The organism is Nonomuraea sp. SYSU D8015 (genome assembly GCF_008065375.1).
In the GTDB taxonomy this organism is placed as follows: Bacteria; Actinomycetota; Actinomycetes; order Streptosporangiales; family Streptosporangiaceae; genus Nonomuraea.
The window spans coordinates 1-108642 of record NZ_VJYI01000032.1 but is presented as its reverse complement, the minus strand read 5'-3'; the positions used below and the strand labels follow the sequence as shown (position 1 = coordinate 108642).

The 108642-nt window shown below is 66.3% G+C and carries 104 protein-coding genes, 2 tRNA genes and 4 pseudogenes; 61 read left to right on the top strand and 49 right to left on the bottom strand.

Annotated elements, in window-relative coordinates:
- From ID574_RS53595 to ID574_RS53570, 6 genes are all read right to left on the bottom strand, one after another.
- The coding region (locus ID574_RS53595) for an IS3 family transposase (RefSeq protein ID WP_223168032.1) at positions 1–668 on the bottom strand (668 nt) is incomplete at its 3' end.
- Positions 665–964, bottom strand: coding sequence for a transposase (locus ID574_RS53590; protein WP_188196811.1), 300 nt, complete (start codon positions 962–964; stop codon positions 665–667). The genes ID574_RS53595 and ID574_RS53590, both read right to left, overlap by 4 nt.
- A 225-nt stretch (positions 965–1189) precedes the next feature.
- The gene (locus ID574_RS53585; RefSeq protein WP_188196810.1) at positions 1190–1792 is read right to left on the bottom strand and encodes a hypothetical protein; all 603 of its coding nucleotides are present in this window, start codon (positions 1790–1792) and stop codon (positions 1190–1192) included.
- A 29-nt stretch (positions 1793–1821) separates the two neighbouring features.
- Complete coding sequence (locus ID574_RS53580) at positions 1822–3570, bottom strand: DEAD/DEAH box helicase family protein (protein WP_188196809.1); 1749 nt, start codon at positions 3568–3570, stop codon at positions 1822–1824.
- Entirely contained in the window at positions 3567–6089 is a 2523-nt protein-coding gene (locus tag ID574_RS53575; RefSeq protein WP_188196808.1) for an ATP-binding protein, read from the bottom strand. The genes ID574_RS53580 and ID574_RS53575 overlap by 4 nt, the downstream gene beginning before the upstream one ends.
- Before the next feature lie 104 nt (positions 6090–6193).
- The gene (locus ID574_RS53570) at positions 6194–7645 is read right to left on the bottom strand and encodes a PIN-like domain-containing protein (RefSeq protein ID WP_188196807.1); all 1452 of its coding nucleotides are present in this window, start codon (positions 7643–7645) and stop codon (positions 6194–6196) included.
- Between the two features lie 322 nt (positions 7646–7967).
- On the opposite strand from ID574_RS53570, the pseudogene ID574_RS62580 reads away from it, so the two are divergent.
- A pseudogene (locus tag ID574_RS62580) lies at positions 7968–9002 on the top strand (IS630 family transposase).
- On the opposite strand, the gene ID574_RS53555 reads toward ID574_RS62580, so the two are convergent.
- Positions 8999–10258: a DNA cytosine methyltransferase gene (locus ID574_RS53555; RefSeq protein WP_223168031.1), complete on the bottom strand. Its 1260-nt coding sequence runs from the start codon at positions 10256–10258 to the stop codon at positions 8999–9001. The pseudogene ID574_RS62580 and the gene ID574_RS53555 overlap by 4 nt on opposite strands.
- A 62-nt stretch (positions 10259–10320) precedes the next feature.
- Here ID574_RS53555 and ID574_RS53550 point away from each other — a divergent pair, with 62 nt between their 5' ends.
- The 4 genes from ID574_RS53550 to ID574_RS53540 all read left to right on the top strand — a co-directional run bounded on the left by ID574_RS53550 (position 10321) and on the right by ID574_RS53540 (position 19586).
- Positions 10321–10869, top strand: coding sequence for a very short patch repair endonuclease (locus tag ID574_RS53550; RefSeq protein WP_336245650.1), 549 nt, complete (start codon positions 10321–10323; stop codon positions 10867–10869).
- Positions 10870–11264: 395 nt separating this feature from the next.
- A complete protein-coding gene (locus tag ID574_RS53545) occupies positions 11265–13340 on the top strand; it encodes a hypothetical protein (RefSeq protein ID WP_188196803.1) in 2076 nt (691 codons plus the stop codon).
- A 16-nt stretch (positions 13341–13356) separates the two neighbouring features.
- Entirely contained in the window at positions 13357–14232 is an 876-nt protein-coding gene (locus ID574_RS61160) for a hypothetical protein (RefSeq protein WP_223168030.1), read from the top strand.
- Entirely contained in the window at positions 14229–19586 is a 5358-nt protein-coding gene (locus tag ID574_RS53540; RefSeq protein ID WP_188196802.1) for a DEAD/DEAH box helicase, read from the top strand. Before ID574_RS61160 ends, ID574_RS53540 begins: the two co-directional genes overlap by 4 nt.
- Before the next feature lie 98 nt (positions 19587–19684).
- Here ID574_RS53540 and ID574_RS53535 read toward each other — a convergent pair whose 3' ends face one another.
- Together ID574_RS53535 and ID574_RS53530 are read right to left on the bottom strand one after the other, a co-directional pair.
- Positions 19685–20590 (bottom strand): IS3 family transposase, encoded by a 906-nt coding sequence (locus ID574_RS53535; protein ID WP_223168029.1) that lies wholly within the window; start codon positions 20588–20590, stop codon positions 19685–19687.
- A gap of 2 nt (positions 20591–20592) precedes the next feature.
- Positions 20593–20964, bottom strand: coding sequence for a transposase (locus ID574_RS53530; protein WP_188196801.1), 372 nt, complete (start codon positions 20962–20964; stop codon positions 20593–20595).
- Between ID574_RS53530 and ID574_RS63255 the strand changes: the two genes are divergently transcribed.
- Positions 20873–21661, top strand: a complete 789-nt coding sequence (locus tag ID574_RS63255; protein ID WP_442939450.1) for a WD40 repeat domain-containing protein — start codon at positions 20873–20875, stop codon at positions 21659–21661. The genes ID574_RS53530 and ID574_RS63255 overlap by 92 nt on opposite strands.
- Positions 21662–21968: 307 nt before the next feature.
- Here ID574_RS63255 and ID574_RS53520 read toward each other — a convergent pair whose 3' ends face one another.
- Positions 21969–23732, bottom strand: a complete 1764-nt coding sequence (locus ID574_RS53520) for an AIPR family protein (RefSeq protein ID WP_188196799.1) — start codon at positions 23730–23732, stop codon at positions 21969–21971.
- A 450-nt stretch (positions 23733–24182) separates the two neighbouring features.
- On the opposite strand from ID574_RS53520, the gene ID574_RS53515 reads away from it, so the two are divergent.
- The 3 genes from ID574_RS53515 (at position 24183) to ID574_RS53505 (ending at position 26893) form a co-directional block, all read left to right on the top strand.
- Entirely contained in the window at positions 24183–24428 is a 246-nt protein-coding gene (locus ID574_RS53515; protein ID WP_188196798.1) for a hypothetical protein, read from the top strand.
- On the top strand, positions 24425–25648 hold the full coding sequence (locus tag ID574_RS53510) for a PDDEXK family nuclease (RefSeq protein ID WP_188196797.1): 1224 nt from the start codon (positions 24425–24427) through the stop codon (positions 25646–25648). The genes ID574_RS53515 and ID574_RS53510 overlap by 4 nt, the downstream gene beginning before the upstream one ends.
- A gap of 318 nt (positions 25649–25966) precedes the next feature.
- The gene (locus ID574_RS53505; protein WP_188196796.1) at positions 25967–26893 is read left to right on the top strand and encodes a NotI family restriction endonuclease; all 927 of its coding nucleotides are present in this window, start codon (positions 25967–25969) and stop codon (positions 26891–26893) included.
- On the opposite strand, the gene ID574_RS53500 is transcribed toward ID574_RS53505, so the two are convergent.
- Together ID574_RS53500 and ID574_RS53495 are read right to left on the bottom strand one after the other, a co-directional pair.
- Entirely contained in the window at positions 26890–27954 is a 1065-nt protein-coding gene (locus ID574_RS53500) for a DNA-methyltransferase (protein WP_188196795.1), read from the bottom strand. The two genes, ID574_RS53505 and ID574_RS53500, sit on opposite strands and share 4 nt — an antisense overlap.
- A gap of 865 nt (positions 27955–28819) precedes the next feature.
- Positions 28820–29554 (bottom strand): XRE family transcriptional regulator, encoded by a 735-nt coding sequence (locus tag ID574_RS53495; RefSeq protein WP_188196818.1) that lies wholly within the window; start codon positions 29552–29554, stop codon positions 28820–28822.
- Positions 29555–29705: 151 nt separating this feature from the next.
- Between ID574_RS53495 and ID574_RS53490 the strand changes: the two genes are divergently transcribed.
- From ID574_RS53490 to ID574_RS53480, 3 genes are all read left to right on the top strand, one after another.
- Positions 29706–30041, top strand: a complete 336-nt coding sequence (locus tag ID574_RS53490) for a hypothetical protein (RefSeq protein WP_188196794.1) — start codon at positions 29706–29708, stop codon at positions 30039–30041.
- A gap of 12 nt (positions 30042–30053) precedes the next feature.
- Positions 30054–30506, top strand: a complete 453-nt coding sequence (locus ID574_RS53485; RefSeq protein ID WP_188196793.1) for a GntR family transcriptional regulator — start codon at positions 30054–30056, stop codon at positions 30504–30506.
- Between the two features lie 67 nt (positions 30507–30573).
- Positions 30574–31140 (top strand): HD domain-containing protein, encoded by a 567-nt coding sequence (locus ID574_RS53480; RefSeq protein WP_336245649.1) that lies wholly within the window; start codon positions 30574–30576, stop codon positions 31138–31140.
- Here the strand turns inward: ID574_RS53480 and ID574_RS53475 are convergent.
- Together ID574_RS53475 and ID574_RS53470 are read right to left on the bottom strand one after the other, a co-directional pair.
- A complete protein-coding gene (locus ID574_RS53475; RefSeq protein WP_188196791.1) occupies positions 31108–31584 on the bottom strand; it encodes an NUDIX hydrolase in 477 nt (158 codons plus the stop codon). The genes ID574_RS53480 and ID574_RS53475 overlap by 33 nt on opposite strands.
- A 3-nt stretch (positions 31585–31587) precedes the next feature.
- Positions 31588–32328 carry a helix-turn-helix domain-containing protein gene (locus tag ID574_RS53470; RefSeq protein ID WP_188196790.1) on the bottom strand — a complete coding sequence of 247 codons (741 nt, stop codon included), beginning with the start codon at positions 32326–32328 and terminating at the stop codon, positions 31588–31590.
- A gap of 151 nt (positions 32329–32479) precedes the next feature.
- Between ID574_RS53470 and ID574_RS53465 the strand changes: the two genes are divergently transcribed.
- Both ID574_RS53465 and ID574_RS53460 read left to right on the top strand, forming a co-directional pair.
- Positions 32480–32686, top strand: coding sequence for a hypothetical protein (locus ID574_RS53465; protein ID WP_188196789.1), 207 nt, complete (start codon positions 32480–32482; stop codon positions 32684–32686).
- On the top strand, positions 32683–32874 hold the full coding sequence (locus tag ID574_RS53460) for a hypothetical protein (RefSeq protein ID WP_188196788.1): 192 nt from the start codon (positions 32683–32685) through the stop codon (positions 32872–32874). Before ID574_RS53465 ends, ID574_RS53460 begins: the two co-directional genes overlap by 4 nt.
- On the opposite strand, the gene ID574_RS53455 is transcribed toward ID574_RS53460, so the two are convergent.
- Positions 32834–33199, bottom strand: a complete 366-nt coding sequence (locus tag ID574_RS53455) for a winged helix-turn-helix domain-containing protein (protein ID WP_188196787.1) — start codon at positions 33197–33199, stop codon at positions 32834–32836. The genes ID574_RS53460 and ID574_RS53455 overlap by 41 nt on opposite strands.
- Positions 33200–33306: 107 nt before the next feature.
- Here ID574_RS53455 and ID574_RS53450 point away from each other — a divergent pair, with 107 nt between their 5' ends.
- The 10 genes from ID574_RS53450 to ID574_RS53405 all read left to right on the top strand — a co-directional run bounded on the left by ID574_RS53450 (position 33307) and on the right by ID574_RS53405 (position 41291).
- A complete protein-coding gene (locus ID574_RS53450) occupies positions 33307–33636 on the top strand; it encodes an SCO3933 family regulatory protein (RefSeq protein ID WP_164903969.1) in 330 nt (109 codons plus the stop codon).
- Positions 33629–34948 carry an FtsK/SpoIIIE domain-containing protein gene (locus ID574_RS53445; RefSeq protein ID WP_188196786.1) on the top strand — a complete coding sequence of 440 codons (1320 nt, stop codon included), beginning with the start codon at positions 33629–33631 and terminating at the stop codon, positions 34946–34948. Before ID574_RS53450 ends, ID574_RS53445 begins: the two co-directional genes overlap by 8 nt.
- Before the next feature lie 20 nt (positions 34949–34968).
- Positions 34969–35631: a DUF2637 domain-containing protein gene (locus tag ID574_RS53440; protein ID WP_188196785.1), complete on the top strand. Its 663-nt coding sequence runs from the start codon at positions 34969–34971 to the stop codon at positions 35629–35631.
- 20 nt (positions 35632–35651) lie between these two features.
- Positions 35652–35993, top strand: coding sequence for a hypothetical protein (locus ID574_RS53435; protein ID WP_188196784.1), 342 nt, complete (start codon positions 35652–35654; stop codon positions 35991–35993).
- 18 nt (positions 35994–36011) lie between these two features.
- Positions 36012–36173, top strand: coding sequence for a hypothetical protein (locus ID574_RS53430; RefSeq protein WP_164903968.1), 162 nt, complete (start codon positions 36012–36014; stop codon positions 36171–36173).
- Positions 36174–36391: 218 nt separating this feature from the next.
- Positions 36392–37774: a replication initiator gene (locus ID574_RS53425; RefSeq protein ID WP_223168028.1), complete on the top strand. Its 1383-nt coding sequence runs from the start codon at positions 36392–36394 to the stop codon at positions 37772–37774.
- Positions 37771–37962 (top strand): helix-turn-helix transcriptional regulator, encoded by a 192-nt coding sequence (locus ID574_RS53420; protein ID WP_188196783.1) that lies wholly within the window; start codon positions 37771–37773, stop codon positions 37960–37962. The genes ID574_RS53425 and ID574_RS53420 overlap by 4 nt, the downstream gene beginning before the upstream one ends.
- A complete protein-coding gene (locus tag ID574_RS53415) occupies positions 37959–39323 on the top strand; it encodes a tyrosine-type recombinase/integrase (RefSeq protein WP_188196782.1) in 1365 nt (454 codons plus the stop codon). The genes ID574_RS53420 and ID574_RS53415 overlap by 4 nt, the downstream gene beginning before the upstream one ends.
- Positions 39324–39993: 670 nt before the next feature.
- The gene (locus ID574_RS53410; protein ID WP_188196781.1) at positions 39994–40140 is read left to right on the top strand and encodes a hypothetical protein; all 147 of its coding nucleotides are present in this window, start codon (positions 39994–39996) and stop codon (positions 40138–40140) included.
- Between the two features lie 332 nt (positions 40141–40472).
- The gene (locus ID574_RS53405) at positions 40473–41291 is read left to right on the top strand and encodes a DUF4231 domain-containing protein (protein WP_188196780.1); all 819 of its coding nucleotides are present in this window, start codon (positions 40473–40475) and stop codon (positions 41289–41291) included.
- Positions 41292–41324: 33 nt separating this feature from the next.
- Here ID574_RS53405 and ID574_RS53400 read toward each other — a convergent pair whose 3' ends face one another.
- From ID574_RS53400 to ID574_RS53380, 5 genes are all read right to left on the bottom strand, one after another.
- Positions 41325–41579 carry a hypothetical protein gene (locus ID574_RS53400; RefSeq protein WP_188196779.1) on the bottom strand — a complete coding sequence of 85 codons (255 nt, stop codon included), beginning with the start codon at positions 41577–41579 and terminating at the stop codon, positions 41325–41327.
- The gene (locus ID574_RS53395; RefSeq protein ID WP_223168027.1) at positions 41572–42396 is read right to left on the bottom strand and encodes a hypothetical protein; all 825 of its coding nucleotides are present in this window, start codon (positions 42394–42396) and stop codon (positions 41572–41574) included. The genes ID574_RS53400 and ID574_RS53395 overlap by 8 nt, the downstream gene beginning before the upstream one ends.
- A gap of 16 nt (positions 42397–42412) precedes the next feature.
- Positions 42413–42817 (bottom strand): RDD family protein, encoded by a 405-nt coding sequence (locus ID574_RS53390; RefSeq protein ID WP_188196778.1) that lies wholly within the window; start codon positions 42815–42817, stop codon positions 42413–42415.
- Positions 42818–42848: 31 nt separating this feature from the next.
- On the bottom strand, positions 42849–43871 hold the full coding sequence (locus ID574_RS53385) for a hypothetical protein (RefSeq protein ID WP_188196777.1): 1023 nt from the start codon (positions 43869–43871) through the stop codon (positions 42849–42851).
- A gap of 567 nt (positions 43872–44438) precedes the next feature.
- Positions 44439–44511 (bottom strand) — tRNA-Arg (locus tag ID574_RS53380).
- 957 nt (positions 44512–45468) lie between these two features.
- Between ID574_RS53380 and ID574_RS53375 the strand changes: the two genes are divergently transcribed.
- On the top strand, positions 45469–46506 hold the full coding sequence (locus tag ID574_RS53375; RefSeq protein ID WP_223168026.1) for a M15 family metallopeptidase: 1038 nt from the start codon (positions 45469–45471) through the stop codon (positions 46504–46506).
- A 24-nt stretch (positions 46507–46530) separates the two neighbouring features.
- Here ID574_RS53375 and mscL read toward each other — a convergent pair whose 3' ends face one another.
- From mscL to ID574_RS53340, 7 genes are all read right to left on the bottom strand, one after another.
- Complete coding sequence (gene mscL, locus ID574_RS53370) at positions 46531–46935, bottom strand: large conductance mechanosensitive channel protein MscL (RefSeq protein ID WP_188196776.1); 405 nt, start codon at positions 46933–46935, stop codon at positions 46531–46533.
- Positions 46936–46958: 23 nt separating this feature from the next.
- Positions 46959–47561 (bottom strand): Flp pilus assembly protein CpaB, encoded by a 603-nt coding sequence (gene cpaB, locus ID574_RS53365; protein WP_223168025.1) that lies wholly within the window; start codon positions 47559–47561, stop codon positions 46959–46961.
- Positions 47558–48364: an S-methyl-5'-thioadenosine phosphorylase gene (locus ID574_RS53360; RefSeq protein ID WP_188196775.1), complete on the bottom strand. Its 807-nt coding sequence runs from the start codon at positions 48362–48364 to the stop codon at positions 47558–47560. The genes cpaB and ID574_RS53360 overlap by 4 nt, the downstream gene beginning before the upstream one ends.
- A gap of 195 nt (positions 48365–48559) precedes the next feature.
- Entirely contained in the window at positions 48560–49117 is a 558-nt protein-coding gene (locus ID574_RS53355; RefSeq protein WP_188196774.1) for an alpha/beta hydrolase, read from the bottom strand.
- A 109-nt stretch (positions 49118–49226) separates the two neighbouring features.
- Complete coding sequence (locus ID574_RS53350; RefSeq protein ID WP_188196773.1) at positions 49227–49544, bottom strand: FmdB family zinc ribbon protein; 318 nt, start codon at positions 49542–49544, stop codon at positions 49227–49229.
- Between the two features lie 69 nt (positions 49545–49613).
- Positions 49614–51116: a potassium/proton antiporter gene (locus ID574_RS53345; protein WP_188196772.1), complete on the bottom strand. Its 1503-nt coding sequence runs from the start codon at positions 51114–51116 to the stop codon at positions 49614–49616.
- A gap of 23 nt (positions 51117–51139) precedes the next feature.
- Positions 51140–51709 carry a 5-formyltetrahydrofolate cyclo-ligase gene (locus tag ID574_RS53340; RefSeq protein ID WP_188196771.1) on the bottom strand — a complete coding sequence of 190 codons (570 nt, stop codon included), beginning with the start codon at positions 51707–51709 and terminating at the stop codon, positions 51140–51142.
- A 24-nt stretch (positions 51710–51733) separates the two neighbouring features.
- Between ID574_RS53340 and galU the strand changes: the two genes are divergently transcribed.
- The 7 genes from galU (at position 51734) to ID574_RS53305 (ending at position 56289) form a co-directional block, all read left to right on the top strand.
- The gene (gene galU / locus ID574_RS53335) at positions 51734–52636 is read left to right on the top strand and encodes a UTP--glucose-1-phosphate uridylyltransferase GalU (RefSeq protein WP_188196770.1); all 903 of its coding nucleotides are present in this window, start codon (positions 51734–51736) and stop codon (positions 52634–52636) included.
- A complete protein-coding gene (gene glp / locus ID574_RS53330) occupies positions 52623–53810 on the top strand; it encodes a molybdotransferase-like divisome protein Glp (protein WP_188196769.1) in 1188 nt (395 codons plus the stop codon). The genes galU and glp overlap by 14 nt, the downstream gene beginning before the upstream one ends.
- Positions 53807–54283 carry a cyclic pyranopterin monophosphate synthase MoaC gene (gene moaC, locus ID574_RS53325; RefSeq protein WP_188196768.1) on the top strand — a complete coding sequence of 159 codons (477 nt, stop codon included), beginning with the start codon at positions 53807–53809 and terminating at the stop codon, positions 54281–54283. The genes glp and moaC overlap by 4 nt, the downstream gene beginning before the upstream one ends.
- Complete coding sequence (locus ID574_RS53320; RefSeq protein ID WP_188196813.1) at positions 54283–54762, top strand: MogA/MoaB family molybdenum cofactor biosynthesis protein; 480 nt, start codon at positions 54283–54285, stop codon at positions 54760–54762. The genes moaC and ID574_RS53320 overlap by 1 nt, the downstream gene beginning before the upstream one ends.
- Positions 54763–54818: 56 nt before the next feature.
- Positions 54819–55463: a GNAT family N-acetyltransferase gene (locus ID574_RS53315; RefSeq protein ID WP_188196767.1), complete on the top strand. Its 645-nt coding sequence runs from the start codon at positions 54819–54821 to the stop codon at positions 55461–55463.
- A 124-nt stretch (positions 55464–55587) separates the two neighbouring features.
- Positions 55588–56166 (top strand): divisome protein SepX/GlpR, encoded by a 579-nt coding sequence (gene sepX, locus ID574_RS53310; RefSeq protein WP_188196766.1) that lies wholly within the window; start codon positions 55588–55590, stop codon positions 56164–56166.
- A gap of 49 nt (positions 56167–56215) precedes the next feature.
- Positions 56216–56289: transfer RNA gene (locus tag ID574_RS53305), tRNA-Ala, on the top strand.
- Positions 56290–57016: 727 nt separating this feature from the next.
- On the opposite strand, the gene ID574_RS53300 is transcribed toward ID574_RS53305, so the two are convergent.
- Positions 57017–57262 (bottom strand): hypothetical protein, encoded by a 246-nt coding sequence (locus ID574_RS53300; protein ID WP_188196765.1) that lies wholly within the window; start codon positions 57260–57262, stop codon positions 57017–57019.
- A gap of 39 nt (positions 57263–57301) precedes the next feature.
- Here ID574_RS53300 and ID574_RS53295 point away from each other — a divergent pair, with 39 nt between their 5' ends.
- On the top strand, positions 57302–57589 hold the full coding sequence (locus tag ID574_RS53295) for a hypothetical protein (protein WP_188196764.1): 288 nt from the start codon (positions 57302–57304) through the stop codon (positions 57587–57589).
- Between the two features lie 356 nt (positions 57590–57945).
- Here the strand turns inward: ID574_RS53295 and ID574_RS53290 are convergent, their stop codons facing one another.
- Positions 57946–58362 (bottom strand): hypothetical protein, encoded by a 417-nt coding sequence (locus tag ID574_RS53290; RefSeq protein WP_188196763.1) that lies wholly within the window; start codon positions 58360–58362, stop codon positions 57946–57948.
- 446 nt (positions 58363–58808) lie between these two features.
- Between ID574_RS53290 and ID574_RS53285 the strand changes: the two genes are divergently transcribed.
- Positions 58809–58955, top strand: coding sequence for a hypothetical protein (locus tag ID574_RS53285; protein ID WP_188196762.1), 147 nt, complete (start codon positions 58809–58811; stop codon positions 58953–58955).
- A 253-nt stretch (positions 58956–59208) separates the two neighbouring features.
- Entirely contained in the window at positions 59209–59643 is a 435-nt protein-coding gene (locus ID574_RS53280) for a hypothetical protein (protein WP_188196761.1), read from the top strand.
- Between the two features lie 122 nt (positions 59644–59765).
- Here the strand turns inward: ID574_RS53280 and ID574_RS62575 are convergent, their stop codons facing one another.
- The 4 genes and pseudogenes from ID574_RS62575 to ID574_RS53260 all read right to left on the bottom strand — a co-directional run bounded on the left by ID574_RS62575 (position 59766) and on the right by ID574_RS53260 (position 63514).
- A complete protein-coding gene (locus ID574_RS62575) occupies positions 59766–59954 on the bottom strand; it encodes a thioredoxin family protein (RefSeq protein WP_336245648.1) in 189 nt (62 codons plus the stop codon).
- Positions 59955–60116: 162 nt separating this feature from the next.
- A pseudogene (locus ID574_RS53270) lies at positions 60117–61075 on the bottom strand (NAD(P)/FAD-dependent oxidoreductase); the annotation flags it as partial.
- A 147-nt stretch (positions 61076–61222) separates the two neighbouring features.
- The gene (locus ID574_RS53265) at positions 61223–62020 is read right to left on the bottom strand and encodes a DUF1684 domain-containing protein (RefSeq protein ID WP_188196760.1); all 798 of its coding nucleotides are present in this window, start codon (positions 62018–62020) and stop codon (positions 61223–61225) included.
- Positions 62021–62053: 33 nt separating this feature from the next.
- Positions 62054–63514 (bottom strand): MFS transporter, encoded by a 1461-nt coding sequence (locus ID574_RS53260; protein WP_188196759.1) that lies wholly within the window; start codon positions 63512–63514, stop codon positions 62054–62056.
- Between the two features lie 239 nt (positions 63515–63753).
- On the opposite strand from ID574_RS53260, the gene ID574_RS53255 reads away from it, so the two are divergent.
- Positions 63754–64344, top strand: a complete 591-nt coding sequence (locus ID574_RS53255) for a helix-turn-helix domain-containing protein (protein ID WP_223168024.1) — start codon at positions 63754–63756, stop codon at positions 64342–64344.
- 76 nt (positions 64345–64420) lie between these two features.
- Here ID574_RS53255 and ID574_RS53250 read toward each other — a convergent pair whose 3' ends face one another.
- Entirely contained in the window at positions 64421–64732 is a 312-nt protein-coding gene (locus ID574_RS53250; protein WP_188196757.1) for a hypothetical protein, read from the bottom strand.
- 313 nt (positions 64733–65045) lie between these two features.
- On the opposite strand from ID574_RS53250, the gene ID574_RS53245 reads away from it, so the two are divergent.
- A complete protein-coding gene (locus ID574_RS53245) occupies positions 65046–65408 on the top strand; it encodes a DUF2255 family protein (RefSeq protein WP_188196756.1) in 363 nt (120 codons plus the stop codon).
- Here ID574_RS53245 and ID574_RS53240 read toward each other — a convergent pair.
- On the bottom strand, positions 65382–68048 hold the full coding sequence (locus ID574_RS53240; RefSeq protein WP_188196755.1) for an AAA family ATPase: 2667 nt from the start codon (positions 68046–68048) through the stop codon (positions 65382–65384). The genes ID574_RS53245 and ID574_RS53240 overlap by 27 nt on opposite strands.
- A 108-nt stretch (positions 68049–68156) precedes the next feature.
- On the opposite strand from ID574_RS53240, the gene ID574_RS53235 reads away from it, so the two are divergent.
- The 7 genes and pseudogenes from ID574_RS53235 to ID574_RS53205 all read left to right on the top strand — a co-directional run bounded on the left by ID574_RS53235 (position 68157) and on the right by ID574_RS53205 (position 75919).
- Entirely contained in the window at positions 68157–69491 is a 1335-nt protein-coding gene (locus tag ID574_RS53235) for an MFS transporter (protein ID WP_188196754.1), read from the top strand.
- Complete coding sequence (locus ID574_RS53230) at positions 69488–70825, top strand: carotenoid oxygenase family protein (RefSeq protein ID WP_188196753.1); 1338 nt, start codon at positions 69488–69490, stop codon at positions 70823–70825. Before ID574_RS53235 ends, ID574_RS53230 begins: the two co-directional genes overlap by 4 nt.
- The gene (locus tag ID574_RS53225; RefSeq protein WP_188196752.1) at positions 70822–71262 is read left to right on the top strand and encodes an SRPBCC family protein; all 441 of its coding nucleotides are present in this window, start codon (positions 70822–70824) and stop codon (positions 71260–71262) included. The genes ID574_RS53230 and ID574_RS53225 overlap by 4 nt, the downstream gene beginning before the upstream one ends.
- A gap of 220 nt (positions 71263–71482) precedes the next feature.
- Positions 71483–71686, top strand: a pseudogene (gene ureC, locus ID574_RS63250) (urease subunit alpha); the annotation flags it as partial.
- 1344 nt (positions 71687–73030) lie between these two features.
- A complete protein-coding gene (locus tag ID574_RS53215; RefSeq protein ID WP_188196751.1) occupies positions 73031–74158 on the top strand; it encodes a sensor histidine kinase in 1128 nt (375 codons plus the stop codon).
- Positions 74151–75260: a hypothetical protein gene (locus ID574_RS53210; protein ID WP_188196750.1), complete on the top strand. Its 1110-nt coding sequence runs from the start codon at positions 74151–74153 to the stop codon at positions 75258–75260. Before ID574_RS53215 ends, ID574_RS53210 begins: the two co-directional genes overlap by 8 nt.
- Positions 75242–75919 carry a response regulator gene (locus tag ID574_RS53205; RefSeq protein WP_188196749.1) on the top strand — a complete coding sequence of 226 codons (678 nt, stop codon included), beginning with the start codon at positions 75242–75244 and terminating at the stop codon, positions 75917–75919. The genes ID574_RS53210 and ID574_RS53205 overlap by 19 nt, the downstream gene beginning before the upstream one ends.
- Positions 75920–76122: 203 nt before the next feature.
- Here the strand turns inward: ID574_RS53205 and ID574_RS53200 are convergent, their stop codons facing one another.
- Positions 76123–76341 (bottom strand): hypothetical protein, encoded by a 219-nt coding sequence (locus ID574_RS53200; RefSeq protein WP_188196748.1) that lies wholly within the window; start codon positions 76339–76341, stop codon positions 76123–76125.
- Positions 76342–76423: 82 nt separating this feature from the next.
- Here ID574_RS53200 and ID574_RS53195 point away from each other — a divergent pair, with 82 nt between their 5' ends.
- Positions 76424–78391 carry an AfsR/SARP family transcriptional regulator gene (locus tag ID574_RS53195; RefSeq protein ID WP_188196747.1) on the top strand — a complete coding sequence of 656 codons (1968 nt, stop codon included), beginning with the start codon at positions 76424–76426 and terminating at the stop codon, positions 78389–78391.
- Positions 78392–78747: 356 nt separating this feature from the next.
- Here the strand turns inward: ID574_RS53195 and ID574_RS61155 are convergent, their stop codons facing one another.
- From ID574_RS61155 to ID574_RS53170, 5 genes are all read right to left on the bottom strand, one after another.
- On the bottom strand, positions 78748–80670 hold the full coding sequence (locus ID574_RS61155) for an FG-GAP-like repeat-containing protein (protein WP_223168023.1): 1923 nt from the start codon (positions 80668–80670) through the stop codon (positions 78748–78750).
- Between the two features lie 336 nt (positions 80671–81006).
- Positions 81007–81537, bottom strand: coding sequence for a tetratricopeptide repeat protein (locus tag ID574_RS53185; protein WP_188196746.1), 531 nt, complete (start codon positions 81535–81537; stop codon positions 81007–81009).
- Positions 81513–81746, bottom strand: coding sequence for an RICIN domain-containing protein (locus ID574_RS53180; protein ID WP_188196745.1), 234 nt, complete (start codon positions 81744–81746; stop codon positions 81513–81515). The genes ID574_RS53185 and ID574_RS53180 overlap by 25 nt, the downstream gene beginning before the upstream one ends.
- An 83-nt stretch (positions 81747–81829) precedes the next feature.
- A complete protein-coding gene (locus ID574_RS53175) occupies positions 81830–82525 on the bottom strand; it encodes a tetratricopeptide repeat protein (protein ID WP_188196744.1) in 696 nt (231 codons plus the stop codon).
- A gap of 467 nt (positions 82526–82992) precedes the next feature.
- Positions 82993–83487 carry a hypothetical protein gene (locus ID574_RS53170; RefSeq protein WP_188196743.1) on the bottom strand — a complete coding sequence of 165 codons (495 nt, stop codon included), beginning with the start codon at positions 83485–83487 and terminating at the stop codon, positions 82993–82995.
- 349 nt (positions 83488–83836) lie between these two features.
- Here ID574_RS53170 and ID574_RS53165 point away from each other — a divergent pair, with 349 nt between their 5' ends.
- A complete protein-coding gene (locus ID574_RS53165) occupies positions 83837–87568 on the top strand; it encodes an nSTAND1 domain-containing NTPase (protein WP_336245647.1) in 3732 nt (1243 codons plus the stop codon).
- 157 nt (positions 87569–87725) lie between these two features.
- Here ID574_RS53165 and ID574_RS53160 read toward each other — a convergent pair whose 3' ends face one another.
- Positions 87726–87905, bottom strand: coding sequence for a VOC family protein (locus ID574_RS53160; protein WP_262496168.1), 180 nt, complete (start codon positions 87903–87905; stop codon positions 87726–87728).
- A gap of 473 nt (positions 87906–88378) precedes the next feature.
- Here ID574_RS53160 and ID574_RS53155 point away from each other — a divergent pair, with 473 nt between their 5' ends.
- The 4 genes from ID574_RS53155 to ID574_RS53140 are packed head-to-tail and all read left to right on the top strand — an operon-like array spanning position 88379 to position 91558.
- The gene (locus tag ID574_RS53155; RefSeq protein ID WP_188196741.1) at positions 88379–88552 is read left to right on the top strand and encodes a hypothetical protein; all 174 of its coding nucleotides are present in this window, start codon (positions 88379–88381) and stop codon (positions 88550–88552) included.
- Between the two features lie 28 nt (positions 88553–88580).
- Positions 88581–89105, top strand: a complete 525-nt coding sequence (locus tag ID574_RS53150; protein ID WP_188196740.1) for a MauE/DoxX family redox-associated membrane protein — start codon at positions 88581–88583, stop codon at positions 89103–89105.
- A gap of 9 nt (positions 89106–89114) precedes the next feature.
- Entirely contained in the window at positions 89115–89642 is a 528-nt protein-coding gene (locus tag ID574_RS53145) for a TlpA disulfide reductase family protein (protein WP_188196739.1), read from the top strand.
- Positions 89639–91558, top strand: coding sequence for an ABC transporter ATP-binding protein (locus ID574_RS53140; protein WP_188196738.1), 1920 nt, complete (start codon positions 89639–89641; stop codon positions 91556–91558). The genes ID574_RS53145 and ID574_RS53140 overlap by 4 nt, the downstream gene beginning before the upstream one ends.
- Here the strand turns inward: ID574_RS53140 and ID574_RS53135 are convergent.
- On the bottom strand, positions 91447–91962 hold the full coding sequence (locus tag ID574_RS53135; RefSeq protein WP_223168020.1) for a S26 family signal peptidase: 516 nt from the start codon (positions 91960–91962) through the stop codon (positions 91447–91449). The genes ID574_RS53140 and ID574_RS53135 overlap by 112 nt on opposite strands.
- A 286-nt stretch (positions 91963–92248) precedes the next feature.
- Here ID574_RS53135 and ID574_RS53130 point away from each other — a divergent pair, with 286 nt between their 5' ends.
- Entirely contained in the window at positions 92249–92974 is a 726-nt protein-coding gene (locus ID574_RS53130) for an ABC transporter ATP-binding protein (protein WP_188196737.1), read from the top strand.
- On the top strand, positions 92971–94284 hold the full coding sequence (locus ID574_RS53125) for an ABC transporter permease (RefSeq protein ID WP_188196736.1): 1314 nt from the start codon (positions 92971–92973) through the stop codon (positions 94282–94284). The genes ID574_RS53130 and ID574_RS53125 overlap by 4 nt, the downstream gene beginning before the upstream one ends.
- A 483-nt stretch (positions 94285–94767) precedes the next feature.
- Here ID574_RS53125 and ID574_RS53120 read toward each other — a convergent pair whose 3' ends face one another.
- The gene (locus tag ID574_RS53120; RefSeq protein ID WP_188196735.1) at positions 94768–95331 is read right to left on the bottom strand and encodes a hypothetical protein; all 564 of its coding nucleotides are present in this window, start codon (positions 95329–95331) and stop codon (positions 94768–94770) included.
- Positions 95332–95464: 133 nt separating this feature from the next.
- On the bottom strand, positions 95465–95806 hold the full coding sequence (locus ID574_RS53115) for a hypothetical protein (protein WP_188196734.1): 342 nt from the start codon (positions 95804–95806) through the stop codon (positions 95465–95467).
- 409 nt (positions 95807–96215) lie between these two features.
- Here ID574_RS53115 and ID574_RS53110 point away from each other — a divergent pair, with 409 nt between their 5' ends.
- Both ID574_RS53110 and ID574_RS62135 read left to right on the top strand, forming a co-directional pair.
- Complete coding sequence (locus ID574_RS53110; protein ID WP_188196733.1) at positions 96216–97355, top strand: FAD-dependent oxidoreductase; 1140 nt, start codon at positions 96216–96218, stop codon at positions 97353–97355.
- A gap of 229 nt (positions 97356–97584) precedes the next feature.
- A pseudogene (locus tag ID574_RS62135) lies at positions 97585–97644 on the top strand (hypothetical protein); the annotation flags it as partial.
- A 156-nt stretch (positions 97645–97800) separates the two neighbouring features.
- Here ID574_RS62135 and ID574_RS53100 read toward each other — a convergent pair.
- Complete coding sequence (locus tag ID574_RS53100; protein WP_188196732.1) at positions 97801–99144, bottom strand: alpha/beta hydrolase family protein; 1344 nt, start codon at positions 99142–99144, stop codon at positions 97801–97803.
- 232 nt (positions 99145–99376) lie between these two features.
- On the opposite strand from ID574_RS53100, the gene ID574_RS53095 reads away from it, so the two are divergent.
- Positions 99377–100720, top strand: coding sequence for a sensor histidine kinase (locus ID574_RS53095; protein WP_223168019.1), 1344 nt, complete (start codon positions 99377–99379; stop codon positions 100718–100720).
- Positions 100717–101412, top strand: coding sequence for a response regulator (locus ID574_RS53090; RefSeq protein ID WP_223168018.1), 696 nt, complete (start codon positions 100717–100719; stop codon positions 101410–101412). The genes ID574_RS53095 and ID574_RS53090 overlap by 4 nt, the downstream gene beginning before the upstream one ends.
- Positions 101413–101591: 179 nt before the next feature.
- Here the strand turns inward: ID574_RS53090 and ID574_RS53085 are convergent, their stop codons facing one another.
- Positions 101592–102107: a nuclear transport factor 2 family protein gene (locus ID574_RS53085; RefSeq protein ID WP_188196729.1), complete on the bottom strand. Its 516-nt coding sequence runs from the start codon at positions 102105–102107 to the stop codon at positions 101592–101594.
- A 263-nt stretch (positions 102108–102370) separates the two neighbouring features.
- Here ID574_RS53085 and ID574_RS53080 point away from each other — a divergent pair, with 263 nt between their 5' ends.
- From ID574_RS53080 to ID574_RS53065, 4 genes are all read left to right on the top strand, one after another.
- A complete protein-coding gene (locus ID574_RS53080; RefSeq protein WP_188196728.1) occupies positions 102371–103087 on the top strand; it encodes a dihydrofolate reductase family protein in 717 nt (238 codons plus the stop codon).
- 182 nt (positions 103088–103269) lie between these two features.
- A complete protein-coding gene (locus tag ID574_RS53075) occupies positions 103270–104562 on the top strand; it encodes a retropepsin-like aspartic protease (protein WP_188196727.1) in 1293 nt (430 codons plus the stop codon).
- Positions 104563–104695: 133 nt separating this feature from the next.
- Complete coding sequence (locus tag ID574_RS53070) at positions 104696–105265, top strand: RNA polymerase sigma factor (RefSeq protein ID WP_336245646.1); 570 nt, start codon at positions 104696–104698, stop codon at positions 105263–105265.
- Entirely contained in the window at positions 105265–105825 is a 561-nt protein-coding gene (locus tag ID574_RS53065; protein WP_188196725.1) for a hypothetical protein, read from the top strand. The genes ID574_RS53070 and ID574_RS53065 overlap by 1 nt, the downstream gene beginning before the upstream one ends.
- 48 nt (positions 105826–105873) lie before the next feature.
- Here ID574_RS53065 and ID574_RS53060 read toward each other — a convergent pair whose 3' ends face one another.
- A complete protein-coding gene (locus ID574_RS53060) occupies positions 105874–106254 on the bottom strand; it encodes a nuclear transport factor 2 family protein (protein WP_188196724.1) in 381 nt (126 codons plus the stop codon).
- 88 nt (positions 106255–106342) lie between these two features.
- Here ID574_RS53060 and ID574_RS53055 point away from each other — a divergent pair, with 88 nt between their 5' ends.
- Positions 106343–107116 (top strand): helix-turn-helix domain-containing protein, encoded by a 774-nt coding sequence (locus tag ID574_RS53055; RefSeq protein ID WP_188196723.1) that lies wholly within the window; start codon positions 106343–106345, stop codon positions 107114–107116.
- Between the two features lie 301 nt (positions 107117–107417).
- Here the strand turns inward: ID574_RS53055 and ID574_RS53050 are convergent.
- Positions 107418–108642 (bottom strand): carbohydrate-binding protein (locus ID574_RS53050; RefSeq protein WP_188196722.1); only part of this gene is annotated, 1225 nt, incomplete at its 5' end.

Genomic DNA, 108642 nt, shown 5'->3' with positions numbered 1-108642 from the left:
CCAGTGCGCCCAACGGATCGACGCACACCGTACCCGGCCAGATGCCGCCCAAATTCGTCGCTCGTGTAGTTCGATCCACGATCGGAATGGAAGATACACCCCGGCTGCAGCTCGATAGTACCAGCGGCCGCATCGATAGCGTCGCAGACCAGCGAGGTCTTGTAGTGGTCGGCCATCGCCCAGCCCACCACCATTTTAGAATGGCAATCAATCACCGTGGCGAGATAAAGGAACCCCTCCCAGGTGGGGATGTACGTGATGTCACCGACCAGCTTGATGCCCGGCCGATCAGCGGTGAAGTCCCGCCGCACCAGGTCCGGGATCCCCTGGTAGGAGCCGTCCGGCAGGGTGGTGACCGGCCGCCACGGCCGGCTCCGGCACGGACGCAGGCCCAGCTCGCGCATCAGGTTCCGGACCAGCTCGTCGCTGACCTGTTCACCTGATCGGAGCAAGGCAGCGTGGATCCGCCGATAGCCGTAGGTCTGATGGCTGTCTGCGAATAACGTTCCGATTTTTTCTTTCAAGCGTGCACGGCGTTCGGCGGTCGCCGGCAACGGCCGCCCGCGCCACTCGTAATAACCGGATCGGGACACGCCCAGCCACGAGCACATGTCCACAATGGCGTAATGAGCCTTCTCCGCATCGATGAGCTCGTACTTGGCGGTCACCGCTGTTCCCGGGCGAAGAAGGCCGCGGCTTTTTTCAAAAATTCGTTCTCTTCGCGGAGCTTACGATTCTCCCGCTCCAGCGCAAGCTCCCGATCGCTCTTCTTCTCGCCCGTATCCTGCGCCGGCGCCGCGTCGTCGCCCCGGGTTCGCCGATAGGTGTTCACCCAGTTTCCAAGCGTGGTGTCGTGGATGCCGAGTTCCTTGGCCACATGCGCCACCGGCCGCGGGCCGTCCAGCACCATGCGGACGGCTTCGTCCTTGAACTCCTGGCTGAATCGTCGGTTACGCCCCGCCACAGCCTTCCCTTCCAGTTCTCCCTCAACCTTAGTTGAGGACCTGTCCGGAAGATCCGGGGCACCTCACCTCGACGCTGAGTGAGCGCCGGATGTGGTAGCCCTGGCCTAGCGTGTAACTGGTCGGACGCCGTTCTTTCATGATGCGTTGCTCTGGCGCTAGAACCAGATCTCATGGGAAGAACGGGACTGTGCGGCTAATGATCAGTGCTGCCCGCAGCTTTCCAGTCAGCGTGCCTTGGCGGCATTGGGGTCGTAGCCGATCTCATTGAAGAAGGCCTGCCGCCGGGCTTCAGGCAGCCTTTTGTCCTTCTTGATGAGGTTGCCGACGATCGTGGGGATGAAGCTGGTATCAATGTCCAAGCTTCGAAGTGTGTACACGTCATGCCCGTTTTCATTCGAGCTGTGGATATCCAGCCCAAGCTCACGGAGCTCGCGGATGCGGCGTTCGGTGTGCACGCTATCAGCGGTTACCACGCGGAGCAGATCTGCCTGTACGTGAGTGCCTCGGCGCTGGAGGAGGAGCGTGAACAGCTCTTCGTGGACGCGGCTGCCGTAGGGAACCTTGAGGTACTTTTCGGGAACTCGGCCGTCGTAGCGACGGCGAATCTCTTCATGAAGCTGTTTGCGCAGGTCATGGAACGCTTCGTTGCGCTCCTCGATGCCGATGCGGATGAATGCCTGCATCGATTCGGCGAGGAGTTTCTTAGCGTACAGGTAGGAGTCGAGCAGGTCCTGGGTTGAAGTGCCAGACCGTAGCTGACCGAGGAGTTTGTCAACGGCGAGTTGAGTGTCTGGCTTGAGCCGGTTCCAGTCATTGAGGGGGCTCACGGTTACCTTGTCCTCTCCCGTGCTGTGAGTCAGCCTAGAAACACTTCGGGAGGATAGCGGAGAATGTGGGCATCTTCCCCTGCGTCTTGCACGGCTGCCACATCGCCCAGCCATTCCCGCAGGAAATCCGCGGTGGGTTGGTCAGGCGACTGAGCCCGCATAAAGGTGACCTTGCTGCCCAGACGGACGCGCGGTTTGAGAACGTCGCTCCGGTCGAGCTGGTTCTGGAGGTCGATGCCGACTGCGAAGCGGCGGATGTCGGAGACGAAGTCGAGTACAATAACGCGATTCTTGCCTGGCGCGAGCCGCAGACCTCGGCCAAGTTGCTGGATAAAGATGCGACGACTGTGGGTGACACGCTGAAAGGCGACGATGTTGACGTCAGGGACATCGACGCCCTCATTGAGGATGTCTACGGCGCAGAGGATCCCGACGCGTCCGTCCGCAAAGTCCCACAGGATGCGGCTGCGTGTAGGGATGTCGAGAGCCTTGCCGTCGCTGGTCTTAGAGGCGATCACTTCGGCTCGAGTGAAGCCGATGGCGTTGATCCGGGCGGCCATCTGCTCGGCGTGGTGGATGGTGCCGCAGAACACGATCCCTCGAGGTGTCGTCTGTTCGCGCCACGCTTCAGAAAGTCGGAGGACCACGGCGTCGTCCCACTCTTCGATGAAGAGCGTGCGGTTGATACCCCGGGGAGAGAGGGCGTGTGCCTGCTTGGGCAGGCCGTGGGCGAGGGCTTCCCAATTGATGTTGTCGGTATACATCCGGTAGTCGACGTTAGAGAGGTAGCCCTCACGCAGGCCCCGTACCAGATCTATGTCAACGACAGGGAAGTCGAACCACTGGTTCAGCGCTTTGCCATCTGGTCGCCACGGGGTCGCCGTCATCCCCATGAGGAAAGCCCCTCCATCGCCGGCAGACAGTTCGGTAAGTACGGTGTCGTACGCCGTGGTACCGAGGTGATGACATTCATCGACGATGACCAGGTTGAAGTCGGGCAGGGAGCGGCCGGAATTGATGGCGCTTGCGACGCTATCGACGCATGCGAAGACGATGTCGAGGTCGGTCAAGGTGTCGGCGGTCGGGCGCTCGTAGCCATTCCAGACTCCAGTTGCGCTGGTGGCGGGCAGCATGGGCCAGAATGCTCGTTCTAGCTGGTAGACGAGTTCATTGCGGTGGGCAAGGACCAGAGTCTTCGAACTTGGCCGGAGCTTGGCGTACCGCCGGTAGAACTCGGCGGCGACGAAGGTTTTGCCGAGACCCGTGGCCAGCACAACCAGCGCGCTGCGGGCGCCAGCGATGTGTTCCCCCATGATCCGATCGACGGCCTGTTCTTGATATGCCCTCACCTCATACTTATCAGGAAGACGTTCGGAAAGAGGGGCAAGCGGCAGCATGTCCGCCTGCTTCAGGAGAGTGCGCCGGTCCCAGAGCTGCAAGGGGATTCCCCTGGCTGCGAGCTGACTGCGCTGGACGTGCACGGAAGCTTCGAAGCCATTGAGGCCCACCAGGACAGGGATGTCCGCATCATACTTGCCACATGCGGCCAGGGTCTCGGCGACGGTGCTCGGGCCAACCGGCGTACGCCACCGCTTTACCTGAAAGAGCCAGCGTCGGCCGTTCATCGTCGCGATGACGTCAGCACCACCGTCACCCGAGGCACCAACGCGCTGAACGGCTTCGTAGCCTCGGGCCAGCAGAAGCCTCTCAATAAGCCGCTCGAAGCCTTGCCATCCGATGTCGGCGAGAAGCAGGTCAGTGATGATGCGCTGTGTCATGACAGCTTGCTGGACAGGAACTGCACCGCGGCGCGTGCGCGGATGACCAGGAGCTGTTCCGGCTGCTCGTACCGAAGATAAGACGCGCAGTCTTGAAGGCAGCGCAAGTACTTGAGCCGCAGATCATCCTGGAGCTTGCCGGCGACCACCGTTCCTAGCTCCGCTTCGCTTGGCCACGGATCGCTCCAGACCCGGCCCCCGTACCAAGATATGGGGTACTTGCCGAAGAAGTCAGTGATCGCGTCGCGGGAGCAGTACTTCAGGTAGCCGCCGTTCTTCAGCGTGCCAAGCTCCGCAAGGTCGACACCTGCGCTGATCATCTCCTTGGCCATTGCTAGCTGATCGGCCTCAGGCAACTCGTCATAGAAGTCGCTGGCGTTGGGAGCATCGAGGATACGCCCGATGATGTCGCTGAATAGCTGCCTTATGTCCTCCCGGACGGTGTCTGGGTTGTCGGTGACTGCCTCGCCCCAGCCTTGCATGAGCAGTTCGGTGGTGAGCACGGCAACAGTGTGACCGGGTTTGCCATGCATCTCGGGGTGCAGCTGGTAGATGTACTGCGCAGCTTCCGCTGCGATGAGATATTCGGCTCGCAGGCCACTGCTAGCAAAGATTGGATGCGTCAGATCCACGAATACGGTGAGCACACCTGGCCTGATCTCCGTGACCAGGGGTACCGGAGGCCGCCTGTACGCAGCGATGATCGGCTGATAGACGGTATGTACGATCACATCCAATGGACTAGTCTGCTTGCCGTTGCCCAGAGTGACGACGAGGGATGACGCTCCGAGGCTGGGGAGTATTTCGGACCGTTGCCGGAGAACGTCGGTGTCGGCCGGATGGGGAGTACCTTCTGGACTGCCGCAGGTTCCGCAGCGGTCTTGGGCCGGCTTGTTGTCGGCCTGGCAGACCGCGCAGCGCCAGGGAAAGCGGACCTCGGGATTTTGATCGGCTCCGCAGTGGGGGCAGGACGTCTCTGATCTGAGGATAATCCGGCGGCAGTCTGCGTTCAGGCACGATCTACCGATGAGAACCACGCCACAGCCGACGCAGGTTTCGGCATCTTTGAGATTCTGGAACGCGCATGCCGGGCACTCGGGAAGCTCTTCAATGGGGGGTTCGTTCGCTTGCTCCACGAGATCCCACCACCGGGCATCGTCGTAGTAGCCTGGCTGCCGCTGCAGGAACTTCTGGTAGAAGTCCTTCTCGACGTCTCGCGGGATCCGTTCAGCCTTCTGCTTGGCCGAGTTATACACGCCCATGTACATGTCGGCCCGCCCGAAGTTGCGAACTCTGCGATAGCCCTGGTATAGCAGAGAAATGGGGGAGTCGTTGATGTGACCCTCGGGCCACTTGCTGGGCAGTAGCGAGCCCTGTCGCAATAGCGCGATAGCGCTTGCCCATTCCTCGGTGGCGGTCTGAAAGTTCTGCTTCTGGAAGTCGACAGGCACGTGGTCGAGATGAATCTCACCGATAATGCGGCCGTACTGACCATCGATTGGATACTCTCGCTCGGTTTTGCCGGTGACCGGGTCTACATGAACGAAGAAGGCTTCCTTCTCGTTAGTTCGTATGGCGCGCCCGTTGCGGACCAGGTCGATGCCGTAGTCGTCCTTGTCATCGAACCGCTGGATGCCGATCCATCCATGCACGCGCTGGGGGATCTCCCGGCTTTCCGCACGCCCGCAGCGGGGACATATCTCCGCGCCACGGAAGTCGACACCGTCGTAGAGGCATCTCCGGGATCGGCCGAGCTCCTCGTCGATACGGATCAGCGCTGGGATCTTGCCATACTTGGATCTTTCGACGAAGCGCTTCTCGGACCACACGCAGTGCTCGAAGGCCCGGCATAGCTCACCGTTCAGAGTGACCCGGATGTCCCGTTCGGAATCGCCACGCAGCATCGTGGCATACCGGCGCCCGATCCGGTCTCGCAGAGTGGCCTTTGGCATACGAGCAACCTCACGTATGAACCCATGGTTAGCGTCCCCGTTTGGCCACCAGCCTCGGATTTCCACGATCGTGCCATGTTCCAGGCCTGCCGGTTTTTCGATCTCCTCGGCCGTGACCTCGAACGTTCCACGCCGGACCAGCTCTGGCAAGTCCAGGGTCACACGGATGGCATGAGCATCTCCAGCTCTTGCAGAGATGACCTGGGTGACTTTGCCTAGCTTGCCAGTGGCAATGTTGAACCCCATGCCAAACAGGCCGAGGTTGTCGAAGTGGTTCTTGGAGGTGTATCCGGCACGCATCGCATTTGCGATGTGCTGCTCACTTAGACCCGGGCCGGTGTCACGAACCCGGATCACTCCTTCGCCTCGTTCCACCTTGCTCAGTCCGGGGACCTCGATCACGACATGACGGACAGGCGACGCCTCCCCAGCGATCTCAGCCGCGTGGAACGAGTCAATCGCATTGTCGATCAGCTCGCTCAACGCATCGAGCGGGCTGATCGGCGTCCGCGTCAGCGCGACCAGAACGTCCGGCGTGGGTGTGATGTCAAGTAGCTTGTGGGCCATCAGAGGCGATCCTCAGTGTGGACGGGGGCGTAGAGCCAGGGCAGCAAGCGGCTATATTCTGCAGCCGTTGCTGCTTTGGGGTGAATATTCGCTGGAACTCGGGCTCAGAAGTCGGCGGCAGAGTCCGCCGTATCTCGTTGGGCGAGCTGCCGCTGTGCGAGCCGCAGGAGAGAAGAACGGTCCGCTCTCGGTGAGTTTCTGATGATTTGCACCAGCCATGGAGCGATCCATGTAGAGCTGGGGGCGGGGAACTCTCCCCTTGGCAGGATTGTGCCCGGCAACCAGTCCGGAGCAGGCGGCAAGTCGCCTGTGATGACGGCGACGAGGTCCACGGCAGGCTCGTCGACTTCAGGGTCACGCAGGCTCAGCTCCAGGGTTACGCCGACCAGCCACCACTGAAACAGGCGATGGCGGCTGTCGGCGATAGCCGTCCTGATTGCTGAGCTTGAGAGACGAGCCGCCCGGTAGGCCAGCAAGGGCAGGGCTTCCGGTGGAGGCAGGGTCGCTGCTTCGGTTGCTGTTATCACCTGATCGAAATCAGTGCCGGTGTCCTCGCGAGAATCTGCGGTCCGGCTGATCTCTTCAACCGTCTCAGCGGTGATCTCGGCGTTTAGGAACTCACTGACTCCTTCGAAGAACGCCTTGGTCTCCACGATGAGCAAGTCGGCATTCGTGCGCCTGCGGAACTCGTTGATGAGAGATGGCCATGGCCGCCGTGAGTCTGAACCGGCTCCAGCAGGCTCGTACCAGTCATCCTTTACGTCGGCAGAGACGAACAGGACACGCTCCCGTGCGGCTGTTTCCTGGACATGCTTGATCATCTCTTCCCAGAGGATGTAGTCGCCTGCCGCTTGAAGCGAGGTCGGCTTGCCGTGGTCTAGATATCCGGGCGGAATCTTGTTCGGGAAGCGATAGGCAATGGCGTGCTCAACTTGGGCCTGGAGCTTATCGGGATCTGGTGCAGGGCCGATATTGTCGCCGTACAGTGCCGTGACCTTGGGAAGAATGGGGTCAGAGCCGCCATTGACATCGTCAAGTCCGATGTCCTGAGAGGTCCTCAGCTTGTCGATGTGCTCGCAGAGCGCTTGCCGCCAGGGCTCAAGGAGTTTTCTAAAGTTCGCCTCGTTGATCAGTTCGTCCAGCTCGGCCTGACCGTCTTCGTCCGCAGCAAAGGTGCCGAGTAGAGCCTTCACCCCCTTCAGCGCCTCCTGAACGTCCTTCCACGCTTCGCGCAGGGGCTGGTCGAGACGACTCTTGGCCTTCCGGAGCTTGTCCGTTCGATCCTCGATGACGCCTCGCCTGCCTCTGACGAATTCCAGTCCCACCTGGTACGGCAGCCATAGCCGCGACGAGACCAGGTCGAGCGCGTCAAGGACCTGCCGACGGGCGTCGGGCGTATACCGATAGAGATCTAGCAGTACGTTCGTATCAAGAACGATCAGCGCGTGCGTGAAGAAGGCCCGTCGGCCATCTCCGGCCACACCACTGTCTGGGTCGACCCATGCCTGGTACTGCTGCATGATCGACTGTCTTGGGTTGCTCGCCTCAACCGCCACGCGAAGTCACCTCGTTCACGTCGGAACAGAAGGGTCTCGCTACGCCTGAGGACTGGTCAAGGCATTTCGCAAATCAGCTGATCTTCGTGACAAGCTGATTGAGCTTCCATGGCAGCCTGCCGGTCCGAGGTGTGTACACCAAGCATGGAGTGTCCCTTTTGGCCGTGGCCTGGTGTCGTTTGCTCGCTAAGCGGCATTCCAGAAATCTTGCGCGTAACGGGGCGTGAGATCGCAGGCGCGGACAGGCATTGACAGGGCCCTCGCCGGGGGTTGGATCGAAGTTGCCTGCAACGCCCACCCACCCGGCGAGGTCGTGATCAGTATGCGCCCGGTCAGCGTGTTCGCCAACGGTCCTGAGGCCTCGATCGAGCAGTTACGCGGGGAGCTGCGCGGCCGGTGGCGGCAGGCCAGGCGGGCGATGATGGTCTTGCTGTCGGTGCGCGGACTGTCCCCCGCCCAGATCGCCGACCTGCTGGAGTGCGACGCGAGCACGGTGCGGCGGTGGATCGGCCGGTTCAACGACCATGGGCCGGCGGGCTTGGCCGACCGGCCCCGCCCAGGGCGACCGCGCATCGGCGGGCCACGCCTGCTCGCCCGGATCGCGGCGCTGCTGGAACGAGCGGGACCGTGGACGGTGCCCAGGCTGTGGCAGTACCTGGGCCGGCCGAAGCTGAGCCCGCGCACCCTGTATCGGCGCCTGCGCCTGGTGGCGATCTGGCGGCGGCCCAAGCTGGTGGCCCGCGGCGATCCGGACCGCTGGTGAGCGGTGGCCGCCATCACCGCCCGGCTGCGGGAGTTACCGCGCGGCGCGGTGGTGTGGGCCACTGATGAGACCCACGTCCACCTGCTGCCACACGTGCGCGCCATCTGGACACTGCGCCCGCGCCGACCCGAGATCGGCACACCCGGCAAGAACCGGCAGGTGACGGTGCTCGGCGCGCTGGAGATGACCACCGGCCGATGGGTGTATCGGCTGGGCCGCCGCTGCGCCGCCGATTTCATCGCCCTATTGGAACAGATCCGCCTGGCCGTCCAGGACGCCCCGGCGATCATGGTGATCTGCGACAACGACAGCATCCACCACGCCAAAGCCGTCACCGCCTACCTGGCCGAGCACCCCACCGTGGAGCTGCTGTTCGGCGCGCGCTACAGCCCGCACGACGACCCGGTGGAACGCATCTGGGCCGCACTCAAGGCGTTCATCGCCAACACCGCCGTCAGCTGGCCCGGCAGTCTCAGACAGATCCACGCCTTCTTCCGCGCCCGTTCACCCGATCAGATGCTCACCGCCGCCGCGCCCTGGACCAGCCCCTGGCTGCCTGCGGGTTACAAGCAGAACTTCTGGAATGCCGCTTAGCTGATCGTCGGGAGCTGCAACTGGAACGCCTCGTGGCGCGGGTGGGCTTCCTGGCCAGTGAAGGCCTTGAACTCACCCAAGCGATAGACGGTGATGCTGCCACGCTTCTTCTCTTCGATTTCGAAGTCACGCTTCAAATGGTTGATGTGCCGCTCAAGAGTGTGCTGGTCAAGTGGATGGGGCAGAGCCTGGGAGATGTCTTCTACACCCATATAGCGGGTTGACTTCCGAAGAACGTGGTAGACGGGATCGTGGACGGGCTTGACATCTTCGATCAGAGTCTTGGGCTCGGTCTCATGGTTCAGGGCCCTGCGGATGGCTGTGCCGATTGCCTCGGCTACCGGAGGCGGGAAGGCGTTCCCGATTTGCCGGTAGATCGAGGTCTTACGGCCGGAGAACTCCCACTTGTAGCGATCATCATCCCAGCCCTGGATGCGAGCCACCATCGGCCAGGTCAGCTTGGGCTTGAAGTCGATAGGCGTATCAGGTCCTGGGGCGCTGTCAGCGATCCCCCAGCCGTCAACACCCATTTCAGCCCAGGCTGCCTTGGCGCGTGTAGGGCCCAGATCGGCGCCGCCGTGCTTCTTTGAGCCGCCCACAATTGTTGGGGCGATCTTGTCCGCCCTCTTTCGCCAGGTGTCGGCACCTGGCCATCCATTGGCGGCCATCAGATCGTAGAGAAGCTCCCCCACGGTAGGAGGCTTGGTGTGGGAAGGTTCTGGCCAGTCGAAGTACGCGAAGTCTTCAGAGCGCATCGCCACAAGCACGAACCGCGGGCGGAGCTGCGACACCCCATAGTCTGAGGCCTGAAGGAGCTTCCAGTCCGCGACGTAGCCCATGTCGTGGAGTTCGTCCAGGACGGCCTGCCGGTAGGCCGTGAAGCGGTTCATACTGAGTCCACGGACGTTCTCGAGCAGCAGTGCACGTGGTTTCACTATGCGGCACTGCTTGACCGTCCAGGCAAACAGATCGCGTGCGTCGGTAGCTCCAAGCTGTTTGCCGGCGATAGTGAAGGGCGGGCATGGAACTCCCCCAGCAAGCAGGTCGATCCCCTCGTAGTCGACTGGCTTCCAGACCTTCGGGTTGGCGACGTCTCCAGGGGCCACCTTCCATCCAGGACGGTTCAGCTTCAATGTGTTACAGGCGTTGTCATCGAGCTCTACAGCAAGTTCGTGCTCGAAGCCTGCGCGCTCCAGGCCTAGAGACTGCCCTCCTGCTCCAGCGCAGATCTCCACAACCCTAAGTTGCTCCGCCACGGAGTCCTCCTGTGGTACCTGAGTGCCGAGCGGGGAAGCAGTCATGGGCAGTATCTTCTCTCATGACTTCCCCAGGTAGTGAATCGAGTGCAGAGGCCGGCGACATGGTGTCTAACACCCCGAAGCCTGACCTTCGCGAGCAGGCTTGGGCGAAGGGCCTGTACCCTCGCCCGCTGAACGAGGGACGGTCGCGCAATATGCGCGCCAACCGACGCTCTAACACTAAGCCGGAGGTAGCGCTTCGTACTGCACTGCATGCTCTGGGTTATCGCTATCGCAAGGATCTGAGGCTTGATCTTCCAGACGGAGTCCGCGTGCGGCCGGACATCGTCTTCACAGCACGGAAGGTAGCTGTCTTCGTGGATGGTTGCTTCTGGCACGTTTGCCCTGTGCATGGTAGGGAGCCCACAACGAATGAGTGGTACTGGGCCCCCAAGCTCCGACGCAACAAGGAACGGGATCGGGTGGCCAACGCCGCTCTTGAAGCTGCAGGGTGGCGAGTGGTACGCCTCTGGGAACATGAGACCCTTCCTGCCGCTGTTGACGCCGTCACAGAGGCAGTAGGGCCAGCTTCTGCCAAACACGGATCCGAAGCTACTACCACGGACTGACAATCCCTTGCCGTCCTCGCTGCTGGCCAATCAAGCGATCTTTCGAGACAGCGCATGCAGCCAGGTCGTCCCGGGGTTTGGTAGGCGCGCCGGTGGCTGCAGCCACTACGGGATAGTTCGGACCGCTTCCGTGGTACCCACGTGGAAGACTGGATCTCGAATAGCGCCGACCGTCATCGTGTGGTTAGGAAAGATCGCCTGGACTGCCGGGTGGAAGACAGCGGAGATCATCTTCGATCGATCGAGGCCTGCCAGGGCGGCTCAGGTCCAGTGAAGCGAGGATGTTCTTGCCGCCTGGCTGCGCACCGCCTTTACGCCAAAATGGCTCGATTCCACCCGAAAGGCTTGTAACTGTCCGACTGTAGATTGTCACATCTAGTCCCTAGACTAATGACGTGGTGGACTGGCATGGGGCGGGCAGGATGAAGAGTGTGGATGGGGAAGCAGCTTCTGCGGATGATCTTCCGTGTACCCCGAGCCCCCTGCGGTCCTACGAGTGGTGGCAACTGCGACTGGCTGAGGAGTTCTTCAGCGCCAACCGTAGTGGCACGCCTGTGCTGTTCTTCATTGATGCCACTGAGCTCCAGAAGCTGCAGGGCCAGGAAGATGTGACGGATCTAGGCGCAGCAGTAAGCGCGGTCCTTGATTGGCATAAGAACCCCTATGAGCCGATCATGGACCGCGTACAGCGCTGGCAGCATAGTGGGCGGCAAGATCCGCCTCCTTGCTTGCCGCTGCTCGCTGCATCTGTGCTGGCGGCAGCGAATATGAAGCGCACGGTCCAGGGGCCAGGGGCGCCGGCATACTACGCGCGTCTCGCTGAGGTGCTTAAACCGTCTTGGAACATGGCTTATGATCATAAGAAGCTGCTGCAGCGCTACTACGACGATGTCGTGGAACTATGGACTCTCCTGGATGCTTGGCTGAGGGGATGTGGCGGGCATCGTGGCCTCAGCACCATCAAGAAGAGCGAGACTCTGACCAAGATTGGCTACGCGCAGTCTCAAGCACTGATCCGGGTTTCAGATCATGCTGCGCTGACTCGTTTCTTCCGAGAGAGGCTCAGCGCCGGTCAACCTGTCGATGGGGCGCGGCTGTTGCGTGATCTAAAGGTTTGGAGCCATAACCAGCAGGGGCTATCCCGGCGACTGCGCGACGCGCTCGCCTCTGAGGCTGATAACGCTCTGCTTGAACCGCTGCTGACGGCTCTTGCCGAAGGCTGGGATGGTGCGGTGACATTGCCGCTTATCGATGGGCTGCGACAGATGCCGCTGCTTGTGGCTCTGGAGGACGACTTCGTATCAGGGTGGCATTTGCGATGGCATACGCCTGTTGTCCCGGGGGTTGAGCAGGACGCGCTGAAGCACCCAGCTGGTACGTTCGCGGTGGCCGCTACAGCGGGGGAGCAGGCCTATTCCCTTTCAGGCGCAGTTCCCGATCCAGCTACCGCGTTGACGGTGGGTATCGTCGCGCGGGGGCATCGGCTTATCGCTCGCGTTACCGGCGGGCGCCACGTCATCGCGCTTAGCGAGGATCCGGTGGCAGGCGCATGGGTTGAGAGGGACAACGTGGTCCCCTTTGAGCCATATGTGTTTCTCTTTGACCCTTCCGGCGAGCCGCAAGTGCGGAGATTTCTACAGGACGTCGGCTTACGCTGGTACCGGCCCGAAGCAACCTCGTCACCGGGGTGGTGCGTAGCGCGGGACCTGGAGTTCACCGATGACGCCCGGCTTGCCGCAGCGGTAGCGGGCGCAGGAATCCGTGGTATTGATCACATCCCGGCACGACGCCTGAGCCTGCGGGGCGGTCTGCGGGTGCGGTCGGATATGCGCCATCGTTACCACTACCTGCGCGGAGGGGAACCGGATGTCGTGATCCCCGAGTCGCTGCGGAAAGCAGGCCGGGCTTTGCTCAATGGCGAGCCCATTGCCGTGCCCGCGGACGGGGTGATCCCGCTTCGGGGAAGAGGACTGGCGGACAAGCAACACACTATCGAAGTCGGCGGAGCAAGCATTTCCTTTCAGCTCCACCCAATGGCCTCCCCTCGGGCGCGCAATATCTCGCCGGCCCGTACCGCCTCGGGCTCTCCGGGGAGTGTCGTGGTGCCCCTCGAGGGTGATGCTCGTTTCCTCACGGCACAGGGCCGGTTCATCAGGATTTCCAAGCCAAGCGAGCCGTCGTGGTGGGAGGACCGCGCCCAAGTTTTACGGTCGGGTGCAACGATCACTGTCCCAGTTCCGCTGGAGGCAGTGTGGCTGGTGGCTATCCCCGAGGGACGTGATCCTGCCATCACGCTGATCCGCAACGAAGAGCCCGATATTGGCGTCCTAAGCCAGCAGGCCAAGGATTTCTGGAGCAGGCTAGTGCTCATGGAGCTACCCGAGGCTTCGCATGGCCGTTTGTGGCGACGCTATCGGCAAGCTGTGCTGAGCCACTTCCCCCGCGAGGTCTTCGGACGTGTTTGCCCCTGACCTCATCGTTGCCTGGATGGCAGATCAGCAAGGCGGAAGCCTGAACCGCCTAATTGCGGATGTCGCATGGGCCAGCGGTCTTGATCGTGAAGCTGCTAGATGGTGGGTTCGCCAGCTACAACCCCTCGGTATCGCTGACATCGACGGGCTTTCCGGCACCTGGCAGGCTCAGCCCTGTGCTGTTACCCCGCTGCCTGGGCGAATCAACACCGCTCTACTCATCGGGGCTCGTCCAGCTGAGGTCACATTCTATCAGCGTCACGGGGCAGTAGCCCTGGCCCACCCCGGACATGCTGGCCGCATCGCGCTACCTTCAGTGGTCTGGTTGCAGCATGCCGGGCCGGCGCAGCTGGACTCGTTCACCGCAGTGGTCGGTGCGTCGGCTGTGCCGTGTCTAGCAGATAGCATCATGCAGTTACTGGAGCCGTTCCGGCCCGGCCCGGAGATTCCCCCGCCGACACGAGACAGCGCAATTGAGATGTTTGTCCCGGAGAGCGGCCGCTTCTCCGCCGTTGCCTTCACTCGAGCACGGCCCCCTAACGGGTTGTATAAGTATACGCTGTACGGCCGGGTGACGCGCTATGCCCTCTTCGAGAAGGGCTCTTGGCACATGGTTGACCGCCGCGCAGGCATCCACCATGTTCTTGCAGCCACTGCGTTTCCGCTGCGGTGGAAGGCTGACCCGGGTCTCGTACCTCCCAAGCCACACTCCACAGGTCAGCTGCACGTAGATACTCGTGCTGCGCTGCCGCTCCTTCAAGAGCGGGCCGCGGTGATGTGCACTGGCCTGCCTCCGATGGCTGTGGACCAAGGGCAGCGCTATGACGGCGTTCCCTTGCGTATCGCCGACCGAGTTGCCCGTACCTTGCACCGCGCCCTGGAGATCACATGACGACTCCCCTGTCCGGTCTAGATGCCTTCGCCACCCATGACGCGTTGCGCGAGGCCTACCTGCGTTACTACGACACCGCGTTTCGGCTCCGGGATGACTCGCTCCAGATTGAGCGCCGCGCGCTTCTGGATCAGCCGGGAGGCATCTACGCCGATCCGTTTGTCGAGCTGCGGCCGGCGTATGCGACCACTGGCTGGACGCTCAAGGAGTCAGTGACCCGCGCGGGAGCGCCTGAGGAGCTGGCAGCCTTCGCACAACTCGGGCTCCTGAGCCCTGGGACGGAGCTCTACCTTCACCAAGAGCGCGCTCTGGCCAGCGCGATGCGTCCAAAGCGCAACACCGTCGTTACCGCTGGAACAGGTTCCGGAAAGACCGAGGCCTTCCTGATGCCCATCCTGGCGGATTTGCTGCGCGAGTCGCAGCAATGGACCGGAGGCCCTGCTCCCTTCCGGCCGTGGTGGGACCGTTCTTCTCACCCATTCCTCGCTCAGCGCGATGGTGAACGAGGGCGGGCGCAGGCAGTGCGAGCGATGATCCTCTATCCGATGAATGCCCTCGTCGACGACCAGCTCATGCGGTTGCGCAAGGCACTAGATAGCGATTCAGTGCGCGACTGGCTCGACGCTCATCGGCTCGGTCACCGCTTCTATTTTGGGCGTTTCACTGGAGCGACACCGGTGACGGGAGGACCTGCGCAGGACTACGCTGTCGATGAACTGCGTAAATACCTGAAGGCCACAGCCGCCCGAAGCCGCCGCGCGCACGAAGCCGAAGATGATAATGCGCGCTTCTTCGTTCCCCGCCTAGATGGTTCGGAGATGAGAAGCCGATGGGACATGTACGATGCGCCGCCGGACATTCTGATTACAAATTATTCCATGCTGAACGTGATGCTTCAGCGAAGCCGTGATCAAGACTTCTTCGACAGCACCGCGCAATGGCTCGATTCATCTCCCAGCGCACGCTTCACTCTCGTGGTCGACGAGCTGCATATGTACCGTGGTACGGCAGGCACGGAGATCGCTTATCTGATTCGCAATCTAAAGCACAGACTCGGTCTGACCGACCGGCCGGACAAGATAAGGGTTCTGGCCGCCTCGGCGTCCCTTGATGAAGGCCGGGCGAGAGACCGCAGATTCCTTCAGGAATTCTTCGCGGCCGACGAGAATTCCTTCGACTTCATCCCGGGTGAGCTATCGCCGCGCCCACGAGGTGCGGCAGACATCTCCGCGGCAGCGCCTGCGTTATCGGCTGTACATGGCCAGCCGATAACCTCTGCGGAGGCCGCTGCGCTGCTCTCTGCGACTGGCGCTGCAGAGGCAGTGGTCAAGGCCTTCGGGGCCAGTGCGGAAGAGGCCTCGGCGTCGGCAATGTCTGCGTCCGCGCTTGCCGCAGCCTTGTTTCCCGCTAGCACAAAGGAGGAAGCAGACAAGGCTTTGCGCGGTGCTACGGCTGCCATGCGGATTGCCTCATATGCGGAGCCTGCAGGACTGCCGAAGATCCGCATCCACCTGTTCTTCCGCAACGTGGCAGGTATGTGGGCCTGCACTGACCCGGCCTGTCCGGAGGTACCAGAGGCCGCCGCCGGCTCCCAGCGACAAATCGGGAAAATTTTTCCTGTGCCGCGCACATTCTGTGACTGCGGTGCCCGCGTACTGGAGCTGCTGTACTGCCAATCGTGTGGGGAAGCCATGCTGGGTGGATACGCTCCGCGGAGCGCGTTCAAAGGGACCTCCTTCAGGGCAATTCTCCTTCCGGATAGTCCCGATCTCGCCCGCATGCCCGATCGGTCGGGCCCAGACCGCACAGCGGCCAACTACATTGTCTACTGGCCGTCCAACCAAGCACAGCGAGCTGACGACGACGGGCGCTGGACTGTCGGCGGTGTGGAATTCGTTTTCCGGCGCAGTAGATTCGACCCGGCCACGGGGCAGCTGCAGAACAAAGAAGCTGGGGCAACGGGCTGGAGCTTCCACATTCGCAGTCCGAAGGATCGCACCACCGGACAGCCCCGGCTCGATATCTCAGGTCTCTCGCCTTTCCCGACACGCTGCCCGTGCTGCGGCGCCGACTGGGAACGTCGTTACTCGAGCAGCAAAGAGCTCCGGCCGATCACGGACCCCCTGCGCCTAACCTCACCGGTGAGGACAATGCGCACCGGATTTGAGAAGATCAACCAGGTCTTGGCAGACGAGCTTGCCGAGCAGCTGGACGCGGAAGAACGCAAACTGATCATCTTTACGGACAGCCGTCAGGATGCGGCCAAGCTCTCCGCCGGTATGGCCCTGCGACACTATCAGGACCTCGTCCGCTTGCTCGCCTTGGAAGAGCTCCGTACATCCGCGGCTTCGGAGGAAGACCTCGCAGCGGTGCGGGCACAGGTCGAGGGGGAACGCTCTCCGGCCATCGACGCTGCGATCGCCCGGCTGCGCAAGAAGGATGAGGTAGCCCTAAACGAAATGCGCGGGGCCCTCCTGGACGGAAACGAAGCCGCAGTAGCGGCTGCAGCCGAACGGCTGTCCGCACCGCCGACACTAGAATCACTCGCCAAGGTGAATGTCAACTCCCGCCTGCTCGCCTTGGGGGTTAACCCAGCCGGGACAAAGCCCAGTGCACAACAGCTTGGCACGATTGGCTGGCATGACTTCTTCGACTGGAACACGACACCTCCGACGCTCAAGGCCAACACCTCGCAAGCCCAGGAGGCTGCCTTGTCGTCGGAGGACAGCCTCTTGGACAATACGCTGGAAGCGTTGTTCTCCGGTGCGGGACGCGACATCGAGTCGCTCGGGCTTGCCTGTGTGGCACCTGTAGCACCAAACGCAGATCCCGATGGCCTCGGTCAGGCAAGCTTGCGCATTCTTGCGGAGCTGCGGCGCTTCTTCACAGCCCGTGAACCACGGGACAAGCCTCCGCGTCGTCTGCGCGACTACTGGCAGAGCGTTGCCGAACACCAAGGGCGGCCCTACGACGACATTCAGGCGGACGCCGAATCAGCTTGGGGCGGCACCGTCCGCGAATACCTCATCAACCCCCGGGAAGCCGTGGTGCGCCCATCACCTGGGCGCGCCTGGGTATGCCAAGAATGTGGGCGGCGGCATCTCACCCCGAGCGCGGGCACATGCACCAGGTGCCGCAGCAGACTGCCCTCTCAGCCGGAGCCTGGTGGTGGGCCGTACAACGGTGATTACTATGCATGGAAGGCCGACTCTGGCCGAGCTGCGTTCCGCCTGAACTGCGCTGAGCTAACCGGGCAGACCGGCCGGATCGAGGCTCAAACCCGCCAGGCCCGCTTCCAGAAAGTCTTCCTCGACGAGCCGAGCGAAATATCTCTCGTACACGAGCTCGACATGCTTTCCGTCACTACGACCATGGAGGCCGGCGTTGATATCGGTCCTCTATCGGCAGTGGTCATGGCCAATATGCCGCCCAGCCGGTTCAACTACCAGCAGAGGGTAGGACGTGCCGGACGCCGCTCCTCCCCCGTTGCAGTTGCGTTGACTGTCTGCCGCGGCCGTAGCCATGACGAGCACTACTTCGCCAATCCCGCAGCCATCACCAACGACCCGACACCTCCGCCGTACCTAACCCTCGGGCGACCCGAAATCCTGCGGCGCGCGATGGCAGCGGAACTGCTCCGGCTTGCCTTTCAGCACCTGGAACATCACGGCGGAGCAGGTAGTGTGCACGGTGAGTTCGGCAGGACCGAGGACTGGCCCGACGCCCTACCTGAGGTCCGGAAGTATCTCGGGGGCTATGCCGACCAGATCAACGAATCAGCGCGGGCCCTCACCGCCTGGACACCGCTTGAGCCTAGTCAGTACCTCGACAGTGCTTGGATGGAATCCCTCCTGGGCCAGATCACGGCTGCCGCGCGATCGGCCACAGGGGCTCCGGAGTTGAGCGAGCGGCTTGCGCACGCCGGAGTCCTGCCAATGTTCGGGTTTCCCACCCGTGTCCGGCAGTTGTACCTGGAAGTGCCGAAGAAACGGTATCCGTGGCCGCCCGACGCGGCCGTTGACCGCGATATCGCCATGGCTGTGTCGCAGTTCGCTCCCGGCGGCGAGGTGGTCAAGGACGGCTATGTATACACCGTTACCGGAGTCACCGAGTTTGAGCCTCTTCCGGGCGGACCTCGGCCCATTGCAGAACCACTGGAGCATTCACGCCCCGTAGGTCTGTGTCGAGTCTGCAACCACGTGGAAGAGTCACCTACGGCTGAAGGCTCCTGCCTGGTGTGCGGCTCAAGCAATTACGATGTAGTCGATCTGCGAGAGCCTGCTGGCTTCAGGGCCAGCGAACCTCGTGATTTCGACGGCACTTTCGCCTGGTCCCCCCGCACGATTTCCTCCCGGGCAGCGACGAATATGGCTGCTTTAGAGTTCACGCCGTGGCGGGGCGCTCACTTGCACTCCGGTCCAGGCCAGCGGTATGTGGTCAACGACAACAACGGCGCCCTGTTTACCCTGCGGCGCGCTCCGGGGCCGTGGGGCGGCTACGTCCAGAGCGGCACAGCCGACGGCGAGCGCACCTATGGGGATCCCATCAAAGTAGCGCTAGGGGCCGTAATACCCACCGACTTTCTCTTCATTGGCCCTAGCTCGACGACTGATCGCGAGCGTGGTTACCGCCTCAACCTTGCCACCGCAGTGCCTACTTTCGGAGCCGACATCAGTGAGGGTCGGCGCGCCGCATGGTACTCGCTGGCGTTTCTGCTCCGCAGCGCTGCTGCTTACCATCTTGATATTGGCCGTCAAGAGCTCCTCGCCGGAATCCACCCGGGTCCGCACCACGATGGCTATGCCGTGTACGCCTTCCTCGCCGATGCCCTTGAAAATGGAGCAGGCTTCAGCACTCACCTGGCAAGCCATGGCATCCTCGAAGCATTTATGGCGGAAACCACCAGCTACCTGGACCGCTTGCGACAGGGGGATCACGGGGTGCTCTGTACATCGTCCTGCTATCGATGTCTGCGTGACTACTCCAACATGGCGTACCACCCTCTGCTCGACTGGCGACTGGCTGACGACCTATTCGCAGTCCTCACTCAGCGTATCCCTCAATCTTCCGATGGACGGGCGTTTGACGCCCTTAAGAGTCTGAGAGCCATATTCGGCGGTAATTTGCTGGATGGTCATCTGCCTGGTCTGGCGCTGACCGTGCGGAATCGGCCCTGGGCTGTAGTTACTAAGCACCCACTCCAGGCATGTGAGCAGGATCTGGTATGTCCAGACCTCCAACCAACGCTCGATGCAGCTATGGCACACACAGGGAATGCCGGACGGATCATCGTCGCGGACTGGTTTACACTCGAGAAAAGCCCTATGCAGCTCATCGATCGCTTGACTTCATGACTTGCCCAGCGGAACGTGATCCGAGACGATCAGTGGTATCTGCTGGGCTACTGATCGCAGGCCATTACTGTCAATCCCCTCAAACCGTGGAGACGGTTCTATGCCACAGCGGCCCTCAGCAGGGCCGTTGATGTTTGCCGCTTCTCGATCATCTGACGCTCGAATGTGACAGGCGGCAGCCCGTCGTTGGCGCTGTGCCTGCGCTTGACGTTGTAGAAGTCCGCGATCCAGGTTGCGATCTTCAGCCGGGCCTCCGCCCGGGTGTGGAAGTGGTGCCGGTGTACGAACTCGACCTTCAGGGTGCTGTTGAGCGACTCGGCGGCTCCGTTGTCGAGCGCGCATCCGACCCGGCCCATGGACTGCACCACTCCGTGCTTGCGGCATTCGGCCTGGTAGCGGGCGGCGGTGCATTCCGATCCGCGATCCGAGTGGAAGATTACCCCGTCCACGTCACCACCCCGCGTGACTACGGCCATCTGCAGCGATGCGACCGTCAGCGCCGCGTCATGGTGCTCGGACATGGCGTAGCCGAGCAGCCGGCGGGAGAACAGGTCCTCGACCGAGGCCAGATACAGCGGCCCCTCATCGGTGCGGATCATCGTGACATCGCCGACCCACAGCACGTCCGGAGCGACCGCGGTGAACTTCCGCCGCACCAGATCCGGCGCGGCCGGCCGCTTTCCCTGCCGGGTCAGCGAACGCGGCTTCTGCAGCCTCCGCCCGGCCAGGCCGAGCTCGGACATCCGCTTGGCCACGGTGTTCTCCGACACCTTCCAGCCCAGTTCACGTAAGTCCTGGGTGATCCGCGGTGAGCCGTACGTGCCACCTGAGGCCGCAAACAGGCGCTTGATCTCCGCATCCAACTGGGCACGCCGCTCTTCACGAGCCGTTGGCCTGCGGCTCTTCCACTTGTAGAACCACGAGGCCGACACTCCCAGCGCACGAAAGCAGATCTTGTGGGGGATACCGAACTCGGCCCTTTGGGACTCGATGAACTCCACCACGGTTATCGGTTCAGCGAGTCCTTGACCCATAGGACCACGGATCGTTTGAGGACATCACGCTCGTCCTCCAGCTCGGCACGCTCCTTCTCCCAGGCGGCCTTCTCCTTGGCGTGCTGCTTGACCAGCTCGGCCTTCTCCCGCCGCAGTCGCGCCAGTTCCTCCTGCTCGGACTCCTTCAGCTTGCCGCCTCCGATGCCGTCACGCCCGGCCTGCCCTGTTGCGTGCCGGTCCATCTGCACCCAGTTGTACAGCGTGTACTCGTTGATACCCAGATCCCGCGCGATGTGCGCGACGGGCTTGCCGGTCTCCTTGACGATACGCACCGCCCCAGCCCGGAACTCCGGATCAAAACGACGCCTCGTGGTACCTGCCACGACCAAACCTCTCTCGGTTCGATCTCCACGCTACGAGGGGAGGCCCATGTCCGAGGCTCTTCGGAAACCGATACGTCGTACTGGTGGGCAGATGCGGGCGGTGGCACTCACCCCCTGCGGCCGGGTGGTCTCCGGTACAGGGGACGGTGCAGTTCGGCTGTGGGACCCGACTAACCCCGATGACCTTGGTCGAGAAATTGGCCGTCATGATGGGCGTGTGCGTGCGGTGGCGGTCACTCCCAGCGGTCATGTGGTTTCTGGCGGAGGTGATGGTGCTGTTCGGCTGTGGGACCCGACTAGCCTCGATGGGCTTGGTCGAGAAATTGGCCACCATGCAGGGCCGCACAGCCGCGTGACGGTATGGGCGGTGGCGGTTACTTCCAGTGGTCATGTGGTTTCCGGCGGAGGTGATGGTGCTGTTCGGCTGTGGGACCCGACTAGCCTCGATGACCTTGGTCGAGAAATTGGCCGTCATGATGGGCGTGTGCGTGCGGTGGCGGTCACTCCCAGCGGCCATGTGGTCTCCGGCGGAGACGACGGTACAGTACGGCTATGGGATCTAACTAGGCCCGATGACCCCGGCCTAGAACTAGCTAGCCATGCCAGCACGGTGTGGGCAGTAGCCGCCACGGCAAACGAGCGAGTCGCCGTCTCAGCTGGGGGTGATCTGACAGTGTTTCAGATCACGTTTGCCTGACCGACGAAGGACTACGGTCCCACAGTAGGAGAGTGCGGGCTTCTACGTCTCTTCGGGCGGCTTGAGCTGGGTAAATAGCCTCCGTAGGGCGTAGGCAATGCAAGATCGTCCCCCGTATGTCCCCGGCCGGATCGCGAGAGGAATCACGTCATCCGGCGGCAAGCCGACCCCGGAGCGCAGGGCCGCCAGACCCGACCATCGCAAGCGGCGCGGCCGACTCGCCTTGTAGCTTCCGTTGCAGCACACTCTGCGCTGAGCACTGCACAGCCGCCAGTGGGAGCGGGCCAAGAAATAGACCGGCGCCGCCTTACATAGAGCTATCCGTGATAGCACTCCTGAACTCGGCAAATGCTCCCTCGCCTACCACGTCACGAGTTGCATGTACGAGCTGTTGGAACCTGGCGAGACTGGATGCTGTCTTCTCATGGTTCTTTAGATAGCCAGTAAGTGCATCTTCGAGCTGGTCCACGAAGGAGAGCAGAGGAAGCAGTACTGGCTGCCATTTAGCGACGGCATCCCTAGGGGACAGATTAGCGGAGAACATGAGACGCCAGGAATCAACGATAGGTCTATCGAGGATGGTCTCGAGACAGGAGGAAACGGCAGTAGCGACGAGAAAAGTGGATCCCCTCTTTCGGAGAAAATCGACTTGTGTGGTCTGAAGCTTCGTGCGCTGATTGGAGGGCGTTTTGGTCAGGTCAAACTTAGCCTCTTCTATGGCTTTGAGGAGAGAATAACAGAAGAGAACATGTCGAGCCGTAATGAACTCAGGGAAGGTCTGAGAATATACCTCATCGGACGACCATATGCGACGCGTTTCGTTGTATGCGATATTCGGCTGCCCATGGAACGCCGCAATAGCTTGGGCCGCTGTTTGCGTAGGTATTAGATTAGGGCGTCGCTCAATTACATCCTTCTCGCTTCCGCGTCGGCCGCCCCGGTACTCTGCGTCCGGTATCAAGCTAAATTCTTGGCGAAGTCGTTCCTGAATCTTGTCATTGCTCCGGAAATCGGCAGCCTCGATCTTATTTTGACTGTTGTTGTATTGAATAATTTCACGGATCACTCGTTGGTCGGCGCACTTGACGAAGCGTGTTAGTACTCGAGCTTCGCCAAGCGCCTTGCTGGATGCCTTGCTACTGGCAAGCGCTCCTGTGGTTTGCGCGCCGTTCACAATCGACATGCCGCGAATGATAAACGAAATGTCGGTTGACGCAGGCGGCGCGAGATCGTTTACGAGAATTGTGAGGCCGTTATTATATGCAAAGAAGCGGCCAGGAGTGATTTCTGCGGTCTGCTTTATATTGTTGTTGATATTGGCATCACTATTAATGCTGCCCAGATAGTCGCGGACGTTAGCGCTAAACAGGTTGGTTCCGTACTTTTCGAACATCTCTGTGAGCCAGCTCGCTGGAACGGAGGTGCAGAATGCGTTCCAAGCGTCGCCAGTCTCGGAGAAGCCTGCGCTGGCTGGCACAGTGATTTCGTCAGTAACCAGTATGGGAATCTGGGAAGTTGCGTACCATCGATCTAGGGTGGCCACCCCTACCTCTACGGCAACGACATCATCCAGAACATTGTCTGGGTAGCGCTCTCTTAGAAGCGCTCGTGCTGTTGCCGCAGCTCTATCCAGCTCCTGCTGGACGTTCGCGCTCTCTGGAAGGTTATGTACGTACCAGACTTCCAGTCTACGAACCTGTCCGGTTCGGAGAGACTCGTGGAGTTCGTTGCGAGCAGGGCGCAGTCGTTCTGGAAGTTGCCTTTCATCGGCGCCTAAGAGCCAGGCCGCGGCTGTATTGAGATCGCTGGCTTTGTTGGCGGGAGCGGATGCTTTGGCCTTGGTCGAGATATATCCTTGAGCGATGATGGCTCGACCGTTGGTCAGATCGACATAGACGAGGTCGCACTTCTTGTCGTCGCTTCCATCCGTTAGAGCGAGTGCGGCCACGCTGTCGATATCTTCTACGGCTAGGCCCATCTGCAGAGCGAATAAAAGAAGGCCATTATCGCCGTACTTACTCAAGTCGGTGCGCGACTTATAAGTAGTCAGCGCGGGTGAAGTCGATGGCATGATCTTGCCCCTCCGGTGTCCAAGGGTCGCGATGTAGTGTACTCTCGCCGGCTGCGGGATAGCTCCTGTTTTGGGGTTGCCAGAGAAGTTCTAGTTGTGTGGGATGGATGGAGAGGCTCTCCGACAGCATGTAGATATACGGTGGGGCGCCGCTTGGGGCCGGTGCCCCTTGATGCGGTTGCGTGCGGATCTCTTGAGTGCTTCCAAAGGGCCTCTATCTCCTGCGCCTCGGAAGGTGACACTGCCAGTCGCGAAGGCAACCTCGGCCATCGATGTCATGCCCGGTCCTGTGCAGCTCCATAAACGGCTCGTGGCCGCACGTAGAGTTCCACCACAGCGCCCAGACCTGCTTGACTGAGTCGACCAAGGGGCGCTGCGTCGAGCCTCTTTGTCTTCTACCTGGTGATCCAGCCTGTGGGATTCTCCCCGATCACGTCTACTCTGGTCATCATGACTGTGGAGCCGATTCCTGGCCTTCGCTCCGATGATGCTCCCGGGGTGGTGCGCGAGGTCGAAGCGTACGGCCACCTAGCTGACCGAGCCTCCGAGTCGGTCAACCTCATCGTCACCTCACCACCGTATGAGGGCCTCCCCACCTACGAGCGTGGCCACAACAACGAGATGCAGGAGCAGAAGGCGGAAGGGAACACCCAGGAGGATGCTGTCGGTGAAGCAGAGCAGGGTGATATCTCATGAGCCAGCCAAGGTCATCAAAGCGGACGAGAGAGGTCAAACCGCCGCGCAATCACATCGCTGAGTGGTTCGGCCACAGGATCTATCCTGTCGTCGCCGACACCGAAATGAGCCTGAGCGATCAGCAGGACGGGCGCTGTCCCTTCATCAGTGCAGCAACCGGCGAGACGCATGAGTGCATCAAGAACGATCAATCAAAGGGTGTATGCACCATCAGCACCAGCGGCCCGGCCGGACGGCGTGACTGGCTTGCCTGCCCCTTCAGAGTCTTGGAGCCGGGGCTGCTCGATGACGCAGCTCGTCGTCTCTTCGGTCACCAGCCTGGTGATCAAATTACTCTGGTGCCGGCTACCGTACTTGCCGATTCGGCCAGAGCCAACCAGTTCCGCGATGCTGTCCGTGGCGGAAGTCCCTGCATGGTCTATTTCCAGAACAAGCTGGGCGGAGAAATCTCACTCAGTGCAACGGAACGGTCTCCAGAATTCTCGTTTGATTCAACTATGGTCGAAGTTCTGCCTGCTGATAATGACGGCTTCCAACTAGGCCGGTATGGGGTCTTTGAGATCCAGACCATGGATTTCCATGGCAGCTACTCTCACGCCGTACGCGACCTCAGCGACGCCCTTCGCCTTCACAAACAGAAGTTTGGAGCAGCTGTTCGGGACAACCCAGAATGGCCAGGCAACAAGATAGAAGGTCCGAATATTGCAAATGTGTTCAAGCGGACCTTCTATCAGATGATGTTCAAATTTCAGGTCGGAGCTCACCCTCATTCGGCAGGATGCGTCTTCGCGATTCCGGCCGCAGTCTGGGAGAGCTGGCAGCGTCATTTGGGGAGACCTGATCTCATCCAGAAGCCAGACGGCACGTACCGTCTCGCTGTCCAGGACCAGGAAGAGCAAGAGCATCCATCTTCGTGGATATATGTATTCGAGATCGTGGAGTCCGACACCGTCACGCCGAACGAGATCGAGCTCGTGAAAGTAATAGGGACCGATGCGGCGGCACTCTCCCATTACGCTCTCGATGTCGCGCCCGCCGCCGCGCTCGAAGAGGGAGGAAGCGCTGACCGGATCCTGGACACGCTACGCAGCCGCCTTGGTGAGTACCTCGTCGAGTTCGCGCCGACTCCCGCCGCACGAGGGCGAAGAAGAACCCAGGAAGCCGCTGAGCTGCCAGGACTGCTAGACCTCCCCGAGCTTGGCGATGCATGGCCGAATTGATGGCCATCCGCGTCTCCTAGCGGTCCAAGCTTCTGGCCGTACGCGCAGTGCGCGGGCCATGCGGGATTCCGCCGGCGTGGCCGAGCTACCAAACTGCGGGGATGCGTATACGAGACTACGCCCAGTTTGATCTAATTTGAGGTTTCCGGGTGCTGTAGCCGCATTTCGTCCATAGTGACCAGTTGGCTCTAACTCAGCGTATTCACAGTGTCGCATATTGCGAGGTGATCCCGGCAAGACCGCCAGACGGGGCGTGCAAGGCTCAATATTCTGATGCGGAATGCTCTGCTTGCTCTTGAATCGGGCTAGTATGTCCGGATGGTGAGCAGAGGTAGCAGGAACGGGCGGGGAACAGTCTTTCCAATCGTCGAAGCATACGGCTTTCCGTATGACAGTGATTCTCCGTTGGCCGCCAGAACGTGGAATGAGAAGACGTGTCCGTTCGCCGGCAGGCCGTGCGAAAAGCAGCGCCAGTATGGCTTTGGCTACTGTTCGGTCACGTATGCAGCGCAATGGGATAACGGAAATCAGCACACCTATGCTGTGTGCGATCACCGTCTTGATGGCCCACCTATTCAGTGGGCGATAGCCGATTACTTCGAAGGTCGCGAAGCTATCCTCGTGCCAGAAGTGACCGCAACGACTTCCCCTAAGCGCAATATAGATTATGTCGCATTCAGGGATGATCCTTCTGCCTTAAATGGGGCCAGCCTTATAGCAATTGAGGCTCAAACTATTGATCTCCGAGGTGGGGGCGTTGGCCCAGCCTGGAAGGCGTGGGAGGAGGGAAATACCGCCAATTGGCGAGAGTATTTTACGGCTGAAGCTGAGCGCAAGGGCCGCCGGGATACGGTGGACTATGGCGTTAACACTGGGAATGTATACAAGAGGCTCGGAACCCAGGTAGCGGAAAAAAGTGTCTACCTAAAGGAGATCGAGGTGCCGCTGTATGTTGTTATGCAGTACAGCATCCTTCGACAGTTAAGATCCAGAATCAACTTCAGTGTTACTCAAGAAGAAGATCCCTGGGATATCACCTTCGCGGGTTTCGAGTACGATGGATCGCTCGATTCGGACGGCATCCTGCAACTGAACCTAGTGGAAGTAGTCCGAACCACAGTTCCTGAATATCTCCACGCAATGACGACGAGCAGGGAGAGCAGAGGTCTCCGAAGGGACTTTATAGAAAGGGTAAAAACCAAGGCCAAGCTTAATGTGAATCCTGCTCAGTCCGGGTTATTCTAGAACAGGTCGGATTGGGGCGGATCCTGCAGCAGCGGTTCTTGTTCGTCATCAAATAGCGGTGATTGATCATATAGCGGCGATTGGAGCGAATCCTGCGGCGTAGGCTCTTCCGCATCATCAACGATTTCGGTAGTGGCACGCCAGTTCTTTACGTTTTCCCTAGCGGACGATGAGAAATTTGACGTAATCTCAAAGCCTATTGCTCGGCGTCCGTTCTTGATGGCCACAGCTAGAGCTCGACCAGTCCCACAGAAGGGATCTAGCACAAGGCCGTTAGGTGGGCACGAGCTTAGAATGCGCGGCTCAATCAACTTTACTGGGAATGTTGCTGAATGGCCATCGGACCCCGGGGCAGCATTAACCTTGACGACATCTCGCGCGCCCTCTTCGACCGCAGTCATGTCATAGTAGTACTTTGCCCGGCCTTCCTTTGGGCGCTTCACAAAGTGGTAGAAGTGTTCGTGCGCTAGGCGTAGTCGGTCCTTCTCAGGACGGGGTGGGATATTTGGCTTCTCCCAAATGACGTCGTTGCGGAGAATCCAGCGCTCGTCCTGCATAGCGATAGCAAACCGCGCTGGAATCATCAGGAGCTGCTTCTCTTGCCGGAATCCTCCCATCGGTGTCTTCCGGCGCATCCGCGGGTTGTCGCCAAGTCCCTGGCGACCGTCAAACCGAATGCTTGACCAGCGAGCGAAGTAAGTATCCCCGATGTTTACCCAAATGCTGCCACTAGGCTTCAGGGCAGGAATGCTGCGGCGAAAAATCTCGACAAGGTTACTTACATACCACTCGGGTAGGGGCTCCAAGCCTAGACAGCCACCGTGTAGCCGGTACCAATCATATGGAGGCGGCTGTTCTTTGCTTCCGCCTTCCGCCTCCCACTCTCGAAGGATCTCCTCGTTGTGCTTGAGACCATAAGTACGGAGTCCCCAGTAAGGCGGAGAAGTGATGATCAGGTCGACAGATTCGGCCGGAAGCTTGCCTAGGAGATCGTAGGCGTCGCCTTCGTATACTTCCGCCGCCCTTCCTTGCAAGGGGGGCGTAATGCCAGTATCTGTCATTTGTTGCCTTAGAACGATTGATCAAATAGGACCTTTGGGCGCCTAGGCGGGAAGTATATACTACTTGGCGCCGGCGGAGTGTCCATGCGTAGAGACTTTGCGACTTGTACTGCCGCCCATAGCTCAGCTGTCGTGCTCGATGGCAAGGCCCGACGAAGGAGGGCTGCGGCAGCCGATCGCCCCGACCACAGCGGCGAGGACCGAAGTCAGCGATCGTCACGGCCTCAGCCATGGCGGCAGCTCCTTGACGCTTTGTTCTGCGGCATCAGCCTTAGCAATCTCTGCTTTGATGCGTCGCAGGCACCACTCTGGGTTTCGATTAAATATGATTCCCAGAATCGGGGGGCTCGCTATCCCGCCTTCTCTAAATATTTATCTGGGCTTTATCTTTTCGGATTGCAAGTGAAACAGTTGGATGAGGTGCCTATTCAGTCTCGGCCGCGACAAGGACATGCCAGTAATCGCCATCTGCTTGAATGACTCGCCTTCGACTGGGAATCGCTCTTTCACTAAGGGGTCTGCCCATATTTGCATTCCTCCACAGTTCGGGGACTTGTGTACCTGCGGATTTACTTGTTGGCGAGGATGTACGGGTATAGTCGGGTAACTGTACTGTAGTAGGTGAGTCCGATGTAGCAGGCTCGTTCTAGATATCGCCTCTATACGGCAGAGTGGCTCTGGTGCGGACACTTAGGGCGTGGCGGCGCTGGCCGCGACCGGCCGGAGAGCCGCAGCGCGGCCAGCGACCGCCCGACGCTCAGCAGGCCGCCGCAGGCGGGCTGCCTTGATCACGTGTAGATAAGTTGCTTTCTGATCTTGTCCTGCCCGATGTCCCTGCATGTCTTGCCCACGTCCCGGCGACAGATCAGCCCTCCGCTGCGCATGCCGTGGCGCTCGCCCACACGCGTTCGAAGCTGTCGAGATAGGTTGCCGCCGCTGCTTGTTCTTCGACGACACGAAGATGCATGACAGGGGCTTGAGCGGCTGGTGTGCCGTAGGCGTGGCTGTTGACGAGCAGCTCGGCGTCGGCCCGGTAGATCGAGTTGTAGAGCACGGTTTGGTGGCGGCGGATCTCTGCGTTGTTGATGCCGGTGAGGGGCTGGTAGAGGTTGAGCGCGTTCTGGACCCGGGCTGCCATGACCTCGGGGCCGATGGTTTCGTCGATGCCGCGTGCGGCCACCGCCGGGGCGTTGGGGTCACCGAGCAGGACACGGACGCGGACGCCTGCCTTTGCCTTGTTGGCCAGGAGACGGATGAGGCCGGTGTCCTCGGCGAGGAAGAGCCCGCTGTAGGCCAGGATGCCGATTTCACAGGTGGCCGACTGGAACAGGTGTCGCCAGGTGGCTCGTGGGACGGCCCAGCGGTGCGGGTAGATGGCCTGGAGTTCGTCGTTGAGAGCACGTTGTCCCTGGGGGACCTCGGGCCAAAGCTCGGCTTCCTCGACCTGTAGGAGGTCGGCGATGGCCCAGCGATGGCGCGGGTAGGGGATGCGGCCCTTGAGCCAGCGGTACACAGTCTTGGGGTCAACGGCGAGGTGCGCGGCGACGTCCGTTGGCTGGAGGCGGGCGTTGATGAGGGCGTGGCGAAGGTTGTTGTTCATGCGCACCTCCCGGGCGACCAGGCGTTCTGCCTGGACGTTAACACGAGACGTCCCTAGACGTCCCCGAGTTGCGGTGTAGAGGTTCGGCGATGCGGGCGAGTCTCGACCTACACAGTCCGTGACGGTGAAGGGACGGCTCGTTATGGCGAGCATGAGGGAACGACAGTACGCCTATGCGCAGCGAGCGCTCGCCGCGCTGAGGGATGAGCTTACGAAGCGGGAGGTCTCAGCGGCGCTCGTCGTGGCCGAGGACGGTCGGCCCGGTCTGGACGTGACCGACAGCCGACTCAGGGTTCGTCGCGTGTTCGTCCACACCGGGTTCTGCTGGTTCTACTGGGGCGATCAGGGTGACGAGCGGGTGACCTGCCTGCGCCTGGGCACGGCCGTCGAGCGGATCGTTCAGGCCGTGCGGGACGGCTGGCACGAGGGTGAGCAGGGCGAGCTCCGCATCGACCTGCACGGGATCGCTGAGGCCTACCGGATCTGAAGCACATCGACGGTGAACAGGTGGCTGACCGGTTGGCGGGTCTACACGCAGATCGTTGACCGGCTTCGAGAACGGATCGAGATGAGCATGTACCCGGCGGGTTCGATGCTGCCGTCCGAGGCGGCGCTGTGCGCGGAGTTCGGAGTCTCGCGCAACACCATTCGGCGAGCGATGGCCGTGCTGGAGGAGCAGGGGCTGATCCTGACCATTCCTGCGAAGGGCCGGCTGGTCCTAGGCGACGGCAAGCCCAAGGACGATCTGTACCTGTATCAGGAGATCGCACGGGAGTTGCGCGGCCAGATCGAGCGCGGGGAACTGGCGCCTGGGACCACGCTGCCCAGCGAGTCGCAGCTACGGCTTCAGCATGGCGTGTCGCGGAGCACCGTGCGGCAGGCGCTTGCGGTGCTGGAGCGGGAGGGGCTGATCGTGTCGGAGCATGGGCGGGGGAGGTTCGTGCGCCGGTGAGACGTCCTGGGACGTCTCGGCGGGCGCTCTGGATCGTTTCCGGCATCATGTGCCTATCGTGGGCGGTGTGGGACAAGCTGAATGGGCTCATGACCTCGCCAAGGATCTGCTGGAGACGACGTTGCCGCGGCGCTGGGCGCACACCCAGGGGGTAGCCGCCCGCGCCGTGTCGCTGGCGCCCGTCCTTGGCGACGAGGCCGACACCCTGATCGCCGCCGCCTACCTGCACGACATCGGATACGCCCTCGATCTCGTCGAGACTGGCTTCCATCCTCTCGACGGCGCACGCTACCTGCGCGATGTCCACCAGGCCGACGACACGCTCTGCCGCCTGGTTGCACATCACTCCTGCGCCGTGAACGAGGCCCTTGAACGGTCCCTGTTCACCGAACTGACGCGGGAGTTCGACGAGGAACGGCCGGAGCTGGCCCAGGCTCTCACCTACTGCGACATGACCACCGGACCGGATGGAAGGCATCTCGACGTCGCCGAACGTCTGGCTGAGATTCATTCCCGCTACGGTCCTGATCACCTGGTCAGCCGGTCGATCACCGCTTCAACGCCGTGCATCTTGTCCGCGGTACGGGCGGTGGAGGCGGCGCTAACCGATGTGCGGCAGGGCGGTGCCGGCTAGGTAGTGCTCGATGCGCATTCGCATCGAGCGGTCCATCTGCAGCTCGGTGACCTGTTCGCGGGGCATCCAGCAGACCTCGCGGGATTCATCGCTCGGCGTGAGCTCGCCGCTGATGGCCCGGCCGGTCAGGACGATCGAGAACTCCTGGCGGGCTTCGCCGTTGGAGGTGTAGAGGATCACGTGCCGGGGGTCGCTGTAGGTGCCGACCAGGCCCGTGATCTCGCAGACGATGCCGCTCTCTTCGCGCGTTTCCCGGATGGCGGCCTGCGGGATGGACTCGCCGAGGTCGATTGCTCCGCCGGGGACGGCCCAGTTGCCGTTGTCGCTGCGGCGGATCATCAGGATCTCGTCGGCGGCGTTGGTGATGATGACGTTTACGGACGGGACCAGGCTGTTGGGCGCTGGGGCGTCGGGGTCGTCGTAGTAGTCGATCCGCTTGGCCATGGCTCACGACCCTACTGGCCGTGCGCCGTCCCAGACGCGCTCGAAGCTCTCGGCGTAGGTGGCGACCATGTCGCCGCCGACGACCTTGCGCAGATGGAGGACTGGCGCGTTCCCGGCAGGGACGCCGTAGACGTGGGTGTTGACGAGGAACTGATCGTCCGCGCGATAGATCGAGTTGTACAGGACGGTGGCGTGTAGCCGGAACTCGATGTTCTCGCGTCCCTGTAGGGGCCGGTAGAGGACGAGGACGTTGCGGATCTTGGCGGCCATGCCGTTGTCGATGCCCTCGTCCTTGCCGCGCTGGGCCACCTCGGTGCAGTCCGGGTCACCGAGCAGGATGCGCACCCGGACTCCGGCGTCTGCCTTCTCGCCGAACATGCGCACCAGGCCTGTGTCATCGGCGAGGAACAACCCGCTGTAGACCAGCACGCCGATCTCCTCGGAGGCGCTGGCGAACAGTCGTCCCCACGCGTCCCGGGGGACGGCCCAGCGGTGCGGGTAGACGGTGACGATCTCGGACTCCGACGCCGAGGCGACCTGTTCGCGGGTCAGGGCCTCCGGCCAGAGGTAGGTCTCCTCGGTGTCGAGGTAGGAAGCCACCGCGAATCGGTGCTTTCGGTACGGCGCACGGCCTTTGGTGATCCATCGTTCGACCGTTTTGGGGTCGACCTGGATCGCGTTGGCCAGGTCGGTGATGCTCACGCCCTTCTGCAGAAGGGCGGCGCGTAGCCGTTCGTTCGCCATTTCACCTGCTCCGGGGACGTCCGGGGACCTGGCCATCGTAGGCCGGACGTCTTGAACATGTCCCGTCGTGTAGTGATCTCGTCCTAACTCTCCGTCGCAATCTTGGTGTCACAAGGAAACACCGAAGCGACTGAAAGGAGAGGTGATCACCATGAATCACGACATCTACCCGGACCCCGCCTGCGAGTGCGGGGCACTGCTCGACGAGGGGCAGGCGCGCTGCCACAAGTGCCGGGCCCGGGACCGTTGGCTCAGGAAGCAGACGGGCAAGCGCAAGGGTGGTAGGCGGCGTGGCGAGACCCGCCGTCCCCCGCGGGCTCCTCGCGGTCTGGCCGCGGCGGGGGTGATCTGGTCGTGACCACGATCCCGCTGATCATCGCCGGAGTCCTCGGCGTCACGCTGCTGGTGGGCTACATCATGGTCCTGGTCGGCATCCGCCGCGAGGACAAGGCGCTGAGCCTGCGGCAGCGCCCGAACGGGGCGTCGGCCTCGCTGGCGCGGAAGGTTACCGGTTGCTACGCCCGGAGCGGCGTGTCGTGGACGTAGCCAACTGCTCCTCGACGCGTGCCAGGCGTTCGGACAGGTCGCGAACGGCGGAGCGCAGCTCGGTCACCTCGCTGGCCAGGTCGGCGGCGGGTGCGGCGTCGGTGTCGCGAACGAACACGCCCTTGCCCTGCTGGCCGATCACCAGGCCCTCGTTGCGCAGGATGCCGACGGCCATCTTCACCACCGACAGTGAGGCGTCGTACTGCTCGGCGAGTTGGGCGGTGGACGGCAGGGGAGTGCCGGGCGCGAGAGAGCCGCCGCGGATCTGCGCTCGGAGATCGTCGGCGATCTGGAGGTAGCCGGGCCGCCCGGTTTTCTCGACCATCACTGTCCATCACACCACGAAACAACAACCAAGCCAACCGAGAGGGCATTGACAACTGAGCCAACTAGGTTAACTATGTTGGCTAGGACGAATAAGGAGGTCACAGTATGCGTTCCGTTCCCATTCCCGTGGATGTCAGCAAGCTCGCCATTACCTGCGTCAAGGCCCCGCGTCCGCGGGTGCTCAACCGCGACACCGGCGAGATCAAGACCGACAAGAACGGCAACACCGTCTTCGAGGTCACCGTCTCGGTAGAGGACGAGTTCGGCCGGATCGAACTCGTCAAGATCGCCACAACCGGAGAGCCGCCCATCGGCGTCGGCGATCAGGTCAACCCGGTCGGCCTGCTCGGCTACGTCTGGGAGATCGCCGGCCGGTGGGGCATCAGCTACCGCGCCTCGGCCCTCCTCCCTGTGCGGGAGAGCGCCGATGCGTGACGCGCTCGTCCTGCTCACAGTCCTGGCCGCTGTCGCGGCCGGGCTGTGGGCCTGGCGCCGCTGGCACCCCGGCTCGTTCTGGCTGGCGATCGGCTACCCGATCATCGCCCTGTCCGTACGCGCGTCCTGGCGGCGGGTCGCCCTCGGCTGCGGCCTGACCAAGAAGCGGCAACGCTTCTGGTTCACCACCGTACCCGGCATGGTCGCCTCCACCGGCATAGTCCGCGTCAAGCGCCGCTTCCAGCGCATCGCCGTGGACACCAAGCCGTTCATGTGGCTACCGCTGCCCACCCGGCACGGCTGGCGCGTCACCCTGCACACCCTGGAAGGCCAGACACCCGGCGACTACGCCGACGCCGCCGAACGCCTGGCGCACTCCTGGGGCGTGCACGCCATCCGCGCATCCTCGCCCCGGCCCGGGCGGGTGGTTCTGATGGCCACCATGCGCGATCCGCTCATCAAGGTCGATCACCTGCCCGCCTCGACAGACCTGCTCAAGGTCACCCTGGGACGGCTGGAGAACGGCACGCCATGGACCATCGACTTCCGGACCGTGCCGCACTGGCTCAACGCGGGCGCGACCCAATCCGGCAAGTCCAACCTCGCCAACGCTCTGATCGTCGGGCTGGCTCCACAACCCGTCGCCTTGGTCGGCTTCGACCTGAAAGGCGGGGTCGAGTTCACGCCCTACAGTCCGCGCCTATCCGCACTGGCCACCTCGCGCGCCGAGACGGTCACGCTGCTGGATGACCTCATCGGCCTGATGGTCGATCGCATGGGACTGTGCCGCCAGGCCGGTGCCCGCAACATCTGGCAACTCCCGCCCGGCATCCGCCCGGTCCCGATCGTGGTCCTGGTCGACGAGCTGGCCGAGCTGTACCTGATGGCCGACAAGAGCGAGAAGGACGAGATCGCCAAGACCTCGACCGCACTCCTACGGGTGGCACAGCTCGGACGGGCGTTCGGCATCTACCTGTTCTGCTGCGGCCAGCGGATCGGCTCCGACCTCGGCCCCGGCGTCACCGCCCTCCGGGCCCAGTGCTCGGGCCGGATCTGCCACCGGGTCAACGATCCCGAGACCGCCACCATGACCCTCGGCGACCTCGACCCGGCCGCTCTGGTCTCCGCCCGCGCCATCCCTGCCGAGACACCCGGCGTCGCCATCGTCGCCGGTCAGGACGGCCAGTGGTACCGCGCCCGCTCCTTCTACGTCACCGAGCAGACCGCCGAACAGGCCGCCCGTACCCACGCCCACCTCGCCCCGCCCTGGGACGAGATCACCAGCCACCTTCCCGAACCCATCAACGCCTGAGAATCCGAAGGGAGGGCACGATGCGACGCTTGGCCTGCTGGCTGCTCGACACCGGCCCGGTTCTCGTCCTGGCCATCATCGCCGGTGCCGGATCGTTCACTCACATCCGCGACACCGCAGCCGAGCACGGCCAAACCGGGTGGATGTCCTGGGCCATCGCCGTCTGCATCGATCTGACCTGCGTCATGGCCGCCCGCGAACGCCAACGCGATAAGAAGACCGGCCGAGCACCGCGCGGCCTCGCCTCGTGGCCCGTCCTGGTCCTGGTCGGCGGCATCGTCCTGTCCTTGGCCGCCAACCTCGCCCAAGCCGCCCCAACCGTCTGGGGCTGGATCACCGCCGCCACCCCTGCGGGTGCCTTCCTGCTCGCCGTCTCCATGCTCGAACGCCGCGCATCTCACGCCCGTCCCGAAACAACGGAGATCCCGGACGTCTCGTCCTCGCCCGTCCTGACCCCGTCCGCCGTCCCGGAACTCGTCCCCACCGACGAGCGGGACGAGGACGACCCCCTGGACGACCAAGAGGACGGTCCTGCACCGGCACTCGTCAACTACGCCCGCCGTGTCGCCGACGAACACCAGGCCAAGCACGGCAAGCCCATCACCCGCGACGCCCTACGTGCCCACCTGGGCGTGTCCAACCAACTCGCCTCGGACCTGCTCCGGACCCTACGCACCGCCTAACACAGAAGGGAGATCGCCCCATGACTCGCAACCGCCGCACCGACCTCATCAACGGCCTGCTCGACCTGGCCGCTTTCCTGGAGGCCCACCCCGAGGTGCCCGCCTCCCCTCACGTCGTCGTCCACCACTTCCCCGAGCACGACAACGACGCCGACATGCGCGCCGAGATCGACCAGATCGCCGCCCACGTCGGCTCCCGCATCGACTTCGAGGACTCCAAGTACGGCCACTACGCCACCTCGGTCTGCTTCGGGCCGGTGGAGTACCGGGCCGTGGCCGTCCTGACCGCCGCCCGCGCCCTCCACGACGCCGAGAACAGCTACCGCGGCTGCATCCAGCCGGACCCAATGCCCACCACCTGACCAGCAGGAGAAGCGACCATGCGCATCCGCCTCGACGGCACCCGTGCCGAAGTCATCGACGCCCTGTTCCGCCTGCGCCTGAACTTCACCGTCATCGGCGCCTCACGCCTTTACCCCGACCGCGCCAGGCCCTCCCACTGGCGCATCTACCTCACCACGACACCCCGCCCAAGGAGGTGAACAGCCCTTGATCACTGTTATCCACTACCGCTGCTGCACCTGCACCGGAACCGGCCTCGACGACAACCACGACCGCTGCCGCGACTGCGACGGCACCGGCATCGACAACCACGGCGCCCAATAGGCGCAGCGCCCCCGGCCTGGCCGCACATCCGCCAAGACGACTGCCAGGTCGGGGGCCATCCCCTCACCCGAACGAGTGAAAGGAGGCTTCCATCTTGCCTGCATGCACCACCAAGCCGCACGCCCTTGCGGGCGTGATCGCCCGACTCAACGCCCCGGACTACGACCGGTGGGCCGCTCAGATCCGTGCCACCGGTGGCTGCCGTCAGCCCATCCACCTGCGCGGGAAGGTCGAGCACTACGACCGCGCCACGGGCCGGCTCCTGCACTGCTACACCACCCGCCACGAACCCGATGGAATCCTCCGCCTGCCCTGCAAGACCCGCCGCGCCTCCCGCTGCCCGGCCTGCGCGGAGATCTACCGCGCCGACACCTACCACCTGATCCGGGCGGGCCTGATCGGTGGCAAGGGGGTGCCGGAGAGCGTGACCGCTCATCCCACGCTGTTCGTCACCCTAACCGCGCCAAGTTTTGGAACGGCCCATTCACGGTGTGAGAAGAACGGCAAGGTCTTGCCTTGCCACGCCCGCCGCGACGCCGAAACCTGCCCCCACGGCCGTGTCATGTCCTGCACCGTCAAGCATCGCCTGGAGGATCCCCATCTCGGCGAGCCACTGTGCCCGGACTGTTACGACTACACCGGATCGGTTCTGTTCAACGCCCTGGCGCCGCTGCTGTGGAAGCGCTTCGCCGACTCCCTGCGCCGCCGCCTGGCCAAGCTCGGCGGCCTGACCCTCAAAGATCTCCGCGAACACCTCACCGTCTCCTTCGCCAAGGTCGCCGAGTATCAGCGCCGCGGCGTCGTCCACTTCCACGCCGTCATCCGCCTCGACGGCCCCGGCGGCCCCGCCGCGCCACCACCTCCATGGGCCACCGCCGACGCCCTGACGCACGCCGTACGGCACGCCGCCCAGGTCGTCAGCGCCCTCGTGCCCGCCATCGACGACCAACCCGCCCGCCTCCTCAAGTGGGGCCAACAGCTCGACATCCGCCCCATCACCCTGGACGGCGACCTCACCGAACAAGCCGTCGCCGGCTACATCGCGAAATACGCCACCAAAGCGGCCGAATGCGTCGGCACCCTCGATCGCCGCATCAACCCTCTCGATGACCTCGACGCCTTCAACCTTCGTGAACACCCGAAACGCCTGATCGCCGAATGCTTGCGCCTCGCCACCATCGAGGACCTGGCCGATCTCCGTCTTGCCAACTGGGCTCACATGCTTGGCTTCCGCGGCCACTTCTCCACCCGATCCCGCCGCTACTCCACCACCCTCGGCGAACTCCGCGCCGCCCGCGAACAGCACGCCCGCGACCACGAGATCACCACAGGCCGCCTGCCCCTCTTCGACGAGGACACCGTTCTCGTGATCAGCGAATGGACCTATGCAGGCAAGGGCTACAGCCTCGGAGATCAACTCATCGCCGCCGCGATCACGGGAACTCGTATCCCAGACACGGCTGGTGGTGCCCGATGAGTCGCTGTGACGAGCTGCTGACCGTCGCGCAGGTCCTCGCCGAGTTGGGCGGGGTCTCCCGTCGCACCTTCTACCGCTGGCGCGAGCTCGGCCGCGCACCGGTCTGCATTCAACTGCCCAACCTCGAACTCCGCGTCTGGCGGAGCGACCTCACGGCCTGGCTCGACTCGCGACGGGAGGCGAAGTGAAGACCACCTACGACGTGAAGCTCGGCCAGATCCAGCAGCGCACCGACCGCAGCACGTCCGCCTATATCGCTCGCTGGCGGGTTGCTGGCAAGCAGAAGTCAAAGAGCTTCCGAACCAAAGGCCTGGCCAACGCCTTCATGTCCGACCTGCGTCAGGCGACCAAGGCGGGGGAGGAGTTCGACATCGCCACCGGCCTGCCAGTGTCGATGCTCGCGCATGCGGCTTGCGGGCCGTCATTCCTGGAGTTCGCCCAGGCATACGTGCTTCGGCGCTGGAACACCTCAGCGGCCCGGACCCGCGAGACCGACGCGTACGCGCTCCTGACGCTGATCCCCGCCCTGGTGGCCGCCGCGCCACGCCGTCCGGCCGCAGAGGAACTGCGCGAGGTCCTCAAGCTCCACGTTCTCCTCCCGGAGAACAGACGCGCCGAGCTGACCACGGCTCAAGCCGCGGCGTTGAGCTGGCTGGAGCGGGCGTCCCTGCCGCTGTCGGCACTGGGGGAGGCGCACGTCCTGCGTACGGCTCTCGACGCGATCTCGGTGACCTTCTCCGGGGCTCCGGCGGGAGCGAACACGGTACGGCGTAAGCGCTCCATCCTGCATCACCTGCTGGAGCACGCCGTAGAGCAGAAGGCGTTCAGCAGCAACCCGCTGGACGAGATCAAATGGACGGCACCAAAGGCAGCTACGGTCGTCGATCCTCGCACAGTGGTCAACCCGGCGCAGGCCCGGCAGCTCCTCGACGCGGTCCCCAAGGTGGGCCGCAAGCGCGGCGTACGGCTCAAGGCGCTGTTCGCCTGCATCTACTACGCCGCCCTTCGACCGGAGGAGGCGGCCGACCTACACCAAAGAAACTGCACCTTGCCCGACTCGGGCTGGGGCCTGATCGTCCTGGAGAAGGCGCGACCGCAGGGAACGAAGCGCTGGACCAACTCCGGCGAGACCCACGAGTCGCGCTGCCTGAAGCACCGCGCGGACAAGGAAACCCGAGAGATCCCGATCCCGCCCGTCCTGGTCGCCATGCTCCGCGAACACATCGCGAAGTACGGCACCGCCAAGGACGGCAGGATCTTCCGCACGGGCACCGGCGGCTCCTACTCCAGCTCGGCCTACTCCTACGTCTGGCAGGAGGCCCGCAAACTCGCCCTCACACCGGAACAAGTGTCCTCGTCGCTGGCCGCCCGGCCGTACGACCTTCGCCACGCTGCGGTCTCGCTCTGGCTGAACGCGGGCGTCCCGGCTCCGGAGGTCGCCAAGCGCGCCGGGCACAGCGTTGACGTGCTGCTGCGGGTCTACGCCAAGTGCATCGACGGCCAGCAAGAGCACATCAACGGCAAGATCAACAATGCTTTGGACACATAGCTCACGCTCATCACTTTCGGCCCTGGCTCAACCGGGGCCGATTCACTTCGCGCGGCTCGCCACGCCGCGTCGTTCCCGCCAAACGCCGACACGCTGCGCCACGCTGACATGCACGCGCAGCGAGAGAGGAGGACCCATGCATGAAGACCACGACCACCCCGCCCAGTCATCCAGAGAGGTCCGCCCGCTACGGCGGCCTCCGTACGGCATGCCGCTTCGGGACCGGTCCCGGCGCTTCGCCGCGTCCGACTCCCTAGCCTGGCGAACGTACTCGACCCCCGCCCCGCCGCAGAGTTCGACCACGCGAAACCATGATCGCCTGACCCGACCGGCGCTTGTCGCCAGCCTCCTCGTCTGCGTAGGCCTCGGCATCTGGTCGAGTACGTGGGGGACTGACGGTATCTCACCCCGAAAGAACGCCGCCTTGATGCCGACGCCTCGGCTGAGCGTTGCAGAACGGTCGGTCGTGGTCACCTCGCCCTTGTCGTCCACACCCGCGCGTCGGACGCCTCCCCGCTCATCGACGCCAAGATCGAGTCCCAAAGCGTCGGAGGGCAAGGTGATATCGCCGAGGAACCGTCGTGTATCAGCCGCCCTGGCTGCGCCGCGTAGGCGTCCTGAGAACGTCCCGGTAGCCCCGCGCAGGAAGAGCACGATTCGTGTTGATCGTGTGGAAGAGCCCAAGCGCATCGACCGGGAAGACGGCAGCAAGAAGCGAGAGGTTCCGCTGGTCGCCGTGATGTGCGACGAACTGTTCCCGCCTTCCAGCCCTGAATTCCGCATCCGTAACCGCGCATGCCACCTGATTTACGGATAGCGCGACAACGTCGGACGGCCCTTGACTAGCAGAAACAGCGGTCAAGGGCTTCTTCATGTGTCCGGTGCTGTCCGGCTGTCCACTGATCGTCTGCGGGAGATCATGCCAAATACGTGCGCACAATCCGAGCGCACGCGCGACCACCAACGCGCTCCGGGCGGCGCTCAGAGCTCTCTCGTGGACGCATAGTTAACACTATTCCCAGAAGCACATCCCCTTACGCTTCGACACCGCGAGGTAAGAAGAGATAGATCGAAAGATACCTTTCCGCTGGCCGATTTCCAATGTATGGTCACAGCGACTGATCGACTGGCAAAGACTTTGGGGGTCGAGTGACGGAGTCTGTTGCGACCATCAAAGAAGATGTCACCGATGTCAACTTTCAGATCTACAGGACCGAAGAGGAACTTAGGAGGGCTCGCTTTAAGCGTTCCACAGCCGCCGCTGGTGTTCTAATCATAGTTCTTCTCGCGTCGGCTGGCGCCGCCACGTACGCCCTATTGCCTCATGCGCGCACCTTACTACCCTTGTGGGCGCTGACGGCAATAGGCGTGGTCCTCCTAGGCGGAGCATCTGCCCTGATCATATACACGGGGCGTCGTCAACTTGAAGTATTCAAGAAGGAGCGAGATCTAGCCGAATACCGCGAGACTCTCAGGTCACTACGTCGCAGAGCGCCTTCAAATGATCCTGTCGCAATCCTCGAATGGTATCACGAGGATGCCATCCTAGTTATTGACGACTATCGCACCAACGCCAATCGGTACCGCCGAGTGCACAACGCTTTTCAGTCAATCATCATAATCGGTTCGATAATAACAACAGCAGTTACGAGCGCGGCCGGCCAGATACCATTATTTGGCGTACTGGCACCGTTTATAAGTATCATCGTGGGCATCTCGGCCGGGATGACAGGCTACTTCAAATTCCGGGAACGTAGCCTAAACCTGCAACAGACAGCCGACGATATCGAGCATGAGCACAACGCTGCCGCTCTCGGAATAGAAGGGTACCGCCGTGCCCCTAGCAGACAAGAAGCGCTTGTAGATTTTGCCGAAAGGGTTGAGCGCCTCAAGGACGAGCAGCGCAAGCGCGAACAGCAGCTCGAGCAGCCACCTGACGCCGCACGACAGAGAACTGCGTCAGAGTAGCGGCTGGGGGACGCGCGGAACGGCTCAGGGCTCCTACTGCCGCTGCTCTTCGGCTTCGCGCTTCACTCGTGCGGTAATGGTCTGGGCCTGAGCTCTGACGTCGTCGAGGGCGGCGCGGATGGCCGAGCGGTGCATCGCCCACTCATCACGGAAGCGATCTCCGGCAGGCCCAGCCCAAATACTCCTATCGCAGGTGGCGTCCACCGCTTCCAGCGTTCGTTCGATGTCATCGGCGGCCTGGGCGATGACGCGCATGTCCGCTTGCCACTCGCTCAATCGATCAGGCATGGCTAACCTCCGGGTCTCCGGCGGACAGCATCTCAGCGATGTGACGTGACAGGGTCGCGGCACTCACCGGCCGGGCTGTTATCCCACTCGGTGCATGAGGGCTGTCCACGACCACCGCCCAGACCGCCCGGTCCGTGGCGTACGTCGTCACCATGGGTCCGGGCGGATCGCTCAGAAGAACCAGTTCACCCACGATGCGGGCATTGTCAATCACCGCTGCGAGCGGGCCCACATGCTCTCGATCCAGGGCTGAGGGATCCAAGGAAGTGCTCTCGCCGTCTCGATCGGCCACCCCGTAGGGGTCCACAAGCGGCTGAACGAGATTCACCGCATCCTCCACCGTGCCAGCCAGCGTGAACAGATGCATGCCGCCTGCGGTTATGCGCTCCACGAGCAGCAGGTTGGCGGCGTGTATGTGCACATAGCCAAACGCGGTGCCGGTGGCGCTGTCCTGCTTGGCGGCAAGCACACGATCAGGGGTACGGCGGAGAGTAAGGGCGAGATCAACCTCCATTCGGATGTGCATGTCAATCTGAACCTCTGGTGCCCCACGTAAAGCAGCGTCCAATTCCTCGATATTGCGGATCTCCACGGCTTCGCGGGAGACGAGCGAGCGCAGAGCCGTCGCGAGCACCCATTCGCGTTGCTGAGAGTCCATGCGGGACAAATGAGGCTTGGGGATGAACGTCTCCTCTGGATCGAGGACGGCCAGTTCCTCGTCGGTTAATCGGACCAGCGATTGTGTCCCGCCCTCTGCCAATGCCTGGCTTATCTGGGCTCGATATTCCGCCAGCTCCATATCGAGGCGTGTTTCCACAACCGGTCAGCTCCCATCAGCGAAGATCCGCCTTTCGGACTATCCGCAATCCTGCTATGTCAAGGTGATCCACGTCACTGCCTGACAGAATCAACACCGGGGAAATCAGGATGTAGAAGAAGCCCCAGAGCCAACGGTGGATCGCCTGGCCAACGCCGGGCTTACCGAGGTCGGTCGTGCGAATGAGACGAAGCCCGCTGATGAGCTTGCCGATGCTTCCACCAGCCAGGACCGTCAAGATCACGTGATTGCAAAAGGACACCAGCAGCAGCGCGCCGACGGCGACTATCCAATAGTTGATGGTCCGGCCGAAAACCTCACCGCCCACGACTCCGGTACCGAGGGCGAGCAGGCCATCCGTCCAGATGGGCACGATGCGCCGGTTGCTACTCGCCAGGGGAGGAACCTCGATGGGCGTCATGATGCCTCTCCAACCTCAACGACCAGATGACTCACCAGAACTTGAACTTCTCGACGAAGCTCTTCGCGCCTTCCACAGCCTTTCCCACTCCCGCCTTGATGTCATCTCCCCATTTATCCCACGCCCAACTGCCCAGGAAATAGGCGCCGGCCACGCCGAGAGCTACCCATCCAGCCACGGGTACCGCCGCAGCCACGGCGGCCGACGCGCCCAGCGCCGTAGCTATCCCTGCGCCGCCCATGACCGCGACAGCGCCGCCGGCTTGAACCACGCCCATGCTGCGGTCCACCCAGCCCTGAGCACCCTCATGGGTGGGCATAACAGCTTCTTTGACGCCGCTGACGACGGCCGCAGGCAGCGTGATACGCGCGAGCACCCCGGCACCGGGAGGATTCTTGACCAGCAGGTGCGCGCCAGGCACTCGTAACCGCTGCATGGCAGCTGAGACTGTCTGCTGCCACTTCCACGGCTGTTTGTAGAGATCTTGAATCTTTCGCGCCTTGAGCGTCTCGGCGATCAGATCGCCGAGCTTTCGGTTACCGGGGAGCGCCCCCATGTAGCGGCGGATGTCATAGACAGCGCGGGCCGCGGCGACGTTCCGCCCCTGAGCCCACCGTTTCTGCAGTTGGACCGCAGCCTCCACGCCACTCATGATCGCAACTACCTTGAGCGGCCTGGTCACATACTTCGTGTGGTCTTTGTACTTCTCCCAGATGTCCAGGACGCCTGTCATGCTGGCGAACAGCAGGACACCTTCCGGATCCTTTTCCAGCAGTCCCGCGCGACGCCGAATATCTTGGGCTTGGTCTTGTGCCCATGAGGCGCGCGCCGGAAAGGAGGCGAGACGACCGGCATCGCCGTTCCACCGTTCTAAAAGCCGCCGAATCACCGCACCTTGGACGACAAGCGATCCACCCGCAACCTCGGCAGCCGCCGCCAGGTTACGAGCTTGATCCGGCTTCATCCCGACCAGACTCATCATATTGAGCGTAGAGCCGCGGTCAGTATGGCGCATCGATCCATGTATCTGCGATATGCCCGATACCAGATTCACGCCGCTGAGTGAAGAGGCAGTGACATCGCTCCTAGCCCGTCTACCTGGTCTCCTTAGCGGTACGGTGCCCAGGAGACGGGCGAGCAATGAGCGGCACCTGTGCCGATTTGATATATCAGTCCACATTTTGCTAGATCGTGGAGTATGGCGATCACCTTTACAGTGCTGGCATGATCGCCACATCAGGGCATCGGAGATCCGGTGCTTGGCTGCTTCGTCCTGGCCGATGGCCCTCGCCAGAGGCTACGCGGACTCTGAGGATCCAATCTGTTGGACAACGTGGATAGAGCGGTCAAGCGTCATGCCGACGTCTGTACAGTCATTCCCTACGCTGCCGCCCGGGAATGCCTCGCCGGTCGGCGGCCGGGGAGCGTCTCGGTGCCAGAGTGGTCCATAAACTGCGAGCGACCTGGGGAAACGTCCTCAAGATCATCCCCCATATGTCCCCAGCTTAAGGTCCTACGGCTGCATGCGGGTGCCCTCGGCGACCTACCAAGGGCCTAGGAAGCAGAAGACCTGCGGCAGGAAAACCGCAGGTCAGAGAGCAAAATGCCTGGTGGAGATGAGTGCCCCCGGCAGGATTCGAACCTGCGGCACCCGCTTTAGGAGAGCGGTGCTCTATCCCCTGAGCTACGGAGGCGGACTCCCGTAAGCCTAGCGAAAGTATGGCACTGCGTGTGACGCCGGACCGGGATCAGTTTGGCGGGGATGGTTATGGGTGCTCTGAGCTGCGGTAAAGCCATGACAAGTGATCAGATTCTCGCTCGTCACCCATGGCTAGCTTCTGGCTGTGACCAGGAGGCGATGCAGGCAGGTGCGGCGGCGGCCCGTGGTGTTGTTCGGGGCCTTGTTGGCGCCGGCGATCCTGGCTGGAGGGTTGCTGGCCGGGCAGATCCAAGGGTTTGAAGGGCTTGGGGGGTCCGCTGGCGTAACGGCGGGTGGGGGTGGGGCGAGGCTGGCGTTTGAGCCGGTTCTCGTGCCTGCGCCGGCTCATCCTGATCGACTGTACGAAGGGCCTGTGCCGGGGGCTGTAAGGACACTGGCCAGGCCTGCTCGGACGGTGGAGGTCGATCGGGGGGATGGCGGGGGTGAGCCTCGGCCTGTTGTGGAGGAGGAGCCCTATACGCCTGCTCCCATTCGGCCGGGGGCTGAATGCCCGGGGGAGTGGGTCGATACCTGGTTGTGGGAGATGTGTCGGGAGCAGGGGCAGGAGAGGGAGCAGGAGCAGGAGCAGGAGGAGCCGGTTCTTCAGGGGTTTGCTGGGGGTTGGTTGTCTGGGATTTGAGGGGCCTCTTGGCTTCCGGGTGGCTGCAAGGCCCGTGGAGAAGTTGGTGCGGGTGGCCGAGGGCGGCGGTAGGTGGGGGCTCCAGGTGGGTGGGGTCGGGGCGGGATGTGGCTGGTTGTGGGGGGTGGCTGTCAAAAGTGGGCTTTTTGTCTCATAACAGCTCTCCGGAGTTCGGCTCGGACACTCCGGGGGCTGTAGTAACGTGCGTGCCTGACCCGGGTAACGAGTTTGCATACGGAGGAGTCGAAGGTGCCAGCCCCTCGATCAGCGGGTCTGATCGCGGTAGTCATGGCGGTGGCGGCTTCTCTTTTTTTGCCCTCTGCGTCGGCCCAGGCTCAGGGCCCGGCTCGGACCCGCGCCCAGGCTTGGGTTCAGGAGCGGCGGGATCCGGGGAACCTTACCGAGCTGCGGAAAGAGGCGGAGCGGTCCGCCAAGGAGCTTGAGGAAGCCACCAAAGCCCTTGAGAAGCGGCGGAGCACCATCGCGGCCTCCGAGAAAGAGCTCAGGAGCAAGCTGACGGCGCTGCAGGAGCTGGAGCGGAAGCTCGCGGTCATGCGGCAGCCCGTGTCGCAGATGGCCGAGTTGCTGTACGAGCAGCCCATCGCGGCCGAAGGGGTGCTGCCGTTCCTGACCGGGGGCGCGGATGAGAAGACCCTGCGGGCTCTTTCTGATGCGACCCAGATCGTGGCGGTACGGCAGCAGGCCGTCGAGCAGACCAGTGCGCTCTACAAGGAGACCGAAAGGCTGGCGGCCGAGGCTCAGGAGCTGCGGGCCGGCAATCTGCTGGCGGAGGCGCAGCTGGCGGCCGAGGTCGAGACGTTGCGGCAGCGGTCGGACAAGATCGTGAAGTCGCTGACCGCGGCGCTGGTGAAGCTCGGGATCAAGGTTGACAAGGTGGGGCGGGCGGCGCTGGGGTGTGATCCGCTGCGGGCGGCAACGGCAGGCGACTATCCCAACGGGCTCATCCCCAAGAGCATGCTCTGCCCGTTGCAGCAGAAGGGGTTCAGCCTGCGGGCCGATGCGACCATCGCCTTCGTGAGCTTGAACGAGGCCTATCGCAAGCGGTTCGGGAAGCCCATATGCGTCACGGACGCCTATCGGAATCTCGCCGAGCAGCAGGCCATCTACTACCGGCGGCCGGGGTTCGCGGCCGTGCCGGGGCGGAGCAACCACGGGCTCGGACTGGCTGTGGACCTGTGTGGAGGGGTGGAGCGCGCGGGGTCCGTCGAGTTCGTGTGGATGGAGAAGAACTCCAAGAAGTATGGGTGGTTCCATCCCTCCTGGGCCTACAGCAGCCCGTTCGAGCCTTGGCACTGGGAGTATGACCCCAAGCTGGGTTCGTTGCTCTGACGGTCTCCCTCTGCTCTCGGCGCGCTACAGCTGGATGGTGGGCACCTCGACGCTGCAGAAAGCGCAGCGGGAGGCGGCTTTCGGGATGGTGGACAGGCACTCGGGGCAGTCGCGGGTGGTCGACTCGGCCTTGGCGGCGTTGCGGTCCTTGATGTGGGTGTACGGCTTCACCAGCAAGAAGTAGACGACTGCGGCGACCATCAGGAACGAGATGACGGCGTTGATGAAGTTGCCGTACATGAAGTTCGCCTGACCGATGGTGATCTTGAGGGATGAGAAGTCGGGGAGGCCGCCGAACGCTGAGATCAGCGGGGTGAGGAGGTCGGCCACGAACGACTGCACGATCGCGTTGAAAGCCGCACCGACGACCACCGCGACCGCCAGGTCGATGACGTTTCCCTGCATGAGGAACTTCTTGAATCCGGTCATGGAGAACGATCGTAGTCGAATGATTACTCAGAGTTAGAGGGTTTGATGGTGATGGATAGGCGGGCGCTTGCTTGGGCTGCTGCCAGCTCTGTTGCCTGGGTTGGGGTGGTGGCGAGGACGATCAGGGTGCCATGGGTGTCTGCGTGGGGTGTGGCCGGTTGCGGGAGGGTGATGACCGTGACCTCTTCTGCGACGGTGCGTGCGGCGTTGGGGTTGTCCTCGCCGGCGGCCAGGACGGTGATGGTGGAGCCGGGGTGGAGCAGTCTTGCGGCCTCCGGGTCGGAGATGCGTACGGGGGTGGCGACCATGCCGGGTGGCAGGCGGTAGGAGTGCAGGAGGCGGGCGTCCGTCAGCGGCTCGCCTCTGCGCATGGGAGACGTGAGGTAGCGGCCGGCTGCGGCCGTGGTCGTGCGTACGGCTCCGTCTGGAGGGTGGTTGAGGGGGGTGGGGTGGAGGTCGGACGGGGTCAGAGGGCCGGGAGGGAGGTCGCGGGTCGCCACCAGCACCGTGGCGGGCGGTGAGGCTGGGCGGGTGGCGAAATAGGCGGAGATGACGGCTAGGGCGGCCAGCGCCGCCGCGATGAGGCGGCGGCGACGGCCGTAGCGGGTCAGCCAGGACTGGATCACGGCAGGTCGAAGGGGAGCTTGATGCCGTCCAGGGCGCCGCCGCAGGGGCACGTGCGCTCTTCGGGCAGGGCCTCCACGGTCTCGGCCACCAGCGTGCGCATGCGGGTGACGTTTTGCGCGAAGAACTCGAGGACCTCGTCGTGCGTCACGCCCTGGCCCGCCTCCACCCCGGCGTCGTGGTCGGTCACCAGGCAGAGCGACGTGTAGCAGAGGGCCAGCTCGCGGGCCAGGACCGCCTCGGGGAAGCCGGTCATGCCGATGATCGACCAGCCGTTGGCGGCGAACCACTGGGACTCCGCCCGGGTGGAGAAGCGCGGGCCCTCGATGACCACCAGCGTGCCGCCGTCGACGGTCTCCCAATCGCCGGCGCGGGCCACCTGGACGGCCACCGCGCGGCCGGACGGGCAGTAGGGGTCGGCGAACGAGACGTGGACGGCGCCGTCGATGTCGTAGTAGGTCTGAACGCGTCCTGACGTGCGATCTACCAGCTGGTCGGGGATGACCATGGCCCCCGGGCCGTACGCGGCTTGCAGGGACCCTACGGCGCTCGGCGCGAGCACTTGGCGGACGCCGAGGGAACGCAGCGCCCAGAGGTTGGCACGATAGGGGATGCGGTGCGGCGGGAAGCGGTGATCTCGCCCGTGCCGGGGGATGAACGCCACCGAGCGCGAGCCGATGCGTCCGATCGTGACGATGTCGCTCGGTGGGCCGTAAGGAGTGGCGAGTTCGATCTCCTCGGCGTCGTCGAGAAGCGAGTAGAACCCTGAGCCGCCGATGACGCCGATGTCTGCGCGAGTGACCATGGCGCCGAGAGTAGCCGCATCGGCGGTGGGCCAGGCGTGACCGAGCCGCGTTCTGTGGATAACGTGCCAACTCACCTGGTTGGTCGGTTGGAGCGCCTGTCGTGGGACGTGACGGGTCGCGGACGTTGGTGGCCGATCGGCAAGATGGTCCGCGGCTTGGGTGAATGGTCGATCGCGGGGCGGCCGGGCCGCGCGTCAGCGCCAGACGACGTCGTCGAGGAATCGTTCGATGGTCGTCAGCACCTGGCCGAGGACTTCGGCGGATCTCTGCAGCGGGCCCGGCACCTTCATGCCGTGGTCGGCGTCGGTGACCTCGAGCACGTGCGGCGTCAGCTTCCGGGCCACGGCGCCGTCCCAGAAAGGGTCCGCGGTGCCGCCGACGAGGAGGAACGGCTTCGTGGCACGGCGCAGGGCCTCCCGGCACGGGGCCATCGTGAGCAGCGGCGTCAGCCAGACGGCCGGCAGGGCGCGCTCGGCGGCCACGCTCGCGCCGTACGAGCCGAGTGACTTGCCGATCAGGAGGGGCGTGGGCGTGGGGAGCTTCGCCACGACGGGCGTCACCTGGTCGTGGACCCAGGGCGACAACTCCTCCAAAGGGCGGCCGTCCAAGGGCGGATTCCACGAGATCAGCTCCACGCCGGCGCCACGGCGGTCTGCGGCTGCGCTCGCGTACGCCAGCAGGCCCGCCTGCGGGCCGAACCCGCCGCCGGGTATGACGACGGCATGCCGATGACCGGTCCCGTCCTTCCCCATGAGGGAAAGGTACCGGCCCGTTGGGTTGACGCGTAGAGCTGTACGGCTGGAAAGGGCGCGCCCGGAAGGCGCGCCCTGGAGGAGCCGTTCGCTCTGGAGCCGGTAAGGCTCAGTTGGAGGCGGCGGCAGGCGCAGGGGCCGGGGTGGACGAGCTGGAGGAGTCCGAGGACTTGCTCTCCGAGGACTTCGACGACCCGTTGGACGACGACCCGTTGGACGACCCGTTGGACGAGGACGACGAAGACGACGACGCGCGGTTGTCGGTCCGGTAGAAGCCGGAGCCCTTGAAAACGATGCCCACCGCGGAGAACACCTTCCGCAGGTTCCCCTGGCACGCCGGGCACACCGTCAACGCGTCGTCGCTGAACTTCTGGACGACCTCGAGCTGCTCACCGCAGTCGTTACAGGCGTACTGGTAAGTCGGCACGCGGCTCCTCCTACAGAATCTGGCACTCGAGCGTTGCGACTGCTAATGCTAACCGATTAGGTCAAACGGCTATTCCTGTCCCCGCTCCCCGTACCAACCGGCCAGCTTGCCGCTGCGGCTCACCGCCCGCAACCGGCGTTCGACCTGGTCGCGGCAGGCGGCGGTGGTGACGATCAGGAGCTGGTCGTCGGCCCTGACCCGCGTGGTGGTGGTAGGCACGAAGGATTTGCCGTCGCGGACGATCAGGGTGACCTGTGCGCCGGCAGGAAGGCGCAGCTCGAAGATCTCCACGCCGTGCAGGCGAGACCCTGCCGGGACCTTGATCTGCAGCAGGTCCGCCTTGAGCTCCTCCAGCGGCGCCGCCTCCACCTCCAGGTCGTGCGCCTCGCCGGGGGCGGCCACCCGCAGGAGCCGCGCCGCGAGCGGCAGCGTCGGCCCCTGGAGCAGGGTGAACACGATGACGATCACGAAGACCTGGTTGAAGATGTCCTCGGAGCCCTCGACGCCGGCCGCCCATGGGATGGTCGCGAGCACGATCGGGATCGCGCCGCGCAGCCCGGCCCACGACAGGAACATCTGCTCGCGCCAGTTCACCCAGCCCAGTCTCAACGCCCACGACAGCACTGAGCTGACCAGTACGGACAGCGGCCGCGCCAGGAGCACCAGCAGGGTGCCGGTGACCAGCCCGGGGACGATCGCCGACGGCATCGCCTCGTAGCTGGCCATCATGCCGAGCATGACGAAGAGCCCGATCTGCGCCAGCCACGCCGCGCCCTCCGCGAAACCCCTGGTCGCAGCCCGGTGCGGCAGCCGCGAGTTGCCCAGGATCAGCGCCGTCAGGTAGACGGCCAGGAACCCGGAGCCGTGCAGCAGCACCGCGCCGCCGTACGAGACGAACGTGAGCGCGAGGACGGCGATCGGGTACAGGCCGGAGGCGGGGAGCGCGACGCGGCGCAGCGCGTATGCGCCCGCGGGACCCACCCCCAGGCCCACCGCGGCGCCGATGACCAACTCGATCGAGGTTTGGAGCAGGAACGTTCCCACGGACGGGTTGTGGGAGCCCCCGCTGAGCAACGCCACGGCGATGACCGTGGGGGCGTCGTTGAACCCCGACTCCGCCTCCAGTACGCCCGCCAGGCGCGGCGGCAGCGGCAGTCTGCGCAGCACGGAGAAGACGGCGGCCGCGTCCGTGGAGGCCAGCACCGCGCCGAGGATCAGCGCGGTGTTGCCGTCGAAGCCGAGCAGCCCCTGTACGGCCAGCGCCAGCACGACGATGCTGACCGTCACGCCCGCGGTCGCCATCACCATGGCTATGGGGACGGAACGCCGTACATGGGACCAGTTCGTGGTCAGACCGCCTTCGGCGAGGATCAGCGCCAGCGCGGTCAGGCCGATCTGCTGGGCGAGCTGGGGATCTTTGATGGAGAACCCGAAGCCGAAATCGCCCAGGACCAGCCCGAAGCCGAGGAACAGCAGCAGACTCGGCAGACCGCTGCGATGCGCCACGCGTACGGATGCGATGGCCGCGATGACGATCCCCGCGCCGACGAGGAGCCAGACGTCATGCGTCATCCGGCCCCCTCTCGTCCCTGTGTTCACATAAGAGTAATGAGTCCCTCTGGTGTCACCGCATATCGGACCTGCTGATCGTGCGGTTCCGCGGGGACGCCGTCGATCAGTTCGCCCTCGTGCAGCAGGGCCACCGTCGGTACGTTCGGGCCGACCCTGGCCAGGGCTCGATCGTACGAGCCGCCGCCGCGGCCGAGGCGCACGCCCGTCCGCCGGTCGACCGCCAGCGCCGGCACGATCACCAGCGCGGCCGTGCGGATGGCGTCGACGCCGCGGCGCGTGTCGACCGGCTCCATGATCCCGAAGCGGCCGGGCTTGAGCGTGTCCGGCCCGTCGTACACCGCCCAATCCAGGTCGTAGTCCTCGCGCAGCACGGGAAGGATCACCGTGGCGCCGTGTTTCCAGAGAGCGAACACGAGCCCGTGCGTCTCCGGCTCCGACCCCGTCGACCAGTAGCAGGCCACCAATCCGGCCATTTGGACCCACGGCTGTTCGAGCAGCGTTTCGCGGACTTTGATGGCGTTTGCCCGCAGCTGTTCGGGGGAGAGGGAGCTACGCGCCGCTTTCAGGTCGCGGCGCAGGTTGAGCTTGTCCACAGGTCCCTCCACTAGGGTCTACTCATGGCTGACTTCGACCCTGTGACGAAAGCCGTCGTGCCCGCCGCGGGTCTGGGCACCCGGTTCCTCCCGGCGACCAAGGCGACACCCAAGGAGATGTTGCCCATCGTCGACAAGCCCGCGATCCAGTATGTCGTCGAGGAGGCCGCCTCCGCTGGGCTGCTCGACGTCCTCATGGTCACCGGTAAGAACAAGCGCTCCATCGAAGACCATTTCGACCGTGCGTTCGAGCTCGAGGAGGCCCTCGAGGCCAAGGGCGACGAGCACCGGCTGTCCCAGGTTCGCGAGCCCGCGTCCCTGGCCACGCTCCACTACGTGCGGCAGGGCGAGCCGAAGGGGCTCGGCCACGCGGTGCTCTGCGCCAAGCAGCACGTCGGCGACCACCCGTTCGCCTGCCTCCTCGGCGACGACCTGATCGACCGGCGCGACGAGCTGCTCAAACGAATGATAGAGGTACGCAACACGTACGGCGGCAGCGTGATCGCGCTGATGGAGGTGCCGAAGGAGCAGGTGTCGCTGTACGGCGTCGCCACCATCGAGCCCACCGCCGAGGACGACGTCGTACGGGTGACCGACCTGGTCGAGAAGCCGCCGGCCGACGAGGCGCCGTCCAACTGGGCCATCATCGGCCGCTACGTGATCGACCCGGCCGTCTTCGAGGTGCTGGAGAACACCCCGCCGGGCCGCGGGGGCGAGATCCAGCTCACCGACGCGCTGCGCACGCTCGCCGGCCGCGGCAGCGACGCCGGCGGCCCGGTGCACGGCGTGCTGTTCCGGGGCCGTCGCTACGACACCGGCGACAAGCTCGACTATCTGCGGACGGTTGTGAGGTTCGCGGCGGACCGGGAGGATCTGGCGAAGGACTTCGTGCCGTGGTTGCGGGAGTTCCTCGATGAAGTCGGTTGACGCGCACCTGGCCGAGATCCTGGCCACCGTGCGTCCGCTGGCGCCGCTGGAGCTGGAGCTGGAGCAGGCGCTGGGGGCGACGCTGGCCGAGGAGGTGGCCTCGCCGGTGCCGTTGCCGCCGTTCGACAACTCGGCCATGGACGGCTATGCCGTACGGGCTGCTGACATATCCGACGTTCCGGTGACTTTGCCGGTGATCGACGACGTGGCCGCCGGGTCCGACGAGTTGCGGGCCGTGGGCCCCGGCCACGCCGTTCGCATCATGACCGGCGCCCTTCTCCCCGCCGGGGCCGACGCCGTGGTGCCGGTGGAATGGACGGACGGGGGGACGGTCTCCGTCCGGATCGACCGTCCGGTCCAGGCCGGCAACGCGATCCGCCGGGCGGGGGAGGATGTCCAGGCCGGCGAGGTCGTGCTCAAGCCGGGCACGGTGATCCGCCCCGCACAGCTGGGGATCATCGCCGGGGTGGGGCGGCGGCGCGTCTGGGCGCGGCCGCGGCCCCGGGTCGTCGTCATCTCCACGGGGGCCGAGCTGGTGGAGCCGGGCGGGCAGCTCGCTCCGGGGCAGATCTGGGATTCCAACAGCTTCACGTTGACGGCCGCGGTCCTGGAGGCGGGCGCCGACGGGTTCCGCGCGGGCTCCGTCGGGGACGATCCGGGCGCGCTGCTCGAGCAGCTCGACACCCAACTGCTGCGGGCGGACGCGATCATCACCAGCGGCGGGGTGTCGATGGGGGCGTACGAGCCGGTCAAGGAGGCTTTGTCGCCTCTGGGCACCGTACGCTTCGACAAGGTCGCCATGCAGCCGGGGATGCCGCAGGGATTCGGCGTCCTGGGGGACGACCAGGTGCCGATCTTCGCGCTTCCCGGCAATCCGGTGTCGTCCTTCGTGTCGTTCATGCTGTTCGTCCGTCCCGCGCTCGACAAGATGCGCGGGCTGCCGGGCGGCATGCCCGAGACCGTGACCGCGTACGTCACCGGGGCGCTGCGATCGCCCGCGGGTAAGCGGTCGTTCCTGCGGGGCGTGCTCGCCTCCGACGGCACGGTCTCGCCGGTGCACGGGCAGGGCTCCCACCAACTGGCCGCCCTGGCCTCGGCGAACGCGCTGATCGTCGTGCCGGAGGACGTGACCGAGGTGGCGGGCGGCAGCGAGGTGGAGGTGATCCGGCTGTGAGCGAGTTGACGCACATCGACGAGACCGGCGCGGCGCGCATGGTGGACGTGTCCGCCAAGGACGTGTCGGCCCGCAGCGCCGTGGCCACCGGGCGCGTGCTGCTGTCGGCCGAGGTCGTGGAGCTGCTGCGGTCGGGTGAGGTGCCCAAGGGCGACGCACTCGGGGTGGCGCGGATCGCGGGGATCATGGGGGCGAAGCGGACACCTGACCTCATCCCGCTCTGCCATCCGATCGCGTTGCACGGCGTGAAGGTGACGCTGGACGTCGAGGACTGGGGCGTGGCGATCACGTGCCGGGTGAAGACGGCCGACCGTACGGGCGTGGAGATGGAGGCGCTGACGGCGGTCTCCGTGGCGGCGCTGGCGCTGATCGACATGGTGAAGGCGGTCGATCCGGGCGCTGTGATCACCGATGTGCGGGTGGAGGAGAAGCTGGGCGGGAAGACCGGCCGGTGGGCGCGGGAGCAGGCGTGATGCGGGCGTTGGTGATCACCGTGTCGAACCGGGCGTCGGCCGGGATTTATGCCGATAAATCAGGACCGCTGCTCGTCGAGTTGCTGCGGGACGAGGCCGGCTGCGACGCCGTCGACGGTCCTGTGGTGGTGCCGGACGGCGAGGCCGTCGAGGCGGCGCTGCGTGAGGGCGTCGCGGGCGGATACGAGGTCATCGTGACCACCGGGGGCACCGGGCTGACGCCGATGGACCTGACGCCGGAGATGACGGCCCGGGTGATTTCCCGGGAGATTCCCGGCATTGCCGAGGCGGTCAGGCTGGCGAACCGGGAGAAGGTACCCACATCCGTCCTGTCCCGAGGGCTCGCGGGGCAGGCGGGCGACACCCTGATCGTGAACCTGCCCGGATCGTCCGGTGGCGTACGCGACGGCGTCGCCGTTCTCGCCCCGATCCTGCGGCACGCGGTCGACCAGATCAGAGGCGGCGATCACCCCCGTTGACCACGGATTCGGTGCACGCGTGGCGACATCGTGCCCCTTGGGGGGATGATGAGAGCGTGGATCGACTTCGTGGCTGGCCGGCGACACTGAACGAAGGTCCGGTAGGCCTCCGGCCGCTGCGGCTGAGTGACGTACGGGTGTGGCGCGAGACCAGACTGCGCAATGCCGACTGGCTGCGTCCCTGGGAGCCGAGCAATCCAGAGACACCGCTGTTCAGGACCGGCCTCGGCCCCTACATCTCCATGGTCGGCACCCTGCGCAGGGAGGCCCGGCAGGGGCTGGCGCTGCCGTGGGTGGTCACGTACGAGGGGCGTTTCGCGGGGCAGCTGACCGTGGGCGCCATCGTGTGGGGATCCGCCCGTTCTGCCCAGGTCGGCTACTGGATCGACGGCGCCGTGGCCGGCCGGGGGATCACCCCCACCGCCCTGGCCATGGCCGTTGACCACTGCTTTTTCACCACCGGATTGCATCGCCTGGAGGCGAACATCCGCCCCGAGAATCACGCCAGCCGTAGGGTGGTTGAGAAGCTCGGATTCAGGGAAGAAGGCATTCGGCGTCGCCAACTCCACATCGACGGAGCCTGGCGCGACCACATCTGCTACGCGTTGACCGTCGAGGACGTTCCCGGCGGCCTGCTCGTGCAGTGGCGTCGCGCGCGTGAGTCGGCAGCTCGCGGGGGGTCACCCGTCGAAGAGGTTTGACGATCTCGCGACACACCGCACCGAATGCTCGTCAATCAGTGACACGCGGTCTTACGGTGCGTGACGTGAGCAGATTGAAGACGCAACGAACCCACACGCGTCTTCATGCTGCCCGGAGGTGGTCGTGAGCAGCGTCCTCCTCTATCTCGCCATCGTGGTGATGTGGCTTTGCGTCCTCATCCCGATGTGGCTGCGCAGGGACAAGACCAACCTCGCCGAGCTGGCCGAGCTCGAAGAGCACTACACGGGCGAGCACCAGCTGCCCGACCTCGACAACCTGGGCCCCTCGGACGGGGACGAGGAGGATGGCCCTGAGGTCGTCGAGAAGGTCGACGTCCGCCAGTTCCGCCTGCGCCGCCGCGCCATCATCGTGGCCCGACGGCGCCGCCTGCTGTTCTTCTGCGCACTGCTGGTGATCGCCTCCGTCGTGACGGCCGCGGTCGAGATGATCCCGTGGTGGGGCGTGGCGCCATCCATCGTGATCATGCTCTCCTACATGGGGTTCCTGCGGGTGGCCGTACGCGTGGACAGGGAACGCCGCGAACGGGCCCGCCGGGCGCGCGCCGAACGGCTGCGGCGGGCGCGGGAGCGGCGGCGCGTGGTGGAGGAGCCGCCGGCGGAGGTGATCGAGCTCACGTCGCCACACCCGGATGTGCTGTTCGACCAGTACGCGGAACCGCCCAAGCGGGCGGTGGGGGACTGAAACGGTGGCGCAAGGACCATCCAAGGAGTGCTAACCTAGTCGAGTCCTTGGGGATGTAGCGCAGTCCGGTAGCGCACTTCGTTCGCATCGAAGGGGTCAGGGGTTCGAATCCCCTCATCTCCACCCAGGGCCGTTCTTGAGATGGCCTGAAGGAAGTTGACGGGATCCCGTCCGATCATCTGGATCGGACGGGATTTCGCGTTTTCCGGGGTCTTCAAGGCGCTGGCTGGGCCGGTTCTGGCTGGTGTGGCGGCTGTGGTGAAGGGCGCGGGTGGTGTCAGGCCGCTGGGAGCGCGTAAGGGACTGGCCGCTGGGCGTGCGGGAGCCGGCGGTCGAGGTAGTGCTGTCGGGTTGTCAGCGGGGTGGATCAATCGCATGGTGGTGGTCTGCTGGCAGCCGTCGGCGGTTGCGAGTCCAGATGGGGTTCGCCGCTTGCGAGGGTCTCCTTGGGCGGGGGTTCGGGCCGGTCGTGGACTTGCGGCCAGCAGGATGAGCTCGTTGGCGATGGCGACCATGAGCGCGGCGAGCAGGGTTTGGGCGACGCGGCCGTGGGCGAGGCGGCTTTTGGGGTCGCCGAGGTCGATGTGGTGGCCCTTGAGGTGGCCGTTGATGCCCTCGGTGTTGGCCCGCCCGGATGACTTGAACTTTCCCTGCCAGGTCGGGGTCAGGTAGTGCGGGTCCTGGCGGGACTTGTCCTTGGTGCCGAGATCGTCGGGGTGCAGGGTGATGGTGGTCTGCTGGCAGATGTGCGCGGGGTCGCCCGTGCGCTTGGGTGGCCGGAGGGGTTCGCCTGCGGGCAGGAGGATGGTCGGCTTGGCGGCGGTGTGCGCGGCGCGCTGGCGGGTGTTGGTCAGGTCCACCGCGGCGGGCGGCGCGGCTTGGGTGCGGTGGAGGCGAGTGAAGCGGGGCAGGTCACCGAGGGGGACGTGCCGGCGGCCGGGCATTGCAGCCGGATGCGCCCCTGGGCGTCGGGGCCTTGCTTGAGTTTGAGCCAATACGGTTCACGGGCGGCGATCAGCTGAGTGAGCTGCTCGGGTGGGGTGCGGACGGTTTGGTCGTCCAGGCCGGTGGTCGCGCGGGCCAGCCGCTCGGGCATCAGGGGGCAGGCCAGGTTGCCGTCGATGAGCAGCGCGCCGTGGATGTCGCCCTGGACTCCGCGCTGGTCTTGTTTGTAGTCGAGTGCCAGCTTGTAGCCGAGCGCGCGGGCCGGATGGGCGAAGTGCTCGGGGGTTTGATCGGTGTAGGCGCGGTCGACCGCGAGGGCGCCGGTGGGCAGGCCGAGCGGGGCGAAGCCGTGCAGGGCGGTGATCGCGTTCGGGCCGACGCGTTTGTGCGGGGTGTCGATGACCAGGCCGAGCGCCAGTTGCGGGAAGTCGCCGAGGGTGGTGCGGGTGCGGGCGGCGGTGGCGAGGGTGCGCTGTAGCCGAAGGTGGGCGGTCCGTCCCCGCCGGAGTAGCGCCAGCCTGCGGTGATCTCGGTCGAGGCCAGTCTTTTGCCGGGGCGGGGTGGGTTGGCTCAGGTGGGCAGGACGGTGGCGTCGATGCCGACGTCGCCTTGGTAGTGCTTGAGAGCTCGGCGCCCCTTGGTGTGGTCGATGGGAGTGAGCACCAAGCGGGTGACGATGGTCTGCAGCAGGTCGCGTTTGCGCTGGTGTTCGGGATCGTCGTCATCCCAGGCCGCGGCGTGCTGTTCTGCCTCGTGCTGGGGCAGGCGGGCGCGCGGTCGGTGCGGGCCGGGTCCAGCGCGGCACCGACTTATCCAGCCCGAACTGGGCTTTCCTCACTCGTCGGCTTCAGCGGCTCCCTTCACGGCATGGCCGTTGATTCCGGCGGCGATCGCGAACAGCCCCGGCTCGGCCTGGGTCAGCCAGCCGGCCGTCACCAGCTTCGTCAGCCGGGCCCGCGTAGTCTCCACCCGGCCCCGAACCCCCGGCTCACCCAGCAACTGGGCCACCTCCTTGGCCCGCATCGGCCGGCCCGCACTGGCCATCGCCGCCACCACCCGCTCATCCGCTCCGGCCAGCTCGCGCCGATCCGACGGTGTTCGGCCCGGCTTGGTGGCCGGCCTGGATGGGTCGGAATGCTGATCCTGAGCGGGACGAGGCCGGCTCGCGTCTTGAGTGGCGAATTCCTCGGCCAGCAGCGGCTCGACCACCTTGCGCGCAATGGCCAACTCGCTCAGCCGCTCCTCCAGCACCGCATCTGCTCACGCAGATTGGCCAGCTGTTGCCGGGTTGCAGCCTCATCTGCTGCCAAACGTTCCAACAGCGATGCCATGCCCGGCTCCGATCCCGGCGACCACCCTCACCTGGCCCGCAAACTCTGTGACTGCAAACAGTCGCAGAGTACTTGCAAAAAGTAACTGTAGAGGGCTGTGGGACGCTGGTGAAGACAGAACTGCACACGTTTGGACAGGCCAGCCGAGCTCGCAGCTGTGCTGGCAACCACGACAACCACGACGGCCTCGGACACTTACGACGGCTCACCTACGACCCTCCACCAGGGGGAGATGACGTTCCGTCAACTGTGGGACGTCCGGCCCGAGCTGCGTGAGGGCATGGATGAATACGGCGGGTGGAAGATCGACTGGCGGCTGTGGATAGGAAAAGACGGTCTGGTGCGCCGGGCCTGGTCTAAGTACCGATGGCCCGAAAAGACGAGACCATCATTAACCGCCAGGGCTGGTGGGGCCGGGTGGTAGATGTCCGCTACTCGGACTGGGGGATGAAGCTCACCATCAAGCCCCCACCCGCCGCTCAGACCATCGCCCTCAACAAGCTGAAGAACTGAGCGTTGAGAACTTAACACGGGCGCCCAGCCAGTGCGGGAAGCGATCACTCCGATTCCGGGAAGCGATCTTCTGAGTACCTACTCCGCCCCCGGCCAACCCAATTCGTGAACTCCCTGCCTTGGGCCTCTGGTCCTCGGGTCGGCGGTCCAGTCAATTTGCCATCATGGCAATGTTTATTGGCTATCGGGTGGGTGAGCGCTGATCATGGCGGGTGATGGATGCGCGTTCCTGTACCGGGAAAGGACGAGTCAAATGGTAAGCCAGCGTCACACCGAAGCCCCTGCCTGCATCAGCATGGGCGGCACGGCCAACCTCTTCACCCTGACTGAAAAGTCTGGCATCGGTGCCGTGACAGGCACGATCGACGGTGCGGCCTACGGAGAACCGACCAGCGACCTGAACAGCATCGGCAATGGCACGTTCGAGTACACGATGTATCACGTCTTTCTCGACAAGGATGGCTCCTGGCTGCGTACCCAAGACCGGGCCGTCCTGTATACGCCTGCGGAAGATGGAGTAAGCATCTTGGAGGTGGAGTACACCGTGGTTAAGGCCACAGGGAGGTTCGCGGGTTACGCTGGCACCTTCCGGAGTCGCGGCTGGGTCAGCGTGCCGAAAGGCGAAGACGCGACAGAGCAGCATGCTGTCGGCGTTGTCCGTTTCGAGGGCGAGATTTGCCGCCAGTAGGAGAAACGCGAACCATGTCGGGCTTCGCTCCGCATCGAGTTGGGCAGCTGCCCGCCAAAGCGGTGCCGCATGGCCGTCAGCGATCACGGGGCATGAAGCTTCCGACCGGTTCATCGACGCCATCATTCTGCGCCTGGGCGCCGCGCTCCCGACCACCAGTCCCGTGCGCGACCGCCTGTGCGATCTAAAGGATGTCGGCGAGGCCCGCCAGCGTCGCGCGCCGTGTTCGGGTTCGCATCGACGTCGAGCTTCACGACAGTAAGCCTCTCGCGGTTTTCCACCGCGATCTCCTCAAGTACTGGCGCGACCATCTTGCACGGACCGCACCAGGTCGGCCGGAGTCGACCAGAACAGGCTTGTCGTTGGTGAGTACGTCGTCGGCGAAGCTGGAATCCGTGACCTGCACGGTGTTGGACATGTCATTCTCCTCTGAGTGAACGGGCGGGAAATGGCGTTGGCCGGGCAGGCGGAGATCAGTTCGCGGGTGTCGTCGCGTAGTGTCTGCTGACCGGCGCGGCGGTCGCGTGCGCGGTGTGGACCTGGGCGTTGTCCGCCAGCCATCGCTGCGTGTCGATCGCGGCGGCGCTGCCTGAGCCGGCCGCGGTGATGGCCTGCCGGTAGGTTCGGTCGACGAGGTCGTCGGCCGCGAACACGCCGGGCAGGTTGGTGTACGACGACCGGCCCTTCGTCACGACGTAGCCGTCCGCGTCGAGGCCGACCTGGCCGCGTACAAGGTGGCTGCGCGGTTCGTGCCCGATCGCCACCAAGAGTCCGGTGATTGCCAGCGAGGACTCCTTACCGGTGACGGTATCCCTGCGCTTCAGGGCCACGACCCTGCCGTCACCGGCGACCTCGGCGATCCGGGAGTCCAGCCTCCACTTGATCTTGTTGTTCGCGCGGGCACACTCAGCATGATCTTGGACGCCTTGAACTCTTCGCGGCGGTGCACGATCGGACCGACTTGGCGAACTTCGTCAGGAAGGTCGCCTCCTCCATCGCCGAGTCGCCGCCGCCGGCCACCACGATGTCGTGGTCGCGGAAGAAGAAGCCGTCGCAGGTGGCTCAGGCCGACACCCCGCGGCCGAGAAGCTCCTGCTCACCGGGAACCTGGAGATAGCGTGCGGCGGCGCCCATGGCCAGGATCACCGAACGCGCGGCATAGCGTGTGCCGTCCACTACGACATGTTTGACCTTCCCGGTCAGCTCCAGCTCTGTGACGTCTTCGGCGCGCAGCTCGGCGCCGAAGCGCTGGACCTGCATGCGCATTTCCTGCATCGGCTCCGGCCCCTGGATGCCATCGCGGAAAGCCGGGGAAGTTCTCGACCTCCGTAGTCGTCATCAGTGCACCGCCGAACTGGCTGCCCTCGAACACCAACGGTTCGAGCCGCGCCCGCGCCGCGTAGACGGCAGCGGTATAACCAGCGGGACCTGATCACACATGATCAGTTGCCTGAGTGATCGGCCGTCATGCTTGATTTCCTCTTTCATCGATGCGTGCTGGGTGAAGGACTGGTGTCAACCGCGGGCGGTACCACCCCCATGGCTGATCTGGTGAAGGTGGTGCCGTGCTTGTCCTGCGTCAATGGGGTGTCTTCTCGCCGGCCTCGATCGCGAAGGACAGCCGGTTGCCCGATGGCGGCAGCGGGCAGATGGGGAAGTGCTCGCTGAACGCGCACGGCAGGTTGACCGAGTGGTTGAAGTCCAGGACCACGTTGCCGTCGGCGTCCGGTTCGGGGATGTCCAGGGAGCGGCCGGCCCCGTAGGTGGTGACGCCGCTGGTGGCGTCGGTGAAGACGGTGAGCAGCATCCCGTGTGAGTTGAGCACCTGGAGGGTGTGCTCGCTGCCCGCGTACGAGAAGCGCACCTGACCGGGCGACTCGTGGGTGTGGGCGTCCCAGCCCACGGAGTCGAGCGTGATGGACGCCGGCGCGTCCAGCCGTTCGAGCCGGCCGGGGAGCACCCATGCCGGGCTGGGTTCGTAGGTGGGCACACCGTCGAAGTCGGGCCGGGCCGGTGAGCTCGGGTCGTAGGTCACGATCAGGTACGTGCCGCGGTAGGTGATGCCCACTTCCAGGTCCCCCACGGTGACGCGGACGTCGTCGTGGGCGCCGGCCAGGACGAGCCGCCGTTCGGTGGTGAAGGTCTCACCGTCGAAGGCCATCGGGGTGCCCTGCGGGTCGATGTGGATGGCGTCCCCGTTCTGCCACCACAGGCCGGGCAGCCCGGGATGGTTCTGGGGCGTGTCGCCGAGCCATTCGTGCGAGGTGGCGGCCAGCCAGCCCAGGGGCTGGGTGAGCCATTGCTCCCAGCCGGCCCTCCACTCCTGCCAGGCGCGCGTGAACTCCTGCGGGCCGGCGGGAAGGGGTGCGTCGCTCATGGTGGTTTTCTCCGGTTTCTTGTGTCGTCGCGGTCAGCGCGTGGAGGGGCGGGCCCAGGTGGCGAAAAGGGTCAGGGCGAGCAGGGGGAAGACGACTCCGGCGGTGAGGGCGGTGGAGATCGCCCCCGCCTCGCCGGCTCCGGCCGCGGCGGCACCGTAGACGGTGGTCATCACGGCCAGGCCGAGCGCGCCGCCGAGCTGCTGCATGGCTTGATTGAGGCTGGAGGCGGCGCCGAGGTGGGCGGGCGGCGCCTGGTGCATGATGACGGCGGTGAGCGGCGCGACGGTCAGTCCCGCGCCGAGGCCGAGCAGGACGAACGGCCCGAGCAGTCCGCCGGCGAAGGTGTCGGTGGCGTCGATGCGCGACATCCACACCAGCCCAAGCAGCAGGGCGGACATCCCGAGGGAGCCGATGATCCGCTCCCCGTACCGCGTTGCGAGGCGGCTGGTCAACAGGTTCGTGACGAGCAACGCGGCGCTGAAGGGCAGCACGGACAACCCCGTCTGGAGCGGGGTGAAGCCCAGGGCGTCCTGGGTGAAAAGCGCTGCGAAGTAGAGGAAACCGGCCTGGCCCGCCGGGATGAGCATCATGGCCAGCAGCGGGGCCGCGCTGCGCATCCGCGTGAAGAACTCCAGCGGCACCACCGGGGCGGGATGGCGGCGTTCGACGAGAACCAGGGCGAGCAGCCCGGCGATCGCCAGCGCGAACGAGACCAGGACCGACGGACTGGCCCAGCCCTGCGACTCGGCGTTGATGAGCCCGTAGACCAGGGCGGTCATGCCGATCGTGGACGCGACGGCCCCGCCGACGTCGAGCCGGGCCGGCGCGCGGGGCGCCTCGGGAACCAGCGTGCGTACCCCGACGAGGACGACCAGACCGACCGGGACATTGACGAACATCACCCATTCCCAGCCCAGGGACGTGGTCAGCAGCCCGCCGAGCACCAGACCGAGCCCGGCGCCGATGCCGATGGACAACACGAACACGCTCATCGCCCGGGCGCGCTGCGGGCCCGGCCGGGTGATCGACATCAGCAGCACGAGGGTGCCCGGCGCGGCCATTGCCGCTCCCAGACCCTGCATGACGCGGGCAGCGATGAGCATGGCCGGCGTGGTGGCCACGCCGCCCAGCGCCGAGGCAACGGTGAAGATCGACACGCCGATCAGCAGGGCGCGGCGCGGGCCGATGATCGACCCCACCTTGCCGCTGAGCAGCACCAGCCCGCCGAAGACCAGGGCGTAGGAGGTGACCACCCAGGACAGGCCGGTCGCCGAGAAGCCCAGCGCGTGGCGGATCTGCGGCAACGCGACGTTCACCACGCTGTTGTCGATCACCAGGATGAGCTGGGTGAGGCACAACACGATGACCGCCGGGTAACGCAGCCGCTGTGCGGAGGGTAGGTGGTCGCCGGTCGCCGCCGACCGTTGATCCGGTGGGACGACGCGGTCGTGGCCCGGATCGTACCGGGAGCTCTGGAGGGGTTGGATGCTCACCGTGGGCGTCCTTTCTGACTGTGGCCGGCTCTGGCACTGACATGTGTTCGGCGCCTGGCCGGCGTGGCACGGCTGGGAGTCTGCGTCACTCCCGGACGCGGACGCACTAAAAATTGCCGACTCGGCAAGAGAGGCCCTGCGGGAATGCGAGCGCGTACGCGGGCGGTTGATGCCATAGCCGGACATTCCAGCCGCCTGGCGCTTGCGCCCCCGTTGCCGAGTCAGCATGGATGGCCACTGTGGACGACGATCTCGACGCCGCGCTGACGGCCCTGGGGCCGAGGCTTCGGCGGTTGCGCCGCCATCGCGACCTGACCCTGGCCGACCTGGCCGCGGAGACCGGCATCTCGGAGAGCACTTTGTCGCGCCTGGAGAGCGGCGGGCGGCGGCCGAACCTCGAGCTCCTCCTCCCGCTGGCCAGGGCGCACGGCATGCCATTGGAGGAGCTCATCGGGGCACCCCAGACCGGCGACCCGCGCGTCCACCTGCGGCCGATCCGGCGCGACGGCATGACCTACATCCGGCTGACCCACAGGCCGGGCGGCACCCAGGCGTACAAGCTGATCATCCCCGGCGGGGCCGGCCCCACGGAGCTCTCTCCGCAGCGCCATGAAGGCTATGAATGGCTGTACGTGCTGAGCGGCCGGCTACGGCTCGTGCTCGGTGACCAGGACCTGACCCTGGCGCCTGGTGAGGTGGCCGAGTTCGACACGCATGTCCCGCACTGGATGGGCAACGCCGGGGCCATACCGGTCGAGCTGCTCATCCTGTTCGGGCCTCAAGGGGAACGTGCTCACGTACGCGCCCGGCCACGCCCGAACGGCACCTGACCCTCGTGGACCTCAGCGGCCGGACGTGCTCACCGCACCGCCCGCTGGATGGCGCGGCCGGCTTCTCTGCCCCTGCTCACAGACGGCGACCGTGTCGCGGCAAGGCAGCGTCCAGGGCTGCTTTGAGCACGGACGGCAGGTCCAGTTGTGCGAACGGATCCGGGCGCCGCCCGTTCCATCTGATCCGCGCGGCTGCCACCAGTGGCTGGAGCCGGGCCTCCAACTCCAACGCCACATCCGCGGCAACCACGTCCAAGGCCACCACCAGCGGTCCCGCCACCACCCGCGCCGTCTGCGGAGCCATCCCGAAGCGGCCCGCCGGTCCGGCCCGGTTTCCACCGGTGTTCCACGGCTTCTCCGGCCACCGCGTGTCGGCCGTCAGTCCCACAGGGCGATCGCGGCGAGCAGGGCGGCGGCGGGGAGCAGCAGCCACGGCTCGGCCACCACGAGCACGGTCGTGAAGAGCAGCGCGAACCACGCCAGCCCCTTCGCCGCACGCCTCCTGGCCTTGTTCTTCTTCGCGGGCTTGCCGTTGCCAGGCTACTCGCCGGAAAGCGTGGACGAGATGTCGTCAGTCGTTGTCATGACGCTCACTGTGGCCCGGCGGGCCTGCCACTCGCGTCGGTGAAACCTGCCTATGCCCGAGACGTAGGCAGTCATCGCCGACGCGGTTCCGATGAGCTCGTCAGCATTGTGAGGCCATGGACAGACTCGCCGAGGCAGAGGAGATCGTGATGCGCGTACGGCACGCAGACGGAAGGTGGTCGGCCAGGCCGATCTGGGTGGTAGCGATCGACGGCGCCGCCTATGTCCGCTCCGCCTTCGGTCACCGGAGCGGGTGGTACCGCAGAGTGCTGGCGGGCGCGGAGACGAAGGTCCAGCTGGACGGGGTAACCGTCCCCGTACGGCTGGCGCCTGTGGACGAGCCCACGCTGGTCCAGCGGGTCTCCGGCGCCTACCGGGCCAAGTACGGGCTGAGCTGGCCTGGCCCCGTACAGACGATCACGGGACTGGAGGCCGCGGGGACCACCATGCGGCTAGCGGATGCCAGGGAGGTCTCTTAGCTGCCTGCGCGAGGTGAGGCCGAGCTTGCGGAAGATGTTGCGCAGATGCGCGTCGACCGTGCGCGGGCTGAGGAACAGCTTGGCCGCCACCTCCTTGGAGCTCGCGCCGTCGGCGACCAGCCGGGCGATGTGCAGCTCCTGCAGCGTGAGCTGATCCGACGCCTGCGACGAGCGGCTTCTGGCGTGCTCGCCGGTGGCGCGCAGCTCGCCCGCCGCACGGTCGGCGAACGCCTGCGCGCCGAGGTCGGACAGCAGCTCGTGGGCCGTACGCAGCCGCTCACGGGCCTCGCGCCGCCGTCCCTGGCGGCGCAGCGACTCCCCGTACAGCAGATGCGCGCGGGCGCGGTAGATCGCCATCGGGGTGCCGTCGAGGCGTTCGATGGCCTCGCGGTAGGCGTCCTCGTTCTCGGTGACAAGGGCGCGGGAGTAGGCCTCGACGCCCAGTCCCCACGCCTGCCGGCCGGCTTGGGTGCGTTCGGAGAGCGTGCGCAGGGCCGAGGCGGCCAGGTCGGCGTCGTCGCAGCGTACGGCCGCCTCGATCAGCTCGGGCAGCGCCAGCCCGGACAGGCCGAGGTCGCCGTGCGTGACGGCCTGCCGGGCGGCCTCCAGCGCCGCCCGGTAGTCGGCCAGGCCGTTGTTGAGCACGCTCGTCGCCCACTGGACGCTGAGGCTCATCCGCTGGCTTGCCGCGAGCACGCTGTCGAACAGCTCGACCGCCTCCTCGCGGCGGCCGCGCATGGCGGCCAGGTGGATGCGCGGGTAGACCAGCGGCGCGGCGCCGGTGGCGGCGGCGATGGCCTCCTCCTCGGAGATCATCTCCGTCGCGGCGCCGAAGTCGCCGGCGTGGACGGAGGCCGTGGCCAGCATCGCGAGCCCGATCGGCAGCAGGTGGAACGAGCCGGACTCGCGCCCGGCCGCGACGACGCGGGCGGGGATGCCGTGCAGGGCGTCGTGGTCCCACAGCTCCACGGCCAGCATGAAGCCCATCGACGGCCAGCGGGCCCACACCTCGTCGCCGGCGTTGCCGACGATCGGTCCCAGGACGGGCGCCGCGGCCAGGTGCCCGTCGGTGACCAGGGCGACCAGGCCGTCGAGGACGGCGTCCACGCCGGAGGACGGCCGCGGCGCGGGCGGGGCCTGGCGGGCCGCCTCCACGACCGGGCTGAGACTGCCGATCAGGATGCCCGTCTCCATCGCGTCCAGGTAGCAGGCCCGTGACCAGGCGGGATCGAGGTCGGCCAGGCGGGCGGCCGCGCTCAGCAGGTACGTCGTGGGCCCCTCGCCGCCCCGGCGCCGGGCGAACGAAAGCTTCCCGCGCAGCAGGTCGATCCTGGCCCGTTGCCGCTGGTCGAGCATGGCCGTCTCGGCGGCGGTGAGGAGTTCGGCCGCCACGTCGTACGCGCCGACCGAGAGCTTGGCCTGGGCCGCGGCGAGCACGCGCTCGGTCCGGAGGTCGGGGGTGAGGGTGAGCGTCGCGGACCGTTCCAGGAACGCGGCGGCGGCGGCCACGCCGCCTCTGGCCTGGGCGCGGGCGGCGGATTCTTCCAGCTCGGCCGCGACCTGCTCGTCGGGGCCCGTGCTGGCCTCCGCGCGGTGCCAGGCCAGCCGGTCGGGGTCCACGGCGGGGTCGGTCACCGCGGCCAGCGCCTCGTGCGCCCGCCGCCGATCGTCCGCCGAGGCGGCGCGATACGCCGTCGACCTGGCGAGGGGGTGGCTGAAGCGGATCCTGGTGCCGAACTCGACCAGCGCGGAGGCCTCGGTGCTCACCGACGGCTCGATGCCGAGCAGTTCGGCCGCCCGCCACAGCAGCCCTGGATCGCCCACCGGGTCGGCAGCGGCGACGGTGAGCAGCAACCGGGCCTGCGGTGACAGCAGCTCCAGCCGGGTGCGGAAGCTCTGCTCGATCACGCCCGGCACGGAAGGGGGCAGGGCGAAGCCGCCGGCCATCCCGGCCAGCCCGGCGCTCCTCGGCAGCTCCAGCAGCGCCAGCGGGTTGCCGCGGGCCTCGGCGAGGATGCGGTCGCGTACGCGCTCGTCCAGCGGGGCGCGGATCGCGGCGGCCAGTAGTGCGCGGGCGTCGAGCTCCGCCAGGCCCTTGAGCTCCAGGCTCGGCAGCTCGTCGAACTCGGGAAGCCGGTACGGCTCGCGTACGGACAGCAGCAGGGCAACCCGCTCGCCGGCTACCCTGCGCGCCAGGAAGGCCAGCGCCCTGGCCGAGGCGTGGTCGAGCCACTGCGCGTCATCGACCAGGCAGAGCAGCGGACGTTCCGGCGCGGCCTCGACCAGCAGACCCAGGGTCGCGACGCCGACCAGGAAGGGATCGGGGGTGCCGGTGTCCAGGCCGAAGGCGATCTCCAGCGCCTTGCGGTGGGGGGCGGGCAGCGCCGTCACGTTGCCGAGGACCGGCGCGCAGAGCTGGTGCAGGACGGCGAACGGCAGCTCCATCTCGAACTCCGCGCCGAAGGCCCGCATGACCAGGAAATCGTCTGCCGCCTGCTCCGCGTGCCTCAGCAGCGAGGTCTTGCCGATGCCGGGCTCGCCGCGCAGGACCAGGGCTCCGCCTTGCCCCTGCCGGGCCGCGTCGAGCAGCGCGGCCACGCGTCCGATTTCTTCTTGTCGTCCCACCAGCGATGCATCCATATGCTGCAATCATTCCGTAATGGCGTAGGTCATACGTAGCCGGGACGGCTGCGTATAGGTGAGAACCACCGACGCGAGCATTCGCGGGCCGCTGCGAGTGTGATGGCCATGAGCAGCGCTTCCGTCTCCCCGACCACGACCACGGGCTGGACGCCGTTGGCGGTCCTGGCCACGGCTCAGTTCCTCGTGGTGCTGAGCACCTCGATCGTGAACGTCGCACTGCCGGAGCTACGCACCGGGCTCGGGCTCGATCCCGCCGGGCTGTCGTGGGTGGTCAACGCCTACGTGCTGGCCTTCGGCTCGCTGCTGCTGCTCGGCGGTCGCTCCGGCGACGTGTACGGGCTGCGCCGCGTCTTCCTGACCGGCACCGCCCTGTTCGCCGCCTCCTCGCTCGGCGCGGCGCTGGCGAACGACGTCGTCACGCTCATCGTGGCCAGAGCCGTCCAGGGCGTCGGCGCGGCGCTGCTGGCGCCCACCGCGCTGGCCATGGTGCTGACCCTGTTCCACGACGGGCCACGACGCGGCGCCGCACTCGGCGTGTGGGGCGCGGTCTCCGGCGTGGGAGGGGCGGCGGGCGTGCTGCTCGGCGGCCTGCTCAGCGACACCTACGGCTGGCGCTCGGTGTTCCTGGTCATGGTCCCCTTGGCCGTGGCCGTGCTGGTGGCCACCTGGCTGCTGCTGCCCGCCGGCCAACCGCGCGGCGGCCGTCTCGACCTGCCGGGCGCGCTCGCCGTCACCCTGGGCCTGACTGCCCTCACCTACGGGGTGTCCGGCGGCGTCTGGCCCGCCGTGGCCGCAGGGGTGCTGCTGCTCAGCCTCTTCCTCTACCTGCAACGCCGGTCGGCCGATCCCCTGGTGCCCGTACGGATCCTCCGGACCGGCTCGGTCGCCGCGGCGAACGTGCTGATGGCGTTACTCGGCGCGGTCTGGCTCGGCCTGTTCTTCTTCCTGCCGCTCTACCAGCAGCACGTCCTCGGCTACACGCCGATGGAGGCGGGGCTGACCCAGCTCCCGCTCGCGCTGACGATCACCCTGGCCTCCTGGGCCACCCCCCGGCTGACCCGGCGGCTGTCCGGCCGGGTCGTCCTGGCCGGCGGGCTGCTCCTGCTCACCGCCGGGCTCGCCCGGCTGGCGCGGACTCCGTCCGACGGGACCTTCCTGAACGCCCTGCTCGGCCCCTCGGTACTGATCGGCGCCGGGCTCGGAGCGGCGTTCGTCCAGCTCACCGCGCTGTCCGCGGCGGGCGTGCCAGCCACCGACAGCGGTCTCGCCGGTGGGCTGGTCAACGCCACCCGGCAGATCGGCGGCGCGATCGGCCTCGCCGTCCTGACCACCGTCTCGCTCACCGGCGGCTACCGCGGAACGTTCGTAGCCGCCACCCTCATCACCCTCCTGACCGTATTGATCACCCTCGTCACGATCCGAAAGGACGCCCTTCGATGACTGAACTCCCCAAGCCGTACCTCACCGGCCACTTCACCCCCGTCACCGACGAGATCACCGCTCGCGAGCTGACCGTGCACGGCATACTGCCGCCGGAGCTGAACGGCCGCTACTTCCGCAACGGCCACAACCCCAAGCCGGGCATCACCCCCAGCCACTGGTTCAGGGGCGAGGGCATGATCCACGGCGTGCGGCTGTCCGGCGGGCGCGCCGAGTGGTACCGCAACCGCTGGGTACGCACCCCGTTCCTGGACGGCGTGCCGTTCACCGGCACCGAGCTGGAGGTCAGCGCCGCCGCCACCAACATCATCTTCCACGGCGGCCGCTACCTCGCACTCCAGGAGGCCAACCTGCCCTGGGAGGTCACCGCCGACCTCGACACCGTCGGTGTGTACGACTTCGGCGGCAAGCTCACCGGCGCGATGACCGCCCACCCCAAGGAGGACCCGGTCACCGGCGAGCTGCACTTCTACAGCTACAGCCCGTTCCCGCCCTACCTGACCTACCACGTCGCCTCCGCCTCCGGGGAGATCGTCCGCTCGGAGGTCATCGACGGGTCGGGCCCGTCGCTCATGCACGACTTCGCCATCACCCGGGAGCACGTCGTGTTCCTCAACTCGCCCGTGGTCTTCGACCACTCCGAGCACTCGGGCATCCCGTACCGGTGGCACGACGACGTGCCGTTCAGGATCGGGGTCATGCCGCGTACCGGGCCGTCGCGGGTGACCTGGTTCGAGGTCGAGCAGGCCGCGCTGCTGCACGTCACCAACGCCTACGTGGACCGCCACGGACGCGTCGTCGTCGAAGGCCCCCGCTACGACCAGGCGTCCTGGGAGAACTCCTGGAAATGGTGGATCGGAGCCCCCGGCTACGGCACCAGCCCCGACGCGGGCTCGACCCTCCACCGCTGGATCCTCGACCCCGCCACCGGCAAGGCCACCGACGAGCCCCTGGACGACCTCGCCACCGAGTTCCCCTCCATCAACGACGACCTCACCGGCGCGACCAACCGCTACAGCTACGCCGTCGCCTTCCCCGGCGCGGGCCTGTCCGGCTACCACACCATCAAGTTCGACACCGCCACCGGACGCCGGCAGCTGCTGTCCCACGGCGAGCACCGCATGCCGGGGGAGTCCGTGTTCGTCCCCGCCGAAGGCGCCACCGGCGAGGACGACGGCTACCTGCTCACCATCGTCAGCGACCTCCACGCGAACGCCTCCCAGCTGCTCGTGCTCGACGCCACCGACATCGCACGCGACCCCATCGCCACCGTAGAACTCCCCCGCAGGGTGCCCGCCGGCATCCACGGCCACTGGATCGAGGACAACAAGTGATCACCGGAATTGACACCGCCGCCCCCGTCGTCGCCCGTCACTCCATCACCATCGACGCGCCCCTGCAGCGGGTCTGGGACCTGCACACCGACGTATCCGGCTGGACCTCCTGGCAGAACGACATCACCGCCGCCTCCGCCGAAGGCCCTCTGGTCCCCGGCTCGGTCTTCCACTGGACCACGTTCGGGATGGAGATCGCCTCCACCGTGTACGCGATCGAGGAGCCGTACCGCATCCTCTGGGGCGGCCCCGCGCACGGCATCGACGGAATCCACCAGTGGACATTCACCGAGAAGGACGGCACGGTGCACGTGCACACCGAAGAGTCCTGGGACGGCGACCCCATCCGCGCCGACGCCGAGGGCATGGGCGCCGCACTCGACGCCTCGCTGACGACCTGGCTCCAACGCCTGAAGAAGGCGGCCGAGAACGTCTGAAAAGCGTTCCCCAACGCCGCGCCGTTCACCAACGGCGCGGCGTTCTACTTCCTGCGTAGTCCGTTTCGCGGAGCGCCCACCCGGCGCTGCCTCACTCCCAGCACGGCGCTGGAGTCCACGCATCTACCGAAATTCCCCACGCTCAGCATGGGCAGCCTGGCACAGAGCGCTACTGACACCTCTTGTCGCGAAGCACTGTCAGAATCATGGCGCTCAACATGTGGAGTACGCCCGGTACGGCCCGACGGCCGGGGACCGGATCCGGCTGGCCGACACCAACCTGCGGATCGAGATCAGTGAGGACTGGGCCGGCGGCCCGGGACGCAGCGGCAACGAGGTCATCTTCGGCGGCGGCAAGGTGATCCGCGAGTCGATGGGCCAATCCTGCGCGCGCGAGAAGCCGGATGCCGCCTTCGACGAGGTCGATCCCGCACGCGCGGTCGGCCGCCCGCAGCGCTTCGGGCCGGAGCTGCTCGCTCCGACATCCCACATCACGACTGATCGGGCGGGGACTCAGCAGCTGATCTTCACGTTTCCGGCGGTGGCGCCGCCCGCGCTGTCGGAGTACATCCACACACGCCAGGTGTAGTCGGTCCCGGCACAGCCTTTGTAGACGGCCGCACTGCTGGTGTATTTGGGGTTCCAGGTGTCATTGCCCACGGTCTCCCAGCCGTACCACCGCTTGCGCTGAAGCTTGAGCGTGACTTGGCCGGTACAGTCACTCGACACGGTGCCCGCACCGACCACGCTGTGCCCGGTACTGGTCCTTTTCGGAGTACCCGGGAACAGGACGCGCTTCGCGGCGCTGCTGGATTCAACGCGGGCAGAAGCAGCCGCTGCCGGTTGGACTGCCGCGACCAAACCGGCGGTCAGCAGAGGTACGACCGCCGTAGCGACCAGGGAGCCACTCCCCGGTCAAGAGATGGCTATACCCGCGACATACCGGGTTGTGCTGAGCTGGCCTTGAACACAAGCGGATCCCCGATGAGGAAGATACTTTCGTTGGCGTCATTCGATGAAAGGCAAGCTCATGCGGAAACCGACCACGTCGGCGGCAAAACGACTCACTGCGGGACTGGCCATATCCATGATCGCCATGGGTGCAACAATGGTCGCTCCGCAGGCGGCTTCAGCGTCCCCGGGCTACTACCTGTACACCAAGTGGGGGGCGACATGTAAGCAGGGGGACTGGAAAAAGGCGTACGACACCGTCATCTCGCGGCACAAATACGACGAGCAGCACATCAGAATGGCTTTTGGAGTCCCCACGGGGAAGAGTACCGCGCGACAACGGGCCTTCAACCTCGCGCGTGTCGAACTGAGCTGCGTTAAAGGAATAGGGCCCAATCTCTGGAGGTGGAAGCAGCACTACTACGGCCTTGAGCGCGGAAAGGTAAGCCGATTGAAGATTGGGAAGCATTCGTGCAGTCGTGCCGGCACGTGCATGCCTGCGCACACCATTACGTACGGAACGTGGCGAGCGGGCTGGACCCACGAAAAGCTGTGACAAAGGGTTCGCCGCCTCAGTGACGATAGAGCTGACCCGCAATTCTGAGTGACAATCTGCGCATCTACCAGGGCGCCCTCGATGTCGAATCGATCTGGATCTGGCTCGAAGCCCAGTCACATGATCACGGTTGAAGCCCCGAGGACTTCTCCCTTCGGCTCAGCGTCGATCGCGGCGATCTCCGCCATCCTCAAATGGACAGGGCGACTCGCTAGGCTGCGTCACAGCGAGATCGCGAGTGGGTGGGCCGAGAGGTGACGGTTGGCTGAGGAAGCAGTGCGGCTGCTGGTGCGCTTCGGCCGCCGATACGCGGCCGCCGTGCGGCTGGCGACGCTCGTTCCGATCTGCGTGATCGCCCTGTTCCGTGCCTCTCCCGAGCACTTGACGGCCACGGCCTACGTGGTCGGGGCCGCAGCCACCTGGACCTGCGGATACGCGTGGTGGCTGCGCACGGGCCGGGGGAGCATGCCGGTCGCCCTCGACGTGGTCGTCCTGCTCGGACTGTTCGCGAGCGTCTTCTGGACCGGCGCCATCGAGGACAGGAACACCGGGTGGCTGCGGCTTCTGGTCACTTTCGCCTGTGTGACGTGCCAGTGGCACACTCCGCCAGTGCCGGGCGCCGCGGCGGCGCTGGCGGCTGGGGGCGGGGCGGTGGTCCTCCTCATCGCGGCGGGAGCGGCGGACGTGGACGATACCCTGATCACAGGGACAGCGTGGGCGATCCCGGCGGCCGCGCTGTCCAGAGCGGCTTGGGTGCTCGTAAAGCGCGCCGCGGAACGGGCCGACCGAATGGCGGCCGAGGCCGTGCGAGCGCGCGGCGAGGCGCTCGTGGCCGCGGCAGCCCGTGCGGAGGAACGCGAACTCGCCAACGCGTTACACGACACTGCGGCGACGACCCTGCTGATGGTCGGCATCGGGCAGGTGCGTTCGGACGCGGACTGGCTGGCACCGCAGGCTCGCCGCGATCTGGACCGGCTGCGCTCCGACAGCAGGCAGGCACCGCCGTACGCAGACCTCGTCGACCTGCTGCGCGCCGACCTCGACGCCACGCATCTGACCGTGGAGTTCGACGCACCCGCGCAGTTGCGGCTTCCGTTCGACGTCGCCAGGGCGATCGCCGACGCGGCACGGGAAACCCTCACCAACGTACGTCGCCACGCGGGCACGACGTGCGCGACCGTCCGGCTGCACGGGAGCGAGAGTTCACTGCGGCTCGACATCGCTGATCGGGGGAAAGGCTTTTCGCCGACGGACGTGCCGGCCACCCGGCGCGGCATACGCGAGTCCGTGCGCGGCAGGATGAGCCGCGTTGGCGGCACGGCCACGATCACCTCCGCCGAGGGGGAGGGCACCCTCGTACGCCTGGAATGGCATGCCGGCCATGAGTGACTCCGTCGAAGAGGTGACGGGCGCGCAGTTGAGGCACGGCCTGCGGATCGCGACGCTGCTCGTCGCCATGGCAACCGTGTTCGGGGCCGGACTGGCCAACGTACTGCGCTACATGGACATCTACCCGTCACCACTCACGCAGCTGACCGCCTTCGCGGCGCTGGGAGCCGTGCTCGCCGGTGAGGCCACGCTGCTCGTCCGAGGGCGTTCGTGGAGCCGGTTGCGCGGGCCCGCCATCGCCATCGTGCTCAGCGCGTCCGCACTGTCGTATGTGACCCTGCCGGAAGGGCGCACATCGACCGGCGTTGACTGGATTTTCGGCGCCGCCAACTGGGTGGGCATCGTCGTCCTGCTCGATCGCCCACTGCGGACCGCCGCGTCGTTCCTGCTGGCCCACGAGCTCACCGCCCTGCTCCACCTGCTCCTGCTCGATGACCCCAGCCGGGCGGACCTGGCTCGGTTCGCCACCGGCTCGGTGAGCGTGTTCGGCTTCCCTCTGTGCTTGGCCGTGGTGGCGGCCGGCCTGCGCGGTCTCAGCGCGGCGGCGGCGGACTCCCGCAGGGAGATCGAGCAGGTGCGTGTCGCTGAGACCGTTGCAGCGGAGTCCCACCGTCGCAGGCAGCAGCGGTTCGCCGAGCTGTCGTCGACCACGATCCCGCTGCTGGAGGGGCTCGCGGACGGTTCGCTGCGCCCCGAGGACCCGGTGGTCCAGCGGCGGTGCGCCATCGAGGCGGCCCGTATGCGGAGGCTGTTCGCCGAGGCCGACACTGTCGCGAACCCCCTGTTGCACGAGCTTCGCCACTGCATTGACGTGGCGGACCGCAAGGGCGTCGTAGTGGAGCTGGACGCACGAGGCCAGTGGCCCACGCCTCCCGTGGCCGTTCGGCGCGATCTCACCGAGGCGGTGCTCATCGTCCTCGCCACCGCGGCCTCCCGGGCACGGGTCACCGTCATGGGCAGTGCGGATCTGGTGTCGGTCAGCGTGGTCGCGGACTGCGGTGGGATGAACATGCCGAGCCCGGCCACACCCGGCGTACGGGTCGAGGCGTTGAACAACGACGATACAGTCTGGGTGGAGGCCCGATGGCAGCGGACGAGCTGATCACTGCGGTGATCGTAGACGATCACGCGGCCATCAGCGCAGGCGTGCGCTTCTGGTGCTCCGAGGCCGTGCCGCCGATCGATCTCATCGATGCCGGGGACCGGCTCGCTGATGTCTGGACCGGACCCGGCGCCGTCGCCGACGTGGTGATCTTCGATTTGGAGCTGGTGCCGCGCAGACCAGACTTCGGCGAGCTTCGCAGGCTCGTCGACAGCGGCAGGCGCGTGATCGTGTATTCCCAGCACACCGACGACGCGACCGCGATCAAATGCGTGGACCTCGGCGCGCTCGCCTACCTGACCAAACGCGAAGGACCCGAGCACTTGGTACCCGCCATCCGGGCGGCCGCGCGGGGCGAGCCCTACACCCCTCCGTCGCTGTCCGGGGCGCTCATCGCCGACGACCACCCCGGCCGGCCGCGTCTGTCCCAGCGTGAAACCGAGGTGCTGCGAGCGTGGTTCGTGTCCTCGTCCAAGGAACTCGTCGCCGCGAAGCTCAACATCACTGTCAAGACTGTTGACACCTATATCGCGCGGGTGCGGGTGAAGTACGCCAACGTGGGACGGGCCGCCCGTACCAAGAGCGAGCTCGTCGGCCGCGCCCTCGATGACGGACTCATCACGCTCGCCGAGCTCAACCAAACGGTGACCCCGATGTAGGGCGTTCACCGGACACCGGCGCGCCCGGTGCCTTCGTAGAGTGGCGATCAGTCGCGGCGCAGCCGCGCGAATACCTCTCTGCGAAGGGGCAGCGGGGATGGACGCGGAAGTACTGGGGAAGGTTTCTGCCTTGCCGTTGATCTTCGCGACGGGCACGTTCACGATTGCTCGCACAGGTGAGGATTCGTGTGTGAAGTGATCGACTAGTTCTGGCCGATGTCGAACGCGGAGACATGCACCGGTACCTCGACGGGGTTGGAGGCGACGTCGGTGAGAGACCGCGCCGCCGCCGGGCGATGACGCTGTTCCGCCGGGCCGTCCTTCCAGCCGCTGTGGACGGCACGATCGTCGGGGTCGGGGATCGTGGCGCTTGAGGCGTTCGCGCGCTGCGTCGAGTCGCCGGGCAGAAGAACCGTCGGCACGGGGCGGGCCGGCTTCCTGCGCTTACCAGCGGATATCTCCTTCCCTTCACATCGGCTATCCAAGAGGACAGGGAGAGCCCTGATGGGACTGGAGATCAAATTTCTGGGGCCGTGGGAGGTCACGGCGAACGGCGAGCCGGTGAAGGTGGTCGGTGAACGGCGGGTCGGGGTCCTGGCCAGGCTGGCATTGAGCGCTGGGCAGCCGGTCCCCGCGGAGGAACTCCTTACCCAAGTATGGGGCCAGAGCACAGCGACGACGCCAGGCAAACAATTGCACATCGTGGTGTCGAAGCTTCGCGGCGTACTCTCACCGCACCAAGACGACGACATCATCGCGACCGTCTCCGGCGGGTACCAGCTGAATCTCGCGTGTGAGCGCATCGACGCCCATCTGTTCACGTTCCTGGCCCACCAGGCACGTGCCGCGCGGGCCCAGGGCGAGATCGCGAGGGCGGACGCACTGTTCCAGCGGGCTCTGGCTCTGTGGCGGGGTAACGCGCTGGCCGACATGACCGCCTCATGGGCCCAGGTTGAGTCCGCCCGCCTGGAAGAGGAGCACCTGACCGCACTGGAAGACCATATCGACCTCCGCCTGGCGGCCGGTGATCATCACGCGGTGGTGCCGGCGCTCACGGCCCATGCCGCGGCCCACCCGCTGCGGGAACGCCCTCGCGCCCAGCTGATGCTGGCGCTGTACCGGGCCGCCCGATCGTCCGAAGCCCTCGCGGTGTACCAGGAGACTCGCCGCGTCATGGTCGATGAGCTGGGCATCGAACCAGGAGCGACATTGCGGCGGCTGCAGCAGGCGGTGCTCCGGCGCGATCCCGCACTCGACCTCACCTCCCCGGCGCAGCGAACCACGCTCACCAAGCCGGTCATCCCGGCCGAACTCCCCGCCGACATCCGGACGTTCACCGCGCGCGCCACCGAAATGGCCTGGCTGTACAAGACGCTCACCGACACTGTGCGCGGATCGCCAGCCGTCGCCGCGATACATGGCCCCGGTGGGATCGGCAAATCCGCGCTGGCCGTCCACGCCGCGCACGCCATCGCCGATCACTTCGCTGACGGCGTTCTCTACGTCGATCTGCGCGGCACCACCGTCGGGCTCCAGCCGCTGCCGCCGTTCGAGGCTCTGAGCCGGCTGCTGCGCTCGCTCGGGCTCGACGCCGCCACCATACCGCCCACCCTGGACGAGGCCGCCGCCCAGTACCGCTCGTTTACCTCGACGCGCAACCTGCTGGTCATCCTCGACGACGCGTTCGACGCAAGCCAGGTCCGGCCTCTCATTCCCGCCGGGCCCGCGTGCGCGGTCATCATCACCAGCCGCCAGATCATGGCCTCACTCGATATACGGAACCATCTGCACCTGACTGGGCTCGACCACGCCGAAGCGGCCGCGCTGTTCGCCCGCCTCGCGGATCCCGGCCGAGTTCGTGCCGAGCCGGAAGCGGCACGCCAGATCGTACGGCAATGTAGCGGCCTTCCCCTCGCGCTCCGCATCTCGGCGGCACGCCTGACTGCTCGCCCCGATCGCACGCTGTCCCATCTGGCCGATCAGCTCGCCAACCCCGGCCGCCGCCTCGATGCTCTCGAACACGCAGACCTGTCGATTCGGGACAGCATCGCGGCCGGCCTCCAGCACCTTCCAAGAGATCCAGCAGGCCACGACGCCGCCCACGCATTCTTCTTGCTCGGCCTCCTGGAAACCCCCACCCACACGGCGGCTGTCGTGTCCGCACTCACCGACTGGCCGGAAGACCGCGCGGAAGCCGCGCTCAACCATCTCCTGGACGCCCGCCTCGTCGAATCCGCCGGGCCCGGCCGCTACCGGATGCACGATCTGATCCGCCTCTATGCCCGCGAGCAGGCCGCCCATCACGTGCCCGAACCTGTGCGCATCACGGCTACCCCGTCGCGCGTTCCATCACTACCTGGTCACAGCCAAGAACGCATACGTCGTGATCGACCCTGGCACAGACAGCCCCACAGCGCGGTGCGGGCCGGCCACCCCGGGCCAGGCGAACAGTTCGGTCGCGATCGAACGTGACAACCTCCTCGCCCATCGCCCAGCAGACACCGCTGCAAGGCCCGGCTCATAGAACTCCCAGCCTGCTTGGCGGCGTAGGATCACGATTCGTCGCGCTGCCCTGAGAGGCTGGTCAGGTGTTCGCGCCGATATCGGGGCCCCGACCTTCCTCGCCGCCATGGCCTGCATGGAGGAACCCGGGGCCGCCCAGCGCGACGATCACCCCGGAGCCGGAATGCCCCGCGGGCGTCTCATCTGGAGATCGGGCCAGGTATAGGTGTCCACGCAAAGGGACCCGTCCAGTGACGAACCAATTCTGGAAGTCGTGGAGTCGCTCGATGGCGGCTCGCTGTGCTCCTCATCCGGGCCGGAATCTCTCAGAAGTACGGTGCCCAGCCGGGGCCGATCGGGTCGGCCGGGCCGAACTGGTTGCCGCCCTTGCCGTTCCAGACGGTCAGTGTCCCGGTCTCGCTGTGCACGGCGCCTATGTCGGTCTTGCCGTCCTCGTTGACGTCGCCCAACGACATCAGCGTGCCCTCGTACGGTTTCCAGCCGGGCCCTAGCTCGATGGCACTGGTGAAGTTGTTGGCGCCCTTGCCGTTCCAGACATGCAGCGTGTTGTTGTCCTTCTTGACCGCTGCCAGGTCGCTGATCCCGTCGCCGTTGAAGTCGCCGGCGATCGGCCGGGTGAAGGCGGCCCAGCCGGGGCCGATCGGGTCGGCCGGGCCGAACTGGTTGCCGCTCTTGCCGTTCCAGACGGTCAGTGTCCCGGTCTCGCTGTGCACGGCGCCTATGTCGGTCTTGCCGTCCTCGTTGACGTCGCCCAACGACATCAGCGTGCCCTCGTACGGTTTCCAGCCGGGCCCTAGCTCGATGGCACTGGTGAAGTTGTTGGCGCCCTTGCCGTTCCAGACATGCAGCGTGTTGTTGTCCTTCTTGACCGCTGCCAGGTCGCTGATCCCGTCGCCGTTGAAGTCGCCGGCGATCGGCCGGGTGAAGGCCGTGAAGCCGGGCTCGATCGCTATGGCAGGGCCGAACTGGTTGCCGCCCTTGCCGTTCCAGACGGTCAGCGTTCCGGTGGCGGCTGAGAAGAGGTCGCCCACGCCGTCGGCGTTGAAGTCCGGCGTGGCCGATGCGCCAATCCCGGCGTAGTGCGGGTTCTGGGCGTGGGTGAGGGTCTCCCAGCCCAGGAAGTGGGACACCCCGACGGGACGGTTCTGCTCGACCCATCGCGTGGCGTAGGGAATGTCGTATCCGAGACGGTGGTGCAGCGCGTTGTAGCCGACCTCGAAGTGCTCCCCGAGGTCCTTGGTGACCTTTCCGCCGCACAGCCACGACGGCACCGTCCCGCCCAGCTGCAGGCGAGCGTGGAAGTCCATCGCGAATCGCAGCCGGTGCTTGGCTGTGGCGTACAGGTCCACGCCCTGGTGGCGGGCCGTTTCTGCGACGTGGGAGATGGCGGCGAGACCCCATCCGGTGTGCCAGAAGTCACGGCAGGTCTCCTGGGTCAGCCCGTCCACGAACGTGGTCTGCCCGTGCCAGTAGTCGATGATATCGGCTTTGGTGTCGTACTTGCTGTTCGGCGGCGCCTTGGGGTATGAGCCGTCCGTCTTGAGGTAGATGTAGGCGGGCAGCCTGCCGCGCCAGGTCTTGATCGCCCGGTCGAAGGAGGCACGGTCGTCGAGGTGCACGGCGATGCCGATGGCGGCATCCGTCATGATCAGTTCCCAGTTGCCGTTGTTGTTGGGCCTTCCGGCGATCACGGTCGGCAGGTACACGGTGCGCAGTTTGCCGGCGAACCGGCCGGCCTGGGTCCAGCCGGTGTAGGTGTGCTTGATGAGTTCGGCGGCGCGGGAGAAGTTGGCGCCCGCCCAGCCGGTCTGCAGCGGCGCGTTGTCCCCGGTGTGTTTGGTGATCACGGCGGACCAGGCGTCCATGATCTGGATCGCCTTCTTGGCATAGCGGGAGTCCTTGGTGAGGTACCACCGCAGGGCGTGCGTGTAGGCCGCCATGGCGTCCTTGCGTTCGTCCGAGCAGCCGTTGTCGGGTTTCGACGACGGGCCGCAATTCACCTCGGCGCGGGGCTTGGCCGTATAGGACAGCGAGGCATAGGAACTGTTCTGCAGGGCGTTCCAAGCAGACTTCCACGGCTCGTTGCCGAGGTTGGCTCTGACGAAGTCGAGCTGAGCACGGCTGACCAGGACACCAGGATGCTTGAACACGGCCGCCTGTGCAGGTTGCGGCGCGGATAAGGCGGCGACCACGAGCACGGCGGCGGCAAGAGGACGAGCGAGACGCACGGGCTTCCTTCCAATATGCGGACGCCCATTCCGCCAGCCGTCGGCTCAGCTGTCAATGCGGTCGTGCCGTGGACATGGGGCCGATATACCCGCGGCATACCGTACCCACGGTTGGACACCTCGCCGGGGCAGGATTTCCGGCCAGACGGCGACAAGGCCGACCCGCCCGAAGCGGAAGCGGTCAGGGCGCGGGGCCACCAGGGCGGTTCATCCCTCGTCCGGCTTGCAAGGTGGATCGATCGTCGGCATACCGCACACATACTGCCGCTCCTTAGGGTTCCTCTCCGAGCAGGTCGCCTACAGGGCGATCACCGATGTGATCAACGCGCTCCCGCGCTAGAAGTGCTTGACGGGGTCGGGACGCTGAGGGAGGTCCTGGCCGAGCAGGACCTCCAGTTCCTCCTCGGTGAGGAGATGGACATCACGCAGAATCCGAGCTGACTGGTGCCAGCACTTCCGTGCCTCTTCCTGCCGTCCAAGATCCTGAAGGGTGTCGCCGAGCCCCCACAGGCAAACGGCCTCCACCGCGCGGTGACCGGCCTTGTGGTGGAGGTAGATCGCCCTCCGGTATCCGGCCTCGGCCTCGGCGAGCCTGCCGGCGCGCCGGCAGGCATCGGCCAGCGTGTCGGTCGCCCCTCCCTCACCATGGGGATTGTCGAACTCCGCCCAGATCTCCAGGCTTCTTCGGCCCGCGTCGATCGCGTCGTCCAGCCGGCCCATGCTGAACAGCACCCCAGCCCGGCCGTTGAGAGCGATCGCCTGGGAGTCACGCAGGCCGTTCGCTCGAGCTGTCGCTATCGCCTCGTCCAGGGTGGCAAGCGCGTCGTCGAACCGCCCCAGCCCTAGCCGACCTGGGTGATCTGCCAAGCCTGCTCGCTGCCTGCCTTCTTGCACGGCCACTGGATGGCGGATTTGCCCTTGCGCGCTTCGCCGCGGCCGATCGCCAGGCACATGCCGGTGGCGACGTTCTTGAGTTCGACGACGGATCCACTGGACCCGCTGGCCGTCTGGGCGGGAACCGCCAGCAGGCCACCGGCCAGCGCGACGCCGGCCAGAAGTGTGATCGCTGTACGCATATGTTCCGTCCTATCTGCCCGCGTCGGGGAGGGAGACAGTGTTCTGGGGTCGGGTGAGCAGGTCGCGGGCGTGCCGGATCTGCTCAAGGGCCATCGCCGGCAGTCGGCCGAGGCGCCGGCCCTGATCGGCGTGCTTCCTCGTCGCGGCCGAGCGCCGAGACGACGACGCCGAGGCCGGACAGGGAATGGGCGAGACCGGCGCGGTGCCGCTCAGGGGAGGCCGCGGCCAGCTCCCGGCAAATGGCGACGGCCTCTTCCGCCAGGGGCAGCGCTTCGGCCGTTTGGCCGCGTCCGGTCAGGGTCACGCCGAGGTCGACGAGCACCTCTGCGAGGTCGGCCAGGTAACGGCTGGGGGAGTCCGCGGCCAGCCGCCGGTAGATGGCGATGGCTTCTCGCTCGGCGCTCAGGGCGTCGGCCGGCCGGTCCAGCTCCGCCAGAGTCGTCCCGAGGTTGATGAGGGCATCGGCGAGGTCGGCCAGGTAACGGCCGGGGGAGGCCGCGGCCAGCCGTCGGTAGACAGAGACTGCTTCCTGGTCGGCGTTCAACGCTTCGCGGTGCCGATCGAGCTCGGAGAGGGTCACGCCGAGACTGGTCAGGCAGGTGGCGAGCTCAGGCAGGTAGAGCTCGGGGGAGGCCGCGGCCAGCCGTCGGTAGATGGCGATGGCCTCTTGCTCGGCGCTCAGGGCGTCGGCCGCGCGGTCCAACTCCCCGAGATCCACCCGTTCCATGAGCAACCGAGCCCGCCTGCTCTCGTCGCCCTCGTCCGGGACTCTCACCACAGCTCATCTCTCCATCGGCATCGGGCGGCGACCGCTGCGGTTCCGCTCTTTCCTGAAAGGCCGTCGCGGACTGGAGGCCCATGACGGCCCTTCAGTCGCGGTGGGGGGCGCTTGGACGGTTTGGGCGCACGCACACTGCGCTGGTGATCTCGTGGCCTCGGGCGTCTCGCCGGGCGGCCGGGGCAGGGATCGGAACCAATGGGTGCAGCGCCACCTGTTGCCGGCATTGACGCAGGCGCGGACTGCCGGCCTTCTAGCCAGTTGACGGCGTAAGTGGTGGTGCTGCAGGCTCCGCCGGCCACGGTCTATTGCCATCGGCCCGGTCGAGGGAGATGGCATCGCCGGCGCGCAGGGCCTTCCCCCCACGCCCGCCAAAGCCGGTGTCGAGTCCGGCGCTACCGCGGGAGGCGCCCTCGGCCCCGCGACTCGGGTGTCGTCCGCCCGGCCTGGGCAGAATGAACGACCAGTCAGGTGGTGCCGTGGCCGACCTGGCCACACGAACCCGGGAGGATGTAGTTGGTGCTCTTCTTCCCCAGACAGGTGTAGAAGGCGACGTTCTGACCCTCAGCGACATCGCCGTAAGAACGCTCAGTGCACTTTCCGGCGCCGCTCGTGTGCCACTTGTTCGGCTGGGACGTGCGACCGATGTCGGTCCTGACGACGACCGAATATCCATCGGCGTACCCATCGCAGATCAACATCTTGTCGCCGTCAGCAATCCATTCGCCAGAGCCGGTGCCCCAGATGCCGGAGCAGCCACGGTACGCGCACGCGCGGGATACGGTGGCCCCGGCGGGTGCGGGGGTCACCGTGGCGAAGGCCACGGTCGCGGCGGTTACGAGCCCCAAAAGAGAGATGCCGCGCCTCATGGCGTTGTGCCTTGTCGCCCCACACCACGAGTGACGCGTTGCTCTGTCATTCATCTGTCCTCCGAATTCGGCGGTCTTGAAGCTCGTGCGCATGGATGTCCTTTCGCAGATGGTCGATCGACCGGGGACGGAATCACGAGATAGTTCTCGGCGGCAAGCGGACCCCCGTGACCGCTTGCCCGACGAGGCCTGTGGCACCAGGATCGTGGCGACAAGATTGTTCGGCACCCCCGATCAGGCGGGCAAACAATGCTTTTCTCGGCGCATGAATCCTCTCCGCGCCTCCCCGGCCGGTGGCGGCGGCTCCTGACACCGATCGACCTCACGCACAGGCATTCAGGGGCTGCAACGCGCGCGATCGGCGAGCCGGGGTCAACAGGTGATGTGATCAGCGAGCACATCTGAACCGTCTTCGTCGTCTAGTGAATGGAGTCCCGTAACGGTGGTGGGCCGTCGTGAAAGTCCGGTGGATCCGGCAGCGGGACCGGTTCAACGCTTTGCCTCCGAGTTGCGTAAGCTGCGCCAGGAAGCGGGCGGCCTCACCTATCGGGCCATGGCCAAGCGCGCCGGTTATTCGGTCACCACGCTGTCGCAGGCGGCGGCAGGTGAGCGGCTGGCTTCGCTGCCCGTCGTCCTCGCTTTCGTGGAAACATGCGGGGGAGACGTCGGCGAATGGGAGCGCCGCTGGCAGCAGGTCGCTCATGAATTGGCCCGCCAGAGGGCCGGCGATGACGGTGCCGCCGGGCCGTACCTGGGCCTGGCCCCCTACGACACCCACGATTCCGGTCGTTTCTTCGGTCGGGATCGGCTTGTCGAGGAATTGCACGAGTTACTTCGACGGCATCGTTTCGCCGCGGTGTTCGGCCCTTCGGGCAGCGGTAAGTCGTCGCTGTTGCGTGCCGGGCTGGTGCCCGCGGCACGTTCGGGCGAGTCCTTTGGGCAGAGCCGGATATTCGCTCCGGGGGAGCACCCGATGCTGCATGCCGAGCTGCTCCTTCCGGGCGAGGGCGAAGGTGAGGATGAGGATGAGGGCGACACGCTGATCGTGGTCGACCAGTTCGAGGAGGTGTTCACGCTCTGCCAGGACCAGCGTGAGCGGGGGCAGTTCATCGACCTGCTGCTCAACGCGCGGCAACCGCAGAGCCGGATGAAGGTGGTCATAGCGGTGCGCGCCGACTTCTACGGACGATGCGCTGAGCACCGCGAGCTCACCGAAGCACTGCGCGAGGCCAACCTGCTCGTGGGGCCGATGAACCAGGAAGAGCTCAGGGAGGCGATCGTCCGGCCGGCCATGGCCGAGGGCTTGACCGTGGAGCGGGCGCTGACGGCCGAGATCGTCGCCGACGTCGCCGAGGAGCCGGGGGCGCTTCCGCTGATGTCGCACGCGCTGCGGGAGGTCTGGCGCCGCCGTACGGGCAAGATGCTGACCTTGGAGGCCTACGAGAGCGTGGGCAGGGTCCACGGGGCGATCAGCCATACCGCGGAGGAGCTCTATGCCGGCCTGTCGCCCACGCAGGCGAGCATCGCCCGGCGGATCCTGCTCCGGCTGATCAATCCAGGCGAGCAGGCCCAGGACACCCGCCGTCCCGCCGCCCGGGCGGAGCTGGACCCGTACGAGGAGGCCGACACCGCGCTGGTCATCGAGCAGCTGGCCGGCGCCAGGCTGCTCACGCTGCACCAGGACACCGTGGAGCTGGCGCACGAGGCCTTGATCGAGTCGTGGCCGCGACTGCGTGGCTGGGTGGACGAAGGACGCGATCGCCTGCGCGCACATCGGCAGTTGACCGAGGCGGCCAAAGCATGGGAAGCACACGGCCACGATGCCGGGCTCCTCTACCGGGGCACCCGCCTGGCCGTCGCCGACAAGCTGTTCATCGAGCCGGGGAACCGCGACGACCTCACACCTCTGGAACGGAACTTCATTGACGCGAGCGCGGCACTGGCCCGGCGCACATCCCACAGGCGGGTCGCCGTCTCGGCCGTTCTGGTCGTCCTGCTGGTCGCCTCCATGGTCGCGGCGGGAGTCGCCATCCGGCAGGCCGGCCTGGCCGACGATCGGCTGAAGGAGGCGACGGCCCAGCTGGCCGCCAGGCGCGCGGCCGCCCTGCGGATGAGCGACCCGAAGCTGGCCCGCCGATTGAGCGCCGCGGCCTGGCGGATCGCCCAGGTCCCCGAGGCCAAGAGCGAGCTGATCGACTCAATGGCGCTGCCCCTGGTGGACGTCGTCACCGCCCCGTACAGCGCTACGGACTCGGTGCATGGGCTCAGCGTGGATGGCACCAGGCTGGCCGTCTACACACCCGGTACGGCGGTTGACCGGGGCGCACTGCGCGTGCTCGACCTGGCCACGAAGAAGGAGGTCGCGAGCGCCAGATGGACGGGGCAACAGGCCTCCGAAGTGGTGTGGAGTCCTGACGGCCGTACGCTGGCGGTGAACGACGGGACCAACGCACAGCTGTGGGCCGTCGGCGCGGGAGGCCTGACGGACCTCGGCGTGGCATTCCCCCACCTCGACCCTACGAAGTTCAGCCCGGACGGGCGCTTTCTCATCGGGGTCCGCGATGGGACGAACGAAGCCTGGAGCATCGCGAACCGGAAACGCGTACTCGACGAGCCGGTCAGTGCCATCAGCCCGGACGGCCGGCTGGCCCTGGTCATCCCGGCGAAAGCCAATGAATCGACGACCACCCCGCCGTCCCCGGGCACCAGGGCCGGCTCGGGGCGAGGGGCGGAGCTTTGGGACCTCGAGAAGCGCAGGCCGCTGCGGGCCTCCTGGCTACCGGAAACCGCCACGGACGGCGTGTTCAGTCCAGACGGGAAGCACCTGGCCGTCTCGACCGACGACGGTGTCCGGCTGTGGGAAATCTCCTCGGGCAAGGAGGTCCTGAGCCCGCTGCTTCCGCCTGCGGAACGTGTCGAATTCAGCCCCGACGGCCGATTCCTGGCCGGGACGCGGGGTGGGGGGTGGGTGCTTCTGTGGCGGGTGGACGACGGCATGCTGCTGATGAGCCCCTCGGTTTTCTCCGGCGTTGTGGGAGCCGAGCCCCGCATCTCGCCGGATGCCCGGGTCCTCCGGGTGATCGGCCAGTCCGGCACGGTGAACGTCCTGGACATCTCCCCCTATACCCGCTCTGAGGTGCTCGCTCCGGGAAGCGAAAAGCGGCTGTTCAGCCCTGGCGGCCGCTTCCTGGTGACGGCGCATCGCCGAAAAGGCAGGCCGGAGGTGCGCCTTTGGGACGTCGCAGCGCGGAAACCCGTGAGCGGCCCGCTGCCCGTCGACGATCTCCCCGATAACCACCGTACGGAGACGGCGTACGCCCCGGTATTCAGCCCCGACGGGCGCACGCTTGCGCTCACCCACCCCGCATCCCCCGTGGTGACCTTGTGGGACGCCACGAACGGCCGCAACATCGGCGCATTGCGCGTCCGGAGACAGGCGGCCGTCGGAGTCTTGTCCTTGGCCTTCTCCCCCGACGGCAGAACCGCCGCGGTCGTCCCCCTCAGCGCGGCCACGGATGACGTAGAGGCGCTCGACGGCCTGGCCTTCGACGACCTGGAGCTGTGGGACGTGAGAGCACGGAGATGGATCCGCACCGTCTCCGGTGCGGGATCTGGGGCTCTGATGTTCGAGCCGGACGGGCGCCGGTTGTTCGTGGACGGATCCAGCAGGGGGCGAATTCTGGTCGATACGGCTACCGGAGAGATACGCCGGCACTCATCCGACGCCCGCGCCGAAGGGGAGATTCTCTTCATCGAGAACATGGCCGCGATCGGTGACGACGACGGGCGTTTGACGTTCTGGGACCGGGGGTTGCGCAGGCCTCTGGCCCCGCCGCAGACCGCGCACACGGCATCGATCGACGCTCTTGTCCCTTACCGGCAGGGCGGGTTAGTCGCCACCGTCGCCGGCGAAGGCGAGTTCGGCATCCAGCTATGGGACTGGCGGGGATATCAGCGGATCGCCGCACCGATCAGCTACAACACCCACTCCGTGCCGGCCGTGGCATTCAACCGGACGACTCTCCTCATTTCATCCGCCGACGGGGCCTTACGTGAGGTCATCGTTGATCCCGGCGCTGCCACCGCCGTGATCTGCCGTCGGGACGGCGGCCTGTCCCCTGCCGAGTGGCAACAACACATCCCAGAACTGGCCTATCGAAAGACCTGCCACTGACGATGCCCCGCGAGGAACCGCGGCCGTTTCTCCCAAGGGTTGCGGTCTCGGGTGACTGGTGGCCACCACGCTGATGAGCGCCTGCTCGGCCCGGCGCCGCGCTTCGGAATGGCCGGCTCGATCGGAGAATTCGCGCATGGGGGGGTGGCGCAGCCGATCAGTCAACGCAGAACTCGTTGCCTTCGGGGTCCTGCATGACCAGCCAGAAGCCCTCCTCGTTGTCGATCCGCTGACAGATCGAGCCGCCGGCGGCCGACAACCGGTTCGCGACCTTCTCGATCCGTGTCCGGCGTTCCTGCTCGGGTAGCCCGCTGCCGACCTTCACATCGAGATGCACCCGGTTTTTGGTCCGCCCACTCCTCCCAGGTGGCAAAGCCGTCCGGCGGGCCGTTCGGGAAGTCGTAGCCCGGTAGCGCCACCATCCAGAAACGAGCGAGCCGGTCGGGATCGGCGCAGTCGAACACGATGTGGATGTCGGGAATCATGCGTTCGACCGTAGTCCGGATCGCAGTCGGTCACCATCCTCGGGAGCGATCGCGGTAACCCAATACCATTGCGCCTACGGAGAGCTCCTCAGGGCCGCCGTCACACGCACGAGGCCCTCCCGATCTCGGCCATCCTGGCGATCTGCGCGGCCGCCCTGCTCGCCCACCGATGAGGCCGTGACGTAGACCTTAAGGACAACACTCCCTGTGTCAAGATCATGAGCTGTCGAACGTGTTTCCGCATTGTCGGCCATTCTCTCCATTAACAAGGTTCTCTTGCTGGGTGACTGTGGGCGCGTAAAGATCCCCCTGCAAGGAGGTCGCCATGATCCGCGCACTCAACAAGCTGGGAGACCGCCTCCTCGACAAACTCCTGCCCTCGGCGAACGCCTCAGCCGCGTGCTGGACCGACTGGTGCTGCCAGGGCAAGTTCTGCCGGACCTGCTGCTACCACGACCACAACGGCACGGTCAGCTGCAGCAGCTTCGACTACTGCTGACGCGTCCTTCCGATCCCCAGTGACAGCCATGCAGTACGTCGCGCTGGCCTGCCGGGTGGCGATAGGCGTCGTCTTCCTGGTCGCGGTGCTCGGAAAGATACGCGGCAAGTCCGCGTTCGCGGGCTTTCGCGTATCCGTGCGCGGCCTGGTCCCTTTGGGGCCGCGGGCCTCCACGGCGCTGAGCGGCGCCATCGTCCTTGCGGAAGGATGCGTCGTCGTACTGCTGGCGATCCCCGGGACAGTGCGGGCCGGCCTGATGCTGGCCGGCACCGTCCTGGTGGGTTTCTGCGCCGGCATCGTCAGGGCGATGCGTTCGGGCTCCACGACGCCGTGCAGGTGCTTCGGCGCCACCGGAACGCCGCTCGGCCGACGCCACCTCGTCCGCAACGCCGGGCTGCTCGCGCTCGTCGCCGCCGCGCTCGTGCCGGGGCACACCTCTTCGCATCCCGCGGGCCTCGCCCTGAGCGTGCTGGTCGGGGCCGTCCTCGCCGTCATCGTGATCTTCTTCGACGATCTCGCCGACCTGTTCGCCGCCCAGCCGCGCCACCCCTAAGGAGCTCGCATGCCGTACCTCGTCGCCGCCGTCATCGTCGTCGGATTGTTGTGCCTGGTGGATCTGGTGCTGACCCTGGCGGTGATCCGCCGCCTGCGCGCACACACGCTGCGACTGGCGGAGCTGGGGCCGACGCGCCCCTCGATGGTGCAGCCAGGAACGACGATCGGCGATTTCAGCGCGACCGCCGTCGGCGGCCAGACCGTGTCGCGTGCGTTCTTCTCGGGACCCTCCGTGGTGGCGGTGTTCTCCACCGAGTGCGCGTCCTGCCATGAGCGGCTGCCGGAGTTCACGTCCTACCTCGCCGACACCCGTCCCGAACGCGTGCTGGCCGTGGTCACGGGAGACCCCGACGAGGCCCGGCGGTTCTCCCGCGAGCTGACCTCGGCCACCGTCGTGCTCGAGCCGATGGGCGGCCCGGTGAGCAGGGCGTTGCAGGTCTCCCAGTTCCCCAGCTTCTACCTGGTCGACGGGGACGCGGTGATCGTGGCGGCAGACACCGCCCCGGGCAGGCTGCCGGCGGTCACGCGCCGATGACCTCTCCTGCCGGGTACGGCGGCGTCACCCGGCGACGGCGGTTTCGCGCGGCCGCGGCGCTGGCTTGGCGGGCGCACCCGGCCGCCGTACTGGCATCCGGGATCACCGTGCTGCTCATGGGGCTGGTCCCGGTGGTCACCGCGTGGCTGACCAAGCTCGTTCTCGACGGCCTGGCTACCGGGGCGGGCCCCGCCGAGTTGCTGCCGCAGGGCGTGGCGCTCGGCGTGACCGGTCTGGCTGCCGCGACCCTGCCCGCGGTCGCGGAGTACACCCAGGAACAGCTGCGCCGCGCACTCCAGGTGCTGATCCAGGATCAGCTGTTCCAGGCCGTCAACGCCCACCCGGGGCTGAGCCGATTCGAGAACCCGGCCTTCCACGACCGGGTACGGCTGGCGCAGGAGGCCGGCCAGAACGCGCCGCAGCGGATCGTCCGCTCCGCCCTGGGGATCGCCCAGGGAGCCGTCACCCTCGCCGGATTCACCGCGGCGCTGGCCGTACTGGCTCCGTGGATGATCCTCGTCGTGGCGCTCTCCGCGATCCCCTCCGTCCGCGCCCAGCTCGACCTGTCCCGGCGTCGCGCCGGCATGATGTGGGGCGTCAGTTCGAGGACCCGGCGGCAGATCTTCTTCGCCAACCTCCTCACCAGCCCCGACGCGGCCAAAGAGATCCGGCTGTTCGGCCTCGGCGACTTCCTGCGCGCCAGGATGCTGGGCGAGCTGCGCGCGGTCAACGCCGCCGAGCAAGGGCTCGCCCGCAGGACGCTGCGTACGCAGGGGTCGCTGTCGATGATCGGGGCGGCCGTCGCCGCGCTCGGCCTGCTCTGGGCGATCACCAGTGCCGCGTCGGGCGCGCTGAGCGTCGGCGATGTCGCCGTGTTCGTCGCGGCCGTCGCCGGGGTGCAGTCCGCGCTCACGTCGATCGTGGGCCAGTCGGCCGATGCGCACAACGCGCTGCTGATGTTCGGGCACTACCTCGACGTCGTGGCCGACGCGCCGGACCTGCCCATCCCACGGCATCCGCGCCCGGTCCCCTCGCTGCGCGCGGGCATCGAGGTGCGCGGCGTGTGGTTCCGGTACGACGACGCGCATCCGTGGGTGCTGCGCGGGGTCGACCTCTTCATCCCCCGCGGCGGCTCCCTCGCCCTGGTCGGGCTGAACGGCGCGGGCAAGAGCACCCTCGTCAAGCTGATCTGCAGGCTGTACGACCCGGTACGCGGGTCCATCCGCTGGGACGGCGTCGACCTGCGGGAGATGGATCCCGCCGAGTTGCGCGGCCGCATCGGCGCGGTGTTCCAGGACTACATGTCGTACGACCTGACCGCGACCGAGAACATCGGGCTCGGCGACGTCTCGGCGCTCGACGACCGGGATCGGGTCGAGGCCGCCGCCAGGCTGGCCGGTGTCCACGAGACGGTCGCCGGGCTGCCGCAGGGCTACGACACGCTGCTGAGCCGGATCTTCTTCGGAGACAGGGACGATCCCCAGGCCGGAGTGGTGCTGTCCGGCGGGCAGTGGCAGCGCCTCGCGCTGGCCCGCGCCCTGATGCGGGAGGGGCGGGACCTGCTGGTGCTCGACGAGCCGAGCTCCGGCCTGGACGCGCAGGCCGAGCACGCCGTCCATCAGAGCCTGCGCCGGCACCGTACGGGGCGGACCAGCCTGCTGATCTCGCACCGGCTGGGCGCGGTGCGGGAAGCGGACGTGATCGTCGTGCTCGCCGAAGGGCGGATCGCCGAGCAGGGCTCGCACGCGGAGCTGATGGCGCTGGGAGGCGAGTACGCGAGGCTGTTCACCCTGCAGGCTCAGGGCTACGAGCCGACGGACTCCGAGAGCTCGCCGGACATCCCCAACTTTCCGGATTCGCGGGAAGAGGCGAGCCGGCGGACGACGACGCCGAGCACGCGGTCGAAGGGCACGTAACCCCATGCCCGCGAGTCCTCGCTGACCGGCCCGTCACCGAGGACGACCAGCCGGCCCGCCGGGACCGTGTCGCCCGGCGACGCCTCCACGCGGGCCATGACCTGGGCGGGCACCGGGTCACCAGGCACGGCCACCGCGCGCTTGATGAACCACATGGCCGCCCCCGGCCGCGGCAGCGGCCCGGTACGCCACCCGCCTCCGGGCAGCGCCGTCTGTAACACCACGACCTGGCCGCGCCTCACGCCCGCTCCCGTGGTCCTGCGGACGAGCACCCGGTCGCCCGTGCGGTAGGTCGGCAGCATGCTCGCCCCGCTGATATGGACGATGACGAAGCGCCGCCGGGCGACGACCAGACCGGCGGCCAAGGCCGCGATCGAGGTCAGCAGGATCATGACGCGCCGCACGGCGCCCTCCAAAGTCGATCATCACCGTGGACTGCCGACACTAGCGCCCGATCTCTTCCTCTGACACCTGCTTGATCCGCACGGCGGGCGGACTCGTGCTTTTGGTCGGTGCCGGAGACGGCGTTCACGGTCTCGGCACCCTTGGACCGAGGCAAGCTCAGCAGGCGCTGTCGTTTGTCGCTGTCACGCCGTGGCGTGAGATGTCAGGGGCGTGCGGGAAGCCTCAGGGGCTGATCGGGGAGATACCGGATGGGCGGGGTGCACGCGTTCCGGCACGCTGCCGATCATGGTTGATCATGCGGTCCTCCTTGAGGAAGTGACCAGGACATATGGGAAAGGCGCTACCGAAGTGGCCGCGCTGCGGCAGGTCAGCATCGGGTTCCCGCGCGGCAGTTTCACCGCGGTGATGGGCCCGTCGGGGTCGGGCAAGAGCACGCTGCTGCAGTGTGCGTCGGGGTTGGACCGGGCGGATTCGGGGGCGGTGCACATCGCCGGACAGGACATCACCCGCTTCGGGGAGAACGAACTGGCGGTGCTGCGCCGCGACCGGGTCGGCGTCATCTTCCAGGCCTTCAACCTGGTGCCGTCGCTGACCGCCTGGCAGAACGTGATCCTGCTCACCAGCCTGGCCAGGCGGCGGGCCGACCCGTCACGGGTGCGCGAGTTGCTGCACCGGGTCGGGCTGGCCGGGCGGGAGGGGCATCGACCGGCGCAGCTGTCCGGTGGCCAGCAGCAGCGGGTGGCGATCGCCCGCGCCCTGCTCGGCAGGCCGGAGGTGCTGTTCGCCGATGAGCCGACCGGGGCGCTGGACCGCCGCACCGGGCATGAAGTGCTGGCGCTGCTGCGGGAGGCGGTCGACGCGTTCGGTCAGACGGTGGTCATGGTCACGCACGATCCGGAGGCGGCGGCCCGGGCCGACAGCGTGCTGTTCCTGACCGACGGGCGGATCGTCGACGTCCTGGACAGGCCCTCGGTCGACCAGATCGGCATGCGGCTGGGCGGCCGCCGGTGACACTCGTCCTGGCCTGGAACAACGTACGGACCGATCCGATGGGCTTCGCCGCTTCGTTCGCGGCGGTGGTCTTGGCCGTGATGCTGATCGGTGGCAGTGGCCTGGTGGTCACCGGCGCGGCCACGCGTGACGAGTTGAACGGCGTCATGGGATTGTTGGTGCTGTCGTCCGCGGTGTCGGGGTTCGTGTCGGTCTTCGTGGTCGCGGGCATGCTGAGCCTGCACGTGCTGCGGCAGCGCAGGACCTGGGCGCTGCTGCGGTCGGTCGGCATGACGCCGCGGCAGGTGAGCCGGCTCATCACGGCGGAGGCGCTGGTGGTGGCCGTGCTGGCGGTCGTGGCCGGTTGCGTGCTGGCCGTGCCGTACGCCGTGCTGATGGCGGCGTTCATGCGGGCTACCGGGTTGGCGCCCGGGGGCGTCCCGGTGGAGGTCGCGACGGGGCCGTTCATCGTGGCGCTGGTGGTCGGGCTGGCGGTGACGCTGCTGGCGGCCCGGGTCGCGGCACGCAAGGCTGTAGGCGTGGGCCCGCTGGAGGTGTTGCGGGAGAACGCGGCGCAGCGGCGGCTGCTGCCCTGGCCCCGGGCGGTCATCGGGGTGTTGGCGCTGGCGGCGGGCGTCGTGCTGTTGTGGCTTGTGCCGCAGGTCAAGCCGGCGGACGCGGCGCCGACCGCGCTGGGGGCGACGATGGTGCTCTGCGTGGGCGCCTCCGCGCTGGGCCCCGTCGCGCTGCGCGGGATGGGCAGGCTGCTCGGAGCCGTGGTGGCCCGGCTCGATCCGGGTGCAGGGATGCTGGCCAGGTCCTCGCTGGTCGCTCAGCCGCGCCGGGCGATGTCGGCCGCGTCTCCGGTGATGCTGACCGTCGCGCTGGCGTGCACCTTCCTGTTCGCCGTGGCGACCACCGACGCGGCGGCGGGCGTCATCCGTACCGGTCCGTCCGCATGGGTCGCCCCGACGCTGGTGGGGTCGGCGGTGCTCTACACCGTGCTCTCGGTGCTCAACGCGACCGCCATGACCATGGCCGAGCGCGCCGATGAGATCCGGCTGCTCCGCACCGTGGGGACCAAGCCGCGGCAGCTCGCCAGGATGGTGTGCTGGGAGACGTTGATCGTGACGTGTGCCGGGACGCTGCTCGGAACGGGCATCGCCGCCGCTTCGCTCACCATGCTCGGCAAGGCCGCGACCGGCGAGCTGCGGTTCGCCTACTCTCTGCCGCAGTACGCCGGGCTGGTGCTGGTCTGCGCGGTGAGCGGCCTGGCGGGAGGACTGGCCGCCACGCGCCGGGCGCGGCGCGGCGCCCTTCTGCCCGATTGAGGTCGAAGGCGTGATGCCGTCATCGCGCGGATCGTCATGCTGCCGCCGGACACTCCGACGAAGCCGAGGGAACCGATCGGATCCGCGCCACCGCTGGAGCCCCGCCGGGTGCCCGTCCCGGTCACGACGGCCGGCCAGTGGGCGGCCATGCGGCCGGACAAAGTTCCGACCCTCGGAAGGGAGCGTACGGTGGGTGGCCACACCGCCGGGATTCCTCGGCGGGGATCCGGTCTCCAACGCGTTGAACCCCGATTGTGCGCCCACTTTCCTGATCCCGTCGCTGCCGCTCCATGAGGAGCTTGACCTCCGGGTCAAGGAGGCGGGCGGCACCTACCGGACGTGGCGCTGGAAGAGGGAGACCGCCGACGGCAATCCGGAGGACGGCAACCTTCTGACGGGCAGGATCGCGCACGTCCGTGACCCCCACGGCCGCCGTGTCCTCGCCTCGGGCATCGTGACGATGCTCGGCATGGATGGCGGGCGTTACCTCGTCCGCGACGCCGAACCCCACGAGGCGGTGGTCTCGGGCCGGCCCGAGGTGGGGTCCAACGTTATGGGGAACGTTCGCCCGTCGGCCACCCGGATCTCGACTGAAGTGGGCCCCGTCCACTTGACCGAGGCGAAGGCGTCGTCGGGGTCGTCGTCGCTGAAACAACCGAGATCCCACTCTCTGCTGAGCAACCCGCCGTCCCTGCGGAGGCTGAGCCACATCACCTTGTCCGGCCCGAGGCCCGCCTGCGACTGCTGGAGCCGGATCCTGTAGGGAGCAGGTCCGTCGACGAAGCCGACCTCCTCGGTAGCGGTGAACGCAAGGGCGACCAACCCGACGAACAGCGCGCCACTCGCGCCCAGCCCGGCAAGGACGCCGATCAGGACGCGTAGCCACCTCCATCGCAGCCCGACGGCGGCCCACGCCATCAGGAGGCAGGCCAAGGCGCCGAGCGCGAACGGATGGTCTAGATGTTCCCTCAAGAGCACCAGGTCGGAGTCGTGGACGTACACCAGAGCCGCGAGGCCGCCCGCGCACAGCGAGGCGACCAGCAGCACGAGGGAGCGAGGAGTCGTGTCTGGTTGCTCATCTCGCTCGCCGGCTGCGCGGGTGAATCTCTCCCCACGCCCGTCAGGCCGGCGCCCGCGACTGCTCCGCAGACGCCAGCAGCGAGGCGAATCTTCGGCGCGGCTAGGGCAATTCGGCGAGGATACCGGTCGTTGTGGACCAGATGAGCCCCGCACCGGCGAATATCAGAAGCTGCAGGGCGAGTCGCTTACCCAGGTGCCACTTTGTGGCGGCGGCGCAGCCGATGATTGCCATGGCCGCTGAAACGGGAACGAGCGTGGCCGCGGCCCAAAGAAACATCCACAGCGTGGTGTCCTTGAGGCTGTCATCGAGTCCGACCTGCGCACCCTCAATAAAACCGAAGATTGCCGCGAGAGTGAGCGCAAGGGCGCTCACGACCGCCACGCCGAGGAGGACCGCGCGCCACCGGGAGCTTATCGCTTGCGAATCGTGCGGGGAAGTCATGATCATTCAGTATGAAACGTCATGGATACCTCTCGCAACGAGCACCAATAGGCCGGGAGCCCCATCCGTCACGGCAGCTCTAGATCAAGATCTTGAAGTCGGCAAGACCCGCGCCCAACCACGCCCTGCGCTGCATGGGAAAGACAGTTCTCACAGTGTGAGACCGAGGGCGATCAGTGGATTGCGGAAATCATCGCGGCGCCCAGCCGGCGGTAGGAATCCATCTCACTGAATGTGCGCTCCACACCACCCACCTCGACCGGTGGATTTTCGGCCAACTCTCACCACCGGCAAATCACCGAGCTGCAGAGCACGAGGCGGTCCCGGGTGTGGCGACGGTGTGAAGGTATGGGAGGGGTAGCGTGCAAACGGTCGCACGGGTAGGGCATCGCCCTTACCGTCGCAGACTATGCAGACAGTGGATGTACTGGTCGTGGGTGCGGGGCTGGCCGGCCTGCGCACAGCCCGTCTGCTCGCGCGCCGGGAACTGAATGTGATGGTGGTCGACCGCCGTAAGTCATTGTCGACGGGCATCCGCACGACGGGAATCTTCGTGCGTCGCACCCTCGATGACTTCGACCTGCCGGACCACTTGCTCGGGCCTGGTGTCCGGGACGTGCTGCTGTATCCGCCGTCGCGGCGGGCGCCGATCCGGCTCACCAGCGATCGGGACGAGTACCGCGTGGCCGACATGGCCGCCGTCTACGAGCACGCACACCGCGCGGCGGAGTCGGCCGGGGCACGGGTCTTCCTGGGCGTACGGTACGTCGACGCGTCGAGAGGTTTTGTGCGGTTCGCGGGTGCGGAACCGGTGACGGCCCGGTTCATCATCGGTGCGGACGGCGCCCGCTCCCGGGTGGCCCGTGATCTCGGCCTGGATGTCAACCGGCGCTTCCTCGTCGGCGCCGAGATCATCCACCCGGTCGCGTCGGGCACCACCATCCCGGCGTTCCACTGCGTGCTGGACCCCCGGGTCGCTCCGGGGTACCTGGGGTGGGTCATCGACGACGGCCGTCATGCCCATGTCGGCGTCGCGGGATATCCGGACGCGATGCGTACCGGCATCCGTCATCTGCTGGAGGCTTTCGCCGCGGACGCGCCGGGCCGCGCGGCGCCGGCCGGTCCGGTCGAGCGTCGGGGTGGTCCGATCCCGGTCGGCGGGGTGCTGCGGCGGCTGGCGTGCCCCGCCGGGCTGCTCGTCGGGGACGCGGCGGGCGCGGTGTCGCCGCTGACGGCCGGTGGATTGGATCCCTGCTTACGCATGTCCGAAATGGCCGCGGCGGTCGCTGCCGGCTACCTGCGTACCGGCGACCCACGCGTGTTGAGCCGGTACGACGGGGACGCGTTGCGGGCCCGGTTCCGAGGCCGGCTGTTGCTGCGCCGCGTGTTCGCCGGCATCCGATCCGCCGCCGCGGCAGAGGCGGCGGTGACTGTGCTACGCGGTCGCGCCGGTCGCGCCTTGGCGGCGCGGATCCTGTTCGGCGATGGCTCATTTCCCGATGTCAACTCACGGCTCGCCGACCCGGTGATCGACCACCCATGCCGGTGACGCCGACCGGCATCCGGTTCTCGCCTCCCTGGCCACGCGGGGGCAGCGGCCTTGCCGGTCCAGAACTCCTGCGAACGCTGGTGGCTCATAGACGTTGCCCTATTCGTGGGGACCCGGCGGTGCGCTGCCGTCAACGCATCAGGAGCAGGACCAGCAGGCCCACGCCGAGCACCAGGTCCAGCTGGCGCACATGGGTCAGACGCCGCGTGGCTTCGTCCGCGAGGCCCGCATCGCGGCGGCCGCCCACCTCATGGTCAGCACCTCGCTGCCGCTGCCTGACGTGGCCAGGCGATGCGGGCTGGGCTCGGCCGAGACCCTCCGCCGGGCGTTCGTACGGGGTACGGGATGCCGCCGTCGCAGTACCGCGCCGTCCACCGGGCTGATCTTGGTTCGATGGGCAGTCGGTCAGGCTTCTGGCCGCGCCCGTGACAGCGGTCCGGGCAATCTACGCGCAGGTCTTCTGGTCGGCGTCACACAGTTCGACCTCGGGGTAACGTGTCGACGGCCCATCCAAAAGGGGCTGCGGCTTGGCGCGAAGGTGCAGGTCGAAGAAGGCGGCCACGTATGCGCGGGTGATCTCCAGGGAGCGGACGGGAGGCAGGTCGGTGTTGCGGTAGATGCCGATCTGCTCGGCCAGGACGGATATGTCGGTGAACGAGGCGTGCTCTGCCCCCGCCACCACGAGCCAGCGCTTCCATCCTGTCAGGTTCCGCCAGACCTGCTCCCACGAGCCGTCCTTGCCACCTGGGCCGTGCGTCGCCCGCGTACCCAGGAAAAGGAACGGCCGTGACAGCCCGCTCTCCGGCACGGGGACGAACGCCGTGCCGTCGATGTTGATCCCGGCGCGTACCCTGGGGTCCTTGAGCATGGCCCCCACGGCGCTCGCGCCGCCTGCCGAGTGACCGGCCATCGCGATCCTGGACGGGTTGATCAGCTCGGCGCCCTTCCAGATGGGGCTTGCGCGCGTCAGTTCGTCCAGCACGTACGAGACGTCGGCCGCTCTCGTCGCTCCCACCTTGTCCCAGAATGCCTGGTCCTTCTGTTTCACCTCACAGGCCACGCAGGTGGTGACTCGTCCGTCAGGGAAGCTGGTGGCGATGTTCTCGTACGTGTGACCGATGACGGCCGCCACATAGCCGCGGCTCGCCAGGTCCTCGGCCAGGGCGGTGAGCGAGCTCCGGGGCTTGGTGAAGCCGGGGGAGAGCACGATCAGCGGCAGCCCGCGCCGGTGACCCGCGGGTCTGGCGCCGCTGATGGCATTGGTCCGCGTCTTGCTGAGCAGGGCGAGCGGCAGGTTCGTTATCTCCCCGTCCTTGAGGGTGAGCTCTGACTCCTTGGGCGTCATGTACGGGGCCCGCTTCCCCTTACGGGATTTCGCCGGATACCACAGGGACACCATGAGTTCCCTCGCCTTCGCGCCGGGAACCCAGGGGTCGGTGCGTGAGGTGTCCTTGAGGTATATGGACGTCGTGCCGACCGGCTGGGATCCGGTCGGTTTGGGCAGGTACGGTGTGCCGATCCGGGTGGACGGCGGATCGGCGGGGACAGATGACGTGGAGCCGGGCGACGGATTGCGCGAGGGGATGTCGGACGCGACCGAGCCGGACGCGGAGCCAGCCGAATGGGATGCGGACGCGGATGCGCAGGAGGTGGCGGCCACGAATGCGAGCAGGGCCGCGACGGCGGTGGCGTCTCGGCGGAGCCGGCGGGGCGGCGGCGGGTTTCCCGCGCCGGCGCCGTGCCCTGAGGCCGGGCTGGGCGTCGTCTCCCGCTCGATCACATGACCCATGAACTGTCCTTCCTGATCGGGGCGGCCGCCTCGGCGTGCTTTCGCGGGCGGCCGGTCGCGGCAACGACGCTAGGGCGCGGAGAGATCCGTCCGCGTCGGCTGTGACGCCGATATCGGCCCCCTCTCGGGGAGGAGCCATCGCCGCGTCATCCCTGCGATGTACTCCTGGCGGAGGTCGGGCCCGTCATCAGGGCTGACGCGGGGCGTACCGTGCAGTCGGGACAATGCACCAGTGACGCCATTGAGCAAGGGACGTGAATGGTGGCAGTTCGGTGTGGACGCGTTGCGCCCCGGGCGGAAACCCGCCCGGCCCTCGCGCCGGTCGCTCCTCGCCGACGTGCTGCTCGCGATCGTCTTGACTGTTGTCACAGTGGCCGCGACGTCGGGCACCACAGACGGTCCTCATCGCGTCGGCGGGCGGCCGCCCTCCCTGATGGAGCCCCTGCAACTCCGGCCCTCTCCCCAGCCGAGAATCAGCGATGTCCCGCCTGATCCCCCGCAAAAGCCGATCACCCCCGCCGGCGAGCGGCAGGATTCGGGGCCGCTGCCGCTGCTGGTGATTCTGACAGCGCTGCCGTTGGCGCTGCGGCGGCTGTACCCGCTGATCACCTTCTGGGTGGTGCTGGCCGCGGCATTGGCCACCCACGACGACGCGACGTGGATCACCGTGCTGACGTTCGCCATCGCCGCCTATGGCGCCGTGGCGCACAGCCGTCACCGGGCGCTCGCCGTCGGCGGACTCGTCCTCGCCACCGTGCTGGCAGGCGTCGCCTTCCAGGACTCCGTCCCGGCGTTGCCGAGCTGGCTGGGGCCGTTCGTGGTCGTGTTGAGCGCCGGAGTCGCCGCCAGTTTCGTCCGCTCCTGGCGGCAGCAGCTCGACGCCGGCCGCCGTCGAGTCGCCGAGCTACAGCGCGCACAGGAGGAGGCCATGCGCAAGGCCGTCCAGGAAGAGCGCTCCCGGATCGCCGCCGAACTCCACGATGTCGTCACCCACAATGTGAACGTGATGGTGATCCAGGCCGGAGCGGCGCGCAAGGTGATGGACACAGCCCCTTCCCGGTCGAAGCAGGCCATGCTGGCGGTCGAAGCCGGCGGCCGGGCCGCCATGGCCGAACTACGCCACGTCATGGGCCTGCTCGCCGGCCCTGAGAGCGAGCGGGCGGGCGGCAGCGCAGACGGGCTCGAGCCACAACCGGGGCTCGACCAGCTCGACTCCTTGATCGAGCGGGTCCGCGCAACCGGCGTGCCGGTCAGCGTCGAGATCTCTCCACCGCCCGGCCCGCTGCCGCCCGGCGTGGACCTGGCCGCTTACCGCGTCGTCCAGGAGGCGCTGACCAACACGATGAAGCACGCGGCCGGTGCGGCGGTGTTCGTCACCATAGGCCATTGTGGCGGCTGGCTGGAGATCGAGGTCACCGACACCGGCGGCGGGCAGACGGCGCGCGCCGGAGACGGCCGGGGGAGGGGCCTCATCGGGCTGCGGGAGCGGCTCGCCCTCTACGGCGGCACCCTGCAGGCCGGGCCGCGGAGGGGCGGTTACCAGATCAAGGCGCGGGTTCCGTGGACCACCACGTGAACGGGCCTGTGCGCGTGGTCATCGCCGACGACCAAGCCCTGGTACGCAGCGGGTTCGGGATGATCCTCACCGCCGACGGGATCGAGGTGGCGGCAGAGGCGGCCAACGGAGTCGAGGCCATCGCCGCCGTCCGGCGTACTCGGCCTGACGTCGTGCTCATGGACATCCGGATGCCGCAGATGGACGGGCTCGAAGCCACTCGGCAGATCATGGCAGAAGGCGCGGACGAGACCCGCGTTCTGATTTTGACCACGTACGACCTCGACCACTACGTCTATGCCGCACTCACCGCGGGGGCCAGCGGGTTCCTGCTCAAGGACGTCACGCCGGAGCACCTGGTGGCCGCGGTGCGCCTGGTGCGCGCAGGTGACGCCCTGCTCGCACCGACGATCACCCGCCGCCTGGTGGAGCGGTTCGCCCGGCGTGACGAGGTCAAAGCAGCCATACATCGGGATCTTTCGGAACTGACGCCTCGCGAACTGGAGGTGCTGCGCCTGCTCGCCACCGGGCTGAGCAATGCCGAGCTCGCCGACCGGCTGAGCCTCAGCCCGACGACGGTGAAGACTCATGTCGCGCGCATCCTGTCCAAGCTCGGCCTCAGGGACCGGGTTCAGGCGGTCGTGCTCGCCTACGAGACCGGGTTGATCGCCCCTGGTTCGCCCGTGGACCGGCCGCCGGGTGGGCCGTGGTAGCCGGGTGCTTGCGGCGTCACCGACCGCGCCGAGGCTATCTCGCTGTGCAGGGCTTCCAGCAGCCCGTCGGTCCAGGGGACGTCGTACCAGGGGTTGCGTCCCGTCGGGTGGGCGGCGATATGGAACGCGATCAGGTTCACCGCGGCGTACAGGAAAAGGGCGGTCAGAGCGTCTGATCATCACCTGGGAAGCCGGTCCGCGGCCCTGGCGGCGGTGGCGAGGGTACGGACGGCGGAGTGGGAGGAGAGGACCGGGACATCTTGCTGCTGCGTTGCTCGCCAGAGGGCGTGCGTGTCGAAGACGTTCTCGAATCGCTGGACGACGCCGTCCTCCAGGAACCAGATGTGCACGAATGTGGCCGCTCCGACCTTGCCGGTGACCTGGTGCACGCCCCGGCTCTCTCCCAGCACGAAGACCCGGTCGTCCACTGGGGTGAGTTCGAAAGGGGTGTACTCGAAGTCGTTCCACTCCGCGAGAAGGGGATCCAGCGCCTTCTCGAGAGCCTGCCGGCCGCCGTAGTAGGTGCCGCCCGTCGTGGCGCCGGCCACCACGGTCCATTTGACGTTGGCCGCCAGGCGCCCGAGCAGCGCCTTCATGTTGCCGGTGGCGAAGTCGGAGTAGACCGCGGCCACAGTGGCCCGGTTTCGGGCCTCTTCTGGGGTGAGACTCCGGCTCCGGCCCTCGAAGTCCTGCATGGAGTTGCTCCTGTTGGTGAGGGAACGTGCGCTTAGAGAACCCGAGGGCACTGCTCACTTTTTAGAGCACTCGGCTGCCCGTTTTCTGCTCACACTGCTCACGGCAGCGGGTACGGGATGGATCGGCGTAGGAAAATGACGGATCCTGTCCGATCAGTCCCGGAGTGAACGAGCATGCCCGTGTAGAGAAACGGCCGGCGGCTTCGACCCCTTGGTGAGCGGGCCCGTACCGGGCGCCGCCAGGAGAAGGAAGGCGAAGCAAGATGACCAAGGTGACGGCACAGATGTCGGTGTCGCTGGACGGCTTCTATGCCGGTGCGCGGCACAGCGGCGAAGGTAACTGGATGGACTCGGCAGAGGCCGCGGGGTTCTTCCGGATCACCCGCTGGGTGATCGACGCCATGTCGTGGCGCGAGCGGCAGGGGTTCGCCGGCGGTGAGCAGGACACGAACTCCGACATCATCGCCGAGTCGTTCGAGGCGGCCGGCGCGTACGTCATGGGCCGGCGCATGGCCGACGGCGGTGAGGTTCCCTGGGGAGAGGAGCCGCCCTTCCGCGCGCCGGTCTTCGTCGTGACGCACCGCCCCCATCAGACCCTGGTGCGCCGCGGCGGCACCAGTTTCACCTACGTCACCGACGGCATAGCCAGCGCCATCGAGCAGGCCCGCGCGGCGGCCAACGGCAAGAACGTCGCCGTCGCCGGTGGCGGGAGCCTTCTACGCCAGGTGCTCAAGGCCGGTCTGCTGGACGAGCTGGAACTCCATGTCGTCCCGGTCGTGCTCGGCACCGGGATGCGGCTGTTCGACGCCGATCTCGACCTCGCCGACAAGGAAGCCATCGAGCTGACACCGGCCAGGGTCGTCCACACCCCTGGCGTCACGCACCTGCGTTACACGGTCAACGGTCGCGCCGCACTCGTCCTCGACGACCGCGGAAGCGGCACCGGCGAGCCGATGCCCACAGGCTGGGACGAGGCGTAGCCGCGTCGGCGACGCTGCGAAAACGATCCGCCCCACAAGGAAGGGGTGTCGGAGTTAATCCGGGGCCCCTTTCTCCACGTCTGGGAACGATCATGGTCCTGAGTTGGTGCCGGCGAGAAACGCTCAGGAAACGCGGCCTCGTATGGGGTGGCCTGGCATCCGCACGAAGCAAGGAGCCTGGCATGACCTTCACCGACGAGTTCCTCCCCGACCGGCGCGCGTTGCTGCGCGGGGCCGCCATGATCGCGGCCGCCGGCGCGGTTCTGCCCACGACAGGGATCGCGGCCGCCGCGGCGACGGACGCCGACGAGCTGTTCAAGAAGGGGGAGTTCGACGAGGCCGCGCGCGGCTATCGGCGGCTGCTGCGCGAGGACCCCGAGAACGCGCACGCCTCCGCCCAACTGGGCTACATCGCCCTGCTGTCGAACCGGTTCGCGGCCGCCGAACGCCACCTGTCCACCGCCACGACGCTGGACCCCGGTGACGTGGCCTCGCGGCAGCGCCTGGCCGAGTGTTACGTCCGGCAGGACCAGCTCGCCCGCGCCGTCCCACTCCTGCAGAAGACCGGCAGACCGCGCGATGCCGCCTACGCCACCCTCTACGCCCACGTCACCGGCACACCCTGGCAGCTACATGGTGCACAGAGCACCCGTGTGCCCTTCGAGACGATCGAGCCCCTGCCTGCCGTCAAGGCCGAGGTGAACGGCAGGACGAAAACGTTCTACCTCGACACGTACGCCACGCTCGACCTGGCACAGGACGTCGCGGAGGAGGCCGGGCTGCGCTCTCTGGCCACCCTTTCGGGGGTCGCCAGCAACAATCCGGTCACCATCCACCTGGGCGTCCTGGAGTCGTTCCGGATCGGTGACATCGAGGTGCGCAATGTTCCGGTTCAATGGATCGACGCGCAGCGGCCGCCGCTGCCCGACGGCTCGCAGCCGGCGGGCGTGCTCGGGACGACGCTCTTCTACCACTTCCTGGCCACGATGGACTACGCCGGCCAGGCGCTGGTGCTGCGGCGCAAGTCCGCGACCCGGGGCAAGGGCGCCGGTCGGCTCCCGCTGTGGCTGGCCGGCGATCACTTCCCGTGCACCCTGGGCAGCCTGGGCGACTACGGGCCACGAATCGTCACCCTCGACACCGGCGGTCTGGGCCACGGCCTCGACACGACGGTGGAGTACGCCGAGCGGGCCGGCCTCAAGGTGGACTACGACCACCCGATCGAGAAGAACGGCGTCCCCTTTTACCCCGTCACACCCGAGCGGATCAGCCTCGGCAGGGCGGTCGGGCGGAACGTGCGGGGCTTCGCCTCCGCCAAGACGATCCCCGGCCAGCCCGGTCCGGGTCAGGCCGGCATGTTCGGGTTCGAGATCATCGCCAACTTCACCCACGAGTTCTTCAAACCGTTCGCCGTCACCTTCGACTACACCGGCATGAACGTCCACATCACCCGCGGCGTCCCTGAGCGCCCTTGAGCTGCACCGCTATGCCGGTCCGCTGCCGTGGACGCATGCGCCGTCGAGGAGATCCTCATGCCGCGTCGTAATGCATTCCGGGGTTCGGTCAAGTACAAGGTGTACGCACTGTAGGACGAAGGGAGCCCGGCTCGTGCGGCTCAAACAGGTGGAACCGGCAAGCCCGTTAGCTCGGGCGCAGGCGTTCGAAGCCTTTTACCTGCGGCATTTCGACGCGATGACACGGTTCGTCGCACGGCGGACAGGCGATCCGCAGGCGGTGGCCGACCTGACGGCCGAGGTGTTCCTCGCGGCGCTGCACTCGCGGCACACCTACCGGCCGGGCCGGGGCAGTGAGACCGGATGGCTGTACGGGGTGGCGCGCAACGTGCTGTCGGCCCAACGTCGCCGCAGCGAGCGCGAGGCCCGCGCCGTCGAACGGGTCGTCGCGCGCCGGCTGCTGGACGGCGACGACCTGGCCGACCTGACCGACCGCATCGACGCCGAGGAGCCCGCCCGGCGGGCGCTGTCGGCCATGGCCGGCCTGGCGGAGGGGGAGAGGGCGCTGCTCGAGCTGGTGGTCATCGACCAGCTGACGGTGGCCGAGGCGGCCCAGGCCCTGGGCATCAGGGTCGGGACGGCCAGAGTCCGGCTGCATCGCGCCCGCCGGACATTGCGGAATGTGCCCGGTGTATCTGCGGCTCTTGTGACGGAAGGACTGTGATGACGGTGTCGTTCAGGGACAAGCTGCTCGAGGAACTGCGCGCCGAGGCCGCCACGGTCTCGTGGGAACCGCTGCCGGCGCGCCGGCCCGCACGCCATCTGGTGACCGCGGCGGGCTTGGGCGCTGCGGTGGTCGCAGCGGTGGCGGTCGCCATACCGCTGATGTGGGACGCGCCGGCGTTCGCCGTCGTCAAGAACTCCGACGGTACGGTCACCGTGCGGATCAACGAGTTCGTCAGGCCCAAGGAACTGGAGAAGAGGCTGAGAGAGGCGGGCGTGCGAGCGGTGATCGACTACGTCCCCTACGGCCAGACCTGCCGTGAGCCGAGGGGCGAGAACGTGCCCCAGCCGGAGCGGATGCCGCTCAGGCATACCGAGGACTCCCCTGGCTTCCGGATCGACCCCAAGGACATCGGGCCCGACGAGACGCTCGTCATCCAGATGCACTCCGCCAACGGCGACCCGGCCAAGAGCAACGGAGGCAGCGTCGCGGTCATCCGCGGACCGGTCGCATCCTGCGAACTCGTCCCGGCCAAGTTCACCGGCGAAGACCGCGAGTGACCAAGTCCGAGGCGCGGCCTGTGCCGAGGATGACTTCATACCGTCCGCTCAGAACATTCCGTGAGGAATCTGTGCGGCCTCCGGCACCGGCTGCACCACATCCCAGTGTTCGACGATCTCCCCGTCGACCAGCCGCCAGATGTCGACGACGGCGATGCCGCGCGGGTCGTCGTCCGTCGTCATGTGGTAGTGCATCACCACGTGATCGTCGTCGGCGACGACCCGTTTGAGGTCGAGCCGGGCGCCGGCCACGGGAGCCTGGGCGATGAACGCGATGAACGCCTCCCGGCCGGAGGGGTTTCCCGGGCTGTGCTCGATGAAGTCCTGGTGCAGGAGGGTACGGAGCACGTCGATGTTGCCCGCCGCGAACTCGGTGAAGCCGTGGACGACGAGCTGCCTGTTGCGTGCGGCTTTGCTGCTTTCGCTCATGCGGGCCACCGTCCCAGCCGCCGCCCGGCCCTGTCGATTACATGTCATGTAATCGCGGTGATCGACGAGGCGGTCGATAATCGCTCGCATGACGCAGGACCGGCCGGTCGGTGAGCTGCTGCGCGAGTGGCGGCACCGCAGAGGGCTCAGCCAGCTCGATCTGGCGATTCAGGCAGAGGTGTCCGCCCGGCACGTCAGCTTCGTGGAGACGGGGCGGACCATTCCCAGCAGTGCGATGGTGTTGCGCCTGGCCGAGCATCTCGGCGTGCCGTTGCGGGAACGCAACCGCCTGCTGGTCGCGGCCGGGCATGCGCCCGTCGTCAGGGAGCGGCCGCTGGACGATCCGCACCTGGCGTCGGCGCGGGAGGTCCTGGAGCAGATCCTGCGTGGGCACGAGCCGTATCCGGCGATCGCGGTGGACCGTCGCTGGAACTTGCTGCTGGCCAACACGGCGATCGAGGTCTTCCTGGAGGGCGTCGACGCGGCGTTGCTGCGTTCGCCGGTCAACATGATGCGGCTGGGCCTGCATCCGGGCGGGTTCGCGCCGCGGCTGCGCAACCTGGGGCAGGTTCGCGCTTACCTGCTGCCCCGGCTCGCCCGCCAGGTGGCGCAGACGGGTGATCCGGAGCTGAGTGCCCTGTATGAGGAGCTGCTGTCGTACGGTCCCGAAGGTGATCCGGCGCCGCCCGATCCCGCCGACATCGCGCTGCCCATCCGCATCCGGCATCGCGGAGCGGAGCTGTGTTTCATCAACACCGTCACGACGTTCGGCGCCGCCTTCGACGTCACGTTGGAGGAGATCGCCGTCGAGGCGTATTTCCCCGCTGACGACGACACCGCCCGCTTCTTCCGGGGCCACTGAATTAGGGCCTGGCACGGGCAGCGGCCGCCCTCGCCATTGCGCCAGACAGCTACGAGCTTGGACCCTCACGTCTGCTGCGCTACGCGCGCATATGTGCCTGTGCCTTACCGCGGTCATCGCGATGACGTGCGCGACGGCTGGGACCGACGGCACACCCGGTGATTGCGTACTGCCATGGTGGCCCGCATGGCTTCCCTCGTAGAGGCCGGCGCGGTGCGGTGACGTACCTGCCTGGAGCCGGGGAACGCGAAGGCCTGGCCGGTTCGTCGGGACGAGCCGGCCAGGCCCAGGGCGGGGGCCGTTACGGGGTTACCACTCTTCCGCCGAAGGTCACGACGAGGCGGCCGTCGGAGGCGAAGGACCAGCCCAGGGCGCCGGTGTAGGACGAGCACCGGGACCCGTTCGAGCCGGACCAGAACTGGTTCGAGCCGTCGGCGTCACCGACGATCCTGTCGTTGGTCCCGCTGCTGCTGCGGCACGAGGTGTTGTTGCGGAACACCGAGGTGCCGGCGTCGAACGAGAAGTTGCGTTCGGTGTTGTCGATGCTGACGTTGTTCGACACGGTCATCGTTCCGGGGTTCCGGTTGTAGGTGAATCCGTGCTTGCCGTTGTCGTAGGCGATGTTGCGCCGGATGGTGTGGTTGACCGGGACGTCCTCGCCGCCGAGCTTGTAGCCGTTGCGGTCACCGGCCGTGTTCTGGGTGCCGTCGCTGAGGGTGCCGTTCTCGTAGGAGAGGGAGTCCTCGATGGTCACCGCGCCGATGGGGCCCTCGTCGGCGTAGGTGTAGAGGTCCCAGCCGTCGTCGATGTTGTTGTGGGCCACGGCGTAGCGGAACACGTTGCCGGGGCCGGAGGTGAGCTTGGCGGCGAAGCCGTCGGCGTCCTCGCCGTCGGAGTCGGCGTTGTCGTGCGACACCGCGCTCAGGATGAGGTTGTTGGACGGCCACTGCTCGCGCGGGGTGGTGGAGGTCATCCGCGACAGTTGCAGCCCGGTGTCGCGGTTGAAGCGCGTCACCGTGCGCTCGAAGATGTTGTTGTGGCCGCCGACGAAGATCCCGTTGTCGCCGGCGCGCTCGACGACGATGCCGTAGACGTGCCAGAAATTCCCGTTCACGGCAAGCCCGCGGTTCGCTGACGCCTCGCTCTGGGCCGAGAAGTTCAGCACCGGGGTCTCACCCGGGTAGGCCGACAGCTTCTTGCGGGCGCTCGAGGTGCCGTTGTTGCCTGCCGCGATGGTGACCGTCTGTGAGAAGTCGTAGCGCCCGCCGCGCATGAGGATCGTCCCGCCGGGAGCGACGCGGGTGATCGCCGAGGTGAGCGTCGTCGGGCTTGACTGCGTTCCGGGTGCGCTGTCCGTGCCGTTCGGCGCCACGTACAGCGTTCCGGGCGGCGGAGGCGTTGTGCCGCCTGCCTCGAAGTCGAGGTAGTCGATGTTGGGCAGGCCGCCCGAGGTGGTCGGGTTGAGCCGGATGGTGTTGCTGCCCGCGTTCACCGACACGGTCAGGGTCTTGGTGACCCAGGTGTTC

Coding starts and splice junctions, on each gene's coding strand:
- ID574_RS53580 (WP_188196809.1), bottom strand. CDS start 3,570: ATGACACAGCGCATCATCACTGACCTGCTTCTCGCCGACATCGGATGG.
- ID574_RS53575 (WP_188196808.1), bottom strand. CDS start 6,089: ATGGCCCACAAGCTACTTGACATCACACCCACGCCGGACGTTCTGGTC.
- ID574_RS53550 (WP_336245650.1), top strand. CDS start 10,321: ATGACTTCCCCAGGTAGTGAATCGAGTGCAGAGGCCGGCGACATGGTG.
- ID574_RS61160 (WP_223168030.1), top strand. CDS start 13,357: ATGGCAGATCAGCAAGGCGGAAGCCTGAACCGCCTAATTGCGGATGTC.
- ID574_RS53540 (WP_188196802.1), top strand. CDS start 14,229: ATGACGACTCCCCTGTCCGGTCTAGATGCCTTCGCCACCCATGACGCG.
- ID574_RS63255 (WP_442939450.1), top strand. CDS start 20,873: ATGTGCGCGACGGGCTTGCCGGTCTCCTTGACGATACGCACCGCCCCA.
- ID574_RS53520 (WP_188196799.1), bottom strand. CDS start 23,732: ATGCCATCGACTTCACCCGCGCTGACTACTTATAAGTCGCGCACCGAC.
- ID574_RS53515 (WP_188196798.1), top strand. CDS start 24,183: ATGACTGTGGAGCCGATTCCTGGCCTTCGCTCCGATGATGCTCCCGGG.
- ID574_RS53510 (WP_188196797.1), top strand. CDS start 24,425: ATGAGCCAGCCAAGGTCATCAAAGCGGACGAGAGAGGTCAAACCGCCG.
- ID574_RS53505 (WP_188196796.1), top strand. CDS start 25,967: ATGGTGAGCAGAGGTAGCAGGAACGGGCGGGGAACAGTCTTTCCAATC.
- ID574_RS53500 (WP_188196795.1), bottom strand. CDS start 27,954: ATGACAGATACTGGCATTACGCCCCCCTTGCAAGGAAGGGCGGCGGAA.
- ID574_RS53495 (WP_188196818.1), bottom strand. CDS start 29,554: ATGAACAACAACCTTCGCCACGCCCTCATCAACGCCCGCCTCCAGCCA.
- ID574_RS53490 (WP_188196794.1), top strand. CDS start 29,706: ATGAGGGAACGACAGTACGCCTATGCGCAGCGAGCGCTCGCCGCGCTG.
- ID574_RS53475 (WP_188196791.1), bottom strand. CDS start 31,584: ATGGCCAAGCGGATCGACTACTACGACGACCCCGACGCCCCAGCGCCC.
- ID574_RS53470 (WP_188196790.1), bottom strand. CDS start 32,328: ATGGCGAACGAACGGCTACGCGCCGCCCTTCTGCAGAAGGGCGTGAGC.
- ID574_RS53465 (WP_188196789.1), top strand. CDS start 32,480: ATGAATCACGACATCTACCCGGACCCCGCCTGCGAGTGCGGGGCACTG.
- ID574_RS53455 (WP_188196787.1), bottom strand. CDS start 33,199: ATGGTCGAGAAAACCGGGCGGCCCGGCTACCTCCAGATCGCCGACGAT.
- ID574_RS53450 (WP_164903969.1), top strand. CDS start 33,307: ATGCGTTCCGTTCCCATTCCCGTGGATGTCAGCAAGCTCGCCATTACC.
- ID574_RS53445 (WP_188196786.1), top strand. CDS start 33,629: ATGCGTGACGCGCTCGTCCTGCTCACAGTCCTGGCCGCTGTCGCGGCC.
- ID574_RS53440 (WP_188196785.1), top strand. CDS start 34,969: ATGCGACGCTTGGCCTGCTGGCTGCTCGACACCGGCCCGGTTCTCGTC.
- ID574_RS53435 (WP_188196784.1), top strand. CDS start 35,652: ATGACTCGCAACCGCCGCACCGACCTCATCAACGGCCTGCTCGACCTG.
- ID574_RS53430 (WP_164903968.1), top strand. CDS start 36,012: ATGCGCATCCGCCTCGACGGCACCCGTGCCGAAGTCATCGACGCCCTG.
- ID574_RS53420 (WP_188196783.1), top strand. CDS start 37,771: ATGAGTCGCTGTGACGAGCTGCTGACCGTCGCGCAGGTCCTCGCCGAG.
- ID574_RS53400 (WP_188196779.1), bottom strand. CDS start 41,579: ATGCCTGATCGATTGAGCGAGTGGCAAGCGGACATGCGCGTCATCGCC.
- ID574_RS53390 (WP_188196778.1), bottom strand. CDS start 42,817: ATGACGCCCATCGAGGTTCCTCCCCTGGCGAGTAGCAACCGGCGCATC.
- mscL (WP_188196776.1), bottom strand. CDS start 46,935: ATGACCGGATTCAAGAAGTTCCTCATGCAGGGAAACGTCATCGACCTG.
- ID574_RS53360 (WP_188196775.1), bottom strand. CDS start 48,364: ATGGTCACTCGCGCAGACATCGGCGTCATCGGCGGCTCAGGGTTCTAC.
- ID574_RS53355 (WP_188196774.1), bottom strand. CDS start 49,117: ATGGGGAAGGACGGGACCGGTCATCGGCATGCCGTCGTCATACCCGGC.
- ID574_RS53345 (WP_188196772.1), bottom strand. CDS start 51,116: ATGACGCATGACGTCTGGCTCCTCGTCGGCGCGGGGATCGTCATCGCG.
- galU (WP_188196770.1), top strand. CDS start 51,734: ATGGCTGACTTCGACCCTGTGACGAAAGCCGTCGTGCCCGCCGCGGGT.
- glp (WP_188196769.1), top strand. CDS start 52,623: ATGAAGTCGGTTGACGCGCACCTGGCCGAGATCCTGGCCACCGTGCGT.
- ID574_RS53320 (WP_188196813.1), top strand. CDS start 54,283: ATGCGGGCGTTGGTGATCACCGTGTCGAACCGGGCGTCGGCCGGGATT.
- ID574_RS53300 (WP_188196765.1), bottom strand. CDS start 57,262: ATGCCCGAGCGGCTGGCCCGCGCGACCACCGGCCTGGACGACCAAACC.
- ID574_RS53285 (WP_188196762.1), top strand. CDS start 58,809: ATGGCCCGAAAAGACGAGACCATCATTAACCGCCAGGGCTGGTGGGGC.
- ID574_RS53280 (WP_188196761.1), top strand. CDS start 59,209: ATGGTAAGCCAGCGTCACACCGAAGCCCCTGCCTGCATCAGCATGGGC.
- ID574_RS62575 (WP_336245648.1), bottom strand. CDS start 59,954: ATGGTCGCGCCAGTACTTGAGGAGATCGCGGTGGAAAACCGCGAGAGG.
- ID574_RS53265 (WP_188196760.1), bottom strand. CDS start 62,020: ATGAGCGACGCACCCCTTCCCGCCGGCCCGCAGGAGTTCACGCGCGCC.
- ID574_RS53245 (WP_188196756.1), top strand. CDS start 65,046: ATGGACAGACTCGCCGAGGCAGAGGAGATCGTGATGCGCGTACGGCAC.
- ID574_RS53240 (WP_188196755.1), bottom strand. CDS start 68,048: ATGGATGCATCGCTGGTGGGACGACAAGAAGAAATCGGACGCGTGGCC.
- ID574_RS53235 (WP_188196754.1), top strand. CDS start 68,157: ATGAGCAGCGCTTCCGTCTCCCCGACCACGACCACGGGCTGGACGCCG.
- ID574_RS53230 (WP_188196753.1), top strand. CDS start 69,488: ATGACTGAACTCCCCAAGCCGTACCTCACCGGCCACTTCACCCCCGTC.
- ID574_RS53210 (WP_188196750.1), top strand. CDS start 74,151: ATGAGTGACTCCGTCGAAGAGGTGACGGGCGCGCAGTTGAGGCACGGC.
- ID574_RS53205 (WP_188196749.1), top strand. CDS start 75,242: ATGGCAGCGGACGAGCTGATCACTGCGGTGATCGTAGACGATCACGCG.
- ID574_RS53195 (WP_188196747.1), top strand. CDS start 76,424: ATGGGACTGGAGATCAAATTTCTGGGGCCGTGGGAGGTCACGGCGAAC.
- ID574_RS53180 (WP_188196745.1), bottom strand. CDS start 81,746: ATGCGTACAGCGATCACACTTCTGGCCGGCGTCGCGCTGGCCGGTGGC.
- ID574_RS53170 (WP_188196743.1), bottom strand. CDS start 83,487: ATGCGCACGAGCTTCAAGACCGCCGAATTCGGAGGACAGATGAATGAC.
- ID574_RS53155 (WP_188196741.1), top strand. CDS start 88,379: ATGATCCGCGCACTCAACAAGCTGGGAGACCGCCTCCTCGACAAACTC.
- ID574_RS53150 (WP_188196740.1), top strand. CDS start 88,581: ATGCAGTACGTCGCGCTGGCCTGCCGGGTGGCGATAGGCGTCGTCTTC.
- ID574_RS53145 (WP_188196739.1), top strand. CDS start 89,115: ATGCCGTACCTCGTCGCCGCCGTCATCGTCGTCGGATTGTTGTGCCTG.
- ID574_RS53140 (WP_188196738.1), top strand. CDS start 89,639: ATGACCTCTCCTGCCGGGTACGGCGGCGTCACCCGGCGACGGCGGTTT.
- ID574_RS53130 (WP_188196737.1), top strand. CDS start 92,249: ATGGTTGATCATGCGGTCCTCCTTGAGGAAGTGACCAGGACATATGGG.
- ID574_RS53115 (WP_188196734.1), bottom strand. CDS start 95,806: ATGACTTCCCCGCACGATTCGCAAGCGATAAGCTCCCGGTGGCGCGCG.
- ID574_RS53110 (WP_188196733.1), top strand. CDS start 96,216: ATGCAGACAGTGGATGTACTGGTCGTGGGTGCGGGGCTGGCCGGCCTG.
- ID574_RS53100 (WP_188196732.1), bottom strand. CDS start 99,144: ATGGGTCATGTGATCGAGCGGGAGACGACGCCCAGCCCGGCCTCAGGG.
- ID574_RS53085 (WP_188196729.1), bottom strand. CDS start 102,107: ATGCAGGACTTCGAGGGCCGGAGCCGGAGTCTCACCCCAGAAGAGGCC.
- ID574_RS53080 (WP_188196728.1), top strand. CDS start 102,371: ATGACCAAGGTGACGGCACAGATGTCGGTGTCGCTGGACGGCTTCTAT.
- ID574_RS53075 (WP_188196727.1), top strand. CDS start 103,270: ATGACCTTCACCGACGAGTTCCTCCCCGACCGGCGCGCGTTGCTGCGC.
- ID574_RS53065 (WP_188196725.1), top strand. CDS start 105,265: ATGACGGTGTCGTTCAGGGACAAGCTGCTCGAGGAACTGCGCGCCGAG.
- ID574_RS53060 (WP_188196724.1), bottom strand. CDS start 106,254: ATGAGCGAAAGCAGCAAAGCCGCACGCAACAGGCAGCTCGTCGTCCAC.
- ID574_RS53055 (WP_188196723.1), top strand. CDS start 106,343: ATGACGCAGGACCGGCCGGTCGGTGAGCTGCTGCGCGAGTGGCGGCAC.